Source organism: Rhizobium sp. KDH_Rht_773_N, assembly GCF_052946295.1.
Window position 1 is genome coordinate 2,484,960 of record NZ_CM129525.1, and the last position, 112,573, is coordinate 2,597,532.

At 61.9% G+C, this 112,573-nt stretch carries 107 protein-coding genes, 1 tRNA gene and 3 pseudogenes (2 of these 111 only partly in view); 51 read left to right on the top strand and 60 right to left on the bottom strand.

Annotated features, from left to right (window positions below; translation table 11 throughout):
• From ACU8HS_RS12380 to ACU8HS_RS12395, 4 genes are all read right to left on the bottom strand, one after another.
• Positions 1-1,897, bottom strand: the 5' portion of a protein-coding gene (locus ACU8HS_RS12380; RefSeq protein ID WP_447014486.1) for a circularly permuted type 2 ATP-grasp protein. 521 nt of this gene lie to the left of the window's left edge; only the first 1,897 of its 2,418 coding nucleotides appear in the window; it begins with the start codon at positions 1,895-1,897; its stop codon lies beyond the left edge, outside the window.
• Between the two features lie 14 nt (positions 1,898-1,911).
• On the bottom strand, positions 1,912-5,232 hold the full coding sequence (locus tag ACU8HS_RS12385; protein WP_447014487.1) for a transglutaminase family protein: 3,321 nt from the start codon (positions 5,230-5,232) through the stop codon (positions 1,912-1,914).
• Between the two features lie 108 nt (positions 5,233-5,340).
• A complete protein-coding gene (locus ACU8HS_RS12390; protein ID WP_112703731.1) occupies positions 5,341-6,723 on the bottom strand; it encodes a sensor histidine kinase in 1,383 nt (460 codons plus the stop codon).
• A complete protein-coding gene (locus ACU8HS_RS12395; RefSeq protein ID WP_112563727.1) occupies positions 6,720-7,397 on the bottom strand; it encodes a response regulator transcription factor in 678 nt (225 codons plus the stop codon). The genes ACU8HS_RS12390 and ACU8HS_RS12395 overlap by 4 nt, the downstream gene beginning before the upstream one ends.
• Positions 7,398-7,591: 194 nt before the next feature.
• Between ACU8HS_RS12395 and ACU8HS_RS12400 the strand changes: the two genes are divergently transcribed.
• The 3 genes from ACU8HS_RS12400 (at position 7,592) to ACU8HS_RS12410 (ending at position 11,586) form a co-directional block, all read left to right on the top strand.
• Entirely contained in the window at positions 7,592-8,104 is a 513-nt protein-coding gene (locus ACU8HS_RS12400) for a GNAT family N-acetyltransferase (protein WP_112703729.1), read from the top strand.
• Between the two features lie 43 nt (positions 8,105-8,147).
• Positions 8,148-9,212: an ABC transporter substrate-binding protein gene (locus ACU8HS_RS12405; RefSeq protein WP_113412903.1), complete on the top strand. Its 1,065-nt coding sequence runs from the start codon at positions 8,148-8,150 to the stop codon at positions 9,210-9,212.
• Positions 9,213-9,663: 451 nt separating this feature from the next.
• Complete coding sequence (locus tag ACU8HS_RS12410; protein ID WP_112755866.1) at positions 9,664-11,586, top strand: methyl-accepting chemotaxis protein; 1,923 nt, start codon at positions 9,664-9,666, stop codon at positions 11,584-11,586.
• Between the two features lie 74 nt (positions 11,587-11,660).
• Here ACU8HS_RS12410 and ACU8HS_RS12415 read toward each other — a convergent pair whose 3' ends face one another.
• Together ACU8HS_RS12415 and ACU8HS_RS12420 are read right to left on the bottom strand one after the other, a co-directional pair.
• Positions 11,661-12,494, bottom strand: a complete 834-nt coding sequence (locus ACU8HS_RS12415) for a class I SAM-dependent methyltransferase (RefSeq protein ID WP_112755868.1) — start codon at positions 12,492-12,494, stop codon at positions 11,661-11,663.
• A gap of 195 nt (positions 12,495-12,689) precedes the next feature.
• On the bottom strand, positions 12,690-13,403 hold the full coding sequence (locus ACU8HS_RS12420) for a winged helix-turn-helix transcriptional regulator (protein ID WP_447014488.1): 714 nt from the start codon (positions 13,401-13,403) through the stop codon (positions 12,690-12,692).
• 292 nt (positions 13,404-13,695) lie between these two features.
• Here ACU8HS_RS12420 and ACU8HS_RS12425 point away from each other — a divergent pair, with 292 nt between their 5' ends.
• The 4 genes from ACU8HS_RS12425 to ACU8HS_RS12440 all read left to right on the top strand — a co-directional run bounded on the left by ACU8HS_RS12425 (position 13,696) and on the right by ACU8HS_RS12440 (position 17,200).
• Positions 13,696-14,640 (top strand): Bug family tripartite tricarboxylate transporter substrate binding protein, encoded by a 945-nt coding sequence (locus ACU8HS_RS12425; RefSeq protein WP_112563739.1) that lies wholly within the window; start codon positions 13,696-13,698, stop codon positions 14,638-14,640.
• A complete protein-coding gene (locus ACU8HS_RS12430) occupies positions 14,637-15,128 on the top strand; it encodes a tripartite tricarboxylate transporter TctB family protein (protein WP_112754709.1) in 492 nt (163 codons plus the stop codon). Before ACU8HS_RS12425 ends, ACU8HS_RS12430 begins: the two co-directional genes overlap by 4 nt.
• Positions 15,129-15,221: 93 nt before the next feature.
• Entirely contained in the window at positions 15,222-16,739 is a 1,518-nt protein-coding gene (locus ACU8HS_RS12435) for a tripartite tricarboxylate transporter permease (protein WP_112563743.1), read from the top strand.
• 290 nt (positions 16,740-17,029) lie between these two features.
• Positions 17,030-17,200, top strand: a complete 171-nt coding sequence (locus ACU8HS_RS12440) for a hypothetical protein (protein ID WP_183829544.1) — start codon at positions 17,030-17,032, stop codon at positions 17,198-17,200.
• Positions 17,201-17,321: 121 nt separating this feature from the next.
• Here ACU8HS_RS12440 and ACU8HS_RS12445 read toward each other — a convergent pair whose 3' ends face one another.
• Positions 17,322-18,416, bottom strand: a complete 1,095-nt coding sequence (locus ACU8HS_RS12445) for a DUF475 domain-containing protein (RefSeq protein WP_113412904.1) — start codon at positions 18,414-18,416, stop codon at positions 17,322-17,324.
• On the opposite strand from ACU8HS_RS12445, the gene ACU8HS_RS12450 reads away from it, so the two are divergent.
• The 4 genes from ACU8HS_RS12450 to ACU8HS_RS12465 all read left to right on the top strand — a co-directional run bounded on the left by ACU8HS_RS12450 (position 18,402) and on the right by ACU8HS_RS12465 (position 20,116).
• A complete protein-coding gene (locus ACU8HS_RS12450) occupies positions 18,402-18,539 on the top strand; it encodes a hypothetical protein (protein WP_162702887.1) in 138 nt (45 codons plus the stop codon). The genes ACU8HS_RS12445 and ACU8HS_RS12450 overlap by 15 nt on opposite strands.
• Before the next feature lie 250 nt (positions 18,540-18,789).
• Entirely contained in the window at positions 18,790-19,029 is a 240-nt protein-coding gene (locus ACU8HS_RS12455; protein ID WP_112563747.1) for a hypothetical protein, read from the top strand.
• 38 nt (positions 19,030-19,067) lie between these two features.
• Positions 19,068-19,244 carry a hypothetical protein gene (locus ACU8HS_RS12460; RefSeq protein WP_447014489.1) on the top strand — a complete coding sequence of 59 codons (177 nt, stop codon included), beginning with the start codon at positions 19,068-19,070 and terminating at the stop codon, positions 19,242-19,244.
• A 155-nt stretch (positions 19,245-19,399) separates the two neighbouring features.
• Positions 19,400-20,116 (top strand): hypothetical protein, encoded by a 717-nt coding sequence (locus ACU8HS_RS12465; RefSeq protein ID WP_447014490.1) that lies wholly within the window; start codon positions 19,400-19,402, stop codon positions 20,114-20,116.
• 26 nt (positions 20,117-20,142) lie between these two features.
• Here the strand turns inward: ACU8HS_RS12465 and ACU8HS_RS12470 are convergent, their stop codons facing one another.
• The 4 genes from ACU8HS_RS12470 to cpdR1 all read right to left on the bottom strand — a co-directional run bounded on the left by ACU8HS_RS12470 (position 20,143) and on the right by cpdR1 (position 21,800).
• Complete coding sequence (locus ACU8HS_RS12470) at positions 20,143-20,619, bottom strand: hypothetical protein (protein WP_113412905.1); 477 nt, start codon at positions 20,617-20,619, stop codon at positions 20,143-20,145.
• Positions 20,620-20,738: 119 nt separating this feature from the next.
• Positions 20,739-21,083, bottom strand: coding sequence for a hypothetical protein (locus ACU8HS_RS12475; RefSeq protein WP_112563753.1), 345 nt, complete (start codon positions 21,081-21,083; stop codon positions 20,739-20,741).
• Positions 21,084-21,279: 196 nt separating this feature from the next.
• Positions 21,280-21,354: transfer RNA gene (locus tag ACU8HS_RS12480), tRNA-Val, on the bottom strand.
• 83 nt (positions 21,355-21,437) lie between these two features.
• Entirely contained in the window at positions 21,438-21,800 is a 363-nt protein-coding gene (gene cpdR1 / locus ACU8HS_RS12485; RefSeq protein WP_007527565.1) for a response regulator CpdR1, read from the bottom strand.
• A 190-nt stretch (positions 21,801-21,990) separates the two neighbouring features.
• Between cpdR1 and ACU8HS_RS12490 the strand changes: the two genes are divergently transcribed.
• The gene (locus tag ACU8HS_RS12490) at positions 21,991-22,872 is read left to right on the top strand and encodes an N-formylglutamate amidohydrolase (protein ID WP_112563755.1); all 882 of its coding nucleotides are present in this window, start codon (positions 21,991-21,993) and stop codon (positions 22,870-22,872) included.
• A gap of 251 nt (positions 22,873-23,123) precedes the next feature.
• Complete coding sequence (gene hisN / locus ACU8HS_RS12495; protein WP_112703720.1) at positions 23,124-23,897, top strand: histidinol-phosphatase; 774 nt, start codon at positions 23,124-23,126, stop codon at positions 23,895-23,897.
• A 59-nt stretch (positions 23,898-23,956) separates the two neighbouring features.
• On the opposite strand, the gene ACU8HS_RS12500 is transcribed toward hisN, so the two are convergent.
• Positions 23,957-24,928 (bottom strand): alpha/beta hydrolase, encoded by a 972-nt coding sequence (locus ACU8HS_RS12500; RefSeq protein ID WP_112703719.1) that lies wholly within the window; start codon positions 24,926-24,928, stop codon positions 23,957-23,959.
• Between the two features lie 235 nt (positions 24,929-25,163).
• On the opposite strand from ACU8HS_RS12500, the gene ACU8HS_RS12505 reads away from it, so the two are divergent.
• Both ACU8HS_RS12505 and ACU8HS_RS12510 read left to right on the top strand, forming a co-directional pair.
• Positions 25,164-25,688, top strand: a complete 525-nt coding sequence (locus ACU8HS_RS12505; protein WP_447014491.1) for a hypothetical protein — start codon at positions 25,164-25,166, stop codon at positions 25,686-25,688.
• 327 nt (positions 25,689-26,015) lie between these two features.
• Positions 26,016-26,486: an Hsp20 family protein gene (locus tag ACU8HS_RS12510; RefSeq protein WP_112563763.1), complete on the top strand. Its 471-nt coding sequence runs from the start codon at positions 26,016-26,018 to the stop codon at positions 26,484-26,486.
• A 73-nt stretch (positions 26,487-26,559) separates the two neighbouring features.
• Here ACU8HS_RS12510 and ACU8HS_RS12515 read toward each other — a convergent pair whose 3' ends face one another.
• Complete coding sequence (locus tag ACU8HS_RS12515) at positions 26,560-27,564, bottom strand: bile acid:sodium symporter family protein (RefSeq protein ID WP_447014492.1); 1,005 nt, start codon at positions 27,562-27,564, stop codon at positions 26,560-26,562.
• 94 nt (positions 27,565-27,658) lie between these two features.
• On the opposite strand from ACU8HS_RS12515, the gene ACU8HS_RS12520 reads away from it, so the two are divergent.
• Positions 27,659-28,513: a LysR family transcriptional regulator gene (locus ACU8HS_RS12520; protein ID WP_447014493.1), complete on the top strand. Its 855-nt coding sequence runs from the start codon at positions 27,659-27,661 to the stop codon at positions 28,511-28,513.
• A 57-nt stretch (positions 28,514-28,570) separates the two neighbouring features.
• Here the strand turns inward: ACU8HS_RS12520 and ACU8HS_RS12525 are convergent, their stop codons facing one another.
• On the bottom strand, positions 28,571-28,984 hold the full coding sequence (locus tag ACU8HS_RS12525; RefSeq protein WP_447014494.1) for a BA14K family protein: 414 nt from the start codon (positions 28,982-28,984) through the stop codon (positions 28,571-28,573).
• Between the two features lie 132 nt (positions 28,985-29,116).
• A complete protein-coding gene (locus ACU8HS_RS12530) occupies positions 29,117-30,169 on the bottom strand; it encodes a threonine aldolase family protein (RefSeq protein WP_113499929.1) in 1,053 nt (350 codons plus the stop codon).
• A gap of 548 nt (positions 30,170-30,717) precedes the next feature.
• On the opposite strand from ACU8HS_RS12530, the gene gltB reads away from it, so the two are divergent.
• The 3 genes from gltB to ACU8HS_RS12545 all read left to right on the top strand — a co-directional run bounded on the left by gltB (position 30,718) and on the right by ACU8HS_RS12545 (position 38,020).
• Positions 30,718-35,442 carry a glutamate synthase large subunit gene (gene gltB, locus ACU8HS_RS12535; RefSeq protein ID WP_112755882.1) on the top strand — a complete coding sequence of 1,575 codons (4,725 nt, stop codon included), beginning with the start codon at positions 30,718-30,720 and terminating at the stop codon, positions 35,440-35,442.
• 225 nt (positions 35,443-35,667) lie between these two features.
• The gene (locus ACU8HS_RS12540; RefSeq protein ID WP_112755895.1) at positions 35,668-37,122 is read left to right on the top strand and encodes a glutamate synthase subunit beta; all 1,455 of its coding nucleotides are present in this window, start codon (positions 35,668-35,670) and stop codon (positions 37,120-37,122) included.
• 256 nt (positions 37,123-37,378) lie between these two features.
• Positions 37,379-38,020, top strand: a complete 642-nt coding sequence (locus tag ACU8HS_RS12545; RefSeq protein WP_112703714.1) for a hypothetical protein — start codon at positions 37,379-37,381, stop codon at positions 38,018-38,020.
• An 85-nt stretch (positions 38,021-38,105) separates the two neighbouring features.
• On the opposite strand, the gene ACU8HS_RS12550 is transcribed toward ACU8HS_RS12545, so the two are convergent.
• Positions 38,106-39,317, bottom strand: coding sequence for an SGNH/GDSL hydrolase family protein (locus ACU8HS_RS12550; protein ID WP_447014495.1), 1,212 nt, complete (start codon positions 39,315-39,317; stop codon positions 38,106-38,108).
• A gap of 179 nt (positions 39,318-39,496) precedes the next feature.
• Positions 39,497-40,720 (bottom strand): lytic murein transglycosylase, encoded by a 1,224-nt coding sequence (locus tag ACU8HS_RS12555; protein WP_112703713.1) that lies wholly within the window; start codon positions 40,718-40,720, stop codon positions 39,497-39,499.
• 204 nt (positions 40,721-40,924) lie between these two features.
• Between ACU8HS_RS12555 and galU the strand changes: the two genes are divergently transcribed.
• Positions 40,925-41,812, top strand: a complete 888-nt coding sequence (gene galU, locus ACU8HS_RS12560) for a UTP--glucose-1-phosphate uridylyltransferase GalU (RefSeq protein ID WP_112563777.1) — start codon at positions 40,925-40,927, stop codon at positions 41,810-41,812.
• Positions 41,813-41,818: 6 nt separating this feature from the next.
• On the opposite strand, the gene ACU8HS_RS12565 is transcribed toward galU, so the two are convergent.
• A complete protein-coding gene (locus ACU8HS_RS12565; protein ID WP_447014496.1) occupies positions 41,819-43,354 on the bottom strand; it encodes an outer membrane beta-barrel protein in 1,536 nt (511 codons plus the stop codon).
• Between the two features lie 144 nt (positions 43,355-43,498).
• On the opposite strand from ACU8HS_RS12565, the gene ACU8HS_RS12570 reads away from it, so the two are divergent.
• Entirely contained in the window at positions 43,499-44,494 is a 996-nt protein-coding gene (locus ACU8HS_RS12570; RefSeq protein WP_112563781.1) for a KpsF/GutQ family sugar-phosphate isomerase, read from the top strand.
• On the opposite strand, the gene ACU8HS_RS12575 is transcribed toward ACU8HS_RS12570, so the two are convergent.
• The 11 genes from ACU8HS_RS12575 to ACU8HS_RS12625 form a co-directional block, all read right to left on the bottom strand.
• Positions 44,495-44,950: an NfeD family protein gene (locus ACU8HS_RS12575; RefSeq protein WP_112754687.1), complete on the bottom strand. Its 456-nt coding sequence runs from the start codon at positions 44,948-44,950 to the stop codon at positions 44,495-44,497.
• A gap of 3 nt (positions 44,951-44,953) precedes the next feature.
• Entirely contained in the window at positions 44,954-45,976 is a 1,023-nt protein-coding gene (locus ACU8HS_RS12580) for an SPFH domain-containing protein (RefSeq protein WP_112754685.1), read from the bottom strand.
• Positions 45,977-46,193: 217 nt separating this feature from the next.
• Positions 46,194-47,225, bottom strand: a complete 1,032-nt coding sequence (gene hemH, locus ACU8HS_RS12585) for a ferrochelatase (RefSeq protein WP_112703710.1) — start codon at positions 47,223-47,225, stop codon at positions 46,194-46,196.
• 125 nt (positions 47,226-47,350) lie between these two features.
• On the bottom strand, positions 47,351-49,261 hold the full coding sequence (locus ACU8HS_RS12590; protein ID WP_377310920.1) for a 5'-nucleotidase C-terminal domain-containing protein: 1,911 nt from the start codon (positions 49,259-49,261) through the stop codon (positions 47,351-47,353).
• A 202-nt stretch (positions 49,262-49,463) separates the two neighbouring features.
• Positions 49,464-49,832, bottom strand: a complete 369-nt coding sequence (gene omp10, locus ACU8HS_RS12595) for an outer membrane lipoprotein Omp10 (RefSeq protein WP_112563790.1) — start codon at positions 49,830-49,832, stop codon at positions 49,464-49,466.
• A gap of 173 nt (positions 49,833-50,005) precedes the next feature.
• Positions 50,006-51,451, bottom strand: a complete 1,446-nt coding sequence (locus ACU8HS_RS12600) for a homospermidine synthase (protein WP_112563792.1) — start codon at positions 51,449-51,451, stop codon at positions 50,006-50,008.
• 131 nt (positions 51,452-51,582) lie between these two features.
• A complete protein-coding gene (locus ACU8HS_RS12605; RefSeq protein WP_447014497.1) occupies positions 51,583-52,440 on the bottom strand; it encodes a heme-dependent oxidative N-demethylase family protein in 858 nt (285 codons plus the stop codon).
• A 47-nt stretch (positions 52,441-52,487) separates the two neighbouring features.
• Positions 52,488-52,772, bottom strand: coding sequence for a YciI family protein (locus ACU8HS_RS12610; protein ID WP_112563796.1), 285 nt, complete (start codon positions 52,770-52,772; stop codon positions 52,488-52,490).
• Between the two features lie 3 nt (positions 52,773-52,775).
• A complete protein-coding gene (locus ACU8HS_RS12615; RefSeq protein ID WP_162758004.1) occupies positions 52,776-53,405 on the bottom strand; it encodes an aminotransferase class IV family protein in 630 nt (209 codons plus the stop codon).
• Entirely contained in the window at positions 53,402-54,562 is a 1,161-nt protein-coding gene (locus tag ACU8HS_RS12620; RefSeq protein WP_447014498.1) for an aminodeoxychorismate synthase component I, read from the bottom strand. Before ACU8HS_RS12620 ends, ACU8HS_RS12615 begins: the two co-directional genes overlap by 4 nt.
• 33 nt (positions 54,563-54,595) lie before the next feature.
• The gene (locus tag ACU8HS_RS12625; protein WP_113412916.1) at positions 54,596-56,449 is read right to left on the bottom strand and encodes a M3 family oligoendopeptidase; all 1,854 of its coding nucleotides are present in this window, start codon (positions 56,447-56,449) and stop codon (positions 54,596-54,598) included.
• A gap of 206 nt (positions 56,450-56,655) precedes the next feature.
• On the opposite strand from ACU8HS_RS12625, the gene ACU8HS_RS12630 reads away from it, so the two are divergent.
• Positions 56,656-58,200: a sigma-54-dependent transcriptional regulator gene (locus ACU8HS_RS12630; RefSeq protein WP_112563802.1), complete on the top strand. Its 1,545-nt coding sequence runs from the start codon at positions 56,656-56,658 to the stop codon at positions 58,198-58,200.
• A 179-nt stretch (positions 58,201-58,379) separates the two neighbouring features.
• The gene (locus ACU8HS_RS12635) at positions 58,380-60,254 is read left to right on the top strand and encodes a DUF882 domain-containing protein (protein WP_447014499.1); all 1,875 of its coding nucleotides are present in this window, start codon (positions 58,380-58,382) and stop codon (positions 60,252-60,254) included.
• Between the two features lie 156 nt (positions 60,255-60,410).
• Here the strand turns inward: ACU8HS_RS12635 and ACU8HS_RS12640 are convergent, their stop codons facing one another.
• The 3 genes from ACU8HS_RS12640 to ACU8HS_RS12650 form a co-directional block, all read right to left on the bottom strand.
• Complete coding sequence (locus ACU8HS_RS12640) at positions 60,411-60,674, bottom strand: DUF2312 domain-containing protein (RefSeq protein ID WP_007822869.1); 264 nt, start codon at positions 60,672-60,674, stop codon at positions 60,411-60,413.
• Between the two features lie 91 nt (positions 60,675-60,765).
• Positions 60,766-61,071: a DUF1244 domain-containing protein gene (locus tag ACU8HS_RS12645; protein WP_112563806.1), complete on the bottom strand. Its 306-nt coding sequence runs from the start codon at positions 61,069-61,071 to the stop codon at positions 60,766-60,768.
• Between the two features lie 17 nt (positions 61,072-61,088).
• Positions 61,089-61,877 (bottom strand): N-formylglutamate amidohydrolase, encoded by a 789-nt coding sequence (locus tag ACU8HS_RS12650; RefSeq protein ID WP_447015903.1) that lies wholly within the window; start codon positions 61,875-61,877, stop codon positions 61,089-61,091.
• Positions 61,878-62,091: 214 nt separating this feature from the next.
• Here ACU8HS_RS12650 and ACU8HS_RS12655 point away from each other — a divergent pair, with 214 nt between their 5' ends.
• Positions 62,092-62,565, top strand: a complete 474-nt coding sequence (locus ACU8HS_RS12655; RefSeq protein ID WP_377310929.1) for a DUF1036 domain-containing protein — start codon at positions 62,092-62,094, stop codon at positions 62,563-62,565.
• On the top strand, positions 62,565-64,004 hold the full coding sequence (pyk, locus tag ACU8HS_RS12660) for a pyruvate kinase (protein WP_112563810.1): 1,440 nt from the start codon (positions 62,565-62,567) through the stop codon (positions 64,002-64,004). The genes ACU8HS_RS12655 and pyk overlap by 1 nt, the downstream gene beginning before the upstream one ends.
• A gap of 79 nt (positions 64,005-64,083) precedes the next feature.
• Here pyk and ACU8HS_RS12665 read toward each other — a convergent pair whose 3' ends face one another.
• Genes ACU8HS_RS12665 through ACU8HS_RS12675 form a run of 3 tightly spaced genes read right to left on the bottom strand, consistent with a single transcriptional unit; the run spans position 64,084 to position 65,452 of the window.
• A complete protein-coding gene (locus tag ACU8HS_RS12665; protein WP_112563812.1) occupies positions 64,084-64,635 on the bottom strand; it encodes a DUF4865 family protein in 552 nt (183 codons plus the stop codon).
• Positions 64,632-65,036: a cupin domain-containing protein gene (locus tag ACU8HS_RS12670; RefSeq protein WP_112563814.1), complete on the bottom strand. Its 405-nt coding sequence runs from the start codon at positions 65,034-65,036 to the stop codon at positions 64,632-64,634. Before ACU8HS_RS12670 ends, ACU8HS_RS12665 begins: the two co-directional genes overlap by 4 nt.
• Positions 65,033-65,452: a tautomerase family protein gene (locus ACU8HS_RS12675; protein WP_112563816.1), complete on the bottom strand. Its 420-nt coding sequence runs from the start codon at positions 65,450-65,452 to the stop codon at positions 65,033-65,035. The genes ACU8HS_RS12670 and ACU8HS_RS12675 overlap by 4 nt, the downstream gene beginning before the upstream one ends.
• 107 nt (positions 65,453-65,559) lie before the next feature.
• Between ACU8HS_RS12675 and ACU8HS_RS12680 the strand changes: the two genes are divergently transcribed.
• Positions 65,560-66,492: a LysR substrate-binding domain-containing protein gene (locus tag ACU8HS_RS12680; RefSeq protein WP_112563818.1), complete on the top strand. Its 933-nt coding sequence runs from the start codon at positions 65,560-65,562 to the stop codon at positions 66,490-66,492.
• Between the two features lie 226 nt (positions 66,493-66,718).
• A complete protein-coding gene (locus tag ACU8HS_RS12685; protein WP_113412923.1) occupies positions 66,719-67,525 on the top strand; it encodes a phytanoyl-CoA dioxygenase family protein in 807 nt (268 codons plus the stop codon).
• Positions 67,526-67,840: 315 nt separating this feature from the next.
• On the opposite strand, the gene ACU8HS_RS12690 is transcribed toward ACU8HS_RS12685, so the two are convergent.
• A complete protein-coding gene (locus ACU8HS_RS12690; protein ID WP_447014500.1) occupies positions 67,841-68,785 on the bottom strand; it encodes a GlxA family transcriptional regulator in 945 nt (314 codons plus the stop codon).
• Positions 68,786-68,916: 131 nt separating this feature from the next.
• Between ACU8HS_RS12690 and ACU8HS_RS12695 the strand changes: the two genes are divergently transcribed.
• Positions 68,917-69,714: an SDR family NAD(P)-dependent oxidoreductase gene (locus ACU8HS_RS12695; protein WP_447014501.1), complete on the top strand. Its 798-nt coding sequence runs from the start codon at positions 68,917-68,919 to the stop codon at positions 69,712-69,714.
• Positions 69,715-69,768: 54 nt separating this feature from the next.
• On the opposite strand, the gene ACU8HS_RS12700 is transcribed toward ACU8HS_RS12695, so the two are convergent.
• Positions 69,769-70,797, bottom strand: a complete 1,029-nt coding sequence (locus tag ACU8HS_RS12700; RefSeq protein WP_447014502.1) for an alpha/beta hydrolase family protein — start codon at positions 70,795-70,797, stop codon at positions 69,769-69,771.
• Positions 70,798-70,823: 26 nt separating this feature from the next.
• Between ACU8HS_RS12700 and ACU8HS_RS12705 the strand changes: the two genes are divergently transcribed.
• Positions 70,824-71,096, top strand: coding sequence for a hypothetical protein (locus ACU8HS_RS12705; RefSeq protein ID WP_112754668.1), 273 nt, complete (start codon positions 70,824-70,826; stop codon positions 71,094-71,096).
• Here ACU8HS_RS12705 and ACU8HS_RS12710 read toward each other — a convergent pair.
• Positions 71,093-72,067: a threonine ammonia-lyase gene (locus tag ACU8HS_RS12710; protein ID WP_112563828.1), complete on the bottom strand. Its 975-nt coding sequence runs from the start codon at positions 72,065-72,067 to the stop codon at positions 71,093-71,095. The two genes, ACU8HS_RS12705 and ACU8HS_RS12710, sit on opposite strands and share 4 nt — an antisense overlap.
• A gap of 69 nt (positions 72,068-72,136) precedes the next feature.
• Complete coding sequence (locus ACU8HS_RS12715; protein ID WP_113412926.1) at positions 72,137-73,198, bottom strand: helix-turn-helix domain-containing protein; 1,062 nt, start codon at positions 73,196-73,198, stop codon at positions 72,137-72,139.
• A gap of 167 nt (positions 73,199-73,365) precedes the next feature.
• Here ACU8HS_RS12715 and ACU8HS_RS12720 point away from each other — a divergent pair, with 167 nt between their 5' ends.
• Complete coding sequence (locus ACU8HS_RS12720) at positions 73,366-74,049, top strand: hypothetical protein (protein ID WP_447014503.1); 684 nt, start codon at positions 73,366-73,368, stop codon at positions 74,047-74,049.
• 8 nt (positions 74,050-74,057) lie between these two features.
• Here ACU8HS_RS12720 and ggt read toward each other — a convergent pair whose 3' ends face one another.
• A complete protein-coding gene (gene ggt / locus ACU8HS_RS12725) occupies positions 74,058-75,800 on the bottom strand; it encodes a gamma-glutamyltransferase (RefSeq protein ID WP_112563832.1) in 1,743 nt (580 codons plus the stop codon).
• A 98-nt stretch (positions 75,801-75,898) separates the two neighbouring features.
• The gene (locus ACU8HS_RS12730) at positions 75,899-76,264 is read right to left on the bottom strand and encodes a winged helix-turn-helix transcriptional regulator (RefSeq protein ID WP_113412929.1); all 366 of its coding nucleotides are present in this window, start codon (positions 76,262-76,264) and stop codon (positions 75,899-75,901) included.
• 106 nt (positions 76,265-76,370) lie between these two features.
• Between ACU8HS_RS12730 and ACU8HS_RS12735 the strand changes: the two genes are divergently transcribed.
• Both ACU8HS_RS12735 and ACU8HS_RS12740 read left to right on the top strand, forming a co-directional pair.
• Positions 76,371-76,700 carry a nuclear transport factor 2 family protein gene (locus ACU8HS_RS12735; protein WP_113412930.1) on the top strand — a complete coding sequence of 110 codons (330 nt, stop codon included), beginning with the start codon at positions 76,371-76,373 and terminating at the stop codon, positions 76,698-76,700.
• Positions 76,697-77,500: an SDR family oxidoreductase gene (locus ACU8HS_RS12740; RefSeq protein WP_113412931.1), complete on the top strand. Its 804-nt coding sequence runs from the start codon at positions 76,697-76,699 to the stop codon at positions 77,498-77,500. Before ACU8HS_RS12735 ends, ACU8HS_RS12740 begins: the two co-directional genes overlap by 4 nt.
• Here the strand turns inward: ACU8HS_RS12740 and ACU8HS_RS12745 are convergent.
• The 6 genes from ACU8HS_RS12745 to ACU8HS_RS12770 all read right to left on the bottom strand — a co-directional run bounded on the left by ACU8HS_RS12745 (position 77,452) and on the right by ACU8HS_RS12770 (position 81,374).
• Complete coding sequence (locus ACU8HS_RS12745; RefSeq protein WP_113412932.1) at positions 77,452-78,501, bottom strand: alpha/beta fold hydrolase; 1,050 nt, start codon at positions 78,499-78,501, stop codon at positions 77,452-77,454. The two genes, ACU8HS_RS12740 and ACU8HS_RS12745, sit on opposite strands and share 49 nt — an antisense overlap.
• A 78-nt stretch (positions 78,502-78,579) precedes the next feature.
• Positions 78,580-79,197 carry a hypothetical protein gene (locus ACU8HS_RS12750; protein ID WP_112563843.1) on the bottom strand — a complete coding sequence of 206 codons (618 nt, stop codon included), beginning with the start codon at positions 79,195-79,197 and terminating at the stop codon, positions 78,580-78,582.
• 98 nt (positions 79,198-79,295) lie between these two features.
• Entirely contained in the window at positions 79,296-79,421 is a 126-nt protein-coding gene (gene ykgO / locus ACU8HS_RS12755; RefSeq protein ID WP_007826467.1) for a type B 50S ribosomal protein L36, read from the bottom strand.
• Positions 79,422-79,595: 174 nt separating this feature from the next.
• On the bottom strand, positions 79,596-80,663 hold the full coding sequence (locus ACU8HS_RS12760) for a 5-(carboxyamino)imidazole ribonucleotide synthase (protein ID WP_112703857.1): 1,068 nt from the start codon (positions 80,661-80,663) through the stop codon (positions 79,596-79,598).
• Complete coding sequence (gene purE, locus ACU8HS_RS12765) at positions 80,660-81,154, bottom strand: 5-(carboxyamino)imidazole ribonucleotide mutase (protein ID WP_112564123.1); 495 nt, start codon at positions 81,152-81,154, stop codon at positions 80,660-80,662. The genes ACU8HS_RS12760 and purE overlap by 4 nt, the downstream gene beginning before the upstream one ends.
• A gap of 16 nt (positions 81,155-81,170) precedes the next feature.
• On the bottom strand, positions 81,171-81,374 hold the full coding sequence (locus ACU8HS_RS12770) for a YdcH family protein (protein ID WP_007826473.1): 204 nt from the start codon (positions 81,372-81,374) through the stop codon (positions 81,171-81,173).
• A gap of 230 nt (positions 81,375-81,604) precedes the next feature.
• On the opposite strand from ACU8HS_RS12770, the gene ACU8HS_RS12775 reads away from it, so the two are divergent.
• A complete protein-coding gene (locus tag ACU8HS_RS12775; protein WP_007826474.1) occupies positions 81,605-81,778 on the top strand; it encodes a YdcH family protein in 174 nt (57 codons plus the stop codon).
• Between the two features lie 156 nt (positions 81,779-81,934).
• On the opposite strand, the gene ACU8HS_RS12780 is transcribed toward ACU8HS_RS12775, so the two are convergent.
• A complete protein-coding gene (locus tag ACU8HS_RS12780) occupies positions 81,935-82,195 on the bottom strand; it encodes an ArsR/SmtB family transcription factor (RefSeq protein WP_025669780.1) in 261 nt (86 codons plus the stop codon).
• 65 nt (positions 82,196-82,260) lie between these two features.
• Positions 82,261-83,025 carry a sulfite exporter TauE/SafE family protein gene (locus tag ACU8HS_RS12785; RefSeq protein WP_112703686.1) on the bottom strand — a complete coding sequence of 255 codons (765 nt, stop codon included), beginning with the start codon at positions 83,023-83,025 and terminating at the stop codon, positions 82,261-82,263.
• Positions 83,026-83,132: 107 nt separating this feature from the next.
• Between ACU8HS_RS12785 and ACU8HS_RS12790 the strand changes: the two genes are divergently transcribed.
• Both ACU8HS_RS12790 and ACU8HS_RS12795 read left to right on the top strand, forming a co-directional pair.
• Positions 83,133-83,786 carry a thiamine phosphate synthase gene (locus tag ACU8HS_RS12790; RefSeq protein ID WP_112754652.1) on the top strand — a complete coding sequence of 218 codons (654 nt, stop codon included), beginning with the start codon at positions 83,133-83,135 and terminating at the stop codon, positions 83,784-83,786.
• 10 nt (positions 83,787-83,796) lie between these two features.
• Positions 83,797-84,876 carry a tetratricopeptide repeat protein gene (locus tag ACU8HS_RS12795; protein WP_112563849.1) on the top strand — a complete coding sequence of 360 codons (1,080 nt, stop codon included), beginning with the start codon at positions 83,797-83,799 and terminating at the stop codon, positions 84,874-84,876.
• Positions 84,877-84,885: 9 nt separating this feature from the next.
• Here ACU8HS_RS12795 and ACU8HS_RS12800 read toward each other — a convergent pair whose 3' ends face one another.
• On the bottom strand, positions 84,886-86,631 hold the full coding sequence (locus ACU8HS_RS12800; RefSeq protein WP_113412933.1) for a chemotaxis protein: 1,746 nt from the start codon (positions 86,629-86,631) through the stop codon (positions 84,886-84,888).
• A 343-nt stretch (positions 86,632-86,974) separates the two neighbouring features.
• Here ACU8HS_RS12800 and ACU8HS_RS12805 point away from each other — a divergent pair, with 343 nt between their 5' ends.
• The 14 genes and pseudogenes from ACU8HS_RS12805 (at position 86,975) to ACU8HS_RS12870 (ending at position 102,467) form a co-directional block, all read left to right on the top strand.
• Entirely contained in the window at positions 86,975-87,304 is a 330-nt protein-coding gene (locus ACU8HS_RS12805; protein WP_112564125.1) for an STAS domain-containing protein, read from the top strand.
• Positions 87,301-87,669, top strand: a complete 369-nt coding sequence (locus ACU8HS_RS12810; protein WP_112544064.1) for a response regulator — start codon at positions 87,301-87,303, stop codon at positions 87,667-87,669. The genes ACU8HS_RS12805 and ACU8HS_RS12810 overlap by 4 nt, the downstream gene beginning before the upstream one ends.
• The gene (locus ACU8HS_RS12815) at positions 87,666-89,714 is read left to right on the top strand and encodes a chemotaxis protein CheA (protein ID WP_113412934.1); all 2,049 of its coding nucleotides are present in this window, start codon (positions 87,666-87,668) and stop codon (positions 89,712-89,714) included. Before ACU8HS_RS12810 ends, ACU8HS_RS12815 begins: the two co-directional genes overlap by 4 nt.
• Complete coding sequence (locus tag ACU8HS_RS12820; RefSeq protein WP_112563855.1) at positions 89,711-90,220, top strand: chemotaxis protein CheW; 510 nt, start codon at positions 89,711-89,713, stop codon at positions 90,218-90,220. The genes ACU8HS_RS12815 and ACU8HS_RS12820 overlap by 4 nt, the downstream gene beginning before the upstream one ends.
• A 29-nt stretch (positions 90,221-90,249) precedes the next feature.
• Positions 90,250-91,968: a methyl-accepting chemotaxis protein gene (locus ACU8HS_RS12825; protein WP_447014504.1), complete on the top strand. Its 1,719-nt coding sequence runs from the start codon at positions 90,250-90,252 to the stop codon at positions 91,966-91,968.
• Between the two features lie 1,174 nt (positions 91,969-93,142).
• Positions 93,143-93,328, top strand: a pseudogene (locus ACU8HS_RS12830) (HAMP domain-containing protein); the annotation flags it as partial.
• A 162-nt stretch (positions 93,329-93,490) separates the two neighbouring features.
• A pseudogene (locus ACU8HS_RS12835) lies at positions 93,491-94,636 on the top strand (methyl-accepting chemotaxis protein); the annotation flags it as partial.
• A 50-nt stretch (positions 94,637-94,686) separates the two neighbouring features.
• A complete protein-coding gene (locus ACU8HS_RS12840; RefSeq protein ID WP_113412936.1) occupies positions 94,687-96,525 on the top strand; it encodes a HAMP domain-containing methyl-accepting chemotaxis protein in 1,839 nt (612 codons plus the stop codon).
• A 74-nt stretch (positions 96,526-96,599) separates the two neighbouring features.
• Entirely contained in the window at positions 96,600-97,076 is a 477-nt protein-coding gene (locus ACU8HS_RS12845) for a chemotaxis protein CheW (RefSeq protein WP_112563863.1), read from the top strand.
• Positions 97,077-97,109: 33 nt separating this feature from the next.
• Entirely contained in the window at positions 97,110-97,964 is an 855-nt protein-coding gene (locus tag ACU8HS_RS12850) for a CheR family methyltransferase (RefSeq protein ID WP_112563865.1), read from the top strand.
• A 9-nt stretch (positions 97,965-97,973) separates the two neighbouring features.
• Positions 97,974-99,071, top strand: coding sequence for a protein-glutamate methylesterase/protein-glutamine glutaminase (locus ACU8HS_RS12855; protein WP_112563867.1), 1,098 nt, complete (start codon positions 97,974-97,976; stop codon positions 99,069-99,071).
• Between the two features lie 362 nt (positions 99,072-99,433).
• Positions 99,434-100,234, top strand: coding sequence for an inositol monophosphatase family protein (locus ACU8HS_RS12860; RefSeq protein ID WP_447014505.1), 801 nt, complete (start codon positions 99,434-99,436; stop codon positions 100,232-100,234).
• 112 nt (positions 100,235-100,346) lie between these two features.
• The gene (locus ACU8HS_RS12865; protein ID WP_447014506.1) at positions 100,347-101,432 is read left to right on the top strand and encodes a flagellar motor protein MotA; all 1,086 of its coding nucleotides are present in this window, start codon (positions 100,347-100,349) and stop codon (positions 101,430-101,432) included.
• Positions 101,433-101,435: 3 nt separating this feature from the next.
• Entirely contained in the window at positions 101,436-102,467 is a 1,032-nt protein-coding gene (locus ACU8HS_RS12870; protein ID WP_112563873.1) for a peptidoglycan -binding protein, read from the top strand.
• Here the strand turns inward: ACU8HS_RS12870 and ACU8HS_RS12875 are convergent.
• From ACU8HS_RS12875 to ACU8HS_RS12895, 5 genes and pseudogenes are all read right to left on the bottom strand, one after another.
• A pseudogene (locus ACU8HS_RS12875) lies at positions 102,448-103,694 on the bottom strand (RNA polymerase sigma factor). The gene ACU8HS_RS12870 and the pseudogene ACU8HS_RS12875 sit on opposite strands and share 20 nt — an antisense overlap.
• Before the next feature lie 7 nt (positions 103,695-103,701).
• Complete coding sequence (locus ACU8HS_RS12880; protein WP_112563877.1) at positions 103,702-104,043, bottom strand: YciI family protein; 342 nt, start codon at positions 104,041-104,043, stop codon at positions 103,702-103,704.
• A gap of 229 nt (positions 104,044-104,272) precedes the next feature.
• On the bottom strand, positions 104,273-104,461 hold the full coding sequence (locus ACU8HS_RS12885; RefSeq protein WP_112563881.1) for a YegP family protein: 189 nt from the start codon (positions 104,459-104,461) through the stop codon (positions 104,273-104,275).
• A 163-nt stretch (positions 104,462-104,624) separates the two neighbouring features.
• Positions 104,625-105,614 (bottom strand): Bug family tripartite tricarboxylate transporter substrate binding protein, encoded by a 990-nt coding sequence (locus ACU8HS_RS12890; protein WP_447014507.1) that lies wholly within the window; start codon positions 105,612-105,614, stop codon positions 104,625-104,627.
• Between the two features lie 136 nt (positions 105,615-105,750).
• Positions 105,751-107,553, bottom strand: a complete 1,803-nt coding sequence (locus ACU8HS_RS12895) for an ABC transporter transmembrane domain-containing protein (RefSeq protein ID WP_447014508.1) — start codon at positions 107,551-107,553, stop codon at positions 105,751-105,753.
• Between the two features lie 193 nt (positions 107,554-107,746).
• On the opposite strand from ACU8HS_RS12895, the gene rpmE reads away from it, so the two are divergent.
• Positions 107,747-107,968, top strand: coding sequence for a 50S ribosomal protein L31 (gene rpmE / locus ACU8HS_RS12900; protein WP_112563887.1), 222 nt, complete (start codon positions 107,747-107,749; stop codon positions 107,966-107,968).
• Positions 107,969-108,099: 131 nt separating this feature from the next.
• On the opposite strand, the gene rcdA is transcribed toward rpmE, so the two are convergent.
• From rcdA to ACU8HS_RS12915, 3 genes are all read right to left on the bottom strand, one after another.
• Positions 108,100-108,615, bottom strand: a complete 516-nt coding sequence (gene rcdA, locus ACU8HS_RS12905; RefSeq protein ID WP_112545041.1) for a protease adaptor protein RcdA — start codon at positions 108,613-108,615, stop codon at positions 108,100-108,102.
• 373 nt (positions 108,616-108,988) lie between these two features.
• Complete coding sequence (locus ACU8HS_RS12910) at positions 108,989-109,180, bottom strand: DUF1192 domain-containing protein (protein ID WP_113412943.1); 192 nt, start codon at positions 109,178-109,180, stop codon at positions 108,989-108,991.
• A gap of 76 nt (positions 109,181-109,256) precedes the next feature.
• Complete coding sequence (locus ACU8HS_RS12915) at positions 109,257-110,537, bottom strand: MFS transporter (RefSeq protein ID WP_113412944.1); 1,281 nt, start codon at positions 110,535-110,537, stop codon at positions 109,257-109,259.
• 174 nt (positions 110,538-110,711) lie between these two features.
• On the opposite strand from ACU8HS_RS12915, the gene ACU8HS_RS12920 reads away from it, so the two are divergent.
• A complete protein-coding gene (locus ACU8HS_RS12920) occupies positions 110,712-110,879 on the top strand; it encodes a hypothetical protein (RefSeq protein ID WP_377310972.1) in 168 nt (55 codons plus the stop codon).
• Positions 110,880-110,982: 103 nt separating this feature from the next.
• On the opposite strand, the gene ACU8HS_RS12925 is transcribed toward ACU8HS_RS12920, so the two are convergent.
• Both ACU8HS_RS12925 and ACU8HS_RS12930 read right to left on the bottom strand, forming a co-directional pair.
• A complete protein-coding gene (locus ACU8HS_RS12925; RefSeq protein ID WP_113412945.1) occupies positions 110,983-111,903 on the bottom strand; it encodes a PhzF family phenazine biosynthesis protein in 921 nt (306 codons plus the stop codon).
• 158 nt (positions 111,904-112,061) lie between these two features.
• Positions 112,062-112,573: the 3' end of a class I fructose-bisphosphate aldolase gene (locus tag ACU8HS_RS12930; protein WP_112563895.1), read on the bottom strand. 514 nt of this gene lie beyond the right edge of the window; only the last 512 of its 1,026 coding nucleotides appear in the window; the start codon falls outside the window, past its right edge; its stop codon occupies positions 112,062-112,064.

A 112,573-nucleotide genomic window follows, 5' to 3' on the forward strand; every position in this document is an offset into this window, starting at 1 on the left:
CGCCGGCGGTGACGGTGGAATGGAAGCGGCGGGCGGTCTTGGCAAGGTCGTTCAGCGCCAGCCATCCGTCGGGCGAGAAACGGTCACGGATGTTGCTCGCCGAATAGACGGCGCTGTCGATATTGCGCAGCAGCGATTCCGGGACAGGCTCGGCCGTGTCGATATCGACGGCGGCGAGATATTGGGTGACGTCGGCGAGCAGCGGCTGGCTGGGGTCGGCGGCCTCGGCATAACGGGCATGCCAGGCACGCAGGATGCGCAGTGCCCCTTCGGCGCGTTCGATATAGCGGCCCAGCCAGAAGAGGTTGTCGGCCGCGCGGCTCGGCAGGCTGCCCGGCATGTTACGGGTGAAGCTTCCTTCGGCGGGCAGGAGCGTGTGGCGCTCGACCGGCTTGTCGCTGACAATCCAGACATCGGCTGCCGCGCCGCCGGACTGCATGGCGATAGCGGCGACGTCGTCCCCCGAGCCGATGCGGGCAAAGCCGCCCGGCATGATCTGCCAGCCGTTGGCCGTTCGGGCGGCAAAGACACGCAACGACATCGGCCGCGGTGTCAGCTTGCCGTTGACCCAGGCAGGCGTGGTCGAGAGAGTGACGACTTCCTGACCGACGAGCTTTGCGCCGTCGCTCGCAAGCCAGTCCGCAATCGAGTTTTTCGCGGTGGCGCGCAACGACGAGCCGAGGACGGATTCACCGTTGTCGTCGAAGAAAGGGGCACGGGAATAGGCCGGGCCGATCACCATCTTCTCGATATTGGCCGCGACATGGTCACGCTCGTCCTTCTGGCCGCACCACCACGTGGCAATGGATGGCAGGTGCAGATCTTCGCCCAAAAGCTTGCGACAGACGGCGGGCATGAAGGCAAGCAGGGCGCGTGTTTCCAGAACGCCGGTGCCGAGCGCGTTGACGATGGTGACGGTTTCGGCGCGGAGCGACTCGACAAGTCCCGGCGTGCCGATATGCGAGTTCTGGTTCAGTTCCAGCGGATCGGCATAGGCGGAATCAAGACGCCGCCAGAGCACGCCGATCGGCTTCAGGCCGGCGACGGTACGCACCATGACGCGGCCGTTGACGACTGTCAGGTCCTCGCCTTCCAGCAGCATGAAGCCGAGGTAGCGGGCAATGTAAGCGTGCTCGAAATAGGTCTCGTTTGCCGGTCCGGGGGTCAGGACCGCAATGCGGTCGTCACCGGAATGTTTCATCGTCTGCAGCGCATCGCGGAAGGCGCCGAAGAAGGAGGCGAGGCGGTGAACCGGCGTTTCGGCATAGATATCGGAAAAGGCGCGGGTCGTCGCCACGCGGTTTTCCAGCGCAAAGCCCGCGCCGGAGGGAGCCTGCGTGCGGTCGGCCAGCACCCACCAGTTGCCGTCGGGGCCGCGGCCGATCTCGAAGGCGCAGAAATGCAGGTAGTGCCCGGTTGCCGGTTTGACGCCAACCAGCGGCCGCTGAAATTCCGGATTGGCGGCGATGAGGGCAGGCGGAACGATGCCCTCCTTGACGAGCTTGTTGTCGCCGTAGATGTCGGCGACCATCGCTTCGAGGAGATTGGCGCGCTGCACCAGGCCTGCCGAAAGGGCCTGCCATTCGCGCTCGTCGATCAGTACCGGAATGTGGGAGAGCGGCCAGGCGCGCTCGCCGCTGCCCTTGGCCCCGTAGGCCCGGTAAAAGACGCCTGCGTCGCGCAGGTAGCGATCGGCGCGGGCGAAACGCTCGGCCAGATCCTTTTCCGGCATGGCGTTCAGATGGGCGAGGAAACGCTGCCAGACCGGGCGGACGGCGCCGTTATTGTCCACCATCTCGTCGGCGATGCCGGGCAAGGGGGCGTAGTCGAAGATCGCATCCGCCCCGGCGCGTTCTTCGATCTCGTCCCTCAGTTCCAGTGCAGGCTTCTTGCCCATAAGTCCCAGTTTCTTCAAATACCAACGGGTCGCCTCAGATCCAGCGTGAGCGGAAATTCAGGCGAAACCGTTTCGGCGCGCGGAATATAACCGCCCGCCGTATGTCCCCACGGCTCGAAGCGGGCGAGGCGGCGCGCTTGCGCCTCGTTGCCGTTGACCGGGAAGGTGTCATAGTTCCGGCCGCCCGGATGGGCAACGTGATAGATGCAGCCGCCGATCGAACGTTTCGACCATGTATCATAAATGTCAAAAGTCAAAGGCGTATTCACCGGCAAAACGGGATGTAATCCGGAAGCCGGCTGCCAGGCCTTGAAACGCACGCCGGCGACCGAGACGCCTGACGTTCCCGTCGGCGTCAGCGGCACGATCCTGCCGTTGCAGGTGACGGTGTAGCGCGACGCGTTGCCGGTTTCGAGACGCACCTGGAGGCGCTCGACGGACGAATCGACATAACGCACCGTGCCGCCGATCGCGCCCTGTTCACCCATGACATGCCAGGGTTCCAGCGCCTGGCGCAGCTCCAGTTTCGAGCCTTCGTATTCGACCTCGCCGCAGAAGGGAAAGCGGAATTCGAGCTGCGCCTTGAACCATTCGGGGCTGAGGTCGAAGCCGTTTTCCCGGAGGTCTGCCAGCACATCGAGGAAATCCTGCCAGACGTAGTGCGGCAGCATGAAACGGTCATGCAGTGCGGTGCCCCAGCGCACGAATTTGCCGTCTGCCGGATTCGCCCAGAAACGGGCGATCAGTGCCCGCACCAGCAATTGCTGGGCAAGCGACATGCGGGCATTCGGCGGCATTTCGAAACCGCGGAATTCGATGAGACCGAGACGGCCCGTCGGGCCATCGGGCGAGAAGAGCTTGTCGATGCAGATCTCGGCGCGATGGGTGTTGCCGGTTACGTCGATCAAGAGGTTGCGGAACAGGCGATCGACCAGCCAGGGCAGGGGCTGCAGGCCGCGGCCGGGGGCCGGAATCTGCGCCAGCGCGATTTCCAGCTCGTAGAGACTGTCGTGCCGGGCCTCGTCGATGCGCGGCGCCTGGCTGGTCGGGCCGATGAAAAGACCCGAGAAGAGGTAGGAGAGCGAGGGGTGGCGCTGCCAGTGCAGCACCAGGCTTTTCAGCAGGTCCGGACGGCGCAGGAACGGGCTGTTGTTCGGATTGCTGCCGCCGACGACGACGTGGTTGCCGCCGCCGGTGCCGGTGTGGCGACCGTCGATCATGAATTTGTCGGCGCCGAGGCGGCTTTCGCGCGCCTCCTCGTAAATGGCGGTGGTGATGTCGACGGTGTCTTTCCATGTGGAAGAAGGATGGATGTTGACCTCGATGACGCCGGGATCGGGCGCCACGCGGATGACGTTGATGCGCTCGTCCTGCGGCGGCGCATATCCTTCGATATGGACGGCGAGACCGAGAGCGGCGGCTGCGCGCTCGGTCGAGGCAATGAGGTCGAGATAATCCTCCAGCGTTTCGGTCGGCGGCATGAAGACGCAGAGCCGGCCGTCACGCGGCTCGACGGAAATTGCGGTGCGCACGTGGCCGCCGATCTCGCTGACCGACTGCGGCATGGTCGGCTGCTGGCCGGTGAAGGGCTGGAAATGCGCAGCCTGCAGCGCCCGCCCGCTGTCCTGGCCGAAATCCGGCAGTTCGGACCGCTGCACGAAGGGATCGAGCGGGTTGATATAGGGATATTGCGAGGGCGGGATATAGGCCAGCGAATTGAGCGGCAGGCGATAGCCCACCGGGCTGTCGCCGGGTACGAGGAAGATGCGGCCGCGCCGCGTCGACCATTTCTCGCTCGTCCAGGTGCGGCCGCTGGCTCGCGCATTCCAGGCCTGGACGGGCAGCACATAGCCGGTCGGACGCGTCAAGCCGCGATCGAAGACACGGGCGATGCGCGTGCGCTCCTCCGGATCCTTCAGCCTGGAATTCGACGGATCGACGTTTTCCGGAAGGCCTGCTTCCTTGACCAGCCATTCGGCCGGATCTTCGAAGGCGGGGGCGACATAATCGGGCGAAATATCCAGCTCTCCGGCAATCGCCGTCAGCAGACGGCCGGCATCGTCCTCCGTGACCTGGTAGTTGCGGCCCTCGACAGCGACGAGAGCGTCGCTCGACCAGATCGGCAAGCCGTCCTTGCGCCAATAGAGAGAGAAGGTCCAGCGCGGCAGGCTTTCGCCGGGATACCATTTGCCCTGGCCGTAGTGCAGGAATCCGTCCGGCGCAAAACGGGCGCGCAGTCGCCGGATCAGCGCATCGGCCTTCTCGCGTTTCGTCGGGCCGACGGCCTCGGTGTTCCATTCGGCGGATTCGAAATCGTCGATGGAGACGAAGGTCGGCTCGCCGCCCATGGTCAGGCGCACATCTTCGGCCTCAAGGATGCGGTCGACCTTCTCGCCGAGTTCGTTGAGTTCGTCCCAGGCGTCGTCGGAAAATGGCTTGGTGATGCGGGGGTGTTCGGCAACACGGGCAACCTTCATGTCGAAGGCGAATTCGGTCTCGGCTTCGCCGTAATAGCCCCCCGATATCGGCGCGGCATTGCGAAAATGCGGTGTGGCGGCAAGGGGGATATGGCTCTCGCCGGTCAGGAGGCCGGAAGTCGGATCAAGGCCGATCCAGCCGGCGCCGGGAAGATAGACTTCGGCCCAGGCATGGAGATCGGTGAAATCATACTTGGTGCCGGAGGGGCCATCGAGCGCCTTGAGGTCGGGGGTCAGCTGGATCAGATAGCCGGAGACGAAGCGGGCGGCGAGGCCGAGATGGCGCAGGATCTGCACCAATAGCCAGCTCGTATCGCGGCAGGAGCCTTTGGCGCTTTCCAGCGTCTCTTCGGGTGTCTGCACGCCGGCTTCCATGCGGATGACATAGCCGATCTGCTGCTGCAGGCGCATGTTGAGGCCGACGATGATATCGACCGTCTTCTGCTTTGACCGATCGAGCGTTTCGAGGAAGGCCTTCAGGCGCGGGCCTGGCTCTTCCGGCGTCATGTAGATCGACAGGTCTTCGCGGATCGTCTCGGGATAGTCGAAGGGCCACATCGTCGCTTCCTCTTCGACGAAGAAGTCGAAGGGATTGTAGACGGTCATGTCGGCGACGAGATCGACCTCGATCTTGAACTCGCTCACCGGGTCCGGGAAGACGAAGCGGGCGAGATAGTTGCCGTACGGGTCCTGCTGCAGGTTCACGAAATGGTTTGACGGCGTGACCTTCAGCGAATGGCTCAAGACCCGCGTCTTCGAATGCGAGGCCGGTTTCAGGCGGATGATCTGTGGGCCGAGGCGGACCGGTTTGTCATATTGATAATGGGTCAGGTGGTAGATGCTGGCTTTGATCGACATATTGCTCTTTTTGTCCGCGTGCCGTTGATCGGCTTAGCTGTTCCCGAAGCCAGTGTGTGCAATGCAGCGAAAGAATGCAAGGCGGAAAGGTTAACGCCGCGGCGGCTTTCAGGCGGCGCGGTTGAAGGTCACGGAAGCCTTGAGGCCTCTGCCGCCGCGGCCGGGAATGAGGGCGAGCCGCGCGTTGAAAAGATTGGCGATTTCCTCGACGATGGGAAGGCCAAGGCCGGCGCCGGGGGCGCCGGAGTCATTGCCGCGGGAGAAACGTTTTCTAACCGCTTCGAGCTTTTCGGGGGGGATGCCCGGCCCATTGTCCTCGACCTCCAGCCGCACCGTTTCGGCGTCTTCGACAATGCGCACGGTCACTTCCGCGCCCTTGCCGGCATAGGCGATGGCGTTGCCGGCAAGATTGCGCAGCATTTCGCCGATCAGCAGCGGCTCGGCGCGGATCATGGCGGGTCCCTCACCTTCGAAGCCGAGATCGATGCCGGCCTCGGCGGCGCGAGGGATCTGCTCGCCGGTGATCTCCTGGGCGATGGCGGAAAGGTCGATGGCCTCGGCCGCCAGCGCCTCCTTGGCGGTTGCGGCATCGATCTTTGCCATCAGCAAAAGCTGGGCAAGGATGCGCTCGGCATGGGCAACCGCCTGATCGCCCTTGAGGGCGGCGTGCTGCGCTTCGTCCAGGGAGCCGGCGCGGGAGGAGAGGGCAAGCTGGGTGCGGATGATGGCGAGCGGCGTGCGCAGCTGATGGCTGGCATTGCCGGTGAAATTGCGCAGCGCGTCGAGGGCCGATTGCAGGCGCACCATGAAGGAATTGACGGTATCGACGAGCGGCTGCACCTCGCTCGGCACCGATTGCTCGATCGGGTGCAGGTCGTCGGGGCTGCGCTCGCCGATGGCGTCGCCGAGCTTGTAGAGCGGCCGCAGCGCCACGGTAACGGAAATCCAGACGATGACGGCGGCCCCGGCAATCATGACGGCAAGGCGAAGCGCGGAGCGGACCAGGATCGCCTGGGCAAGCTGACGGCGGGCGATGGTCGTTTCGGCGACGGTGACGACGAAAGGCACGGAGCGGATGCCGGTGGAGGCGGAGCGTCCCAGGGTCGCGACGCGGATCGGCTCGCCACGGAAGATATCGTCGGCGAAGGAGGCGGTATCGCCCTGGGTTTCCTTCAATACCGGAAGCGCCTGATAGCCGGTGATGAATGTGCCGGGCGGGCCGTCGACACGGTAGAAGACGCGGTCCTGCGCTGCCGAGGTCAGCATTTCCAGCGCGACATAGGGAATGTCCACCTCGAGCGTGCCGTCTTCGGCAACGACAACACGCTCGGCGATTGCCAGAGCGGAGCCGGCCAGCACGCGGTCGGAGACGATATTCGAAGTCTGCACGGCTTCGCGCCAGGTATCGGCCAGCGCCAGCGTGCCGATGACGGCGGTCGAGACCAGCAACCAGAAAAGCAGTCGGCGCCGGAGCGAGTAGGCGGCCGTCATGAGGCCTCGGGCAATTTGTCGAGATAATAGCCGATACCGCGGGCGGTCCTGACCGTCAGGCCGTGCGGCGAAAGCCTCTTTCGCAGGCGGCTGACATATTGCTCGATGGCATTGGCCGAAATGTCGTCGTCGAAAGCGGTCAGCGACTGCATGATCGCCTCCTTGGCGACGACCTTGCCGGCACGCATGAAGAGGATTTCCAGCAGGCCAAGCTCGCGGGCGGGAATATCGAGCGGCGTGGCGCCGGCCGAGAAGGCGCGGGAATTGAGGTCGAGCGAGATCGCTCCGAAACTGACGGTCGAGGAATGCAGCCCGGCCTGACGGCGAAGAAGCACGCGCACGCGCGCTTCGAATTCGGCAATGTCGAAAGGTTTGATGAGATAGTCGTCGGCGCCGAGATCCAGCCCCTTTACGCGTTCTTCCGGCGAACCCCGCGCCGTCAGGATGAGTACCGCAGCCCGGCTGCCGCGGGAGCGCATGGCGCGCAGCACATCGAGCCCGTCCATTTCCGGAAGGTTCAGATCGAGGATGACGAGATCGAAATTTTCCGCTGCGATGACGGCATTGGCCGAAGCCCCGTCATGGACGACATCCACAGCATGGCCCGTGCCGCGCAAGATCGCCGACAGGCCGTCGGCCAAGGCGATATTGTCTTCGGTAAGCAGGATGCGCAACGGATGTTTCCCCGAGTTTTTCGGAGAGTTTATCAGGGATGGCGGCCCGATGTCACAGCGATTCTGGGAATTGGGTGAACGGGAAAGTAGGCAATTCGTCAAAAGCTCGTTTTGCTTCTTCCGGGTTACCGCGCCGACCATATGGCTGGGCCGATGCCGCCGTGGTAGGATTTACGAGGGTTGGAGGCTGCAAGATGGGTGAGCTGTCGGTCGCGCTTGCGGAAAGCCCTGAAGATATCGATGCCGTGCGACATCTCAGCCGTGCCTTCAGGCAATGGCTTTACGACAATTATCCGGCCGAGCGGGCGCAGGTGGAACTCTACTATAATCCCGAAAAGTTCGAGGCCTTGCTTGCCGAACTGCCCCGCATCCATGCAAGGCCGCAAGGCGCGATGTTTCTGGCGCGTCTCGACGGCGAGACGATAGGCTGCGTGATGCAGCACGAGATTGCTCCCGGCGTCTCGGAGATGAAGCGCCTTTTCGTTTCCGAGCGGGCGCGCGGAAGCGGCGCGGCACGCGCGCTCTGCGAGGCTTCGCTGGCTCGGGCAAAGGAGGACGGCTACCGACTGATGCGGCTCGACACCGGCTTTCGGCAGGTCGCGGCGCAGAAGCTCTATCGTCGCCTGGGTTTTCGCGAGCGTGATGCCTATTACAGCGTTCCTGACGATCTCAAGCCGATTTTGGTCTTCTTCGAGCGCGAACTCTGAAGCTCCGCTTGTTTCACGCTTTTTGCTCGGGCATTCTCCGCACATGAGAAGCCTTTTCTTTCTGTTCCTGTGCCTGGCACCCGGCCTTGCGGCCGCCGACCAGGTCTTTTATCCGGCGAAGTCCGGCAACGCGGCTGCGCCGGTGCTGACGGTCTATTCCTCGCTCGACGAGCCGCTGGCGCAGCCGATGATCCGCGGCTTTCAGGACGCCAATCCGGATGTGGCGGTCGAATATGAGGACATGCTGACGGGGGACATTTACGACAGGATCGTCCGCGAGACGGATGCCGGTCAAAAGACGGCGGACTTTGCCTTCTCCTCGGCGATGGACCTGCAGGTGAAACTTTCGAATGACGGTTATGCGCAGGTCAGCAACCTGCCGATGAGCGCCCAGTGGCCGAAATGGGCGAACTGGCGCAACACCGCCTATGCGCTGACCTTCGAACCGGCGGTCTTCGTCTATCACAAGCCGAGCTTTGCCCATGAAACGGTGCCGAGTTCGCGGGCGGAATTCGTCGATTACCTGAAACGCAAAGGCAACGAGGTCTACGGGCGGATCGGCACCTACGACATAGAGCGTTCCGGCGTGGGCTTCCTGTTCATGGCGCGCGATCAGGAACAGTTCGGCGATATCTGGTCGGTGATCGGCGCCATGGGAGCGGCGGGCGTAAAACTCTATTCGACCAGCTCGGCGATCCTCGAGCGCGTGGCCGATGGCCGGTTCGTGCTCGGTTACAATATACTCGGATCCTATGCTGCCGACTGGGCCTCGAGCCATCCCGACGTGGGCATTGTTCTGCCGAAGGATTACACGGTCGTGATGTCGCGCATCGGCCTCGTGCCGCAGGCGGCGGCCGAGCCGGAACTGGGGCGCCGCTACCTTGCCTTCTTCATGTCGAAGGAAGGCCAGACCATCATGGCGCGCGAGCTGCAGATCCCCGCCGTCAGCCCGGAAGTGGCAGGCGAGAATACCGCCAATACGTTGCAGGAACTGCTCGGCGCACAGTTGCGCCCGGTGCCGGTCAGCCCGGGTCTCATGGTCTATCTCGACCAGGTGAAACGCGCGCGCCTGATTGCGCATTGGAACGAGGTGTTGCGGACGCAGTGAAGGACTGGCTTGCCCAATGGAAAACATGCGGGCTGACCAAAATAAATCTTATGATCTCAATGACTAAGCTGTTTCGATGAGGGCGTGCGCCTGTCTTTCCGTCCAGAAAAATCGTCGCAGGGCAAAATATTTTTTCGACGTTGCAATGTCCCATAATGGACACCTTCATTGGGATTTTACACCGATAAGTAATACTTATCACCGAATTTCCATATATTTTTGTCCTGTTTATATGACTGAATTTGCAACCTTTGATTTTTTATTGCCGATTCCTAGCGCGGCCATTTAGCGAAAATTAAGCAGAATCCAGTGGTTATTTCTGGCGATGAAATCATCGCGGCAGGCTCATTTCCGGGCTGCCGCGCACACGGCATGATGTCGCTAACAATCTTTTCCGGGCCGGGGCGGATGCATCTCGATGCATCTCTCCACATCTAGAGGTTTTATTTTCATGACGCGTCCAAATGTGAAGACGTCGATGATCGGCATATTTTCACTGATTGCCGTTCTGTTCGCACTGTCCGCTTATATTTCCATTCGTGGCCTGAACACTTTCAACGAGAATGCCAACCATTTCGCGACGAGCTTCCTGCCGGGCGTTTCCAAGGCGATGGATATCCAGATCGCGCGTTATTCCCTGCGCGGTTCCTATGGCGATTACGTGATGGGCCGGGCCGAGAACGGTCAGGACAGTTACGAGAAAAAGATCAAGTCGAAGCAGGGGGACCTGCTCAAGGCCGTGGCTGACTACAAGGAGCAGGTCGATACCGATGCCGAGCGTGAGGCATTTGCCAAGATCGACGATGCGGCTTCGAAATATGCCGCGGCCGGCGACCAGCTGATTTCGCTCGTCAAGGCGGGCGACAAGGAAAAGGCGCTCAAGGTCTTCCAGGAAGACATCGGTCCGATCGCCGACGACCTTGCAGCAAGCGTCGACAAGGTTGTGAAGTTCAACAAGTCGGCGGCTGCCGACGCAGCCGAAGAGAACACGGCCGAGTTCAACCAGACGCTGACACTGCTCTCCGTCATCCTTGGTGTCAGCGCGTTGCTGGTCTGCGGCGCAGCCTATTTCGGCATTGCCGGCATTGCCAATGCGATCAGCCGCATCACCGGCTCCATGCGCGCACTGGCAGGTGGAGACACGCAGGTCAAGGTTGCCGATATGGAGCGCAGCGACGAGATCGGCGAAATGGCCAAGGCCGTCGAAGTCTTCCGTCAGGCCGCCATCGAGAACACGAACCTGCAGGCTGAGGCCGAAAGGAACCGTATGCAGGCGGAAGCCGACCGCGCGCGGCTGACGCGCGAAGCCGAAGCTGCTGCCCAGGCACGCCTCAATGAGGCGACCGCGGGTCTTGCCTCCGGCCTCAAGCGCCTTGCGGGCGGCGACCTGGGCTTCCAGCTGACCGAGGCCTTCGCGCCTGATTTCGAACCGCTCCGTCACGACCTGAATGGCGCTGTCATGCAGCTCGCGGACACGATGAAGTCCATCGCGTCTTCCGCCGGTGCGATCGACAGCGGCACGCGCGAAATCGGCAGCGGTGCGGATGACCTTTCCCGCCGCACCGAGCAGCAGGCAGCCTCGCTCGAAGAGACGGCTGCGGCTCTCGACGAGATCACGGTCAACGTCTCGAATTCGTCGAAGCGCGCTGACGAGGCCCGCCAGGTTGCGATCCAGGCAAACGAAAGCGCCACACGCTCCGGCATGGTCGTCGCCAACGCCATCGACGCGATGCAGAGGATCGAACAGTCGTCGAACCAGATTTCCAACATTATCGGCGTCATCGACGAGATCGCTTTCCAGACCAACCTTTTGGCGCTCAACGCCGGCGTCGAGGCCGCCCGCGCCGGTGAAGCCGGCAAGGGCTTTGCGGTCGTCGCGCAGGAAGTGCGTGAACTTGCCCAGCGCTCCGCGGCAGCTGCCAAGGAGATCAAGGATCTGATCCGCAATTCGTCGGTCGAAGTGCAGGGTGGCGTTCAGCTCGTTCGCGAGACCGGCGATGCGCTGAAGACCATCGAAAACCTGATCGTATCGATCAATCAGCACATGGATGCGATCGCAACTTCGTCCAGAGAACAGTCGACCGGTCTCAGCGAGGTCAACAGCGCCGTCAACCAGATGGACCAGGTGACACAGCAGAACGCCGCGATGGTCGAAGAAACGAATGCCGCGAGCGCGACGCTGGCCGCCGAAGCCGAACGCCTTCGCGACCTTATCGCCAACTTCAAGCTGGCCGGCGATGTCAACCAGGCCTCCGCGGATGCGGCCGCACTTCGCCGCACCGCCTCGGCCATGGCGCGGCCCAGCCAGAAGCAGGCACCAGCCTATCGCAGCAACGGCAACGCCGCTGTCGCGCAGGAATGGTCTGAGTTCTAAGCCGAAACATGAAGGGCGAGGTTCGCCGCCGGCGCGCCTCGCCCTTTTGCATATGTGCAAGCACGGCTGTCGCGTCAGCCCTTGCGGATCACCACTTCCAGATATTCGGCCGGCACGACCATGGTGCCGTCCTTGGCGCGGTTGAAGCGATCGATCAGCGCCAGGAAATCCTCCTCAAGTGCGGCCTTGCCCGGTTGCGGCAGAGCTTCGAAGGCCTTGTGGACAGGGCCATACCAGGTGCGGAACACTTCCAGCCAATGGGCGGGCGAGCGGTAGCGGAAATTATACATAAGCGACGTCGCTTCGATGCTGGCGCGACCGCCGAACATCTCCTCCAGTCTCGCCTTCGTGCCCCAGAGCGCCGGCGATCTGACGCCCGGCATGGGCGGAATATGCTTGCCTATCGTCTTGAAGACCTGCCCGATGAAGCTTTCCGGCGTCCAGTTGGCCATGCCGATACGTCCGCCGGAGCGGCAGACGCGCAGCATCTCCTCTGCCGCCTTGTCCTGATCCGGCGTGAACATGACGCCGAAGGTGGAGACCACGACATCGAAGCTTGAGTCCTTGAACGGCAGGGCCTCGGCATCGGCCTGCCGGAAATCCACCGCCAGCCCGTTTGCCATCGCCCGTTCGCGGCCGCGCTCCAGAAGCTCCGGCACGTAGTCGGTCGATGTCACTTCGGCCCAGCGCCGCGCAGCGGCAAGCGTGGCATTGCCGTTGCCGGCGGCGATATCGAGAACCTTTTCGCCAGACCGCAGATCCAGGGCTTCGCAAAGGCTCTCGCCGACGATCTGCAGCCGGGCGCCGATGACGGAATAGTCACCCGATGCCCAGGCGACCTGCTGGCGCGATTTCAGCGCCGCGAGATCAGGTGCGGGTTGTGTCACGGCATTCGCTGTGGTTTGCATGGCATGTCTCCTCTCATATCGGCAGGCGAAGGTCAGAGCCGCGGTTGCCCGCCGGTTTTCTACGGATATCCAGATCTATGCGCAGCGTTCGACCCGCGCTCAGGGTGCCCCAGGTCCGCTTGCAGGAGGATCGTGCCTCGGCGTGCGACCAGAGCCTAGTGTAGAAAATGGACCGCTACCGGTACAGAAAACGGATCAGGCGGCGTAGGAGCTGCGCACCATCCAGTTTCCAATGCTTGCGGCGAGCGACATGTCGCCAATGAAGGAGTTGCGCTCCCTGGCGATCTCGGTATCGAGGCTGGAATGGCCCATCCAGGCCGACGTCATGGCCTTCAAATCGGCGGTGACAAAAAGATCGACATCGTAACCGGGATCGGTGAGGCAGAGATCAACCGGCGTGCCTGCCCGTGCCACCAGCCAGTAGTGCCGTTCGTCACGCGGCAGTTCGGGATAGGTGAACTGGATCACGCTGCGCTTGCGCAAGGGCAGGGCGGCGGTATTGACCTTGCGGCGCATGTTCCACATCAGCACGCGGGCATCGAGCTTTTCGAGGGTCACGTTGGCATCGATATTGCGGTGCGCCCAGGCGCCGAGCGCATGCACGATCGGTTCCAGCTCGTTGGCGATCTCGGTCGTCCGGTAGACAATCTCGCCGGTCGTGCGGTTTTCCGAGCGAGTGACAAGTCCGTTTGCCTCCATCTCGCGCAGCCGCTTGGCCATGAGGGTCGGCGACATGCCCGGCACGCCGCGCCTGATTTCGTTGAAGCGGGTGGAGCCGGACCACATTTCGCACAGCAATAGCAGGGTCCATCGCGGCTCGAGAAGCTCGCACGCCTTGGAAACCGGACAAAACTGGTTGTAGCCGCCATTTGCCATCGGATCGCCCTCCGCGCCGGGAGTATCCGCCAAGTTGCAGAAAGCGTCCAGTACAGACAATGTATTAGCCCTGCCGCCTTACAGGCGGGCTGGGAAATTGCGGCAAAAAAGTGTCCTTTCGCACTGGATATCCGGCTGATGTCAGCTAAATGACAGCTTCATATGATGGCTTGGGCTACTTCATCTCCGTGGAGGCGGAGATTTGAAGAATTTCCGGGAGGACTCCGCTCGCTATCAGGACAATTGCGTCCACCGATCGGTGATCTCTCCTCATTTTCAAAAATAGCACTAGCGGTTCGCTCAGCCGCAGCACGGAGGACACATCGTGAAGCATACTTTCATCGCAACTCTTTTGGCAGCGGCTATCGCGCTGCCGGCCTACGCGGCCGATTACACCATCATCGCTCCGGCCGCGCCCGGCGGCGGCTGGGACCAGACGGCCCGCTCGCTGCAGACGGTGCTGCAGCAGGAGGGCATCTCCAAGAGCGTTCAGGTTCAAAACGTTCCGGGTGCCGGCGGTTCCATCGGTCTCGCCCAGTTCAGCAGCCAGAGCGCCGGTAATCCGAACGCGCTCATCGTCGGCGGTTACGTCATGGTCGGTGCGCTTCTGACCAACAAGTCGGCCGTCACGCTGAAGGATGTCACCCCGATTGCCCGTCTGACCGGCGAATACGAAGCGATCGTCGTTCCGGCCGCGTCCGACATCAAGACGCTTGCCGATCTCGTCGCCAAGCTGAAGGCCGATCCCGGCGCCGTTTCCTGGGGTGGCGGTTCTGCCGGCGGCACCGACCATATCGCCGTCGGCCTGATTGCCAAGGCTTCCGGCGTCGATCCGACGAAGATCAACTACGTTGCCTTCTCGGGCGGCGGCGAAGCGCTCGCCGCCATTCTCGGCGGCCAGGTCACGGCCGGCATTTCGAGCTACAGCGAGTTCGAATCGCAGGTCAAGGCCGGTACGCTGCGCCTGCTCGGCGTTTCCAGCGATGCTCGCATTCCCGGCGTCGATGCGCCGACCTTCAAGGAAGCCGGTACCGACGTCTCCATCCAGAACTGGCGCATGGTCGCTGCCGCTCCCGGCCTGACCGATGAGGAGGTCGCCTCGATCGCTGCGGACTTCGACAAGCTGCACAAGTCCGCCGCATGGCAGGAAACCCTCAAGACCAAGGGCTGGGCCGACACCTATCTCGCAGGCGACGAGTTCAAGGCGCAGCTCGAAAAGGATGTCTCGGCCACCGAGGGTATCCTCAAAGAGATCGGTCTCGTTCAATGAGCGAAGCCGATCACGCATCGGCAACGAAGCGCCGCCCCGATTGGGCGGCGCTGATCATTGCCGTTTTCCTCATCGCCGTGGCAGGCATTGTGTTCTGGGATGCCACGCATCTGAAGATGATCGCGCAATATGACCGCATCGGCCCGTCCACGGTGCCGAAAGTCATCGCCCTCGGCCTCTTCTGTCTTGGTATCTGGACGGTATTCGAAAGCTGGCGTGGCGAGTTTCCGGAACGCGAGCACCAGGAAGTGGCGCCCGTCATCTGGATCGTCGCGGGCCTTGCCGGGCAGATGCTGCTCTTGCGCACCGCCGGATTCTCGATTGCGACCGGTGTACTTTTTGCGCTGACCGCCCGCGGTTTCGGCAAGCGCCAGATCTGGTTCTCGCTGCCGCTCGGCATCGTGCTGAGCTTCATCGTCTGGGCGATCTTCTCGCAGCTCCTGCAGCTCTCGCTGCCGGCCGGCCCGCTCGAACATCTGTTCTTCTGACAGCGCTCGCCTCGCGCCGGGCGCTCTCGGTTCTTTTGCTTTTTGCGCGGATGGTCCTGTGCCCCCTCAGGAACCGCCGCTTGGGACAAAACCATGAGCACATTCGAATTCCTCTGGCAGGGCATTCTGGTTGCTGCGCAGCCGATCAACCTGCTCTACGCCCTCATCGGCGTCACTCTGGGCACCGCCGTCGGCGTGCTGCCGGGCATCGGCCCGGCATTGACCGTGGCGCTGCTTCTGCCCGCCACCTACAAGCTCGATCCGGGCGGCTCGCTGATCATGTTTGCCGGCATCTATTACGGCGGCATGTATGGCGGCTCGACCACGTCGATCCTCTTGAACACGCCGGGTGAAAGCTCCTCGATCGTCACGGCGCTCGAAGGCAACAAGATGGCGCGGGCCGGACGCGGCGGACCGGCGCTCGCAACGGCCGCCATCGGCTCGTTCGTTGCCGGCCTCATTGCCACGCTCGGCCTTGCTTTCGTTGCGCCCTACATCGTCAAGCTGGCGCTGATCTTCGGTCCGCGCGAATATTTCGCGCTGATGGTGCTGGCCTTCGTCACCGTCTCCTCGGCCTTCGGGGATTCGGCCCTGCGTGGCCTCACCTCGCTTTTCATCGGCTTCGCCCTCGCCATGGTCGGCATCGACCAGCAGACGGGGCAGGCGCGCCTCTCCTTCGGCATTCCGGATCTGCTCGACGGTATCGAGGTGACGACGCTTGCCGTTGCGATGTTCGCCATCGGCGAGACGCTCTACATCGCCGCCCAGGGCAACCGCGGCGAGGACAAGGTGGAAGCGGTGCGTGGTTCGCTGTGGATGAATGCGCAGGACTGGGCACGTTCGTGGAAGCCGTGGCTGCGCGGCACGATCATCGGTTTCCCGATCGGCGCCATGCCGGCCGGCGGCGCCGAAATCGGCACCTTCCTTTCCTACGCCACGGAAAAGCGCCTGTCGAAGAACCCCGAGGAATTCGGTCAAGGCGCGATTGAAGGTGTTGCCGGTCCCGAGGCCGCCAACAATGCCTCGGCCGCCGGCACGCTGGTGCCGCTGCTGACGCTCGGCCTGCCGACCTCGGCAACAGCGGCAATCATGCTTGCCGGCTTCCAGCAATATGGCCTGCAGCCCGGGCCGCTGCTTTTTGCGACTAATCCGCAGCTCGTCTGGGGTCTTATCGCCAGCCTGCTCATCGCCAATGCGATGCTGCTGGTGCTGAACCTGCCCATGATCGGCCTCTGGGTTCGCCTGCTGACGGTTCCAAAGCCGTGGCTCTATGCCGGCATCCTGCTGTTTGCCACGCTCGGCACGATCGGCGCCAATCCCTCGGTCTTCGAGCTCGGCATGCTGCTCGCCTTCGGCCTGCTCGGTTATGTCATGCGGATTTTCGGCTATCCGATCGCCCCGGCCGTCGTCGGGCTGATCCTGGGGCCGCTGGCGGAGCAGCAGCTTCGCCGGGCGCTGTCGATCAGCCAGGGTGACGTGACCACGCTCGTCATGTCGCCGATTGCCTGCGGCCTGCTGATCGTCGCGGCTGCGGCCTTCCTCATTCCGCTGATCCTGAGATTGCGTGGCCGCGGCCAGGTTCTCTCCCAGCTCGCGGCAAACGAAGACTAAAACAAAAAGACGACCCTGACCCCTAATTCGGGCCGGCCGTGGCGACACGGTCGGCCGTTTCTTTGATATCTGTCAATTTTTCGACTGACGCAGAGTGACTTCCAATTTTTCAACCATATGAATTTAAAAGGAAAATTCCAAATATCTCCGGCTTTCCGGGGAGTTCTTTTCGTTTGCCGGCGAAGGAAATATGCGCTTTTTGCATAGCAGCGGTGATTTCTTGCGCGTTGTGGGTGCATTCGGATCTTCCCATCTATGAGTGGTCAATCATAGAGCGAGAGGAAAAGAAGATGTCCGCTATCAGAAAGTCGATCCACAATGGTTTCCTGGCCCGCGCCTTTGCCGCGCTCGGCGCCGCAAACGCCGTCAGCGCCGCTGTCGAAGGCGGTCGCAAGCCGCGCGCCCGTGACCTGCAGGAACTCGGCATCGATCCGGTAAGCTTCGGCCGTGTTATCCGGTAAGCCGCGCCCGAACTGCATGTCGAACGAATGAGCCCGCAACCGTTGGTCGCGGGCTTTGTTTTTGGAATATGCGAACCGCAGCGCCAGACCGCCCCGGTTTTTCAGCTGAAGCCGCGCCTCGTCAGGCGTGCATGCGTTCCCTCTCGGGAACATGTGTTTCGCTCTGCCGCTCCTGCCTGTTGTGGCGGATCGACGACCAGAGCGAGATGCCGATCAGGGCGGCGCCGCCAAGGCCAGTAATGACCTCGGGAATGTGCATCATCGTCTGCACATACATGATTACCGAGAGGATCAGGATGGCGTAGAAGGCGCCGTGTTCCAGGTAGCGGTATTCGGCAAGCGTTCCCTTTTCCACCAGCATGATCGTCATGGAGCGCACATACATGGCGCCGATGCCGAGGCCGATGGCGATGACGAAGAGGTTCTGCGTCAGCGCGAAGGCGCCAATGACGCCGTCGAAGGAGAAGCTGGCGTCCAGCACTTCCAGATAGATGAAGGCGCCGAGGCCGCCCTTTGCCGCCTCGCTCATCGCGCGCTGCGATGCGTCGAGCAGACCGCCGATCACTTCCACCACGAGAAAGGTCACGAGACCGTAGATGGCGCAGTAGACGAAGGTGGTCGCGTCCTGACCTTCCAGCAGGTGGGAGAAGAGCAGGATCAGCAGGAGCACGAAGGCGATTTCGATGCCCTTGATCGTCGCCGATCGCGCCATCAGCCGCTCCAGCGAACCGATCCAGTGGACCTCCTTCTCATGGTTGAAGAAGTAGGTGAGGCCGACCATCATCAGGAAGGTGCCGCCGAATGCCGCGATCGGCAGATGCGCATCATTCATGATGCGGGCATATTCGGCCGGTTCGCGCGCCGCCAGCACAAGGGCTTCCCAGGGGCCGATCTTTGCCGCGATGGCGACGATTGCCAGCGGGAAGACGATGCGCATGCCGAAGACGGCGATGACGATGCCCCAGGTCAGGAAGCGATGCTGCCAGACGGGGGTCATCTCCTTCAGTTTGTTGGCATTGACGATGGCATTGTCGAAGGAGAGCGAGATCTCCAGCACGGCCAGCACGGTGCAGATGAAGAAGACGGTGGCCATGCCACCCAATGTGCCGGTCGACTGCCAGCCGAGAAATGCACCGAGCGCAAGGCCCAGTGCGGTGACGACGAAGGCCCAGCGGAAATAGCCGAGCGAGGATTTGTGGGATTGAAGCTGGTTCATGGCCGCACCTCGCAGCCGCAAACCGTTTTTGAAGAGAGCGTGAAAACAGAAAAACGCATACCGCAACGGGCATGCGCGTTTGGCATGGTGAGCTTTTTCATCGATGAAAAATCCGCCGGCTGATTTGCAGGCGGTACCGACATCACGAGAGCGCCGTAAAAACTCTCGCCAGAGGGGCCCGGCACCAGGGTTCCCCCGCAGCCGATGTCTGGATGAGGCGGCGGGTGCCCCACTACGTAGTGAAGTTGCCGCGCCAGTCAAGACGCGCGACCGGGCAGGCGCGCCGATTTCTTTGGAACCATGCGTACGTTCACCCGTTACAACCTAGCTGAGCCGATGAAAACATCTCAGATACTCTTGAAGGAGGGCGACGATGCATAATTCGACCCATGTTCCCGACAGGCGCACGGAAGCCGCCGACCGCATGAAGCGGGCGAAGCCCAACCGCATGCAGAAAGCGCAGGTCCTGCCTCCGCACCATGTCGACCTGACCCTGACGCCCGGTGTCATCCATGACATTCACGTACCGGCGCATGTAACCGGCAGCGATCTTTCAAAGGGCGGTATCGACATCAAGAGCGACGATGCCCATGTGGCCAAACCCGTCCGCTGAAAACCAGTTCCACAATCGAAAAGACAGGTGAGACACGAATGACGATCAATCTTGTGCCGCGCGATATGTTCGTCCGGCACGAACATGAGTGGCAGGCCGTGCGTGATGCGGCCGAACGCCGGATCGATGTCCGCAAGCGCGAGAAACCAACCGTGGCGGCCGGCGCAGAAGCTGCCAGGCCGGCAAATTCACCTTCGGCAGCGCAAGGCTGCTGAGCCGGCACAAAGTTCGGACAAGACGCCCGGTCCTGCGCCGGGCGTTTTCGTTTCCGGCAGACGCGGCCCTGGAAAAGCGATCTCGGGTCTGCCTCGCCAACCTTTCGGAAAGGATTGGGCGGCGATAATCCGGCCCGTTCAAGGGAATCGGATCGATGGCCAAGACAGCGACACGCGCACGCCGCAAGGCGCCGGCAAAAAGGAAGAGCAGCGCATCCTCCGGCGGCGCAATGCCCTGGCTGGTAATCGGCATCGCCGCCGTGGGGGCGATTGCCGCCTATGACAACTGGAAGAGCATTCGCCCGATGCTCGGCAAGGCGCCCGCGGCCATCGTTCGCGATACCGCCGAAGCCAAACCTCCCGTGGCCAGGGAGACGCCGAAGCGGGTCGCCGTGGCGGCACCTGCCGTCAAGCCGAAGCAGGCGGGCGATCCCGTGCCGCCGGCCGCGATCCCCTCCGCGCCCGTGCCGCCGGCGAAGATCGTGCCGGCCTCCATATCCTCCAGCGCTCCCTCCGCCTCGCAGACCGCCAAGGCCGCCTTCGGTTATTGCGGGCAGGGCGAGCATATCAATTGCGTGGGTGACGCCGGCACCTTCTGGTACAAGGGCGAGAAAATCGTCATTGCCGACATGGTGAGCCCTGACGTCGATCGGGCGCGCTGCGAAGATGAACGCAGGATCGCCTTTGCGGCCAAGTCACGGCTGCTGGCGCTGCTCAATGCTGGTCCGTTCAATATGAATGCTGCGGGTGCCTCGGATGCTCGGGGTGCGCCGCGTGTCGTCTCGCGCGACGGTCGCTCTTTCGGCACGCGGCTGATCGATGAAGGCCTGGCGAAGAAACCGGGCGTTGCAGGCGGTTCTTGGTGCGCCTGAGGCGATCGTAGAGCCATCGAGGCTCGTTATTTCTTTGCAGGCACCTTGCCGCTGGTGCGGAAGCTGCCGGTGAAGTACGCATCCTTGCTCTCTGCCGTGCATTCGATGGCTGTCGGCTTGCCGGCATAGGGATTGCCAAAGGTGCAGGAGCCGGCAACCTTCACTTCGCCCGTCATCTTGTTGCCGACGCCCGTGGTGACGAGATTGAGCGGCAGGCGGGCATTGCCGTTCGACGCGGGCTTGATACCCTTTCCATCGCCCTGGAAGCCCAACAGCTTGCCGTCCGAGGTGAAGATGAAGGTCACGGTGCCGTTGACGAGCGTCACGCTTGCCAGTTCGCCCTTGCAGCCCTTCGTGGCATCGAATCTCGCGACGACGAGCTTCTGACATTTGCCGCCTAGGGCGATCGCGCCGGGCGCACCTGGAAAATTGTCATCCGCTTGCGCAACAGCGGCAAAGGCGAGGGTGGAAAGGGCGACGACGGCAAGCGCGGAGAATTTCATTTCGATTCGAATCCCATGTGCTGACGAGGCGAATCAACACCTCGGGCTCCAATATCGCGCATTGCATGGCTCTGTGTCCGAATTTGGTTTCGGACATTAAGCAACGATTTCTAATCGTCTCAGCACGGATACATTTTCTTCAATGAGGTGAGCAGGATGAGGGGATAAACTTGGAACGTTTCCTCACCGATATCCGGGTGCAACTCGAGATACTTCTCCACGATCGCGACATATTCGGTCTGCGAAATCGAGGCATTCGGCGGCAAGCAATATAGGCGTGGCTTGCCTTCATCGACGAGGTCAGTATTCACCCATTCAAGTGTCCTTCCAGCCCCACCGATCAGCATCGTGATGACGCTTGTCTGCTTGCTCTCCATCAGCGCGCGCAGTGTCATATCTTCTTTTGCGGAAGCCGGGTTCCAGCTCAGAGCCAGCAGCAATATCAATCCAATAAAAATTCTCATTTGCACCTCCAATGATGGAGAACAAAAGAACAATGCAACTCGCCAGTCAAGCCGCATTCCGGTAGAGCTTGCGCGCCTTCTCTGCTGATTGGGCGGTCAACTCGCCCGGTTCTGAGAGGGACTGCCAAACGCAAATCCAAAAAACTAAAAAGGCCTTTCGATTTCTCGAAAGGCCTTGCTTTTCAGCGAATTAGGATGGTGGGCGTGACAAGGATCGAACTTGTGACCCCTACGATGTCAACGTAGTGCTCTCCCGCTGAGCTACACGCCCATCCGATGTCGGCGCATAGACCACAAAACCTCCGGAGCCGTCAATAGGCTTTTTGAAGTTTTGTGACGAACCGCCAGGACGCCTTATGCGGCAAGCATCTTGTTGACCTCTTCGACGAGGTCGCGCAGGTGGAAAGGCTTGGAAAGGACCTTCGCATCCTTCGGAGCCTTCGAATCAGGGTTCAGCGCAACGGCTGCAAAACCGGTGATGAACATGACCTTCAGGTCGGGATCGAGTTCGGTCGCGCGGCGCGCCAGCTCGATGCCATCCATTTCCGGCATGACGATATCGGTCAGCAGCAGGGAGAAGGGCTCTTCGCGCAGGCGGTCGTAAGCGCTGGCGCCGTTGTCGTAGGAAAGAACCTTGTAGCCGGCCTTTTCGAGCGCCTTCACCAGGAAACGGCGCATATCATTGTCGTCTTCGGCGAGAAGTATCTTCTGAGTCATTAATCCGGACCGCTGATCACTGATATTTTTATGGGATGCCAGCCGTCTACACTAAACTTCGCCCGGTAAACAACCGGTGAAATCGCCCTAGCCGCGACCGCCATCCCTTCTATGTAGTATGGACTTAAGGGCAGGCAACTGGCAACATGGCCGTCACAGCCACTTGATGACATGGTAAAGAGGGCAGAAAGTGCCGGAAATACGCGAATACGAGCTTTTTGAAGTGCATGAGCCCGTGTCGCAGACCATTCCTTTCGTCTACAACTCCCCCCATAGCGGCCGTATTTATCCACCGGAATTCATCGCCCAGTCGCGGCTGGAGGGGATCTCGATACGCCGGTCCGAAGACCACTATGTCGACGAACTGTTCGGCGCGGCGGTGGAGCTCGGGGCACCGCTCCTGCTGGCGAATTTCCCGCGCGCCTATCTCGACGTCAACCGTGAGCCCTACGAACTCGACCCGCGCATGTTCGACGGGCTTTTGCCGCCTTATGCGAACATCAATTCGCTGAGGGTCGCCGGCGGACTCGGCACCATTCCGCGCATCGTGGCGGAGAACATGGAGATCTACGCCCGCCGGCTGCCCGTGCAGGAGGGCTTGGACCGTGTCGAGAGCGTCTACAAGCCCTATCACTCGACGCTGCGGCGGCTGATTGCGCGCACGCATGTGCAATTTGGCTTCGGCGTCCTTATCGACTGCCATTCCATGCCGGGCAACGTGCGCGTGGCCGGCAGCAATGCACGGCCGGACTTCATCATCGGCGACCGCTACGGCACCAGCGCTTCGGCAGAGCTTTCGCGCACGGCGATCGGCATCCTCGAGGAAATGGGTTTTGCGGCGATCCGCAACAAACCCTATGCCGGCGGCTTCATCACCGAACATTACGGCCGCCCGTCCCGCGGGCTGCATGCCCTGCAGATCGAGGTGAACCGCTCGATCTACGTCGACGAGATCACCTTGGAGAAGCGGCCCGATTTCGACCTGGTTGCAGCGGCCATCACGTCGTTCATGCGGCAGATGGCCGATTATATCGAGAAATTCTCCGGCGACCGGGCGCTCGCCGCCGAGTAGTTTTCTGCCTTCAGGTCAAAAAAAACCGCGCTTTGTCAGCGCGGCTAAGTCTAGGGAGGAAACACCCAAGGAGGGTATTTACAGTCAGAAGACTGTAGCCAGGAAACTACTGCTGCATTGCACAAATGTCAAGCATTATATTGCGCTGCAAAATCTTTAGGCAGTCAGCCGGAAATTGCCTGTTGTGTTTGCATTCCACCGCTTTTTCGCTATGAAAAACGCCATTTCCCGCCAGCCATACGGATGTCTCCATGCTTCCCGACCGTTCGTTCTTCAACCGTCTTGCCGAAGCTGCCAAAGCGGAAACCCTGCCGCGCTTCCGCTCGGGCATCAACGTCACCAACAAGCTGTCTTCCGGCTTCGATCCGGTGACGGAGGGTGACAGGGCGGCGGAGACGGCCATCCGCGCCCTGATCGAGCAGCATTTCCCGGAGCACGGCATTCTGGGCGAAGAGCATGGCAATGTCGGCCTCGACCGTGAGCATGTGTGGGTGATCGATCCGATCGACGGCACGCGCGCCTTCATATCCGGCGTTCCGGTCTGGGGCACGCTGATCGGTCTGCAGAAGAACGGCCGGGCGGTGGCCGGCATGATCGAGCAGCCTTTTACCGGCGAGCGCTATTTCGGCGACGAGAACGGTTCGACCTATAGCGGGCCGGAGGGGGAGCGCCGGCTGCAGGTGCGCGATTGCGGCGCTCTTTCCGACGCGATCCTCTTTACGACCTCCCCGCATCTCTTCGTGGGCGAAGAGATGGAGAAATATCGCGAGATCGAAGGTAAGGTGCGGCTCTTCCGCTACGGCTGCGATTGTTATGCCTATGCGTTGCTGGCGGCAGGCCATATCGATCTTGTCATCGAGAACGGCCTCAAGCCCTACGATGTCGGCGGCATCATTCCTGTCATCGAAGGCGCCGGCGGCATCATGACGACCTGGGATGGCGGCCGGCCGGAAAATGGCGGCTCGATCATCGCTGCCGGCAGCAGGGCGGTTTACGAACAGGCAATCGCCATCCTGCAGCGCTGAGAGATGTCGCGCAGACGCGTTCAGGCGGTTTGCTGCAGCGACATGCGTAAACTCGGAGCCTAGACGCCGATCGCCGTCACGTCGTCGGTTGCCTCGGCATCGCTTCCGGGAATGAAGGCGTGGAAGGCGGCAAGCGCGGCCGTGCGATAGATATCCCTCTCCTGGAATATTTCGTGGCGGGCGCCGTTGATCGGAACGAGCTGACCGGCGCGGAAATAGCGCGAAAGCCGTTCCTGTGCCGTATAGGGCACCAGCCCGTCGCGCGTCGGAGCGATGACGACAGAGGGAATGGTGATCGAAAAGAGGTGATAGGGCTGCGTCACGCGATCGATCGCCTTCATGCATTCGTACATCCAGCGCGCGGTCGGCGCCCCCAGCGCAAGCTCCGGATGGGCCTTCATCATGGCTATGTTGCGTTCGAAACGCGTTTCGTCCGACGTGAGCGGATTGTCGGGGAATTGCAGTTCCTTCATCTTGCCGAGCGGCAGGCTGCCGAGACCAAGAGCGCAGAGCGCGCCCGATACCGAACGGATGACGCCTTGCGAGGCGGCCTGGCCGATGAGGCCGAGGAAAGGGGCCGAAAGCACCATGCGCTCGATGCGCGTGGACAAATAAGGTGCCGCCGAAAGCGCGATCAGCCCGCCGGTCGAATGGGCGAGCATGTAGAAGGGCAGGCGGGTATCCGGCAGCACGACCTTTTCGAGAAAGGTGTCGAGATCACGCTCATAGTCGGAAAAGCGACGGAGGTGGCCGTGATTGCGCTTCCTGATCAGGCGCGGCGAGCCGCCCTGGCCACGCAGGTCGTATGTCGCGACCCAGAGGCCCTTGGCGGTGAGATCGCGGATCGTTTCGAAATATTTCTCGATATATTCGCTGCGCCCGTGCAGGAGCACCACGGTTCCATGGGCGACCGCTGTCTGCGACCGGAAGACGGCATAACGCAACCTAAGGCCGTCGTGAGTCTCGAAAAAACCCTCGGCACGGTTCTCCGGCGCCGGATTGTCTGGAGTCGAGTAGAGAACCTGTTCCATGCGGAATGCTTCTTCGCGTGAGGGATATACTAGGGGATATCGCAGAGGCGGGGAAAATCAATGGCAAAATTACCGCTGAACATAAGCCATTTATAATATATTCGGGTTTTTCTATACGGCAAGTTTCGCGAAAGCACAGACACGTTATGGTTAGTGCGAACGAAAGATTTGTCCCGGCATGAAGCCGGTTGTCCGCACGTTCATGACTGAAGATTGGGGCGCCGGGAGGCTGGCCATGAATTCGGTTTCTTCCGTCGGGTCTGTCAATTCCGGCGTCCACCAATCAACCGGCCCGGAGCGGCCGGAGTCCGTTCTCGACTATCTGCAGTCGGGTTATCTCGATATCGATCCGCCGGATGTCCATCTGGCGATCCTCAAGATGTTCAGCGACAATCCCAAGGCGCAGGCAGCCTTTGCGCGCGAATATGCTGCCGTCATGGCAATGCCGCAGAATGCCGGCATCTCGCCGGAAAACGGCCAGTTCCTTGCGATCGAGCAGATGATCATGAACAATCGCGATGCCTTTCCGGCAGAGGGGTTCACGATCACCACGAAGCTGCCGGGCGGCGGCTCGATCGTCGCCGAAGTGCCGCCTTCCAACAGTGGCGGCAAGGACAAGGGCAGCCCTCTTGCCATATTTTCAAGCAGCGATTCGGCAGCACTGTCGCGGATCGTCAGCGCTCTCGTCCTCAGCCATCGGGATGCCGGAGCAGACAGGCTGGATGCGACACAGGACCAGCTCGCAGAGCTTTATGCCTGAAGAAAAGAGGCCGGCGGAGCTGAGGGAGCTCTTGGCCGGCCGAATTGAGGCTGAAGAAGAAGGGACGATACACTTCAGCCTTCGGGCCAGTGTCACCCGATGCTTCTATCTCTAGACGGCAGAGCCTGAACCTGCGCCGAACCCTCCGTTCATACAGGGTTCACGCAGCAATGGCGGCTGTGTCGAACGAGGGCTTGAACTCCCAGAAAGCCATCCCCATCTGAACTTTGCGGACGCCGGAAGGGTCCGCGCAACCGTCCCGAAACCGCCAAGAACGGGGTTTCAGGGGCATGACATCGCAACACGTCGCTTCCCTAGGAGGACATCATGCGTCACGTAGACTTCTCTCCCCTCTATCGTTCCACCGTCGGCTTCGACCGCCTCTTCACGATGCTCGACAGCCTTGCCCAGCCGGAGCAGGTTCCGACCTATCCGCCGTACAATATCGAGCGGACCGGTGAGAACACCTATCGCATCACCATGGCCGTTGCCGGCTTCGACGAAACCGAACTCGCCATCGAATCGCATGCTCACGCGCTTACCGTGAAGGGCGAAAAGCGCGAAGAAAATGCCGATGGCAGCGAGTATCTCTATCGCGGCATCGCCAAGCGCGCCTTCGAGCGGCGCTTCCAGCTTGCCGACCATGTCGAAGTGACGGCCGCGTCGCTCAAGAACGGTCTCCTGCATATCGATCTTCTGCGCAGCATTCCGGAGGCTCTGAAGCCCCGCAAGATCGCCATTGCCGCTGAGCCGGTCGAGGCTCCGAAGGCGATCGAAGCGCAGGTCGTCAACAGCTAATCCGCCTTCCTGCGGATCAGACGGAAACGGCGCCTCGCGGGCGCCGTTTTTCTTTTAAGCCTGTCTCAGCCGGTCAGGCGGGGCTCGCCGCTTCCTCAACCTCCCTTTCGGAGGCACGTCGGGCCGCGGCGGCTGCATATTTCTGGGCAATGACGGCGCAGACCATCAGCTGGATCTGGTGGAAGAGCATCAGCGGCAGAACGATCGCGCCGATCGACTGGCCGGCAAAGATGACGTTTGCCATCGGGACGCCGCTTGCCAGGCTCTTCTTCGAGCCGCAGAAAGTGATGGTGATCTCGTCGGCCTTGTTGAAGCCGAGCCAACGGCTGCCGAACATGGTCAGAATGAGGACGAATGCCAGAAGCAGCATGTCGGCGACGATGACGGCGGCAATATCGGCGATCGAGAAAGTGCGCCACAGTCCCTCGACGACAGCCGTCGAAAAGGCCAGATAGACGACCATCAGGATGGAACCGCGGTCGACCGGCATCAGGATCTTCTTCTTGGAGCGGATCCAGTCGCCGATCCAGGGCTGCAGGATCTGGCCGACGACGAAGGGTGCCAGCAGCTGCAGCAGGATCTGCTCCAGCGCATCGAAGGAAAAGCCGCCATGGCCGCCGACCGAGAAGAGCAGGCCGACGAGCAGCGGCGTCAGGAACATGCCGAAAATATTGGAGGCTGAGGCCGAGCAGATCGCCGCCGGCACATTGCCGCCCGCCATCGACGTGAAGGCGATCGAGGACTGCACGGTCGACGGCAGCACGCAGAGGAAAAGAATGCCGAGATAGAGCGGCTGCGGCAGGATCGAATCCGGGATGAAGCCCATCGCCAGGCCGAGAACCGGAAAGATGCCGAAGGTCGTCAGCAGGATGACGAGATGCAGCCGCCAGTGCAAAAGACCGGCGATGACGACATCACGCGACAGGCGCGCGCCATGCAGAAAGAACAGAAGCGCGATGGCGAAATCGGTCGCCACGCCGAACCAGTCGGCGAAGGTCCCGCTCGCCGGGAGGATCGAGGCGAGGATGACGGTGCAGACGAGCAGGATCGTGAATGTATCGGGCAGAAAGCGGCGCATGGCAGTCTCGCTGGAACGAATGAGTTATTGTTCTGTCACTCATTATGATCCAGGATGCAAGGAATAACAGTTATCGCAAATCAGGATGGCGGTCATGCTCGACCTTTCCCAGCTCCGTAGTTTCGTCACCGTAGAACAGATGGGCAGCTTCACACTGGCAGCCGAGAGGCTGGGCCTCGGGCAGTCGACGGTCAGCCAGCATATTCAACGGCTGGAAACGTCGCTCGGGCGCCGCCTGCTCGAGCGCGATACGCACAAGGTTGTGCTGACGGGTGACGGCGAGGCCCTGCTGTCGCATGCGCGGGCCATGCTGTCGATCGAGGGGCAGGTGCAATCGCTGTTTAGGGGCGGCAGCCTGCGCGGGCGCCTGCGGCTTGGCGTTTCCGAGGATTTCGTGACGAGCCAGCTGCCGGCGGTGCTGGAGGATTTTGTGCGCTCTCATCCCTCCGTCGATCTGGAGCTGACGGTGGCGCTTTCCGGGGTGCTCTACGAGATGCAGGACGCCGGCGCGATCGACCTCGTGCTTGCCAAGCGAAGGCTCGGCGATGAGCACGGAAAACTCGTCTACAGGGAACCGCTGGTGTGGCTGGCGCGCGATCCGGAGCATGTGCTGGTATCCGGCCCGCTGCCGCTTATCGCCTTTCCGCCGCCAAGTGTCACGCGCGCCATCGCACTGGAAGCGCTTGGCCGGCATGGCGTGGCCTGGCGCATTGTCTGCACCTGCGGCAGCCTGAGCGGGCTGACGGCCGCGGCGCGCGCCGGCATGGGCGTGCTCGTGCAGCCGCGCAGCATGGCGCCTTCGGGGTTGAAGGAAATCGCGCCCGCCAGGCTGCCGGCGCTGGAAGATGTCGAATTCGTGCTGGTGCCGCGAAAGGGGGCGGATCAGGCGCTCGTCGCGGCCCTTTCGGACGATATTCTGAGGAAGGTCAGGAGCTTGCGCTCGGCCTGATTGCCTTTCAAAAATCCCGCCGGTGAAGGCGGGATTTTCGTCTTCGAAATCAGATCTTTACGGCGAAACGCACTGGCGGCGCGGACCGTAGTAGGGCTGATAGGTATTGTCGTAGGCACGGTAGGAGCGATAGCGCGAATAGCACCAGCGGGTGTGATAGCTGCCGCCGGAGTAATAGCGCGGCTGGCGCTGCGCGTTCAGGATGCCGCCGATGATGACGCCAGCGGCAAGGCCGCCGATAATGGCGCCGGCATTGTTGTGCCGGTGATACCGGCGATGACGCCAGCGGTCGTCGCCGTAGCGATAACGATCGTAACGATAGCGATCCCCGTAGCGGCGGTAATACTGCACCTGCTCGACATTCGAGACCTGCGGCATATCAGGCCTGGCGATTGCCGGAAACGCCTGAGCCGGTGTTATGCCTGTAAAGGCCGTCGCCACGCTCAGGACGATGATTGCCAATTTCTTCATTTCTTCACCTCTTCATAGGAAACGGGTGACACGGGCCGCCTATGAATTGACGGAGGAATGCCGAAGAGGCGGACTTTGTTCCGCACTGGCCGGAATATGGGTTTTCGAGCCGCCATTCCGGCCTTTCGGAAATCAGGCCGCCAGGCACTTCAGGAAGCCATCGACATCGGCTTCCGTCGTTGCAAAGCTGGTGACGAGGCGCACAAGCGTTTCGCCATCGGAAACGAGGTCCGGCATGCCGGCCGGGATCGGCCACTCGTAGAATTTTGCGCCTCTGTCTTCAGCCGTCTTTGCTGCAGATTTCTGAATGACTGCGAAAACCTCGTTCGATGCGGTCGGCCAGGCCAGCCGAGCCGAATTGCTGGCGCCGATGCCGGCGCGCAGACGTTCCGCCATACCGTTGGAGTGGCGGGCGAGATCGAGCCAGAGGCCGTTTTCGAAATAGGCATCGAACTGGGCGGAGATGAAGCGCGACTTGGAGAAGAGCTGGGCGGCGCGCTTGCGGATGAAGTGCATTTCCTTCGCCTGTCCGGGATTGAAAAAGACGATGGCTTCCGCGCACCAGCAGCCGTTCTTGGTGCCGCCGAAGGAGAGAATGTCGACACCGCGCTTCCAGGTCATCTCGGCGGGCGTCGCGTTGAGCGCGACGAGGGCATTGGCGAAGCGGGCGCCGTCCATGTGCAGAGGCAGATTGCGCTTCCTGGCAATGGCGGAAATCTCGCCGATTTCCGGCAGGGAGTAGACGGTGCCGATTTCCGTCGCCTGCGTGATCGTGACGGCGCTGGCGCGGCCGTGGTGGACGGCGTCTTCGGGAAAGGCGGCAATCCTTGCCGACAGCGCTGCCGGGTCGATCTTGCCAAAATCGCCGGCGACCGGCATCAGGCGGGAAGCGCCGGAGAAGAATTCGGGGGCGCCGCATTCGTCCTGAGCGACATGAGCCTCCTGGTGGCAGAAGGCGATGCCGCCGGGGCGCTGCACGCTTGCGAGCGAAAGCGAGTTCGCGGCGGTGCCGGTGGCGACGAAGAAGACCGAGACCTCGCGCTCGAAGATTTCCGAGAAGCGGGCTTCCACCTTCCTGTCATAGTCGCTGTTGCCATAGGCGGCGGCAAAACCGGCGGATTGAGCCAGCAGGCGCTCGGCAATGGATTGATGGGCGCCAGCCCAGTTGTCAGATGCAAAAAACATGGAAGAAACCATTGAAAATGATGGGGCGGGAGGTTCGGATGGGGACATTACGCCAAAGCTTCACAGGATCAAGGGCAGAAGCCGGAACGCATCACAAAAATTGAACCGCGCAATCAATAAACAAAATAACGCCATTAATGTGTAATTTTATGTCGCCTCTTTGGCTGATCCGGCAATCTTCCGTCGTAAATTGACGTTTTTTTTAAGAGCACGCTCTTGCGGAGAGGAATTGTTTCTGGCATTGAACTGATGAACTAGGACAGGGTTGCTGTCCTATTTTGGCCTTCCCGGCCGAAGAGGCGCCGAAAGCCCTGGTAGAGAGCGGCTTTCACGCTATAGTTCCTTCGAGTGCCGAGCCTTCAGATGGCGGCGCGCGGAGGCGAATGGCAGGCGCGGAACGCGGCGGTTTGCTTTCCTTGAAGAGCAGACGTCTGCGACCGGATCTTCACAATGCAACAGCGCTGTCACGCGCCGGACCTATCTTGAAAGGTGCGGTGCGCGACGAAAGGCCGCCCGCAGCCCCGCGGGCTTCGACAGGAGGAAAGACGATGACGAAGATGACGCCATCCACGGGTATTGATCGGTTCGCAGCAGCAGACGTGCGCGCAACGGCCAATACGCGTAAATCTGCCTCCGGCCTGCCGAAAAAGCAGGGGCTCTACGATCCGCGCAACGAACACGACGCCTGCGGTGTCGGCTTCGTTGCGCATATGAAGGGCCAGAAGTCGCATCAGATCGTCCGGGACGGTCTTTTCATTCTCGAAAACCTGACGCATCGCGGTGCCGTCGGCGCCGACCCGCTGATGGGCGACGGGGCCGGCATTCTCGTGCAGATTCCCGACCGTTTCTTCCGCGAGGAAATGGCCCAGCAGGGCATCACCCTGCCTAAGGCCGGCGAATATGGTGTCGGCCATATTTTCATGCCGCGCGACGAAAAGCAGATCGAGCATTTCAAGAAGGTGATCAAGGACGTCATCACCGAGGAAGGCCAGGTCTTCATCGGCTTCCGCGACGTGCCTGTCGACAATTCTTCGCTCTCCAAGGCGCCGGCAATTGCCGCCACCGAACCGCATCACGTCCAGGTCTTCATCGGTGCCGGCAAGGATGCCGCGACGAACAGCGAGTTCGAGCGCCGGCTCTTCACGCTTCGCAAGGTGATCTCCAACCGTATCTATGACGAGTTCGACGGCGAGGAGAGCAATTTCTATCCGGTGTCGCTCTCCAGCACGACCGTCGTCTACAAGGGCATGTTCCTGGCCTATCAGGTCGGCGCCTATTACAAGGACCTGGCGGACCCGCGTTTCGAAAGCGCCGTCGCCCTCGTGCATCAGCGGTTTTCGACCAACACTTTCCCGTCCTGGAAGCTCGCGCACCCCTATCGCATGGTCGCCCACAACGGCGAAATCAACACGCTGCGCGGCAACGTCAACTGGATGGCGGCGCGCCAGGCTTCGGTCTCCTCTCCGCTCTTCGGCGAGGACATCTCCAAGCTTTGGCCGATCTCCTATGAAGGCCAGTCGGATACGGCCTGTTTCGATAACGCGCTCGAATTCCTCGTGCGCGGCGGCTATTCGCTGTCGCATGCCGTCATGATGCTGATCCCGGAGGCCTGGGCCGGAAACCAGTCCATGTCGCCCGAGCGCAAGGCCTTCTACGAATATCATGCCGCTCTCATGGAGCCGTGGGACGGGCCGGCCGCGGTCGCCTTCACGGACGGCAAGCAGATCGGGGCCACGCTCGACCGTAACGGCCTGCGCCCGGCCCGCTACCTCGTGACCAACGACGACCGCGTCATCCTGGCGTCCGAGGCCGGCACGCTGCCGGTTGCGGAGGAAAACATCGTCCAGAAGTGGCGCCTGCAGCCAGGCAAGATGCTGCTGATCGACATGGAGGAAGGGCGCATCATCTCCGACGACGAGGTGAAGGCGCAGCTGGCGAACGCGCATCCCTATCGCAGCTGGCTGAACCGCACGCAGCTCATCCTTGAGGACCTGAAGCCGGTCGAGCCGCGCGCGCTGCGCCGCGACGTCTCGCTGCTCGATCGCCAGCAGGCCTTCGGCTATACGACCGAGGACACCAGGATCCTGATGTCGCCGATGGCGACGACGGGTCAGGAAGCGATCGGCTCGATGGGCACGGATACGCCGATCTCGGCCATGTCCGACAAGTCGAAGCTGCTCTACACCTATTTCAAGCAGAATTTCGCGCAGGTGACGAACCCGCCGATCGACCCGATCCGAGAAGAGCTCGTCATGAGCCTCGTCTCCTTCATCGGTCCGCGTCCGAACATTCTCGACCACGAAGGCATGGCGAACGCCAAGCGACTCGAAGTGCGCCAGCCGATCCTGACCAACGGCGATCTCGAAAAGATCCGCTCGATCGGTCACACGGAAGACCGTTTCGATACGAAGACGCTCGACTTCACCTACGATGTGGAGCGCGGTGCCGAAGGCATGCCGGAAATGCTCGATCGTCTCTGCGAGCGGGCGGAAGCAGCCGTCAAGGGCGGCTACAACATCATCGTGCTCTCCGACCGCCAGATCGGCCCGGATCGTATCGCCATCCCCGCGCTGCTGGCGACCGCTGCCGTGCACCATCACCTGATCCGCAAGGGGCTGCGCACCTCGGTCGGCCTCGTCGTCGAAACCGGCGAGCCGCGCGAAGTGCACCATTTCTGCCTGCTGGCCGGCTATGGCGCGGAAGCGATCAACCCCTATCTCGCCTTCGACACGCTGCTCGACATGCATGCCAAGGGCGAATTCCCGAAGGAAGTCGATGCCAGCGAGGTCGTCTACCGCTATATCAAGGCGGTCGGCAAGGGCATCCTGAAGGTCATGTCGAAGATGGGCATTTCGACCTATCAGTCCTATTGCGGCGCGCAGATCTTCGACGCGATCGGCCTGCAGTCGGAATTCGTCGACAAATACTTCTTCGGTACCGCGACGACGATCGAAGGTGTCGGCCTGGAGGAAATCGCCAGCGAAACGGTTGCCCGCCACAAGGCCGCTTTCGGCCGCGACCCGATCCTGGCGAGCAATCTCGATATCGGCGGCGAATATGCCTACCGCATGCGCGGCGAAAGCCATGCCTGGACCCCGGATGCCGTGGCTGCCCTGCAGCATGCGGTGCGCGGCAATGCCGAGGACCGCTACCGCGAATTCGCCGAGATGGTGAACACGTCGGCACTGCGCATGAACACGATCCGCGGCCTCTTCAAGATCAAGAGCGCGGAGGCCCTCGGCCGCACGCCGGTCTCGCTCGACAGCGTCGAGCCGGCCATCGATATCGTCAAGCGCTTCTCCACCGGCGCCATGTCCTTCGGCTCGATCAGCCGCGAGGCGCATACGACGCTTGCCATCGCCATGAACCGGATCGGCGGCAAGTCGAACACCGGCGAAGGCGGCGAGGAGAGCGACCGCTACATGCCGCTCTCGGACGGTTCTTCGAACCCCGAGCGTTCGGCCATCAAGCAGATCGCCTCCGGCCGCTTCGGCGTGACGACGGAATATCTCGTCAATGCCGACGTGCTGCAGATCAAGGTTGCGCAGGGTGCCAAGCCCGGCGAAGGCGGCCAGCTGCCCGGCCACAAGGTCGATGCGGTCGTTGCCAAGACCCGCCACTCGACGCCTGGCGTCGGCCTGATTTCGCCGCCGCCGCACCATGACATCTATTCGATCGAAGATCTGGCGCAGCTGATCTACGACCTGAAGAACGTCAATCCGACCGCGGATGTTTCGGTCAAGCTCGTCTCGGAAGTCGGCGTCGGCACGGTTGCCGCCGGCGTTGCCAAGGCGCGCGCCGACCACATCACGGTTGCCGGTTTCGACGGCGGCACGGGCGCTTCGCCGCTCACCTCGCTGAAGCATGCCGGCAGCCCCTGGGAAATCGGCCTTGCCGAAACCCAGCAGACGCTGGTGCTGAACGGCCTGCGGTCGCGTGTCGCCCTGCAGGTCGACGGTGGTCTGAAGACCGGCCGCGACGTCGTCATCGGCGCGTTGCTTGGCGCCGACGAGTTCGGTTTCGCGACGGCGCCGCTGATCGCAGCCGGCTGTGTGATGATGCGCAAATGCCATCTCAACACCTGTCCGGTGGGTGTGGCGACGCAGGATCCTGTCCTGCGCAAGCGCTTCAAGGGCACGCCCGAGCACGTCATCAATTATTTCTTCTTCGTCGCCAACGAAGTGCGCGAAATTCTGGCTTCCCTCGGTTTCACCAGGCTCGATGAGATCATCGGCGCTTCGGAACTGCTGGAGAAGGACGAGATGCTGGCACACTGGAAGGCCAAGGGTCTCGACTTCGCGAAGATCTTCCACAAGGTCGATGCGCCGAAGGAAGAGACCTACTGGACGACACGGCAGAAGCATCCGATCGACGACATTCTCGACCGCAAGATGATCGCGGCAGCCGAGCCGGCGCTGGCATCGAAGACGCCGGTCGCCTTCGAAGTCGATATCAAGAATGTCGATCGTTCGGCCGGTGCGATGCTGTCTGGCGAGGTCGCCAAGCGTTACAACCACCGCGGCCTGAAGGAAGACACGATCAACGTCACGCTGAGGGGGACGGCCGGTCAGAGCTTCGGCGCGTTCCTCGCCCGCGGCATCACCTTCAACCTGATCGGCGACGGCAACGACTATGTCGGCAAGGGTCTTTCGGGCGGCAAGATCATCATCCGGCCGCCGGAGAACTCGAAGATCGTCGCCGAGAATTCGATCATCGTCGGCAATACCGTTCTCTACGGTGCGACCGAGGGCGAGTGTTACTTCCGTGGTGTCGCTGGCGAGCGCTTCGCGGTTCGCAACTCCGGTGCCATCGCCGTCGTCGAAGGCGTGGGCGACCATGGCTGCGAATACATGACCGGCGGCGTGGTCGTCGTGCTCGGCGGAACGGGCCGCAACTTCGCGGCCGGCATGTCCGGCGGCGTGGCCTATGTTCTCGATGAGGCCGGCGATTTCGCCAGCCGCTGCAACATGGCCATGGTCGAGCTCGAGCCGGTTCCGGAAGAGGACGACATGCTGGAAAAGCTGCACCATCACGGCGGTGACCTCATGCACAAGGGACGCGTCGATGTCTCCGGTGACATGACGCGCCACGACGAGGAGCGCCTCTACCAGCTCATCTCCAACCATCTGCACTACACGGGCTCCACCCGCGCCAAGGAGATCCTTGAGCACTGGGCCGACTATCGCCCGAAATTCCGCAAGGTCATGCCGGTCGAATACCGCCGCGCGCTTGAGGAAATGGAGCGCAGCCGGATGGGCATCGCTGCCGAGTAATTCAGCCGAACAATCCGCCACGCCGCACAAGCCTGCGTGGCGGATGACCGAAATATCTCGATGACCCACGACGATCGGCCGCAAGCCTAAAGCTCGCGCCACCGCGTGGATGGTTCTCAGGGGATATGTTCAATGACGGTCGAAACCAACAAGTTGCCTCCGCGATCGAGGCTGAACAGACAACTGGCCGCAGGCGAGGCGGTCATGACGGTAAGGGACGAAAATATGGGTAAGGTTACAGGTTTTCTGGAAATCGACCGGCAGGTAGCAAAGTATCAGCCGGCGTCGGACCGCATCCGGCATTTCCGCGAATTCACGATCCCGATGTCGGACCCGGAAGTACAGAAACAGGCGGCTCGCTGCATGGACTGTGGCATTCCCTATTGCCACGGGCCGACCGGCTGCCCTGTTCACAACCAGATTCCGGACTGGAACGACCTCGTCTACAACAACAATTGGGAAGCGGCGATCCAGAACCTGCACTCGACCAACAACTTCCCGGAATTTACCGGTCGTGTCTGCCCCGCTCCCTGCGAAGAGGCCTGCACGCTGAACCTCGAAGATGCGCCGGTCGCGATCAAGACGGTCGAGCAGGCGATTGCCGACAAGGCTTACGAACTCGGCTTCATCCGTCCACAGCCGGCGACGATCCATACCGGCAAGAAAGTCGCCATCATCGGCTCCGGACCCGCCGGCATGGCGGCGGCCCAGCAGCTCGGCCGTGCCGGTCATGACGTGCATGTCTACGAACGCGAGACGAAGCCGGGCGGCCTGCTCCGTTACGGCATCCCGGACTTCAAGATGGAGAAGAACTTCATCGATCGCCGTGTCGAGCAGATGAAGGGCGAGGGCGTGACCTTCCATTGCGGCGTCAATGTCGGCGTCGACGTCAAGGTCGAGCAGCTTCTGGCCGATCATGACGCCGTGCTTTACTGCGGCGGCTCCGAGACGCCGCGCGAGGCCGGCATTCCCGGCACCGACCTGTCGGGTGTTCACGATGCGATGCCGTACCTGGTGCAGCAGAACAAGCGCGTCGGCCGCGAGAATATCGACAGCACCGGCTGGCCGTCCGATCCGATCCTTGCCGGCGCCAAACATGTCGTCGTCGTCGGCGGTGGCGACACTGCCTCCGACTGCGTCGGCACGGCTTTCCGTCAGGGTGCGGTCAAGGTGACGCAGCTCGACATCCGCCCGCAGCCGCCGGAAAAGGAAGACAAGCTTGCCGTCTGGCCGTTCTGGGCCACGAAGATGCGTACGTCCTCCTCGCAGGCCGAAGGCGCGGTACGCGAATTCCAGGTCGCGACGCTGGAATTCGTCGGTGAGGACGGGGTGCTGACCGGCGTGAAGTGCTGCGAGGTCGACGAGCGCCGTCGCCCGGTTCCAGGCACCGAATTCGTCATCAAGGCGGATCTCGCTTTCATCGCCATCGGCTTCAGCGGCCCGTTCAAGGACAGCGTCCTGAAGGAGCTCGACGGCAAGCTGACGCTCAATGTCGACAGGCGCGGATCGACCAACGTCGTCGCCAACGACCGTGACTACAAGACCTCGGTCGACAAGCTCTGGACGGCCGGCGATGTGCGCCGCGGCCAGTCGCTGGTGGTGTGGGCGATCCGCGAAGGCCGCCAGGCCGCACGCGCCATCGACGAGGCCTTGATGGGCTCCACCGTCCTGCCGCGCTGATCTGCCTCAAAATACCCGTCGCACAACAGCTCCGCCGTCATCCGGCGGAGTTTTTTTATGGTGCGACCGGTTGACGCGTCGCTGCCTCCGGCAAGCTTCGTACAATTCCGCAACCGCAGGCTCTTTGCGTGCGCAGGCCAGAACCGGCCCTGCGGCGACCGCACGGACATGCCCCCGCCGATCGGTCGCGAGACGTTTCACTGCTGGCAGCGGCGCAAGGGACAAGATCGCCGCGGGCCACGACAAAGGACAAACCATGGTTTCCGCAATCGACAGCACGCGGCTGGTCTCAGCCCAATATGCCCTGAAGAACCTGCGCGGTTCCGATGACGACAACAGTCAGAGTGCCACCGATTCCTCCAGCGCTGCCAGCATCCTCAGCAGTTACGGCCTGGATCCGGACACGTCGTCGCTGCTTTCCAACAATGCGCTTGCCAGCCTGCTCGACACGCTTTCGACGCAGAGCGATCAGACCGACGAAACAACAGAGACATCGGGCGAAAATCCCGACGTGACGAGTTCGTCCTTCATGGCCATGCTCAAAAAGCAGCTTGAAGAGGCGGCCGAGCAGGAGGGCAGCAGCGGCACGGCACATGACATGCTGGCTGCTCTTGAAAACGGCACGCTCACGGTTTCCGATCCTGCGCAGGGCGTCTCGATCACCGCCTGGGACGTTGCAAATCCGGACGAGGCCGACACCGACAGCAAGCCCGGCACCGATATCGACACGAGCGGCTGGAACGATTTCCTCAACGCGCATCTGAAGCGCGGCGATGATGCATCCTTTGTCAAGCAGGGCGATCACTATGTGGATCAGCTCGACAACAGCAATGCCTATTTTGGCCAGATCGGCTCGAATTTCTACTATCTGACCTGGCCGCAGGCGGCGGCCAAGTAGTCCGGGATGCAGACGAGGTTGCTGCGTAGATCAAGGCGTCAGAGCGCCCGCGTCCGAACAGACGCGCGGCGCCCGGGCGGCCTTCTCACTTCACGGAAACTTCCGCCGTCGTCTTCAGCGTCGGCATGCGGTAGTCGTCGATGCGGCCTGCGGGCGCCGGCGCCATTTCGCCCCGCTCGACCAGGAGATCGCGCGGCGATTTCGTCAGCGCCACCGGTGCGGCCCTGCCGGCGCCGAGCAGTTCGGCGCCGCCATCGAGGTTTGGATCGGACAGGCTGATCGGCTGGGTGTGTTCCACCGGATTGGCGGGCAGCGTCAGTGCCGGCAGGTTGCCGGGATCGAGGCGCACCAGATCGGGGCTTGCCTGAGTACCGAGAATGCGACGTGCCGGCTTTTCCACATAGAATGCGAGCTTGCGACGCCCGGCCTGGGTCAGGTTGATCCCGTCAGCGGTGCGCAGGCGCACCTGCTGGCCGTTGACGTCTGAGCCGGTGACGATGAACTTGCCGTTCTCGTCCACGAAACCGTCCCAGATATCGACGAACTCGCCGCCGACGCTTTCCACCTGGTTGCGATAGAGCTGGTTCATCTGCACGGCATCGGCCGTCATCGAATCGGATTCGAAGGCGGGAAGTCCGACCCAGAGCAGGGGGATCTTGCGGCTGGTGATCTCCTTGCCGAAGGCCAGCACGCGGCGCTCATATTCGGTGAACCAGCCATCGGTGCGAAACTTCTCCTTGCCGGCATCCGTCACCATCTGCTGGCGGTCGTTGGCGCCGATCATGACGACGACCATGGCCGGTTTCAACTCGTCGATCATCTTCGGCAGTTCACCGGGCCAGTCGTAATAGTCGTCGCGCACGAGACCGGACGAGACATTGCTGCGGGCTTCGACGACGACGCCCGGGGAGGCTTCAAAGGCAGCCGTCAGGCCGTCGCCAAGGCCGCCGGCAAGAAAATCGCCGACGATCAGGATTTTCTGGGCGTTGTCCAGCTTCTGGACCACGGGTTCAGCGGGTGCGACAGGCGCCGTGCGCATCGGCGTCACGGCCTTCTGCGCAGGCGGGCGCTTGCGCTGCTGCTGTTGCCGTCGCGGTTGGGCGCGCATTTCGGGCGGCGGGCTCTCGTCGATGTAGCGACGGCCGAGAAAGAAATCGAGAATGGAGCGGCGCTGGTAACGAAGCTCCTGCGCCCCGGCGTCATACGCCGGCAGCGTCGCACCCAGGCAAAAGGAAAACGCGGCTGCGGCAAGCGCAAGCCTGCTATTCCATCGGGGCCGGTCAATTGTTTTCGTCATCGGGCAGTTCCGCATCTGCCGGGCATCTTGCATAGGCAGCAGCTTTCCGTCCACTCCACCCTTGTTATTTAGGTCAGGCTTTCCCCGCTTCTACAGTATCGGACTGAAAATCGGATTCGGTTTTCGGAAAGTGCGATACGCAGATTCAAGGAGTTAGAGTGTCCCTGGAGAGAGGACGCCTATCGGCGCAGGGCGTGGAGAAGCGAAAGCGAAGGCTCGCCATCCGGTTGCATGCCGAAGCGCTCCTGAACGGCGGCAATGGCCGCCTTGGAACCCGAGCCGAAATTGCCGTCGACATCGCCGCTATAATAACCAAGCGTCTTCAGGCGTGTCTGCAGCTCGAACTTCTCGGTGATATCGAGCGAGCCTTCCGGACGCGGCCAGCGCTGCTGCATGCCGCCAAAACCGGCAATCTGGTCTGCCAGCAGGCCAACGGCGAGCGCATAGCTGTCGGAGGCATTGTAGTTCTTGATGGTGAAGAAGTTCGCCGTCATCAGGAAGCCCGGACCGTCGCTGCCTGCCGGCATTTTCAGCATGGCGCGGGTGTCGCCGTCCTTGAAAGGTTTGCCGTTCGGTCGCTTCACGCCGAGTGCGGCCCATTGGGCGAGCGTCCGCGTCTTGCCGACCTGCTGCGCTGCGGATGCCGGGACGGCGACCTCGTAGCCCCAGGTCCTGCCGGTGTCCCAGCCGTTCTTCATGAGGAGGTTTGCCGAGGTCGCAAGCGCGTCGGGCACGGAATTCCAGATGTCGCGATGGCCGTTGCCATCGGCGTCGACGGCATAGAGAAGGTAGCTTGTCGGGATGAACTGGGTGTGGCCCATGGCGCCTGCCCAGGAACCGGTCATTTGCCTGGCGGGCACGTCGCCGTTCTGCAGGATCTTCAGGGCTGCGATCAACTGCTTCTTGGCAAATTTGGCGCGCTTGGGATCGGCATAGGCGAGCGTTGCCAAGGCGCGCGGCACATAATGAAGACGATCGTCCTTGGTGAGAACCGCGCCGTAATTCGATTCCATCGACCAGATGGCGAGCAGAATCGATTTGTCGACGCCGAAACGGCGCTGGATCGCGTCCAGCGTCTTGGCGTGCCTGGCGGCCATCTTGCGGCCGATTTCCACAGTGTAGGGATTGACGCGGGAATCGACGTAATCCCAGATTTTCGATGTGAATTCAGGCTGATAGGTTGCCTTCTCCAGCACGGTAGGGTCAGGTTCGCTTACCCCTGAAAAGGCTTTCTGATACGTTGCCTTACTGATGCCACTCTGCGCGGCAGTTTGGTAGAAGTTCGCGATCCACTTCTGGAACCGGACATCCGCTTTTGCATTATTGGGGGCCAGTCCAGCCGCTGTGGCGACAACGATGGCGAGAGCAAGACCACGAAGGGAGTTCACATAGTTCTGGGTCATCGGCAGTCGTATCCGTCATCTTCAGTTTTAGCCTGGGTGGTACGTCATGTCCGTCCTACGCCGAAATTACAGGAACGGAGTCAACAAATTCTTTACCATGGAAGGCCGGTCCAGTCACCATTTGCAAAACCGTAGCAATTCTATACTAGTTCAAATCGATGTAGCGTTTCGTTAAAAGCGGTATAGTCAAAACAGGAGATCGGTGTGGCTCTGAATAAGAAAGTTCGCAAGGCAGTATTTCCAGTCGCAGGTCTGGGAACGCGATTCCTTCCAGCCACTAAAGCAGTTCCGAAGGAAATGCTGACTGTCGTTGATAAACCAATCATTCAGTATGTTGTCGACGAAGCACTTGAAGCAGGCATTGAACATCTGGTTTTTGTTACTGGTCGTAACAAGCATGTCATCGAAGATTACTTCGATATTCATTTCGAGCTTGAACAGACGCTCAAGGAGCGCGCCAAGAAGGCGGAAATCACCCTGCTGCAGCAGCAGCTTCCCAAGGCAGGCACGGTGAGCTTTACCCGTCAGCAGGAGCCGCTCGGCCTCGGCCATGCCGTCTGGTGCGCCCGCGAGATCGTCGGCGACGAACCTTTCGCGCTTCTTCTGCCCGACATGATCATGAAGGATGAGAAGGGCTGCATGAAGGGCATGATGGAGCTCTACGAACACAGCGGCGGCAATATCATCGCCGTCGAGGAATGCGCTCCCGATCAGGCCCACAAATATGGCATCGTCGGTGTCGGCGAGGCTATCGGCGAGGGCTTCCGCATCACCGGCATGGTCGAGAAGCCGGCCAAGGGCACGGCTCCTTCCAACTTCTTCATCAACGGCCGCTACATCCTGCAGCCGGAAATCTTCAAGATCCTGGAAACCCAGGAACGCGGCGCCGGCAACGAGATCCAGCTTACCGACGGCATGCTGAAGCTGCTGAAGGAGCAGGATTTCGCAGGCTACCATTTCAAGGGTGAAACTTACGACTGCGGCGCAAAGGACGGTTTCATCCTCGCCAACGTCGCTTTCGCTCTTGAGCGCGCGGATATCCGTCCGAGCGTCGAAGACGGCTTCAGGAATCTGCTCGGCCGTTTGAAGTAAGGCTTCTCAGCGTTTCACCTTGAGACCGACGCCGGCTCGCCACTGCTGCGAGTCGTCGCCCTCCTTGCGCGTCGTCAGCTCGTAGCCGAGCGTGCTGGTGAAATCGAGGTAGCGATTGATATTCCAGACAAGACCAGACGAGGCGGTGTAAACCGTCTCGTCGCTTATCGTGCTTCCGCTTGGATAGTCGCGCAGCGTCACGCCACCGATGACCGTTGCCACCAGATTGTCGCGCAGCTGATGATCGACCGTGGTCGTGAGCTGGTGCGAGACATAGCCGCTTTCGCCCGCTGCGGTGGACGGCTGGATGCTGGTCTGGAGATCCAGATTGACATTCGTCCCGCGGATCGGCGACCATAGCAGGCTGGCATCGAGCGTCGCCGTATCGATCGCTTTCAGGCGGCTGTCGTCGAAATCTGCCGTCGCATAACCGACCGCGACCTCGCCTTTCAGTTTTTCGCCCATATCGACCTCGACGCCGCCCTTGGCACCGTAACTGTCTCCGGAGCGGCGGTAGCCCGAGGAATCGACGCGTTCGTCGTAATTGGTCTTGCCGACCGACGCCTCGATGAAGGGAATGAGAGCGGGCGAGAGCTCGTAGCCGATGCGGCCGCGTATCGTGCCCGTCGTCTCGTTGCGGTCGCTCAGCGAAACCGTCGTCCCGTTTGAAAGCTTCGCATCCGAATAGATCGAACGGGAGAGTGCAACGGCGGTCGTACCGCGGATGATGCCGAAATCATGCTCGATCGAGGCGCCGCCGGTAAACTCCTGCACGTCCGACTGCTGCGCCGCATCGGTGATCGCATCCGGATCATCGGTATCTTCACGATAGAAATTATAGCCGCCGGTAATATGGGCGACGGTGTCGCGCGGCAGGTCTAGCCGCAGATCGCCATCGATCTTGAAGGAGGGCTGCTCTTCTCCTTCGCCGCTGATGTTCTTCTGCCAGGCGCCTTCGGTGGTGACGGTCAGCTGATGTCGGCTCCAGTCGGAGGTCAGCGTCGCACCCATGTCGGTTTCGAGGAAGCCACGGCTCTGTTTCGTGCTGCCGTCCTTCGTGGTCTCGCTGTTGATCGTCTGTGTGACGCTCGGGCGCAGCACGAAGCTGCCGACGGGGATTCCGGGCGTCTGCTCGGTGGAAACGCTCTCGGAAAGCGTGCGCGCGGGCGTTTCGTCGAGGCGCGGTTCGCGGGTGTTCAGCCTGCGCATGTCCTCGTCGAGGATCGAACCGGTGGTCTCGTCGTCGGGCTGCGCTGTCGGGGCGGGTGCGGCTGCGCTGTCCGCATCCTGCGCCGTCGTGTTGGCGGGGGTGGTCGTATCATCGCCTGCGCCGTCGAAAGCCGGTGCGGCACCGTTTGCGCCGTTGCGCTGTGCGGATGTCGTGGCCGTCGCGGCGGAATTCGTCGTGCCAGCCGGTTGTTGCGACGTCGCCTGCTGGGCGAAAGCCGAGGGCGCAAGCAGCAGGCCGACGGCCGTGACAGAAACGACACGGCTCATGGCGCGGAGCGGCGTCACACTGCTCGTCTGTTTTCCCTGGCCCATTAAAATCCGCGCCTGAAATGCTTCGAAGTCTTACCCAAGCGTAAAGCCTTGTGGTTAACCATTCGTTGCGCTGCCGGCCGTGCGTTCATACATGGGAAACATTGTCGGGTGGACAGGTAAAGTGAAAAGGTCTAACGCATTGCCATGATCAGGAGAGCGGTAAAACTCGTCGAAAACAGCGTGCTGGAATCGGGCAGACGCACCGTCAGCATCGAAAGGCGCGCACTTGAGGCGCTCGAACGCGCTTTCGACGATGGGCTCGCCGGACCCTTTACCCGTGCCGTCGAGATGATTGGCGAGAATACCGGCCGCGTGATCGTCACCGGCGTCGGCAAGAGCGGCCATATCGGCACCAAGATCGCCGCCACCTTCGCTTCGACGGGCACGCCCGCGTTTTTCGTCCATGCGGCGGAAGCCAATCACGGCGATCTCGGCATGATCGCCGGCGACGACGTCGTGCTGGCGATCTCCAAGGGCGGCGAGAGCGCCGAACTGAAGAGCATCATTTCCTATACGCGGCGTTTTTCCATTCCGCTGATCGCCATGACCTGCAGCCCGCAATCCTCACTGGCGACGGCTTCGGATGTCGCGCTGCTGATTCCCAACGAGGAAGAGGCCTGTCCCAACGGGCTGGCGCCAACCACATCGACGATGATGCAACTTGCGCTCGGCGACGCGCTGGCGATTGCGCTTCTCGACGCGCGCGGCTTCACGGCGACGGATTTCCATGTTTTCCATCCCGGTGGCAAGCTGGGGGCGAGCCTGATGCATGTCGCCGACATCATGCATACCGGCGACCGCGTGCCGCTGGTCGCGAAGGGCACGTCCGTGCCCGATGCGATCAAGGTACTGTCGCACAAGCATTTCGGCTGCGTCGGCGTGCTCGATGCGGATGGCCGGCTTTGCGGCATCGTGACGGATGGCGACATGTCCCGCAACCTCAGCCGCAACCTGGCGGAGCTGAAGGTCGACGACATCATGACGCGAGCGCCAAAGACAGTCCGACCCACGGTGCTGGCGACGGCGGCCCTGGCGCTGCTCGAGCAGCATAAGATCGGTGCGCTCATCGTCATTGACGACGAACAGCGCCCGATCGGGCTCGTTCACTTCCACGATCTCCTGCGGATCGGCGTCGCCTGATCAGGTTGGCTCGACCGTCAGGTCGCGGCCGTTGCTCGAAACCACCTTGACCTGAGTTCCGGCCGGAAGATCCGGCCCAATGACCTGCCACATCGTATCGTCGAGACGAATGCGGCCGCGGCCTTCGCGGATCGGCTCGCGCAGCGTGGCGGTACGGCCGACGAGGCTCGCACCACGCTGATTGAGGAATGGCTCGTCGGTGGCGTCGTTGCGCAGCGTTATCCGCCGGCCAATGAACGTTGCGGCGACGGCGAGGACGGCGAAGAGGATCGCCTGAAGTTCCCAGACCCAGAAGGCGGCGTCCCAGAAAAGCAGCGACAGAATACCGACGGCAAGGGCGGCGAGTCCGATCCAGACCAGGAAGAAGCCCGGCACGACCATTTCGGCGGCAAGCAGTGCGAGGCCTGCAACCCACCAGCTCCACGGTCCAAGTTCGCCGACGATCCTGGCCAGCATGGCTTATCGCTCCGAATTGGGATTGAAGGGATTGGGCGGCGGGGCGACCGGAGGCGTCGAGCGCGCCGGACCGGGACGCGGCCGCGGCGGAGGCGGCGGGTTGCTGCCGTCGCCAAAGACTTCGCGGGCAATCGCGCCGATGCCGCCGAGCGAGCCGAGAATGGAGGAAGCCTCCATCGGCATCAGCACGACCTTGGCATTGCTGCCCTGGCCGATCGAAGCCAATGCTTCCGTATATTTCTGCGCCACGAAATAGTTGATTGCCTGTACGTCACCGACGGCAATGGCTTCGGAGACCATGCGCGTCGCCTTGGCTTCGGCCTCGGCCAGTCGTTCGCGGGCCTCGGCTTCGCGGAAAGCCGCCTCGCGCTGACCTTCGGCTTCCAGAATGGCGGACTGCTTGGCGCCTTCGGCCCGCAGGATCTGGGCGTTGCGGAAGCCTTCGGCTTCGAGCACTTGGGCGCGCTTCTCGCGCTCCGCCTTCATCTGCCGGGCCATCGCATCCACGAGATCCGTCGGCGGGCGGATGTCCTTGATTTCGATGCGAGTGACCTTGATGCCCCAGGGTTGCACGGCATCGTCGACAACGCGCAGCAGGCGGTCGTTGATGGCGTCGCGGTTCGAGAGCAGCTCGTCGAGATCCATCGAGCCCATGACCGAGCGGATGTTGGTCATGGTCAGGTTCAGGATGGCGTTTTCGAGATTGGAAACCTGATAGGCGGCCTGCGCGGCGTTCAGCACCTGGTAGAAGGCGACGGCATCGGCGGCAACCGAGGCGTTGTCCTTGGTGATGACCTCCTGCGTCGGCACGTCGAGCACCTGCTCCATGACGTTCATGCGGGCGCCGATGCGCTCGATGAAGGGTGTGATGAGATTGAGGCCGGGTTCAAGCGTGCGCGTATAACGGCCGAAACGCTCGATCGTGTAGCGATAGCCCTGGGGCACCGTCTTGATGCCTGCAAACAGCACCAAGATGACGAAAATCACCAGTGCGATCACAACGATATCGAAGCCGCCGAGCAGCATGTAGTCCTCCCTGAGCCCGTGTAACTGACGTGGTGAGTTACCATGTTCTTTGCAAGGAAGGAATGACGGTCTTGCTTGTCAAATCAGGGTGATAGGCCGGCGTTGCCGAGATGGCGCTTCCCGATGCAGCCGCCTGTCGGGCAGCGGGTGAGAAAGGGCTGATCGTTCGGCTTCGGTTTGCCCGCGCCGGCGCCGGAACAGCCGGCCTCCGCATCGCTCACGCCCAGCCCTGCAGCTCGCGGCGCACGACCTTTTCCAGCACCTGCATGCCGTCCTCGCTGTCGTTCAGGCAGGGGATGTGGGTGAACTGTTCGCCGCCATTGTGCTTGAAAGAATGAGCGGCCTGTTCGGCAATCTCTTCCAGCGTCTCCAGACAGTCGGAAACGAAGCCGGGGTTCATGACGGCGATGCGTTTGACGCCGTCCTGCGCCAGCTTTTCGACGGTCTTGTCGGTGTAAGGCTGCAGCCATTCCTCCGGCCCGAAACGGGACTGGAAGGTGACCATGAAGTTTTCCTCGGCCAGTCCGAGACGCTCGCGCAGCAGGCGTCCGGTCTTCTGACACTGGCAATAATAAGGATCGCCCTGCTGGAAATAGGAGAGCGGAATGCCGTGGAAGGAGGCCAGCAGCATCTCCGGTTTCCAGTCGAGGGTGGCAAGATGCCGTTCGACGGATTTGGCGAGCGCTTCGATATAGGTCTCGTCGTCATGATAATCCGGCACCGTGCGCAGTGCCGGCTGCCAGCGCATGGTGAGCAGCTTCTGGAAGGCCTTGTCGTTGACCGTCGCGGTGGTGGCAGCCGCATATTGCGGGTAGAGCGGGAAAAGCAGGATGCGGTCGCAGCCTTCGTCCTTCAGCGCCTGGATGCGCGAAGGGATGGAGGGCGTACCATAACGCATCGCCCAGTCGACCTTGACGTTGGGCAGATCCTTCAGCCGTTCGGCCATGAAATCCGACTGGTTGCGGGTATAGGTGCGCAGCCAGCTTTCGTTCAGGTCCTTGTTCCAGATCGTCTCATAGGCCTTGCCCACCTTCTGCGGGCGCGTGTTGAGCACGATACCGAACAGGATCGGATACCATTTCCACGGCGACCACTCGATGACGCGCTTGTCCGTCAGGAATTCGCGCAGGTAGCGGCGCATGGAGGTGTAGTCGGTGCCATCAGGCGTGCCGAGATTGACCAGCAGGATGCCGACCTTGCCGAATTGGACGGCGGGATGGTCCACCGGGCGGATTGCAGTGTCTGTCATTCTGGCCCCAACGCGCTTTCGTGTCTTGCCGGCTCACACGAGCCAGCCGACCACGGTTCACCCTATAAGAAGAAAAGCCGGTCCGGGAAACCCCGGACCGGCTATGATGATCGGGACAAATCGTCTTACTTGGCCGGTACCTGGATTTCCTCGCCGATCCTGAGATGGCGCGGGTTCGGGCTGCCGTTGGCTTCCGACAGTTTGCGCCATTCGGCGCCGTCGCCGTAGAAGGTCCTGGCGAGATCCCAGAACGTGTCGCCGGCCACGATGACATGGGTCGAGGGGGCAGCCGGCGCCGAAGCTGCGGGAGTTGCAGGGGCCGGCGCGGGTTCTGCCGACGGAGCCGGCGTCGCGGGGGCCGGAGCCGGTTGGGCCGAAGGCGCCGGTGCTGCCGGTGCCGGTGCCGGCTCGGCGGAAGGAGCGGGTGCCGCCTGCGCAATTTCGGTAATGCGGCCGTCCGTATAGGGCTTATAGGGCGAGTGCGCGGCAATATATTCAGCCGTCACATCGGCGAGGTCCGGACCGTAGTCATAGGCATTCTGACCGTCCTTGAAGGCGACATAGCCGTCGCCGCCGGCGCGCATGAAGTTGTTGGTGGCGACGCTATAGGTCTTGGCATTGTCGATCGGCACGAACGTGTCGCCATCCTTGACCTGGACGTCGCTGACGCGGCTGCCGACCGGCTTCGACTGGTCGAAGGAGAATTTGAGGCCGGCGACCTGCGGGAAGCGGCCGGCGCCCTGGTCGATCTGGCTGACGCCGTTTTCAAGCGCCTTGACGATATCGGCGCCCGTCAGCTGGAAGGTGGCGAGCGTGTTCTGGAAGGGCAGCACGGTGATGACTTCGCCCTGGGTGACGTCGCCGCCATCGATGGAGGCGCGCAGGCCACCGCCGTTCTGGATGGCGATGGTCACGCCCTGGTTCTTGCTGCGGTCGAGCATGGCGTCGGCCACGAGATTGCCCATCGAGCATTCCTTGACGCGGCATACCTTGCGGTCGCCCTCGATCGGGCCTTCGGAGGAGCCGATCACCTTCTTGCGCAGTTCCTCGATCGGTTTTGCCAGTTCGACGATGCGGGCTGTCACGGCCGGATCGGGAGCAAAGGAGGAATCGATCAGGATCGGGTCGCCCTTGGCCTCCTTGACGACTCCGTTGTCATCGAAGTTCACGACGAGATCGCCGAGATATTTGCTGTAGGAGGCTGCCTGCACCACCGGCACCTTGTAGCCGCCGGGATTGTCGACCATCGTCGGGTAGGGGCCTTCGGCCTTCGGGTCGGTGTTCGAGAGCAGGCTGTGCGAATGGCCGCCGACGACCACATCGACATCGGGGATCTTGGCGATCATCGCAAGGTCGCGCGGATAGCCGACATGGGTGAGCGCAATGATCTTGTTGACGCCTTCGCCCTTCAGCTTTTGCACTTCGGCCGTGATGCTCTGGACATCATCGGCGATCGTCACGTTCGGGCCGGGCGAGGAAAGCTCCGGCGTATCGTTGGTGACGGCGCCGACGATGCCGATCTTCTGGCCGCCGACATCGAGTACGAGCGAGGGCTTGACGCGATCGCCGATCTTGGAGGCGGCACTTGCCTTGACGTTGGCGGTGACGACCGGGAACTGCACCTTGTCGAGAAAGGTCGCAAGCCCGTCCTCGCTGTCGTCGAATTCATGGTTGCCGACCGTCATGGCGTCGAACTTCATGAGGTTCAGCATCTCGGCTTCGGCCGCGCCCTTGTAGGTCGTGTAGAACAGCGAGCCCTGGAAGTTGTCGCCGGCATTGAGCAGCAGCGTGTTCTTTCCGTTCAGGGCCTGGCGGCGCTGGTCGATGGCGGTCTTCAGCCGTGCGGCGCCGCCAAAGCACTCGTTCTTGCCTTCTTCCTCGGCAGAGCACGTGGAATCGAACTTGTTGATCGATTCGATGCGCGAGTGGAAATCGTTGATATGCAGAATATTGAGTTCGTAATCCGCAAATGCGGCGCTCGTGCTCAGCGCCAGAATAGACGCGGTCAAAAGACCGAAGCTGAAAGACTTCGTCATCCCTGTTCTCCTGATTAAGGCCAGGCTGTTTACCCCTGATCCTGGCCGTCCCTCACGTGGATCGTCACCGACGATGCCGGCGCGCGGATGTTTCCACCTCGGCGGGCCAACCGCAAGAGAGAAGCTGTGCAGGTGGTGTCGCTTTCCAAGGGGCTATCGACAAAAAAGCCGGTGCCGCGGCCGATTCCGGGGATAGCGCGATTTAGCTGCGGCGCGTCAGGACGAACTGTGCGCCGGCATCCGACGTGCAGTTCAGCTGGCTCGTGCTGACAAGGGCACAATTGACCTTGGACTGGGTGTTGCGAACCAGCGAGGTCATGTTGATTTCCACCAGCGACGGTGAGGTGTTGACATAGGTGCCAGAGGCCAGAAGCTGGTTGCTGTCGGTTGTGCGCGTCGTGAAGGTGCCGCCCTGGAAGGTGGAAACGATGCCGTTCGGGTCGGCCCAGGTTCCTTCGACACCCGTCGGAGCGGGCGCGGATGCGACAGGCAGCGGCCGCGGACCGGAAGAAACGCAGGCGGCAAGAGCTGCCGATGCAACCGCAAGAACGAGACCAGTTCTGATTTTCATAAGGCTTCTCCCGGCGAATTCGGAGCGGAAATTATTCGCGAACTTCGCGCAAAACATGGCGCGGGCATCCCGCGAAGGCAAGCCTTCGGGAGAGGCCGGCGGGCATTTAGACAGCAGGCGTTACAAAAATGCCCGCCTTGCAGCGGGCATCCTGGAAAGCGTTATGGCAAGGCTTAGCGAACGAGGATGTTCTTGAACTGCCAAGGATCCTTGGTGTCGATGTCTTCCGGGAACAGGCCCGGGCGACCGTCGAGCGGGGTCCAGTCGGTATAGTGGCCTTCGACCGGGCCAAGGTACTGGAGCTGCACTTCGAGGCAGCGCTTGTAATCCATCTCGTCGGCCTCGACGATGCCGGCCTTCGGATTTTCCAGCGCCCAGACCATGCCGGCGAGAACGGCGGACGTTACCTGCAGGCCGGTTGCATTCTGGTAGGGGGCGATGCGGCGGGTCTCTTCCAGCGACAGGCGCGAACCGTACCAGTAGGCGTTCTTGTCGTGGCCGTAGAGCAGCACGCCGAGTTCGTCGATGCCGTCGACCAGTTCGTTCTCATCGAGAACGTGGAGGACCGGCTGCGGCTTGCCGCCGTTGCCGAACATCTCATGCAGCGAGAGGACCGCGTCGTTGGCCGGATGATAGGCATAGTGGCAGGTCGGGCGATAGGTGACGTCGCCGTCCTTGTCCCGGACCGTAAAGAAATCGGCGATCGAGATCGATTCGTTGTGGGTGACGAGGAAACCGTATTGCGGGCCGGGCGTCGGGCACCAGGTGCGTACGCGGGTGTTGGCGCCGGGCTGCTCCAGGAAGATGGCGGCCTTGGAGCCCTTCTTGTGCTTCTTGGCGTTCTTCGGCATCCAGTTTTCATGGGTGCCCCAGCCGAGCTCTGCCGGCTGCAGCCCTTCGGAGATGAAGCCTTCGACGGACCAGGTGTTCCAGAAGACGTTGAGCGGCTTCGGATGGATGGTGCGCTGCGTATCGCGCTCGGCGATGTGGATGCCCTTGACGCCGACCTTCTTCATGAGCTTGGCCCATTCCTCGCGGTCGTCCTGGCCCGGTTCGTCGAACTTCAGGCCGATGTCCTTGGCGAGGTTGAGCAGCGCCTGCTTGACGAACCAGGACACCATGCCCGGATTTGCGCCGCAGGTGGAAACGGCGGTCGTGCCGCCCGGGTTCTTGGCCTTTTCCTTGCGAACGGTTTCGCGCAGCGCGTAGTTCGTGCGGTCTTCGTTCTTCATGTTCTTGTCGAAATAGAAGCCGAGCCAGGGCTCGACGACGGTATCGATATAGAGCACGTCCAGCTTGCGGCAGAGCTTGATGATGTCGAGCGACGAAGTGTCGACCGAAAGGTTGACGCAGAAGCCCTGTCCTTCGCCTTCGGTCAGGAGCGGCTTCAGCAGTTCCTTGTAATTGTCCTTGGTCACGTGCGCCTGGATGTGCTTGACGCCGTGCTTTTCCAGAATGTGGGCATCGTCCGTGCGCGGGTCGATGACAACCATCCGGCTCTTGTCGAACTTGAAATGGCGCTCGATCAGGGGCAGCGTGCCGCGGCCGATGGAGCCAAAGCCGATCATGACGATCGGACCGGTAATTTCGCCATATACCGGATAGTTCTGTTCCGTCATTCTTTTCTCCTGTTGGAAGGGAACGAAGGCGTTCAGCCTAAAGAATTCATGTGAAAATGCGACGAAGCTCGCGAAGTGACCGGCTCTAATCACAAAATGGCGTCACAATAAAGAGCGTTCCCCTGCAAAGATCAAATATCGGCGCTGCAAATTGCGCGCAATTTCCGCATGAGTTCGGCCCGCTGCAGGCTTAGTCCTTTGTACGCGGCCTGCCGGTCATCCAGCGCTTCCAGCTGATCGGCAAAGCCGGCTGCCAGTTTCTGCGCCAGCGGATGGTGGGCAATGGCGGCGAGCGGATCGATATAGATGCGGATGGTGAAGAGAATGTCGCCCGAAACAGGCAGCTTGCGGAGCGTCTGGCGCTCGACGCGCACGAAACGCTCAGCAAGCGTGAAGGCTTCGGTATGAGGTGGCCGGCGATGTTTGGAAACCGGAAGGAAGAGATCCGCCGTGGCGTTGAGCGACCAGTTCAGCCGCTCGACCGGCTGGGCGATCTGCAGGCTGTCGAAGATGCGGGTGATCAGTGCGGCATTGCGCGAGCCTTCGCCGAAGCCCGGCACATCCGCATGGATCTCATGCATCGGCCGTCCGAATTTCTCCCGCAACGACCATGAGGAGGGAAAGGCGACATGAGCGGCCACGAGATGCCAGCCGTCGTCCCTGCGGCGCATCAGAACGAGATCGTCCTGGATGAGCGAACCGGCCCTGAAAAGAGGCGGCAGATCGGACGTATCCTGCCGGTGCATTGCCGGATGCCGCTCGGCAAGATGCGCGAGGAGAACGTCCAGCGCCTCCTGCTGGGCTGCTTCCGTCCCGTCCTCCGCGACGAAGATATCGTCGAAGCGCTCGTTCGCCAGCCGCGCCTTTTCCTTCAGATAGACGTCGAGATCACCGTCAGGCTCGATCCAGCGGGCTGTATCGAGCGGCATCAGGCCGATCGTGAAAGGTCGGGCCGAACCGTCATAGGGTGTGTAGGTCGGGCGTTTCATCGCCGCTCCTCGGTTGCGCCCGGCGGTTTGCCGGTTCGGCTTGCGGCTCAGCGTTTCAGAGCCTCCAGCCCTTCCGCCACCGTCGTCAGCGCGACTTCCGTGATCTCGTATTCGGCAACACCATGGACGGTGAAGGGATCGGCCGCCACGTAAGCTTCGATCTCCGCGCGTTCGCCAGCGGCAAGAATGACGCCGCCGGTGCGCGGCACCTTGCGGCCGGAGGCGAGGAACCAGCCTTTGGCATATCCTTCCCTCACCCAGGCCATATGCGGCTCCATGTGCCTGTCGGCCTCTTCGTTGGGCTTCACGTAGGTCAGGGAGAGGATAAACATTGATCAATCCTTTTGCAGCGTGGCGCGGATCAGGCCGCGCAGCGAATTTCCGACGTAAAGCGCGCCCTTGTCCAGCTCATCCGATGTGATGCGGCCGACGCGGGCCTTGCGCTGGCAGATAAGCTCGGTGCGCAGCACGCCGGCAAGCAGGCCGCAGGAGATCGGCGGCGTCTTGAGAAAACCGGAGCCGTCATCAAGGAAGATCGAGGTGATCGTTCCTTCGCAGACTTCCTGCCGCTCGTTGAGCAGGACGACCTCATCTGCCTGCTGCGGCGAGAATTCGGCGCGCGCCGCCTCGTAGACAGCGCGGCGTGTGGTCTTGATGCGCAGCAGCCTGTCGCCGGAATCGAGACGCGTGCCGGCGATGCGGACCTTCCAGACCGTGTCCTGCGGCAGCGGCGTGAAGGGGGCGGTGGCGATATCGATCCGGCCCTGTCCGTCGAAAGTCAGCCTGACGCGGCGCGGCTCCTCACCGTCCTTCACGGCATCTTCCAGCTTCGCGACCACATCGACCGGATCGGGAAAGCCGATGCGGCGGGCGGAACGGGAGAGGCGGGCAAGATGCAGGCGCAGGCGAACGAAACCTTCATCCGGTTGCCAGCGCAGGGTTTCGATCAGCGAAAAATCCGTCATCGGGCGATCCATTGGTCGCCGACGGCGAAGCGGGCCTTGAGCAGGCATTCCTCATATTCAGCCTCAGCCGTGGAATCGAAGACGATGCCGCCGCCGACATTGAAGACCGCCTTGCCGCCATCGAAGAGGGTCATGGTGCGGATGGCGACGGAAAAGCGCATCGCCCCATCGGGCGAGATCATGCCGATTGCGCCGCAATAGGCATCGCGCGGGCCGTCTTCGAGATCGTGGAGGATCTCCATGGCGCGGATCTTCGGCGCACCGGTGATCGAGCCGCAGGGAAAAAGCGCGGCGAAGATGTCACCGACGGACAGATCGGGCCGTAGCTTTGCCTGGACGTGGCTGACCATCTGGTGCACGGTCGGATAGGTCTCGATTGCGAAGAGTTTGGGAACGTCGAGCGTTCCGACTTCCGATATGCGCGAAACGTCATTGCGCAGCAGGTCGACGATCATGCGGTTTTCCGCCTGCGTCTTGATGTCGGCCTTCATCGCTTCGATGATCTCCGCGTCCTCCGTGGGCGTTGCGCCGCGCCTGGCGGTGCCCTTCATCGGATGGGTCTCGATCCAGCCATTTTCGTCGGTGCGGAAAAACAGTTCCGGCGAGCGGGAAAGAATGATCGGGCCGCCGAGATCGGCAAAAGCACCGTATTTGACCGGCTGACGGTCGATCAGCGACCAGAAAGCGGCAAGCGGGTCGCCGCTCCAGCGCGCCTCGATCGGCATCGTCAGGTTGGCCTGATAGATATCGCCGAGGCGCAGATGCCGGTGGAGGCGTTCGAAACGCTCCTTATATATGGGGAAATCCCAGCCCGCCTTCGGTGCGGTCAGGAATTCCTCGTTTTCGAGGCGCTGTCGTGGTTTCGCAAGAGGATGGCCGTTCGGCTGCGGCGCTTCAAAGACGCCGAACAGCAACAGTGGCGTTTCCCGGTTCTCCTGCGCGAAAGGAGCGAGTTTCGCCTCGAAGAGATGGCCTGCCTCGTAGGCCATGTAACCGGCAAGCCATTTGCCGGCCTTCTGCGCCTCCTCCATCTGTTTCAGCGCCGGCAGAAATTCCGCGCGCGTGCGGGCGACGATCATGTCGTCGGGACCGGCGAAGAGCATGACTTCGCCGGTCGTGTCGTCCCGGAACAGAATGAAGGGTTCGGATGCTGCCATGAGCTTTCCAGCGCCGGCGCAGGCTCCCGTGGCTTATGCCTTGTCCAGCGCTTCCAGTTCGTCGATCAGCCCTTCGATCATCGACAGGCCCTTGCTCCAGAAGGAGGGATCGGTCGCATCGAGGCCGAAGGGCTTCAGCAGTTCGGAGTGATGCTTGGTGCCTCCGGCCTTCAGCATCTCGAAATACTTCTCCTGGAAACCTGTCTCAGCCTTCTGGTAGACGGCGTAGAGCGAGTTCACCAAGCAATCGCCGAAAGCGTAGGCATAGACGTAGAAGGGCGAATGGATGAAGTGAGGGATATAGGCCCAGTAGGTTTCATAGCCCTCAGAGATCCTGATCGCCGGGCCGAGGCTTTCCGACTGGACGGACAGCCAGAGCTCGCCGATGTCGTCAGCGGTCAGTTCGCCGGCCTTGCGGGCGGTGTGGACCTTGCGCTCGAATTCGTAGAAGGCAATCTGGCGCACGACCGTGTTGATCATGTCCTCGACCTTCTGGGCGAGCATCGCCTTGCGCTCGCGCTTGTCCGTCGTGCGGTCGAGCAGGGCGCGGAAGGTCAGCATCTCGCCGAAGACGGAGGCGGTTTCGGCGAGCGTCAGCGGCGTCTGGCACATGAGCGCGCCCTGCGCACCGGCAAGAACCTGATGTACGCCGTGGCCCAGTTCGTGGGCGAGCGTCATCACATCGCGCGGCTTGCCCATATAGTTGACGAGCACGTAGGGGTGGGCCGAAGGGACGGTCGGATGGGCGAAGGCGCCGGGCGCCTTGCCGGGGCGAACGGGGGCGTCGATCCACTGCTCGTCGAAGAAACGCCTGGCAATATCAGCCATTTCCGGTGCGAAATTGCCGTAGGCCGACAGAACCGTATCCTTGGCTTCCGACCAGGAAATGATGGCGCTGGAGGTCTCCGGAAGCGGCGCATTGCGATCCCAGAAGTTCATCTGCTCCATGCCGAGCCACTTCGCCTTCATTTTGTAGTAGCGGTGCGACAGGCGCGGATAGGCCTCCTTGACGGCTGCAGCAAGGGCATCGACCACATCGCGCTCGACGCGGTTTGCCAGGTGGCGGCTGTCGGCAATGTCTTCGAAGCCGCGCCAGCGGTCGGAAATTTCCTTGTCCTTGGCGAGCGTGTTGGTGATCAGCGTGAAGGTGCGGATATTGGTCTTGAAGGTTTCGGCAAGCGCCATTGCCGCCTTGCGACGCACTTCCGGATCCTTTTCCTGCAGCATGTTCAGCGCCACTTCGAGCGGCAGTTTCTCGCCGTCGATTTCGAAGCGCAGCTCCGCCATGGTCTCGTCGAAGAGGCGGTTGAAGGCGGCCGCCGACGTCATCGACTTTTCGAGGAAGAGCTGTTCCAGCTTGTCCTCAAGCTGGTAGGGCTTGTCCTTGCGCAGGTCGACCAGCCAGGGACGATAGTGACCGGCAAGCGGATCGTTTGCCATGCAGGCGTCGATGACGGCGTCGTCGATGCGGTTCAGCTCGAGGGCGAAGAACAGCAGGCGGCCGGAATAGTCAGTCAGCTTGGCCTGGACGTCGCCATAGAGCTTGCCGTTTGCCGGGTTGGACGTATCGGAGAAATAGGTGAGGCCGGCAAACGAGCCGAGCCGGCCCATGATATCGTCGAGCGCCTCATATTCCTTCAGCGCCTGGCCGATGCCTTCCTCGCCTTTCCTGGTCGCCGCTTCGGACAGCTTGCCCTTCCACTTGGTTTCGAAATCGGACGCTGCCTTGCCGGCCTTTTCCATGTCGGAAACGAAGGCGGTGGAGGTGGCGGAAGGATAGAGGTCCTGCAGGCGCCAACCCGGAAGCTCGCCCAGGGCCGGGTCCGCCGCTGCGGCGGCAGCCGTTGCCGAAAGGTAAAGATCGGCGTGCGCAAGCTGATGTCTCATCGGGCTGTTCCTCTTCCTCTTTTATAACAGTTTGTCTGTCTAAGCGCCGGAAGGTTCCGCATCAAGGGTTTTCGGCGCCTGGAAGGCCTTGTAACGGCACGAAAACGGCTCGTCACAATCGTTAAAATGCAATTGTTTCTCAAAACAGGATGTTCAAGCCTTTCTGTCAGAGTGCGCTTCATGGTTTCGCATGAAGTGAGGCGACAATGACCGGTTACAATGAGCTCAAGGGAGCAGGGCAGATCCTTGTGGTCGAGGACGATCCCGTGCAGCGCCGTCTGCTCAAGAACGCGATCGAGCGTAGCGGCCATGTGGTGCATCAGGCCGAGAACGGCCGCATCGGGCTGGAGATGGTGAAGCGCGATCCCGGCCTTTTCAACGTCATCGTGCTCGATCTGATGATGCCGGAAATGACCGGCCTCGAATTCCTCGAAGCGCTGCATGATTTCGGCACCCAGATCCCGGTCATCGTCCAGACGGGCCAAGGCGGCATCGAGACGGTCGTGCAGGCGATGCGCGCCGGTGCCTTCGATTTCGTCGTCAAGCCGGTCTCTCCCGAGCGGATCAACACGTCGATTTCCAATGCCATGAAGCTCGACCAGCGCGAGGTGAAGGCCCGTGCCGGCCGTCGTTCGCGCTCGGGTTCCGTCGGCTTCGACGACATCGTTTCGGCAAGCCCGGCAATGATCCGCGTCATCGATCTGGCGCAGCGCGCCTCGCAGTCGAACATTCCCGTCGTGCTCGAAGGCGAATCGGGCGTCGGCAAGGAGCTGGTGGCACGTGCCATCCAGTCGGCCGGCGATCGCGCCACCAAGCCGTTCGTGACGGTCAATTGCGGTGCCATTCCGCACAATCTCGTGGAGAGCATTCTCTTCGGCCACGAGAAGGGCGCCTTCACTGGGGCGACCGAAAAGCATATCGGCAAGTTCATGGAGGCCGATGGCGGCACCATCTTCCTCGACGAGATCGGTGATCTGCCGCTCGAAGTGCAGGTGAAGCTGCTGCGCGCCGTTCAGCAGGGCGAGATCGAGACCGTCGGTGCGCGTACGGCGCACAAGGTCAATGTCCGCCTGATCTCGGCGACCAACAAGGATCTGATCGAAGAGGTCAAGAACGGCCACTTCCGCGAAGACCTCTACTACCGCCTGAACGTCTTCCCGATCACCATTCCGGCGCTGCGCAAGCGCAAGGAGGACATTCCGCATCTGGTGCGCGTCTTTGCCGACCGCTTCTCCAGCGAGCAGAAGAACGGCCGGCGCATGACGGTCAATGCCGGCGCGCTGGCACTGCTGACCGCCTATGACTGGCCGGGCAATATCCGCCAGCTGGAAAACGCGATCTTCCGCGCCGTCGTGCTTGCCGAAGGCCAGGAACTGACGGAAGCCGACTTCCCGCAGATCGCAGCCCAGCTTCCGAATTACGACGTCGTGGATCACCTGGCACTCGTTGCCGACAATTCGCACCTCGACCCGGACGCGGAATTTCCGGAAGACTATCCGGCGGAGACGGTTGCCGAGACGATACGTCGCGGGAGCGAAGCGCCCGACAACGCGATATCGAGCGTCAACCAGTCCGGCGACGTTCGAAGGCTTGCCGATGTCGAGGAAGAACTGATTCGTTTTGCCCTGAAGTTTTACCGGGGGCAGATGAGTCAAGTGGCAAGAAAGCTAGGTATCGGCCGGTCCACACTTTACAGAAAACTCAAGGACTACGGTATCGACCCCGATAATCCTCAGAAAGATGCGGCATAACAGCCTTTTTATTAAGAAAGAGGCAACCACATTTCGTTACCGTCCATAAACCACTTGTTAGCGGCTCGTTCACTATGTAAAGAAAAGGTTGATCATGTGTGGCATTTTTGCCATCGTGTGACCGCAATTGACAGCCATTTGAGACAGCACAGGACATTGACTGTCTGACGGGGACCGAGTTGCCGAATCTGAATGGGAATACCAAGCTTTCGCGCTTGAGTTGGCGCCTGCCATGCGCCAAGATTGGCGGAAAGGCAATTAGGACGGCAGCGGCCGCCCTTCTTGCACTCGCGGTTTCCTCGCCGGTATTCGTCGGCACACCGTCTCAGGCCGCCGGGGATACCCGCAGTCTCAAGCTCTATTTCATCCATACCGGCGAAAAGGCCGTCATCACCTACAAGCGCAACGGCAAGTTCGACCCTAAGGGTCTCGAGCAGCTCAACCGCTTCCTGCGCGACTGGCGCAAGAACCAGCCGACGAAGATGGACCCGCGCCTCTTCGACCTTATCTGGGAAGTCTACCGCCAGTCCGGCTCCAGGGATTATATCAACGTCGTCTGCGGTTTCCGCTCGCCGGCCACCAACGAGATGCTGCGCGGTCGTTCGCGTAATTCCGGTGTCGCCGAAAAGAGCCAGCACATGCTCGGCAAGGCGATGGATTTCTTCATTCCCGACGTGAAGCTCGCCACATTGCGCGCCATCGGCATGAAGATGCAGGTCGGCGGCGTCGGCTTCTATCCGAAGTCCGGTTCGCCCTTCGTGCATATGGATGTCGGCGGCGTTCGCGCCTGGCCGCGCATGAGCCGCGACGAGCTGGTCCGGCTCTTCCCCGACGGCAATACCATTCATATTCCCGCCGACGGCAAGCCGCTGCCGGGCTACCAGCAGGCCATGGCCGATTATAAGCGCCGCATGGCGAATGGCAGCCAGATCATGATGGCGAGCGCTGCCGATGTCGCGTCGGACGAACCTCGCAAGCAGAAGACGCTGTTTGCGGTCCTCTTTGGCGGCGGTGCCGACGAGGAAGAGGATAATTCCGAGGATAGCACGCCGGTGGCCGTCGCCAAGGCGACACCGCCCAAGGCCGAGGCCGTTCCGGCCGCCGAGCCGCAGCAGCAGACCGAAGTGGCAGGCGTGAATGCGCCGGTGCCGCAGGTTCGCCCGGCCTTCAGCAACCAGCTTGCCGGCAACGAGGTTGCCAATGCCCTGGTGCCGCCGTCCGCGGGTAACGCCGCCCAGCAGGCGCTTGCCGCCATGCCGGCGGGCCAGCCGCAGGAACCGGAGCATTTTGCCGATCTCAGCGGTTACAGCATTCCGGTCCCCTCGCTCCTCGGTCAGCGTCGTGCCCCGGGTGATGCCGAACTTGCCTCTGTCGATCCGAATCTGATGTCGACTGGTGTTCCGACCCCGTCCGAACGTCCGGCCCTTGCCGAAAACCTGCTGGCCGCGCAGAACGCCGACCCGGAAGCGGAGGAAGACGAGGCCGATCAGGATATGCTTTCGCCCGCCATGGCGGCGGCGCTTGCAAAGCAGCAGGATGAGAGCGGCAATGCCGAGCTTGCCATGAACGCGCCTTCCGAGCCGCAGACCGTCGAACAGGCGATCAATGCGGCGGCGCCGACAAATCCGCCGGCGCTCGACAAGCCGCCGATGCAGCTTGCAGCCCTTGCTCCGATGACCAAATCTGCCAGCTTTGCCGCGCCTGCCGCAGCACCGAAGCCTGTCGCGGTCGATAGTCCGATCGCGCAGGGCGTTCCGACCAAGGGCGGTCGTCCGACGAAGCAGGAGGCGGTTGCCGCCGACGAAAGCCGCCAGACGGTGCGGACCGAGCCGAAGCTGACCCAGAAGATGATTTCGCAGTGGGCGCTGACCAACGCTCGCCTGGAAATGGCCTCCAAGAAAGTGCAGGCGCCGCGCTTCGTCAGCCAGACGCTGCGCGCCCAGCCGACCGCGGTCTATGCCGAAGGTTTCGTGAAGACGGCGTCGGTCGATCCCGCCCGCTTCAGCGGCACGGCCGTCAACTTCATGGAAGTGCGCAAGTTCAACGCGCGCTGATCCCGTCCGTATCCCGAACAGACAAGGCCGCCGGATCGTCTCCGGCGGCCTTCGTTCTTGTGGTGGCGGCACGGCGAATATCGCGGCCGGTCCTTCGATGGGGCAAAAGAAAAGCCGCCGAAACGGCGGCTCCCTGAAAATGCGGTTGGGCCGCCCTCAGCCTTCGGGTGGCGATTCGATCATGCCGAGGGCATGCAGGTAGGTGTCGAGGATCGCATCTTCTTCCATGCGCTCCTGTTCGTCCTTCTTGCGCAGCGCAACGACCTTCTTGAGGATCTTGGTGTCGAAGCCCATGCCCTTGGCTTCGCCATAGACGTCCTTGATGTCGTCGGCGATGGTCTTCTTTTCTTCTTCCAGGCGTTCAATGCGCTCGACAAAAGCGCGAAGCTGATCGCGGGCGACGCCATGTGCATCAGACATCCGTGTTCTCCTGATTTCGGGATATGAATGCGAGTTGCCAGTGACTGCCGCGAAGTGCCGCCAGCGTCAAGGCGCTTTCAGGACGGATGGCTTATTTGTGCGGGTTGTTCACCTCAAAAGCCGCCTTTTGCACAGGCGATGCTTCCGTCTGGTGAAGGTTCTTCCAGTCCTCATAGGGCATGCCGTAGACGATCTCGCGCGATTCGTCCTTCGTCATCGCGACGCCTTCGGCTTCCGCGGCCTCGCGATACCAGTTGGACAGGCAATTGCGGCAGAAGCCGGCAAGGTTCATCAGATCGATGTTCTGCACGTCGGTCCGTTCGCGAAGATGCGCGACGAGACGGCGGAAGGCTGCGGCCTCGAATTCCGTCTGCTGTTTCTTGCTGAGCGTGGTCATGGGGCAAGTCCTTTCACTCAATAGGGGCCGGTGCGCGAGGCATGCACGCTGTATGCATGAAGGGCCGGATCTGCGTTCATCGCCGCAAAGATAGGGTCCAGGCGCGCCGCCCATTCCTCGACGCCGGCCTCGTCGCCGATAAGGTCCTGCCGCACTTCGAGAAGCGCATGCGGGATGCCCGTTATCATGCAATGACGATACATGGTGTCGCCCTTCAGGGCGCCGTCATAGGGTTCGTTGTCTCCGACGACGAGATCGGGATCGGCCCGCAGTTTTTCAAGCAAGGGGGCGACGGCGCGGTGGTCGCTGTCCCAGAGCACGGCAGCGTGCCAGGGGCGGGGAATGCCCTTCCAGGCCGGCGTGAAGGAGTGGAGAGACAGCACCAGCGGGGCCTTGCCCGCCGCATTCGTCACCCTGTCGATCGTCTCCGACACGGCATTGTGATAGGGTCTGTGGAAAGTCTCGATCCGATAGTTCCACTCTTCCTCACTGATTGGATGGTTGCCGGGGACGATGGCACCGTCGGAGATTTTCATGATCAGCGTCGGATCGTCCTCGCCCCGGTTGGGATCGATCAGCAGGCGCGAAAAACCGCCGAGCACACCCGGCACGCCCAGTCGGGCACACAGCTTGCGGGCCAGGCGCTCGATGCCGATGTCGTAGGCGATGTGCCTGGCGAAAGCGCTTTCCGGCAGGCCAAGCCGGCCATATCGTTCGGGCAGGCGGTTCATGGCGTGATCGCCGAGGATCACCATGCCTTTGTCATGTTGGCCGGGTAGGATTTCAAAAGATTGGAAGTGGTCCATCAGGAAATTGCCAATTGTCATTTCGCGTGTTCGCCCAGTGATTGCATGCGCGTTCGGCCGGTTCAAGCGCGATGGGCGGGCCAGCGCGACAAGATGCGCCCGATGGCCGGTTATGAAAGGAAATATAATCGATTAGCATTGCGTTGACTTTCGCTTGACGGCGGCGCAAGAAGACACGGACAACGAATAACCGTGGAGCTATTTGGGAGCCGTGTTGATCCAAGCCGCGCCAAGTTTCCTCACGCGGTCCGGACCGCTGGTCCGTCTCGCATTGTTCGCTCTTGCAGCCGTTTCGCCGTTTTTCATCGCCGATGCCGCGCGTGCGGATTTCCGTGTATGCAACGGCACGCAAAATCTGGTTGGAGTCGCGATCGGATACCGCGCGAAGGAGGGCTGGGTCACGGAGGGTTGGTGGCAGGTGCCGGCAACGACCTGCGCCACGCTGATCGAGGGAGAATTACAGTCGCGCTATTATTACCTCTACGCAGAAGACGCCGCCCGGGGAGGCCGATGGACGGGTGACGTGCAGATGTGCGTGGCGGAAAACGAATTCAAGATCACGGGTGTGCAGGACTGCTATGCCCGGGGTTATCAGAAAATGGGATTCAAGGAATACGATACGGGCCGCCAGGGAAGCTGGATGGTTCAACTCTCCGACACCCCAGGGACGCAAGAAAGCCAGAATTGATGAAGCGTAACCGCAAAGTTAAAATCCTCGCCACCCTCGGACCAGCCTCCTCCGAGGAATCGATGATCGAGAAGCTGCACCAGGCGGGTGCGGATATTTTCCGCATCAACATGAGCCATGCGAGCCATGACCTGATGCGCACGCTCGTGCAGCGTATCCGCGCCGTCGAAGCCCGCTCGGGCCGACCGATCGGCATTCTGGCCGACCTCCAGGGTCCGAAGCTGCGCGTCGGCAAGTTTGCCGATGTCAAGGTGGAGCTGAAGCCGGGCCAGACTTTCACGCTCGACAACAACGACACCCCCGGCGACAATACCCGCGTATACTTGCCGCATCCCGAAATCCTCGAAGCCGTCCAGCCGGGCCACCGCCTGCTGATCGACGACGGCAAGCTCGCACTGCGCGCCGAAAAGTGCGACGGCAAGAGCATCGTGACGACGGTTATCGCCGGCACCAGCATTTCCGACCGCAAGGGCGTCAGCCTGCCGGATACGCTGCTCGGCGTTGGCGCGCTGACCGACAAGGACCGCGCCGACCTGGACGCGGTTCTGGCGACCGACGATGTCGACTGGGTGGCGCTCTCCTTCGTCCAGCGCCCCGACGACCTCGCCGAAGTGCGCAAGATCGCCCGCGGCCGCGTCGGCCTGATGTCGAAAATCGAGAAGCCGCAGGCTCTGGAGCGTATCGAGGAAATCATCGAGCTTTCCGACGCGCTGATGGTCGCGCGTGGCGACCTCGGCGTCGAAATGCCGCTCGAAGCCGTTCCGGGTATCCAGAAGCAGCTCATCCGCGCCTGCCGTCGCTCGGGCAAGCCCGTCGTCGTTGCCACGCAGATGCTGGAATCGATGATTTCCTCGCCGGTTCCGACGCGCGCCGAAGTCTCTGACGTTTCCATCGCCGTCTTCGAAGGCGCCGACGCGATCATGCTGTCGGCCGAATCGGCGTCCGGCGCCTATCCGGTCGAAGCCGTCTCGATGATGGCCTCGATCGCGAGCACGGTGGAGAAGGACCCGCATTATCCGGGCATCATCTATGCGCAGCGCGCTCAGCCGGAAGCGACCGGTGCCGACGCCATCTCGCTTGCCGCCCGCCAGATCGCCGAAACGCTGAAACTGTCGGCCATCGTCTGTTACACCTCGTCGGGCACGACGGGCCTGCGCGCCTCGCGCGAGCGTCCGCAGGTGCCGATCATTGCGCTCTCGCCGATCATCAAGACGGCACGCCGCCTGTCCGTGGTCTGGGGCATGCATTGCGTCGTCACGCATGATGCGACCGATCTCGACGATATGGTCAACCGCGCCTGCCGTATCGTGGCCTCGGAAGGCTTCGGCAAGCCGGGCGACCGTATCATCATCTCGGCCGGTGTTCCGCTCGGTACGCCGGGCGCGACCAATATGCTGCGCATCGCCTATATCGGCTCGGACGGCCAGAGCGGCATCTGATCGCTTTCAGGTCTTTTCCATGCAAAAGCGCTCCTCGAAAGAGGGGCGCTTTCTGTTTGACGGTTTCGATCTGGGCGCCTCAGCCGCGGGAGAGGTGTCCGACACGATAGACCTGCTTGCCGTCCGAGGCGGGCGGGGCCTCTGCGTAGAGGCCGAAGCGCACTATCGTCCAATCATGCGGATCGAAGGCGGCAATGCGGGCGAGAACATGTTTGCCGCCGGCTTCCTGTTCTGCCAGGTCCATCTCCTGCTGACGCAAGTCGGGCAGGGAGGTACGCGGCGCAATGGAGAGCAATTCACTCTGCGCAAAGCGGGCCTCCGCAAGGTCCGGCAAGACATGCGCCTGCCAGACGATCCAGCAGCGAATGCGCGGTCGGCCAAAGGCTTGCTCCAGCGCGGCAAAGCCGGGGCCGCAGATGAAGTCGCCGGCGCCTTCCGGCCGATCCCAGAGATAGAAGGGCGCATACAGGTTTTCCCGGCAGCCGAATTCGCCCCGACGGGCGCTCAGAAAGGCCTTGAAACCGAGATGCGGAAAGCCGTCCATCGCCGGCCCCTTGTCGCGGATACGGCGATCGATGATGTCCATGTCGTAGTCTGCGGGCAGCGTGAAGGAATATTGCATAGCCATCATGGCTGCTGTTCCTTTCCGTCGTGCCAGTCGACGAAGCGTCCCTTCTCAATGCCCTGGATGCTGAGATAGCTGAACGGACTGTCGGCAGTCGCTCCGTGCCGGTGAAGCTCGTCGGGGGCGAACCAAACTGCGTCGCCGGCCCTGACTTCCTCAGCCGGCTCATGCTTTCGCTGGACGAGACCGACGCCGGAGAGGACATAGAGGAGTTGGCCGCGCGGATGCGTATGCCAGTTCGTAACCGTGCCGGGCTCCAGGGTTGCGCGCATGGCGGTGTTTTCGCCTTCGATCTGGCTATCGAGCAGCATCTCGACCCAGAAAGGTGCATTCGAAATGCCTTCGGGAGAGCGAATAGCATTGCCGGCGCGGCGGATCGTCATTGTCTCCGGATTGGCCACGCTCATGCCTGATGACTCCGGGCACGCGCTTCCCAGCCGGGCTCCGCCATTTGCGCGAGGCCGTCACCGAAGGACCATTCGTCCGGCCCGCTGGTCGAGATGACGATCATCACGTCTTCCGGGCGCAGACCCGGGGACTGCCGCAACAGCTCAACGGCCCGGCGGAAGAAGGCCTTGCGCGTTTCGGTCGTGCGCGGCTTGCCGGCGGTGATCGCAATCAGCACGAAATCATCCGAGCGCGGACCGGCCAGGTAGTTGCGATCGAAGATCAGTTCGCCCGGTTCATGCTGGTGAATGATCTGGAAACGGTCGGCCGACGGTACGTTGAAGGTCTCGACCATGGCCTGGTGAATGCCGTTCGAAAGGGCACTGAGATAGTCCGGCGACTTGCCTTTCAGAAGCGAGATGCGAGCGAAAGGCATTGGATGCCTCCTTGTTGGATGTCTTGACAGGGGAAGCATGTCACGTCACGATAGTCCATAAAATCAGAATTTTATGGACTTATGGTTCCGAAAATCAGGATTATCAGATGCGGCGGATTACCTTCGATCTGGATGTGCTGAGAACATTCGTGACAGGCATGGACCTCGGCAATTTCGCCAAGGCAGCTGACCGCCTGGGGCGTTCGACCTCTGCCGTCAGCGCCCAGCTCAAGAAGCTGGAGGAGCAGGCGGGCACGCCGATCTTCCGCAAGTCGGGGCGCGGGCTGGCGTTGACCGAAGCGGGCGAGACGATGCTTGCCTATGCCCGGCGGCTGCTGGAACTGAATGACGAGGCGGCGGCGGCCGTTCACAGCATCGAGCTGGAAGGCTGGGTGCGGCTCGGCCTGCAGGAGGATTTCGGCGAGAACCTGTTGCCCGAGGTGCTCGGACGTTTCGCGCGGGCGCACCCGAAGGTGCGGATCGAAGCGCGGGTGGTGCGCAATGCCGAGCTTCTGGAGCGGGTGACGACCGGCAAGCTCGATCTGGCACTCGCCTGGAGCGGCGGCGCGCCGACCGCCCATTGCGAGCATATTGCCGATGTGCCGATGCGCTGGATCGGCCCGGCCAATGGCCCGACGACGTGGACCGCAGCAAGCGGCGAACCGATGCCGCTTGCCTCGCTGGAGGCGCCCTGCCTGCTCAGGAATGCCGCGACCAGAGTGTTGGACGAGGCCGGTATTTCCTGGCGGCTCTCGTTCGTCAGCCCGAGCCTTGGCGGGCTCTGGGCGGCGACGGCTGCCGGACTGGGCATCACGGTGCGCACGCCGATCGGACTGCCTGCCAAGGTGCGGATGCTGGCGCCTGAAGAGGCGGGCCTGCCGGAACTGCCGAAATTGGGGCTGGTCCTGCATCGGGCGGAGGCGGAGCCGGACGCGGCAACGGCGCGACTGGCGGAACTGGTGCTGCAGTCGGTGCATGAGGCAGTGCGGGATATTTCCATATCGTCCGATCCGGAGAAGGCATCGCGGCGGATCGGGTGAGGTGTTGACCCTCCCGGTGCGACCCGCTAGCTTTTGGGTGCCATGAAAATGATCGCTCTCAACATCGCTACGGTCTTCTTCTTGAGCCTCTAAGGCTTCGCCTCCGGGCACAAGACGATGCGGCCGCTCCACCAGCCTGTCGGCTGGCGTGTTGCCGTGGACTGTAACCACCCTGCGTCAGGCGAATGGACAATGCCGGCAGGGTCTGGCGATAGAGAGATAATTCATGACATCTGTTGGCTATCCGCCGGCGCTCAGCGCCGCGCAGATCGAGCAATTCATCGAAGACGGCTTCGTGCGGATCGATGATGCCTTTCCCCGAGATGTGGCCGAGGAAGCTCGCGCCATCATGTGGCGGGACATTCCGTTCAATGCCGATGATCCGAAAACCTGGGTGCGGCCGGTCGTTCGGCTCGCCGGTTATGGCGGCGGGCCGTTCAAAACGGCGGTCAATACGCCCGTGCTGCATTCGGCTTTCGATCAGCTCGTGGGCCCGGGACGCTGGGAGCCGCGCAACGGTCTCGGCAGTTTTCCGGTGCGCTTTCCGCATCCGGACGATCCCGGCGATGCCGGCTGGCATGTGGACCTGAGCTTTCCGGGGGAAGACGGAAACCCTGGCGAGCAGCGGGATTTTTCCGCCTGGCGGGTCAATGTCAACTCGCGCGGACGGGCGCTCCTGATGCTCTTCCTGTTCTCGGATGTCGGCGAAGAAGACGCGCCGACGCGGATCCGGGTCGGATCGCACAAGGATATGGCAAGGATGCTGGCGCCAGCTGGCGAGGCGGGCATGGCGCATCTGTGGCTGGAGCATGTCGGCGAAGACAGGCCGCTTGCTCTGGCGACGGGGCAGGCGGGCACCGTCTATCTGTGCCATCCGTTCCTCATCCATGCAGCACAGATGCATCGCGGCAAGGAGCCGCGCTTCATGGCCCAGCCTGGCCTTGCGCCTTCCGAGCCATTGAATCTTGTGCGTGAGGACGGTGCCTATTCGCCTGTCGAAATCGCCATCCGCAGGGCGCTCCAGCAAGGTTAAACGCGGCGCAAAGCGCGCTACGCAGCTCTGCGCGGCATGGCAGGTGTGGAGGAGGCTGCTTCGTATCGGAACCTCCTCCACTTCAAGCAACCTCCTCCACAAGTTGCCCGAGTTCACGAAGGGCGCGCCTTCTTGCGTCCAGACGGTCACTCGATGCTCTCGGTGGCGGAGGCTGTTCGGTCGAACTTGCCGGAAGTCACTTGTAGAGGCGGTACGGCAACGCTTGCGGCTACTCCCGGAAAATACGCTTTCAGCCTCCGCACCTCCTCCACCCCGCCGCGGCCGGAGAGGACGGATTGAGCTTTGCCGGCTGCATCACGCCTGCATTTCCTGCTGTGCTGCCCGGCGGATCGCCAGTGGCGGCTGGCCGAAGGCGCGCAGGAAGGCGCGACGCATGCGTTCGCGATCGGCAAAGCCGGTTTCGCGCGCAACGACATCGATCGGATGGCGGCCCTGCTCCATCATCAGGCGGGCCGCTTCGAGCCGCAGGTTCTCGACGGCCTTTGCCGGCGACTGGCCTGTTTCGGCGCGAAAGGCGCGGCTGAACTGGCGGGGGCTCAGATGTGCGGCTTCGGCCAGTTCCTCGACCGAGAGCGTTGATTTCAGATTGCTGCGTGCATGCGCAAGTGCCTTCTGGATGCGGTCGGATTTCGGCTCCAGTTCCAGAAGGGCGGAGAATTGCGACTGACCGCCGGCGCGACGATGATAGACGACGAGCTTGCGGGCAACGGCCCGCGCAATCTCCAGCCCGTGATCCTTCTCGACCATTGCGAGCGCCAGATCGACGCCGGCCGTCATGCCGGCGGAGGTCCATACGGAGCCGTCGATGATATAGATGCGGTCTTCCTCCATCCTGATTTGCGGATAGCGGCTTTGCAGTTCGCGGGCGAGGTACCAGTGGGTCGTGGCACGCCGACCGTCGAGAACACCGGCATCGGCAAGCAGGAAGGCGCCGGTGCAGATCGAGGCGAGGCGCCGGGTAGCGGGAAGGGCAGCGCGGATGAAATCCGCCTCGGCCCTGTTGGGCAGCCTGATGTCGGGAGCGCCGGCAACGATCAATGTGTCGAAGGCGGGATCTGCGAAGGCTTCCGTTTCGATGATCATACCGAGCGAATTGGCCGTCGGGCCGCCGGTTTCCGACAGATAACGGATATCGTAGACCTTGTCGCCGAGTTCGAGATTGGTAAATTCGAAGGCCGAGACGGCAGCAAGGCTCATGATCTGAAAGCCGGGAAAGAGCAGGAAAGCGATTTGCTGCATGGTCGTCATGTCCTGAAAAAGAGGATGTCCTAAAAGGTGGTATATATGACATTCAGGACGTCGGCAATTGATCGTAAGACTCTCCTCAAGCGCAAGGCAATCGGGCCGGCGCAGCAAACGGAGAAACGATCATGGCACAGGAAAACAAGGGTACGGCGCTCGTCACCGGCGCATCCTCGGGCATAGGCGCGATTTATGCGCATCGTCTGGCACGGCAGGGCTACAACCTCATTCTCGTTGCGCGCAACGGCGAGCGGCTGAAGGCGCTGGCAAGCCGACTGGCTGACGAGACGGGCCGCACGGTCGAAACGCTGTCTGCCGATCTCGGCAGGAAGGACGATCTCGCCAAGGTCGAGAAGGTGCTGAAGGAAGACCGCAGCATCACCATGCTGGTCAACAATGCCGGCTTTGGCGGTACCGCGCCGCTGCTTGCCTCCGACGTGGACAGGATGCAGGACATGATCAAACTCAACGTGACGGCGCTGACGCGGCTGACCTATGCGGCGGTGCCCGGTCTCGTTGCCCGCGGCGGCGGCACGATCATCAATATCGCCTCGATCGTGGCTATCGCGCCCGAGATCCTGAACGGCGTCTATGGCGGAACGAAAGCCTTCGTACTCGCCTTCAGCCAGTCGCTGAAACACGAACTCAGCGACAAGAATATCCGCGTCCAGGCCGTGCTGCCGGGCGCCACGGCCACCGAGTTCTGGGGTATTGCCGGCACGCCGGTCGAACATCTGCCGGGCGAGATCGTCATGTCGGCGGAAAACATGGTCGATGCCTCGCTGGCAGGTCTTGCCGAGGGTGAATTTGCAACGATCCCGGCGCTCGAAGATGCCGGCTTGCTTGCCGCCTACGAGCAGGCGCGCCAGGCGCTGATGCCGAACCTGTCGCGGTCGGTGCCAGCCCCGCGCTACAAGGTCGCGTGAGGACAAGAATTGGAGGAATGATATCGTCCGTGGCAGGTGCCGCGGACGATATTGCTACCGCGAGAGATCCGCGCGGAAGGCGGCTGCGACCATTTCTGCCAGGCGATCATGGACGGCCGCGCGGTTCGTTCCTTCGGGATCGTCGCAGAGAGGCTCTTCGCCCTCCTCGCGAAGGATGGCGGCGCCTGCCGGTTTGCACTCGCTGAAGGCGCTGTATTGCGATGCACCCGTCAGGAGATCGTAGCGCACTCCGGGTATTGCATCTTTCAGGCCCGATGCGCTGAGGCCGGGCCAGACGGTCTGCGCGGTGCCGAGATTGATAAGCCGTACCGGGTTCGACATGCGCGCAAGGCTTTCGGGCGCGAAGCTCGCGGCGAATTCGGGATCGATGACGACGGCCGCCTTCACCCGCGGGTCGAGATGGGAGCGGGTCAGCTTCTGCCTGTCGATGGAATGCAGATCGATGCCGGCGCTGGCGAATTCGCGGCAATCTATGCCGGTACCGCCGGCATCGCAGGATCGTGCGAAGCGTTCCGGATCGAGCTTACCGCCCATGATCGAAAGCGCGGATGTCCCGCCGACAAGGAAGCCCAGCACCCCGATGCGGTTGCGGTCGATCTCCGCTGGCAGCGTGCCGTCCGTTTCGATTGCCGACAGGGCCGCGGAGAGATCGGCCGGCCGGAGCCATATTTCGCGGAGGCTCTCCTCGCTCGTCATGGTTTGCGGATCCGGCTGGCGCATCATTGCCACCACGAAGCCCTTGGAGGCGAGGCGCGATGCCATCCAGGCGCCGATGAACGGACCGGATTTCAGGCCGCCATGAGAAAGCAGGATCAGGGGACGGCTGCCGGCTGCGGCAGGCGCGCCTTGATATGCGGCCTCACCCTTGAAGAGCGGACTGTCTCCGATCAGCACCGGAGTACCGCCCGCTGTGGCCGGATACCAGAGCGTGACGTCCATTGTGCCGCGGCGTTCCGGCACGGGAACCGAAAGGAAGGAAAGACCGACGACGTCGGCTTCACCCGCCGGCGTATTGGCGGCAAGCAGGCAGGCCGAAAGCAGCAGGGCGAGAAGATGCATCATGAAAACCTCGCAACGAAGACCGCCACATGGCGGCGAGGCGAGATTTCGCTGCTTTCCGGATGAGAGAGACCCCAATCACGATCGAGGTCGTCGCCGATCGCGATCAGGGTCTTCGGTTGCCAAGCTCCGCCTATGGCTGGAGAATTACCGGCGAGGACTGCATCGCCTTAAATGCCTATCTCTTTGTTTCCAGGCAATTCCGGACGCAAAACCGCTTTACACTTTTGCTGGAATTGCTCTTTGTTTCCACGCAATCCTGGACGCAAAACCGTTTCACACTTTTGCTGGAATTGCTTTAGCCGAAGCGCTCCAGGGCCGTGGTGAATACGTCGGCGTCGATATTGCCGCCCGAGGTGACGACGACAGCCGTATCGCTGTTCAACTGGTCGCCATGGAAGAGCGCCGCGGCAAGGGCGACGGCCCCGCCCGGCTCGACGACGATCTTGAGGCGGGTGAAGGCAAGGGCGACGGCGCGCAGCGCCTCGTCGTCCGTTACGACGATGCCCTGTCCGGCAAGACGCTTCAGGATCGGGAAGGTGATGTTGCCCGGCTGCGGCGTGATGATCGCGTCGCAGATCGAGCCGGTCAGGGCGGCGTTGCGCTCGATCTTGCCCGATGCGAGCGAGCGCGTCGTGTCGTCGAAGTTTTCCGGCTCGCAGGGGCGGACGCGAAAGCCCGGCGCGCTCGCTTCCAGCGCAAGGGCAATGCCCGAGCTCAGGCCGCCGCCGCCGCAGGGAACGAGGACTTCGGCGTTCCTGACGCTCTCCTCTTCGGCCTGTTCGGCAATCTCCAGTCCGGTCGTGCCCTGGCCTGCGATGACCAGCGGCTCGTCGAAGGGCTTGATCAGCGTGAGCCCGCGCTCGGACGAGAGCTTCGCGCCGATCTCGTCGCGGTCCTCATTGGCGCGGTCGTAAAGCACCACTTCGGCGCCGAAAGCCCGCGTATTGGCGATCTTCAGCTTCGGCGCGTCGCTCGGCATGATGATGACGGAAGGGACACCGTGCATGCGCGCGGCAAGGGCGACGCCCTGTGCGTGGTTGCCGGAGGAAAAGGCGATGACGCCCTTCCTGCGGCTTTCCGGATCGATGCCCGAGACGGCCGACCAGCCGCCGCGGAACTTGAAGGAACCGGAGTGCTGCAGGCATTCGGCCTTCACGAACAGCCGCCGGCCGGCGATTTCATCGAGGAAGGGGGAGGAGAGAAGCGGCGTGCGCCGCGCATGGCCGCGAAGGCGGGCCCTGGCGGCAACAATCATTTCAATGGAAGCCATGGGAATCTCTTCTGCTCTAATACCGCTCATGCATAGAGCGCGCATCCGTGCTTGTGAACGGCGACTTTGTCACGGTGACATGAATATGACATTGGACGCAGCGCCACCCGATTTCTGCGGGACGCGCCGTTTCCTGAACTGTGTCGGGTTTTCGCCGTTCATACGCGCAAATTCGCGGTTGAAGTTGGACTTGCTGATGAAGCCCGAGTCGAACATGACCTGCGTTATCGGATGATCGGTGCCGACCAGCTGCTCGCAGGCGGCACGGATGCGGAAGTCGTTCACATATTGCGAGACGCTCATGCCATGGATGCGGTTGACGGCGGTGGAGACGCGCCGGGCGGGCAGGTTCATCTTGCGGGCAATGCGGGTCAGGTTGAGGTCGGGGTCGCGATAGAGCTGGCGGGCGCGCATCAGCGTATCGAGAGCGTCGGCGACGGCCCCATCCTCTTCCGTTGCCGGTGGCGGCGGAGGCGGCTCTGCGGAGAACGCCTCCGCGCCGCTGCCGCCGCTTGCCACGGAGGCGGCAGTGCCGAGGACCAGAAGCGCGATGACGTTGCCGAGCGCGACGATGGCGCCCGCGTGCGTGCCGCCGGTCCTGCTGAAATCGAAGCTGATGATGACGTCGGTGACGGCAGAAGCGATGAGCGCGAAGCCGGTGATCTGCAGCGACCGGTAGGAAAGCATCGCGCCATCGAGGCGGGTGGCGACGAGCGCGTCCGGGCCACCCCGGGCAAGCCGGAGCAGGGCGGCGCCGTAGCCGAGGAAGATCAGGATAATGGCGAGGCTGATGGGCTCGGGATAGAGGGCGATGAAGACCGCGATTGTCGCCGTCGGCAGAAGATGCGGCCAGAAACGGGACAGGGCCGGCTGCTCCTCCATCGCCAGCCCCTTGAAGCAGACCCAGGCAAGCGCTGCGATTGTCGTCGCGATCAGGGACTGGATCGGCATGATCCCGACGACGTCGTAACCCCAGCGGATGCCGATCACGACGGACTGCAGACCATAGAGGCCGATCAGCAGCAGAAAGGGCTGCTTCTCGGCAAACGAGCCGTCCCCCTGCCGTAGCATGCGGACAAGCAGGATGGCGAGCAGCAGGGCGACGACAAAGGGTAGGGGAACGAAGATCATCGGCGTTATCCGGTAGCGGTGATGATTGCAGAATGAACCCGATTGCGTTCGGGGTCGACCCGGATCGTGATCGAGGTCTCGAATCGAAGCCGGAACCGCGATCGTGATGATGCCCTCGACGGGAGGGTTTCATTCACAGGTGGCTTTCGATGTTCATTTTCCTTGTCATGCCGGTGATGCTGGCAGCGTCGGCTCTGTCGGACGGGATATCTTCAACCGCGATCCCTGATCTTTCCGGCGTGAGGGCGGTTGCCATCAGCGGCGACGCCAGCTCGATCAACATAACCACACGCAGCGACCGGCCCTATGGCGCGTCGCTCAGCGGGCGACGGAAGGGGTGGTTCTCGTCATGGTATTCGAGCTGGTACTTTGCCGATTGCCGCGGCAACAGCGAAATGCGGGTCGACGGCTCCGTTCTGCATATCAATATTGCTGCATCATCCTGGCTGGATCCGTCCGACTGCGTCATCGAACTCAATGCAAACGTGCCTACCGGCGCGGCAATCGGGATTGAGCAGAGTGCTTTCACAGCAAGGCTTGATGGCCATTTCTCCGATCTTGCCATCACCGCGAAAGCAGCTGACATCAGCCTTGACGGCCATGCCAGCGGCATCGATATCCGCGGCGAAGCGGTGCGCGCCTCCATCGTTTTCGACAGGGTGGAAGCGGATGAGAACATCGCAATCCGCGCTCGCGCGCTCGATGCCGACCTCGGCTTCGGAGGCGATATCCCGGTCGATTACCAGGTGACGGCAAAGGCCTCCTGGGTCGATGCCCGGCAACCCGGCGTGCGGGGCGCAAAACCGCGCGTCGAGATCGACGGCGATTTCGTCCGGGTCAGGATTCGCTGAGGCCCGTTTCAATAACCGTTTGCCGAGCCTTCGGTCGCGCGATCATCCATCGCACCATTATAGCGGGCGCCGCCGCCTTTCTCGATTGCCGCAAGGCTCTTGCCGCCGACGAGAATACCGGCCGCCTGACCCCAGACAGGCCCATCATTGCCGCCGTCGAGCCTGTAGCCCATCGCGGCAAGCGCCTTTTCGGTATCAGGAGACAGGGCATAGGGCTCCAGATAAACGGTGTCCGGCTGCCACTGATGATGGATACGCGGGGCGTTGACCGCCTGACTGATGTCCATGCCGAAATCGACGACATTGAGGATCGCCTCCAGCGTGATGGTGATGATTCTTGAGCCGCCGGGGCTGCCGATCACCATGAAGGGCTTGCCGTCCTTGGTGACGATCGTCGGGCTCATGGAAGAAAGCGGTGTTTTCTTCGGCGCGATGGCATTGGCCTCGCCCTGCACGAGACCATAGAGGTTCGGCACGCCGGGCTTGGAGGTGAAGTCGTCCATCTCGTTGTTGAGCAGGACACCGGTACCCGGCGCCACCACGCCAGCACCGAACGAGCCGTTCAGGGTATAGGTGACAGCGACCGCGTTGCCCTCGTCGTCGATGATGGAATAATGCGTCGTCTCGGCGCTTTCCTTGCCGCCGAGCGGCTTCAGACCGGCGGAGGTGCCGGCCTTGTAGGGGTCGATCTTGGCGCGGATTTCAGCCGCGTATTTCTTGTCGAGCAGCTTGGACACCGGATTGTCGACGAAGTCGGGGTCGCCGAGCGCGGCGTTGCGGTCGACATAGGCATAACGCATGGCCTCGGCCATGAGGTGGACGGCCTCGGCCGATCCGTAGCCGAGGTAAGAGAGCGGATAGGCTTCGAGCACGTTCAGGATCTCGCAGATGATGACGCCGCCGGAGGAAGGCGGAGGCGAGGAAATGATGTCGTAGCCGCGGTAATTGCACTCGATCGGCTTCAGTTCCCGAACCTTGTATTGCTCGAAATCCTCACGCGCGAGAATGCCGCCCTTGGCCTGGCTTGCCTTGACGATCGCATCGGCCGGCGCGCCCTTGTAGAAGGCATCGGGGCCCTTCTCCGAGATCGACTGCAGCACGGCGGCAAGATCCGGCTGCACCAGCCTTTCACCGGATGAATAGGGGACACCACCCGCCTTCAGGAAAATTTTCGCCGCCTCCTCGTCTCGGGCAAGCCGTTTGGCACCGCTGGCAAAAGTGGCCGCATCGCCCTGCTCCAGGGTGAAACCTTCCTTCGCATATTGCAGAGCCGGGGCGATCAGCTCTTCGCGCGTCTTGGTGCCGTATTTCTCGCGGGCTGTCTCGAAGCCCATGACCGAACCCGGCGTTCCGATGGCCAGATAGCCATCGAGGCTGGCGCGCGGGACGATGTCGCCCTTGGTATCGAGATACATGGTCTTGGTGGCGGCAAGGGGCGCACGTTCGCGGAAATCGAGGAAGGTCGTCTTTCCATCCTTCAGGCGGATCGTCATGAAGCCGCCGCCACCGAGATTGCCGGCTGTCGGATAGACGACGGCCAGCGCGTAACCGACCGCGACCGCGGCATCGACGGCGTTGCCGCCGTTTTTCAGCACTTCGACGCCGACATCGGTTGCCAGATGCTGGGCGGTGACGACCATGCCATGCTGCGCTTCAACAGGCGCCGGCGAAGCGGCAAGAGCCGGCAACGGGGCAAGGCAAAGCGAAATGGCGGCGAGAATGCTAACGGATTGCCTCGAAAAACGGTCCATGATTTTTCCCTCCAAGGACGGCGATCACGAAAATATGGCGTCGATTTCGCCCCAGACAATGATCGGGCTCGGCGCGTTTCATCTCCCCTCCGAACAGGTCAGGAAGAGGCATCGATCGATAGCTCCGGGCTGAAAACCATGCCGGTCAGATCCTTGTCTTTCAGGGCAGCCCACTTCAACAGGGCATCCAGGGCGGGACAAAGGGCCTGTCCCCAGTCGGTCAGCCGATATTCCACTTTGGGCGGCACCTGATGATGGACGAGGCGCAGCACGATGCCGTCATTCTCCATCTGGCGCAGCTGCTGGATCAGCATCTTCTGCGAGATGGCGGGGATGGCGCGTTCGAGATCGGAAAAGCGCAGGACCTTGCCGCCGAAGAGGTGGAAAAGGATGATGAGCTTCCAGCGTCCTTCCAGAATCTTCAGCACGTTTTCGACGCCGGTGGCCGCAGAATAGGGTGTCATCGCAGTACCTTACTTTCAGGTAAGTACCTGACTTTCTTGTAGGTTCTTGTCATTCGGTAAGCCTATGCCCATTCTTTTCGCGAAGCAACCGAAGAGGAGTTTGCGAATGCGTATCGAGCTTCCGAAACCGCTGGCCGCCTATTACGCCGCCAAGAACCAGAAGAACGTCGGGGGCATGCTTGCCTGCTTTGCCGCCGATGCGAGCGTGCATGACGAGGGACAGGATCGGCGCGGGCATGCCGAAATCCGCGAATGGATGGAGGAGACGACACGCAAATATGGTGTGACGGTCGATCCCAGGGAGATTTCCGGCGGGGCCGACAAGCCGGTGGTGGCGGCGCTCGTCGCAGGCAATTTTCCGGGCAGTCCGGTCACTTTATCCTATCACTTCACGCTCGCGGACGGTGCGATCTCGCATCTGGAGATCAGCGCATGACGGCCGTCCCGGACTTTCCGTTCGATCCGAACGAGTTCATCGGCAAGCGGGCGCTTGTTACCGGCGGCACCAAGGGCATGGGCCAGGCGATCGTGAGGCGGCTTTCGGCGGCCGGCGCGAAAGTGGCAACGACGGCACGCTCGCCGCTTCCCGAAGGGCAGGCACCTGCACTTTTCGTCCAGGCCGATATCAGCACGGCGCAGGGCGTGAACAGGGTTACCTCGGCAGTGCTCGACGCTTTCGGCGGTCTCGATATCCTTATCAACAATGTCGGCGGCTCATCGGCGCCGAGCGGTGGTTTTGCGGCATTGAGCGACGAGCACTGGCAAGCGGATATCAATGCCAACTTGCTGGCGCCGGTACGGCTCGACAGGGCCTTCCTGCCCGGCATGATCGAGCGCGGGCAAGGTGTCGTCATCCACATTTCCTCGATCCAGAGGCGGTTGCCCCTCTATGAAGCTACGCTTGCCTACGCGGCGGCAAAGGCCGGATTGTCGAATTACAGCAAGGGGCTGTCGAAGGAGGTCGGGCCGAAGGGTATTCGCGTGAACAGCATTGCGCCGGGCTTCATCGAGACGACGGCTGCCACGGCGCTGATCCGGCGGATCGCTGCAGAAGCCGGCACCGACGAGGAAGGCGGTCGCAAGCTGCTGATGGATTCCCTCGGGGGCATATCGATCGGCCGGCCCGGACGGCCGGAAGAGGTGGCCGAACTCGTGGCCTTCCTCGCCTCGCCCCGCGCCGCTTCCATTCATGGTGCCGAATACACGATCGACGGTGGCACCGTTCCGACCGTCTGATCGAGGGAGGCGTCGGCCAGCCGCTCTTCCGCCCTGCGGGCGATTGCGGCAAGGTCGCGCGGTTGGCCGGCAATCTTCTCCATCGCGGCAATGGCGACATCGGTCGCAAGGTAGTCGGGCTTGTGGCCGAGGCCCCTGACCACGACGAGTTCAGATCCCCTGATATCGCGCGCCAATCCACGCGAATGCAGATGCTCCCAGACGATCTCGTCCCTGTCGCCGGTGATGATGACGGTTGGCGCCGATATCTCGGAATAATGCGGCGCGTTGGCCGTCAGATATTCGTGGAGCCTCTTGAAATCGGTGGCGTTGTTGTAGAAAGCGCGCGGCCGCAGCACCAGCGATGGGCCGGTCTTGGCGACATAATCGCGGGGCCGGGGATTGGGGTGGAAGACGTTCAGCGTGCTGCGCTCCAGCCGCCGCAGGCCGAGCGGCACGACGATCGCGTGATTGAAGAGCCAGCCGACGACCGGTGTCGTCGCGACATGGTAATACCAGTCGATGCCGCCGGGCCATGGATGAGAGGCCGGGGCGAGAAACAGCAGGCCGGCTGTCTTCTCGGGATGGCGGACGCCGAAGGCCGCGGCAATCGCGCCGCCGAAGGAATGGCCGACGATGACGGCCTTTTCGATGCCGCGCTTTTCCATCAGCTTGGCAATGGCGTCGGCTTGGCCCGACGGCAGCGCGTTTTCCGGCCCGCCACGCTCCGAGTAGCCGTGTCCGGGACGATCGACGAAGAGCATTTCGGCGCGAGCCTGCAAGGGTTCGCGAAAGGCGCCGATCTGGTCGAGCAAATTGCCGCTCGCGCCGTGAATGAAGACCAGGGGCGGAAGATCGGCAGCATCAGGACGCGGAACATGCACCGCATTCATGCGATAGCCACCGATATCCGTCAGTTCGCCGATATTGGGATAGACATGCTCGAACTGCCGGGCCTTGTAAGTGGAATAGCCGATGGCGGCGGCGATGGGGGCGAGCAGAGCAGAGATTTCGGCAAGCATGGCTTCAACGGCGCAGTGACGGTAGCATCGGGCTAAGATTGTGCGTCCTGTTACGTCGTCAAGTGCGCGCCGGATCTGTCAGGTGCGGCTGCCGGCAAGCTTTTCCGAGAGCGTGCTGACCTGCTCCTGCGCGGTGCGATCGGCGGGATAGACATCCAGAACGCGCTCCCAGGCCTTGAGCGTGATCTGGTCGTTGCCGGTGGTGGCGAGGATTGCCGCCATGCCCGACAGCGCACCGAAATGGCGCGGCTCGATCTTCAGTACCTGTTCGATATCGGCCATGGACTTGCGATAGTTGCCGAGCACGAAATTGAGGGTCGCCCGCCTGTTCCAGCTTTCGGCGTAAGTGGGTTTCAAGGCAATGGCTTCGTCGAGAAAATCGAGCGCCGCCGGATTGCGTTTCTCCTCGATCGCCTTGTCGGCCCATTGCATCAGGAGATTGATCGTCGCGCTGTCGGAATCGTTCCATTCCATGCGGATCTGATTGGCGATGCTGCTTGCCTTGTCCGGGTCGCGCTCGCGCTTCAACTGCGCATAGAGCTGGTCAAGGCGCTGCCGGGGCGAGGAGCCGGTATCGGCAGGCTGCTCGACAATAACATCCTTCTGCTGCGCGGCAGCGGGAAGGACAGGGGCGAACAGGGTGAGGACGAGCGGCAGCGCCGCTGAGGTCATAGCAAAAAAGCGCATGGCGGACATATTAGCCCGCCACTGCCGAAGATCAAACAAATTTGACGTGATCACCGAAGCGACCCACCGATATGCCCGCCCATCAGCAGGCAATCGGATATGCGCAATCAGCCCTGACGAGCCTTGTAGCGCGGGTTCTGCTTGTTGATGATGTAGATGCGGCCCTTGCGGCGAACGAGACGGTTGTCACGATGACGCGCCTTGAGCGACTTGAGCGAATTCTTGATCTTCATTTTTCTGATCCGCGATGTTTCTGGGGGAATTCACATTCGCCCGTGTCTTTTAACAATCAAAAGCGCGCCGGCTGGGCGCGCTCTTTAGGTGGGGGAGCAGATAACCCGACCTCTGCCTTGTGTCAACCACATGAAGGCTTTTTTCCGCGGGTTTCAGGCGCTCGCCACGCCTGCTCAGGAGGCCCTGCCCGTCAGCGTGGTCACATGGCCCATCTTCCGGCCGGGGCGAGACTCGGTCTTGCCGTAGAGATGCACAAGCGTGTCGTCGCGTTTCAGCCAGTCCGGCACGGCAAGGATATCGTCGCCGATCAGGTTCTGCATCACGCAATCGGAATGGCGGCGAGGATTGCCGAGCGGCAGGCCGGCGACGGCGCGGATATGCTGTTCGAACTGCGAGACGACGCAGGCCGCTTCCGTCCAGTGGCCGGAATTGTGGACGCGCGGGGCCATCTCGTTGGCGATAAGGCTGCCGTCTGCCAGCACGAAGAATTCGATGCCGATGACCCCGACATAATCGAGCGCGGCCAGGATCCGCTCGGCCGCCTTGCGCGCCGCATCGGCCGTGGCATCGAGGATCGTCGCCGGTATGGTCGAGGTGTGGAGGATGCCGTTGCGGTGGACGTTTTCGGCGGGGTCGAAACAGAGGACGGCGCCGTCGCCAGCGCGGGCGGCGATGATCGAGATTTCGCGTTCGAAGGCGACGAAGCTTTCGAGGATGAGCGGCACGGCGCCCAGTTGCGCATAGACACCGTCGGAAGTGTCGGCCGGCGAGCGGAATACTTTCTGGCCCTTTCCGTCATAGCCGAGGCGGCGGGTCTTCAGAACGCCCTGGCCGCCGAAATCCTTCAGGGCCGATTCGAGATCGGCCTGGCTGTCGACGGCATGGAAACGCGCGGTCGGGATGCCGCAACCATTGATGAAGCGCTTTTCGACCAGTCGGTCCTGGGCCGCTTCCAGTGCCCTTGGCGGCGGGTAGACCGGCACGCTTCTGGCCAGCATTTCGGCCGCGGCGACAGGCACGTTCTCGAATTCGTAGGTGACGACATCGCAGAGCCCGGCCAGTTCGGCGAGTGCTGAAGGGTCGTCATAGGCGGCGACGATCTGGCGGTTGGCGAGCTGGGCGGCGGGGCTATCGGCCTGCGGTTCCAGGATCACCGTGCGGAAATTCAGCCGGGCTGCGGCCATGGCAAGCATGCGGCCGAGCTGGCCGCCGCCGATAATGCCTATCGTGCCGACCATCAGAGATCGTCCATCGGGTATTCGGCGACGGAAGCGCTCTGGCGCTCGCGCCATTCGTCGAGACGGTCGGCGATCTCGTCGTCGGAGAGAGCAAGGACGGCAGCGGCAAGAAGGGCCGCATTGATGGCGCCCGCCTTGCCGATCGCAAGGGTGCCGACGGGAATGCCGCCCGGCATCTGGACGATGGACAGCAGGCTGTCCTGGCCCGACATGGTCTTGGACTGGACCGGCACGCCGAAGACCGGCAGCGGCGTCATTGCCGCCGTCATGCCCGGAAGGTGGGCCGCGCCGCCAGCGCCGGCGATGATGACCTTGAAGCCCTCGGCGCGCGCGCCCTTGGCGAAGCTTACGAGCCGGTCGGGTGTGCGATGAGCCGAAATGATGCGGGCATCATACTCGATTTCCAGCGCCTCCAGCGTATCGGCGGCATTCTTCATGGTTTCCCAGTCGGACTGGCTGCCCATGATAATGGCGACTGGCGGTCTGTCTGTTATCGTCACAATCGTTCCTTCAGGCGATGATGTCAGGGATGATCTGGTCTTCCAGCTTGGAGAGCTTGTCCTTGATGACCAGCTTCTTCTTCTTCATGCGCTGGATGCGCAGGGCATCGCAGCCCGTCTCAATCATGGCGTTGATCGCGGCGTCGTAATCTTCGTGCTCCTGGCGCAGACGCGCCACCATGAGCCTGATTTCCGCCTGTTCCTGATCGGCCATTTGCATTCCCCATAATCGTCTTCGGACCTTGTCCGGTCTGCCGATAATTTCCGCAAGCTCCTATCACCAAATAGAGGTAACGGGAAGTTAGTGTTGATCATGAATTTGCCGCTTAGTCTTCATCTTTTGGCCTTCGACAAGCCTTCAAAAATGTGTCACAGTCCGCTGGTTGACACCTTGGATCCTCAGCGATGGATGGCTGGGGAGAGGTAAGAGGAAGGAAGGGTCAAATGACTGTTCAAGCTCATCTTGAATCGCTCCAGAAAAAGCATGTTGCTCTCGAGGAGGAGTTGCATGCCCTGAGAACATCTCCCTCTATTTCCGATACTGAACTTGCCGAATGCAAGCGCCGCAAGCTGCGCATCAAGGACGAGATCGAGCGTCTCAAGTCATCCGTCCATTGATCTTTCCAGGATATCGCCGGACAACGGTCTTGCGCAAGAAAAGGTAAAATTCCCAATTTTCCAGACAATCTCGTAAGACCCGGTGATTAACCGAGAGCAAGCGCCAGTCCCATGCATACGGCATCGGGCTGGCGTTTTTACGAGGAGAGGGCGCCTTTACGCCCAGAACTGATCCAGCCAGAGATTGAGCTTGTCGAAGCCTCGGTTGTTGACCGTGTAGATGCGCTTCGTTCCTTCCGAGGTCACGGAAACAAGGTTGCTTTCGAGCAAAGCCTTCAGGTGTTGCGATACGGCCGGGCGGCTGATCGGCAGGCCCTCGGCAAGCTCGTTGACCGTCTTCGGTGCGCGCCGTAATTCCTCCAGCAAGAACCGCCGGTTCGGATCGGCAATCGCAGCGAAGGGGTCCGTGTTCGACATTTAAAAAAGCTACGTCAAACAGGGCTTTCCAGCAAGGAAATTGTGCATCGCAACGGAACGCAACCCTATTCGAGCATGCCTTCGCGCAGGATCAGGAAAGCAGCAATCAGCGCCATGGCATACATGAACGGATAGAAGATCTGCGGCCGCATGCGCCGTACGCACCATGCGCCGGCAATGGTTGCCAGCGGGGCGAAAGGCAGGAGCGTGGCGGAGGTCAGAAGATTGCGGGTGTCGAGCTGGCCGAGCGCGAAATACGGAACGAGCTTAACGGCGTTCAGGATGGCGAAGAAGCGAACGCTGGTGCCGGTGAATTCGCGCGGCGGCAGCTGGAGCGGCAGAGCGTAGATCTGAAAGGGCGCGCCGCCAGCGTGGGCGACGAAGCTGCCGTAGCCGGAAAACGTGCCCCAGAGGCTTGCCAGCAGCGGGCGCTGGGGTCGCGGCGGGATGACCCTTCCCTTGCCGGGGCCGAAATTGTTCCAGAAATAACGCAGGCAGAAGGCGATGGTGACGGCGCCGATGACGATGCGCAGCACATGGCCGGGCACGAGCGCCGACGTCGCCCAGCCGAGCGCGATCCCGAAGATGGCGCCCGGCAGCATGGTCCTGAGCGTGGTCCAATCGCCGTGCTGGCGCCAGATGACCAGCGATATCATGTCCATGAAGACGAGGATGGGAAGCAGGATCGCGGCGGCTTCGACCGGGGCGACGACGAGGGCGAGGAAGGGAAGGCCGATCAGCGACAAGGCGTCGCCCATGCCGCCTTTGGCAAGCCCGACAAGGATGACAGCCGGGATTGCGGCGTAGTAGAATGACAGGTCCTGCAGCATGCTTTGAAGTTCCTCCCCTTGCAAGCCCCCTCTATCGGAATTACTCACTCAAAACGAGTGCGGATCCGCCATAGAGCGGGAAAAACCGACGCAGATGGAAAGACTTCATGACCGAACCCGAAAACCGCTGCCGTCTTGTCCTTGTTGTGCCCGATATCGCCGATGCCGACGAACGGGCCAGGATCGTTGCCGATGCGTTGAAGGGCGGCGATGTCGCCTCCGTCATTCTGCCGCAATACGGTCTCGATGACGGCAGCTTCCAGAAACACGCCGAAAAGCTTGTGCCCGTTATCCAGAGTGCCGGTGCTGCGGCGCTGATTGCGGGCGACAGCCGTGTCGTCGGCCGGGCCAAGGCCGACGGCCTGCACATCACCGGGCCGGCAAGCGAGATCGCCGATGCGATCGATCGTTATGCGGACAAGCTGATCGTCGGCGGCGGCAACGCGGCCGACCGGCACACGGCGCTGGAAGTCGGTGAGGAGCGGCCCGACTACATCTTCTTCGGCAAGCTCGACGGCGACATCAAACCTGAAGCGCATCCGAAGAACCTGGCGCTTGGCGAATGGTGGGCATCGATGATCGAAATCCCGTGCATCGTCATGGGCGGCACCGATCCGGCATCGGCGCTTGCCGTCGCCGAGACCGGCGCCGAGTTCGTGGCCATGCGCATGGGCGTATTTGCCGAGCCGGCTCGGGCGCCCTCGATCGTCGCCCAGATCAATGCCTTGCTTGACGAAAAAGCGCCACGGTTTGAGGATTGATATCGCGCTTATGCCGATCCCCGCCCGCCTTTCGAGATGCGCTCTCCTTTTCACGGCCGTTTTATTGGCGGTGCGGCCGGAACTCGCGCTGGCACAAGCGAACGAGGCGATTGCCGACCCCTCGGCGACGCCCAGCCAGACATTCCGCACCGACCGGCCGCAGCCGCAAGGCGTGGTGCCCTCCGACGGTGTCGGGGTTTTCGATCGCATGGGGGCGAAGCTGCCCGACCTGCCGCCGGAGAAGGAATATAAGGGGCCGATCGACGAGGCGTTCGGCGCCTATCAGCGCGGCTATTATCTGACCGCCATGGACAAGGCGCTGCCGCGCGCGCAGCTCGGCGATCCGGCGGCCCAGACCCTGATCGCCGAGATCCTGTCGCAGGGGCTCGGCGTCAAGCGGGACATGAAGAATGCCGCCTTCTGGTACGGCAAGGCGGCGGAGGGCGGCGATCCGGCCGCCATGTTCAAATATGCGTTGCTCCTGATGGAGGGCAACAATGTCACGCGCGACAAGGCCAAGGCCGACGAATATATGCACAAGGCGGCCGATGCCGGAAACTCATCCGCCGAATTCAATTGGGCGCAGACGCTTGTTGCCGACAATCCCGGCGACAAGGGACTGAAGCTTGCCCTGCCTTACTATGAAAAGGCGGGAGAGCAGGGCGTCGCAGACGCGCAATATGCCGTGGCGCAGATCTATCAGCAGGTGCCGGACCTGCCCGAAGACAAGAAGCGGCTGGCCCGCGACTGGATGGCGCGCGCGGCGCGTGCCGGCTTCGATACGGCTCAACTGGACATGGGTATCTGGCTGGTCAACGGCGTCGGCGGGCCGAAGGACTACGTGCGCGGCTTCGAATGGCTGAAGCTTGCCGCCAACAGGGGCAATGTCGTTGCGCAGAACAAGCTCGCGCATCTCTACATCAATGCGATCGGTACGGCGCCGGATCCGATCGAAGCCGCCAAATGGTATGTCCTGTCGCGGCGCGCAGGCTTGAGCGATCCCTCGCTCGAGGATTTCTATCTCGGCATCGAGGACGACCAGCAGAAGGCGGCGATTGAGGCGGCGAACAAGTTCCGCCGCCTCAACTGAGGGTCTTTTCTAGAAGAGAGCGTCTTCGAACAGATCCTCGTCGCTCTGGGCCTTGGCAGGCTCGGCAGGGGCCGGTGCCGCCGTTGCCTCGGTGGCGGGAATGATATCGCGATGGACATTGCGTTCCTGCACCATGGTGTAGAGCTTGAAGATCCTGTGGTCGAGCGGGGCGATCGTTTCGGCCATGTCGGAAATATCGGCAATCTGGTCGCCGGCCACGGTTTCCAGCACGTCGGCGCAGCGGGCGAGCACGTCGCCGAGATCATGCTGGAAATCGAGCTTGCCGATCAGGAGGCTGATTTTGGTCGCGACCTCGCGTCCATGTTCGGCCAGCACCTTGAGCTCGTCTTCCATCAGGTTGGCGGCGGCGCGGATGGTGCCTACGGCCGACGTGAGGCTTTCGGCAAGGCCGCCATTGCTGGTGCCGGCGGCAGGGGCAACGCGTCCGGCCGAGGCCTCGAGCGCCGGCAGTCCATTGACGATGGCATCGGCTGAATCGTCGAGCTTGCCGGCAAAGATGCGCAGCTCTGCGGTGACGACGTTGATCGACTTGCCCTCTTCGCCGAGGCGGCTGCAGCGCAGGTTGGTGTTTAGCGCCATATAGTGAATGTCGGTCTTGACCGCGCGGATCGCCTCGATGGACTGCAGGAGCGTTGCGGCGGTGCCGAGGGTCGACTGGCTGACCTGATCGGCCTGACGGCTTGCCGTATCGACCTGCTTGACGATTTCGTGGGCGGCGGAGACGCTGGATTCCAGCGCGCGCATGAAGTTGCCGCCGCTGTCGTCGCCTTGACCGCTCATCTGGTCGCGCAATCTCAGAATTTCCTGCGTATCCTGGCTGAAGCTCGCGATGGTTTGCACGACATTGCGCGACTCCCGCTGGAAGTCCGTGCACATGTCTGCCATCTGTGCGGCCGTCAGGTGATGGATGACGTTGTGCAGCCGCTTGCGCGCGTCGGCATCGAGTTTGGCGCCGTCTTCGCTCGCGAGGAAATCTTCGAGCAGCGAGAAGGTGCTCTGCACGTGCTCGATGCGCTGGCGGGTGATGTCGCCGATCTGCAGCGCCGAAAGCGTGGAGGCGACCTTGCCCTGCACGCCGCGGGCGATGGCGCCTACGTCACGGGCGATGGCGCCGAGGTTCTGGCGGTGATCGGCAATCTTCTTCGCGTCATCCTTTAGCGCCCTGGCGACGTCAGGCACGGTGTCCGCATAGCTTTTGGAGAGGCTGTTGCCGAAGGAGAGGGCAAGTTTCACCTCCTTCTGCAGGCTGTCGAGATGGGTGGCGAAGCGATTGACTTCGTCCGTTCCCGAATAGATGCGCTCGAGAATTTCCTGAGCGAAGCCGGCAAATTCGGCAAGACCTGCGCCGGTTATCTTGACCGTGACCGCGAAGGTGCGCAGATAGCGCATCGTCTCCTGCATATCCGCGACATGCCGGTGCAGTTCCGAACCGGTCTGGGCAAGTGCTGCGAGAGCCTGCTGGCGGTTTTCCTCGGCACCTGGAAGCTCGATCAGGTTCTGGACGGTCGCATTGAGATCGGCGCTGGTATCGCTCGCCTCATTGCTGTCGAGCGCCTTGGTGATCTGGTCCAGCGAGGTCAGCAGACGATTGAGGACATCCATCACCGAAAGCAGAACGGTGCCGCCTTCGAGGAAGCGTTCCTCGACCTGGGTGCGGGCCGATTCCAGGGTCTGGCTGATATCCGAACCCGATGCGTAGAGCGCAGTCTGTACCGATGCCGTCGCGTTTGTCACATTAGTACCTTTACTTATAAACACAGGCAATTTGACTCTATTTTTACGGGCAGGATGGAAACGGCAGGTAAACGCCGCAGACTCGTAAACGTTGTGATTAACAACCCATAAAAGAGTTCGGCTAAATTTGAGACTTTTTGTCCTGTAATAGTATTATCTATATGATTTCTCATCATAAATTTTGATGTCGCGAGGCATCGGTACAAGATATCCTGGATGAGAAATCAGGGAGTCCGGACTCGCGCTAATTGCAGTTTCCTACAACCGGCGTTTACTCGCTATTAAGCCTGTCATGAGAGTCCTTTTAAGGTCGTTAAGTATTTCTCCGACCATGGAGGCCGCATTGGATACTCAGGCACAATATTGCGAATCTATATCCCTTCCGGAAGCTCTGAGCATTCGTAATGCTTCGGAAGTATATACGAAGATTATCAATCAATTTCGAGACAGTAATAACGTTACCTTAAGTCTTCCCGAAAACGCGGAAGCGGATCTGAGTTTCCTTCAGCTCATCGAAGCCGCCCGCCGTCAGGCAAAGGCCACAGGCAAGACTTTTACCCTTTCGGCTCCGGCAAGCGGCTCGCTTCTCAGGGTTCTCGAGCGCGCCGGATTTACGGAAGCGTTCGATCAAGAAGACAAGAAATTCTGGTTGCATAAAGAGGTGACGTTATGAGCGCAAACATTCTGACCGTAGACGATTCCGCCAGCATCCGGCTGACCACCAAGGTGACACTGACCAATGCCGGCTACACCGTCACCGAAGCCGTCAACGGCGCCGAAGGCCTGGCAACGGCCAAGAGCGGCAATTTCGACCTGATCGTCACCGACCTCAACATGCCGGTCATGGATGGGCTGACGATGATCGAGGAATTGCGCAAGCTGCCCGCCCAGGCCGGCGTGCCGATCATCTTCCTGACGACGGAATCCGATGCCGACCTCAAGGCCCGGGCCAAGGCCGCCGGTGCGACGGGCTGGCTGACCAAGCCGTTCGATCCGGAAAACCTCGTCAAGATCGTGAAGAAGGTTCTCGGCAGATGAGCGGGCTTGATCCAGTCGCAGTCTTCCGCATGGAAGCGGCCGAATGCCTTGAGGCAATCGAAGCCGGCCTTCTCGACCTTACCCACGACCTTGAAAACAAGGACCTCGTAGATGCCGTGTTCCGCGGCCTTCACACGTTGAAGGGCTCGGGCGCGATGTTCGGCTTCGAGGCGCTTGCGGCTTTCACGCATCATTGCGAGACGGCCTTCGACCGTGTCCGCAAGGGTGAAGTTCCGGCGACCGCCGAACTGGTCGCGGCCGTCCTTGCCGCGCAGGACCATATGCGGGCGCTGGTCGAACAGCCTGATGCCGATCACGGCGATACCGGCCAAAAGCTGCTTGCCCAGCTTCAGGCTGCCGTTGGCGGCAAGGCCGAGGCCAAGGAGGCCACCGCGCCTGCCGCTGCAGCATCTGCCGTCGCCGCTCCCGCCAGGAAGAAGACAACCTGGCGCATCCGCTTCAGCCTGCCGGCGAATTCCATGGCCAACGGCACCAATCCGCTCGGCCTTCTGGACGAGCTGCGCGATCTCGGCGAATGCACCGTCCGCGCAAATACCGCCGGCATTCCGCCGCTTGCCGATCTGGTGCCGACCGAACTTTACGTGTCCTGGGAAGTCGTGCTGACGAGCGAGCAGGACCGTTCCGCCATCGACGACGTCTTCATCTTCGTCATGGACGACATGGAGCTCGATGTTCAGGAACTCACCGGCCCGCAGGCTGATCCGGCCGAGGCAAAGAAGGACGCCGCTCCGGTTGCCGCGGCATCCGTCGCACCGGTGCCTGCCGCTGCCCCGGAATTCCGCCCGGTCGAGGCTGTTCCGGCAAAGCGCGAAACGCCGGCGCCCGCTCAGGCGGCGGCCCAGGCAAAGGCGCAGGAAAACGTCCGCGTTCCGGCCGAACGTCTCGACGAGCTGATGGACCGTGTCGGCGAACTCGTCATTGCCCAGTCGCGCCTCAGCCAGCTGGCAAGCTCCAGCTCGGACATCGCCCTTCGGTCGGTTTCGGAAGAAATCGAACGTCTCTCCGGCGAATTGCGCGACACGATGATGGTGTTGCGCATGGTGCCGGTCGGAACGCTCTTCTCGCGCTTCCGCCGCCTCGTCCACGATCTCGCGCGCGAAACCGGCAAGGTCATCGAACTCGTCACGGAAGGCGAAACCACCGAGGTCGACAAGACCGTCATCGAGCGGCTTGCCGATCCGCTGGTTCACCTTGTCCGCAACTCGATCGACCACGGCCTGGAGCCGCCGGCCGAACGCCTTGCCGCCGGCAAGGCGGAAGCCGGGACGGTGACGCTTGCCGCCCGCCAGTCCGGCGGCGAAGTCATCATCTCCATCAAGGATGACGGCCGCGGCATCAACCGCGATCGGGTTCGCGCCAAGGCGGAATCCTCCGGCCTGATCGCACCCGGACAGCCGCTTTCGGATCAGGAACTGCTGCAGCTCATCTTCGCTCCCGGTTTCTCGACCGCCGCGCAGATCACCAATCTCTCGGGCCGTGGCGTCGGCATGGACGTGGTCAAGAAGACGGTAGAGGCGCTGCGTGGCGCCATCGATATCGTCAGCTTGCCGGGGCAGGGTTCGGAAGTCTCGCTGCGCATTCCGCTGACGCTCGCCATCATCGACGGTCTGCTGGTGCGCGTCGGTTCCGGCCGCTACGTCATCCCGCTCTCGGCGGTGGAGGAATGCCTCGAACTTTCGCTGGAAGAGGATCTTCGTTCGCGCGGGCGCTCGTTCATCTCGCTGCGCGACAGCCTGGTGCCGTTCCTGCGGCTGCGCGATCTCTTCCGCACCGGCACCAAGCCGGACGTGCATCAGAAGGTGGTCGTCATCTCGACGGGCACCGAACGTGTCGGCCTCGTGGTCGATCAGATCATCGGCGACCACCAGACGGTCATCAAGTCGATGTCGAAACTGCACAACGACGTGGCGACCTTCTCCGGCGCCACCATTCTCGGCGACGGCAGCGTCGCCCTCATTCTTGACGTCGGGCACCTTGTCGCCGCGGGTCAGCAACAGGAGGCGCAATTGCGCGTGGCAGGATGAGCACAGCAGCAACAGCCGAAAAGTTCGACAACCACTGGAACTACGCCGAGGAAGTCGAAGTCCTGACCTTCGATCTCAACGGCGAGACTTTCGCTCTGGAAGCGGTCATCGTCCAGGAAATCCTGGACCTGCTTCCCGAAACCGCGGTGCCGGGCGCCCAGCCTTTCGTGGCCAGCGTCATCAATTTCCGCGGCAAGGTCATTCCGCTTGCCGATCTCCGTCTCGCCTTCGGGATGGAAGCGTCGGAAGCGACGATCGACAGCCGCATCATTGTCATCGAGGTCGATCTGCAGGGGGAGCAGACGCTCGTCGGTATCCGCACCGACAAGGTGAACGAAGTGACGGCGCTGACGAAGGACGCCAGCGAACCGCCGCCGAGCGTGGGTATGCGCTGGCGCGCTGATTACATCAACTGCCTGGTCAAACGGGGCGGGGAATTCATCATCCTCCCGAATTTGCAGGCGATTTTCTCATCGAGGCATGAGACGGCCGGAGCCGTCAACTAGCCGGGGCCAATCATTGAGGGGTTAAGACGATGCGATTGACGATCAAGACCAAACTGGTGAGCGCGTTCACCTTCATCATTCTCATGCTGATGGGCACCGCCGCCTACGGCATTTTCAGCCTCGGTTCGCTGAACGACACGATCGGCAGTCTCCTTGCCGGTCCTGCCGCGCGTCTCGACCTGGCGCAGCAGATCAACATCGCCCAGCTCGAAGCGATCCGCCAGCAGAAGAACCTCATGACGGCACGCAATGCCGACGATGCTTCCGGCGCCATCCAGAAGGGCGACGAGGCCCGCAAGGACTTCGCCGAAGCATTTGCAGCCGTGACGAAGATTTCGACCGAGGAGGGCAAGGCGCGCTGGGAACGGGTCGCCGAACTCTCCAAGGCATTCAATCAGGCCGACGATCAGATCCGCGAGTTCATCAAGGCCGGCAACATGGACGCCGCCAACAATATCTCGGTGACGACGGCTCGCCAGTCGGCCAACGATATCGACTCGACGCTCGACGACATTCTGGCGCTCGAGAAGCAGCGTATGCAGGATGCCGACGACAGCGCCGAACAGCAATACGGCACGACGCGCACGATGATGATCGCGGTCGCGGCCGCCGCGCTGCTGATCGCGGTGCTGACCGCCTTCTGGATCGCAAACACCATCAGCAAGGGCCTTACTCGCGCCAACACGGTTGTCCGTGAAGTTTCCGAGGGCGACCTGACGAGGATGGCCGAAATCACCACGCATGACGAAATCGGCGAACTGCTCGCCAACGTCAACGTAATGATCGAACGCCTGCGCGGCGTCGTCGCCGATGCCCTGTCTGCCGCCGACAACGTTTCGTCGGGAAGCCAGGAACTGTCCGCGAGCTCCGAGCAGGTTTCGCAGGGCGCCACCGAACAGGCGGCTTCCGCTGAAGAAGCCTCTGCCTCGATGGAGCAGATGGCTGCCAACATCAAGCAGAACGCCGACAATGCGGCCCAGACCGAAAAGATCGCCCGCCAGTCCGCAAAGGATGCGGAAGCTTCCGGCGAAGCCGTCAACCGCGCTGTCGACGCGATGCGCACGATCGCCGAAAAGATCGGCATCGTTCAGGAAATCGCCCGCCAGACCGACCTGCTGGCGCTCAACGCCGCTGTCGAAGCCGCTCGTGCCGGCGAACACGGCAAGGGCTTTGCAGTCGTCGCCTCGGAAGTGCGCAAGCTCGCCGAACGCAGCCAGTCCGCCGCCGCGGAAATCTCCTCCATGTCGAGCGACACGGTGAAGGCTGCCCGCGACGCCGGTGAAATGCTCGGCCGTCTGGTTCCGGACATCCGCAAGACCGCCGAACTGGTTTCCGAGATCAGTGCCGCCTGCCGCGAACAGGATATCGGTGCGGCGCAGATCAACGAAGCGATCCAGCAGCTCGACAAGGTCACGCAGCAGAATGCCGGCGCTTCGGAAGAAATGTCGGCTACCTCGGAAGAGCTTGCCGCCCAGGCCGAGGAACTGCAGGCTTCGATCGCCTTCTTCAAGGTCGATACGGCCGGCGCGACCCGCGCTGGCGTGCAGAAGACCGCTGCCAAGACGGTTGCCAAGGTGGTCAAGGCTCCGGCCGCTGCTCCGCGCAAGCCGGCTCCGGCTTCCGCCGCGCATAGCCACAACCACAGCCAGACCGTCTCTGTTCAGCAGGCGCGCGCCAAGGGCTTTGCCCTGGACATGTCGATGGGCGGCCCGGATGCCGGCGACGACGATTTCCGCGAGAGCGCCTGAGCGGCTTCGCTGATGTGAGAACCGCCGCGGACCCCGGCCCGCGGCACAAGGAAATGCCCAACGTGTGAATGCGTTGGGATCGATCGGCAGATGTCCGCCTGCCGGCATGTAAAGCAGGCGGAACATCGGGGCTTCCTTCCGAAAGGGCGGGAACTTCCGCAGTCAGACGCGCTGCGGTTTCGCGTGCCGATCGTGAATTCCGGCAGGGTCCGTGACGACGGGCCTGCGGAACGAGCGACGATGATCTCCATGAGCGAAAGATTCCGCCGTCCGGGCCGCGCAACACGGTTGAACGACGGCTACGCCTGCAGCCCTGTCGGGTTGCTTCGAGGAAATGTCAGATGCGCTTCACTCTCAAACTCGAACTGGGTCTCGCCTTCGGCTTGATACCGCTCGAAAGCCGGTAGGCGCTTCCCGCGTAATGCGTCAGGAGCCGGTTATGGCCCCTGACGGACAAGCTCCGGCGCCCAGGAACGCCGGAGGCCAGGTCGCAGATCCGTTCAGTGACCTGTCTTCGACTGCCGGAATGTTTTGCAGCATGACGCCGCAACAGGAAACCATCGGTTCACTTTCATTACGTCGCTTTCAAATAGGGGTATTTGCGATGCGCATTACGATCAAGCTCAAGCTCGCGGCCGCGTTCGGCTTCGTCATACTGTTGCTGGTGGCGAGCGCAATATACGGAATTATCAGTCTCAGTTCACTGAACGACTCTGTCGGCGATCTGATCACAGGCCCCGCAAAGAGCCTGGAGCTGGCCCTCGAAGCGAAGGCTTCAGAACTCGACGCCATCCGGTGGCAGAAGAACGCGCTTCTGGAAATGGACCCCGAAGCGGCCCGGAAGAACTACGAGAGTTCCGCAAAGAGCATGGACGAAATGCTGGCATTCGCGGCAGGTGGTGAACAGCTTGCGACCGCCGAAACGAAACCCACCTGGGACAGGCTGGTAGAACTCAGCAAACGCTTCGTCGAAGGCTCCAACAAAGTCGCCTCCATCCAGGAAAGCGGCGACAGGGCAGGGGCCACCGCCTATTCCGGCGGCGAGGTTCGCGGGATCGTAACGGAACTGGACGACGTCTTTTCGGCGCTTGTCATGCATCAGCAGAAGGCGATGACGCAGGCGGACGACGATACGGAACTTCTTTACGGCAACACCAGGAACCTGCTGATCGGCATGGCTGTCGGCGCTTCCGTCATCGCTTTCGCAGCCGCATTGTGGATCGGAGTCGGCATCAATAGCGGCCTGCGCAAGATCATGAACGTCGCCAATGCCGTCGCCATCGGTGATCTCAACCAGAAGGTCGAGATCAGGAGCAACGACGAGATCAAGGATCTGGTCGATACGATCAACGTCATGACCGACAATCTGCGCAATACCGCCGGTATCGCGAACGAGATTTCGAATGGCGATCTCAGTGTTACTCCGAAGCCGCTCTCGGACAAGGATACGCTCGGCATTGCCATGCTCGGCATGGTGACCAATCTGCGCGCGACCGCCGACGTTGCCAACCTGATCGCCGAGGGCGATCTCGCAGTCGAGGTCAAGCCGCTTTCGGACAAGGACACGCTCGGCATCGCCATGCAGAGCATGGTCGCCAACCTTCGCGCCACGGCCGAGATTGCCACCCAGATTGCCGCCGGCGATCTGACGGTGTCTCCGAAGCCGCTTTCGGCCAGGGACACACTCGGCACCGCACTGGAGCAGATGGTGGAGCGCCTGCGCGATGTGGTCGCCGACGCAATTGCCGCGGCCGAAAATGTTTCGGCCGGCAGCCAGGAACTTTCGGCAAGTTCCGAGCAGGTGTCGCAAGGCGCCTCGGAACAGGCTTCCGCCGCCGAAGAGGCTTCTTCCTCGATGGAGGAAATGGCCGCCAACATCAAGCAGAATGCCGACAACGCGGCCCAGACCGAAAAGATCGCCCGCCAGTCCGCAAAGGACGCGGAGATGAGCGGCAATGCCGTCAACCGCGCCGTCGAAGCCATGCAGACGATCGCCGTGAAGATCGGCATCGTGCAGGAAATCGCCCGCCAGACCGACCTGCTGGCGCTCAACGCTGCCGTCGAAGCCGCTCGTGCCGGCGAGCACGGGAAGGGCTTTGCCGTGGTTGCCTCGGAAGTGCGCAAGCTTGCCGAACGCAGCCAGTCGGCCGCCGCCGAGATCTCCTCGATGTCGAGCGATACGGTCAAGGCCGCACAGGAGGCCGGCGATATGCTCGGCCGTCTGGTGCCCGATATCAGGAAGACGGCGGAACTTGTGGCGGAAATCAGTTCGGCATGCCGCGAGCAGGATGTCGGCGCCTCCCAGATCAACGAGGCGATCCAGCAGCTCGACAAGGTGACGCAGCAGAATGCCGGTGCCTCCGAAGAGATGTCGGCGACATCGGAAGAACTCGCCGCCCAGGCCGAAGAACTGCAGGCGTCGATCGCCTTCTTCAAGGTGGAGGCGTCGGGCGGCAAGGCAGCGGCAACCGGCGGCCGTCAGGGCCGCACGGCAGCCGCCAAGATGACGACACGCAGCCCGTCACCGGCGGCAGGCCGCAAGCCGGCCGGCAAGGCGGCGCCTGCAAACAGCGTCGCCGGCCAGCAGGCCCGCGCCAAGGGTTTTGCCCTGGATATGTCCATGGGCGGACCGGATACGACGGACGACGATTTCCGGGAAAGCGCGTGACGGAGCATTCACTCAATGAAACAAAAAGATAGCCTAGCGAGGAAACACCCATGACCATCAGCCGCAGAAAGGGGCTCTTTCGATCCATCGGCGCCAAGATTCTTGCAATCCAGATATCGTCGAGCATTGCGATCGCCGGTGTCATCGGAGGCGGTGCCTATTACGGCATGAACGCCATGACGGAATCGATGAAGTCCATCTATGACGACCGGGTCGTTCCGCTGCAGCAGCTGAAGCTGGTGTCGGACGCCTACGCGGTCAGCATCGTCGATACGACCCACAAGCTGCATGCCGACAAACTGGACTGGCAGCAGGCGGCGGCCAGCATCGAAGGCGCCAAGCGCACGATTTCCGACCAGTGGTCGGCCTACCTCTCGACGCAGCTTACGCCTGAAGAGACCGTGATCGCGGAGAAGGTCAAGACCGATATGGCCCGCTCCGACGTGAAGGTCGCCGAGTTGCAGGCCATTCTGCAGGCGCACGACGCGGCGCGGCTCGATACGTTCGCCAGGAACGATCTTTATCCGGCCATCGATCCCACGACGGAAGGGATCGGCAAACTGACGGAATACCAGCTCAAAGCCGCGAAGGAACTGAGAGAGCAGGGCATCGAGCTTTTCCACTCTCTCATCCAGCTGACGGTGATCACGGGTCTTCTGATCACGCTTGCCGCCATCGGTGTCGTCGTCTTTGTGACGAATGCCATCAAACGCAACCTTGCCATGGCCACGGAACTCGCAAGCGCCGTCGCGCAGGGTGACGTCTCCGCCACGGCTGCGGTCAATTCGAACGACGAGGTCAAGGATCTTGTCGATGCTCTCAATACGATGACCGCCAACCTTCGCAATACGGCCGATATTGCCGACAAGATTGCCAATGGCGATCTGACGGTCACGCCGAAACCTCTCTCCGACAAGGACGTGCTCGGCCTGTCGCTGGAGAGCATGGTCGAGCGCCTGCGCGGCGTCGTGGCCGACGCGATCGCGGCTGCGGAAAACGTCTCTGCAGGCAGCCAGGAATTGTCGGCCAGTGCCGAACAGGTCTCGCAGGGAGCGACCGAACAGGCAGCTTCCGCTGAAGAAGCCTCCGCCTCGATGGAAGAGATGGCCTCCAACATCAAGCAGAACGCCGACAATGCCGCGCAGACCGAGAAGATCGCCCGTCAGTCGGCCAAGGACGCCGAAGTTTCGGGCGAAGCGGTTGCCCGCGCCGTTCAGGCGATGCGCACGATCGCCGAAAAGATCGGCATCGTTCAGGAGATCGCCCGCCAGACCGACCTGCTGGCGCTCAACGCCGCTGTCGAAGCAGCACGTGCCGGCGAACACGGCAAGGGCTTTGCGGTCGTGGCCTCGGAAGTGCGCAAGCTTGCCGAACGCAGCCAATCGGCCGCCGCTGAAATCAGCGCCATGTCGGGCGACACGGTGAAGGCTGCGCAGGAAGCCGGCGACATGCTCGGCAGACTGGTTCCCGACATCCGCAAGACCGCCGAACTCGTCTCGGAGATCAGCGCTGCCTGCCGCGAACAGGATATCGGTGCGGCGCAGATCAACGAAGCGATCCAGCAGCTCGACAAGGTCACCCAGCAGAATTCGGGTGCTTCGGAAGAGATGTCGGCGACCTCCGAAGAACTGGCAACCCAGGCGGAGGAACTGCAGGCTTCGATCGCCTTCTTCAAGGTCGATACGGCCGGCAATCGCCAGTCGCGCACGGCCGCTGCCAAGATCACGGTTCGCACGCCGGCTCCTGCCGCGGGCCGCAAACCGGCCGCCAGGAAAGCCGCGCCTGCCAATACGGTTGCCGCCCAGCAGGCGCGCGCCAAGGGCTTTGCCCTGGATATGTCGATGGGCGGGCCTGACGAAAGCGACGCCGATTTCCGGGAAAGCGCCTGAGTATCAGGCCCTTCCAATATATTAACAGGCGTCCCCGATAATGGGGGCGCCCGATTCCAACGAAAGCGCTTGATATGGCAACAACATCTCTGGAAGCTCAATTCGTGACCTTCAGCCTGGGCGAGGAGATCTTCGCCGTTCCGGTGGAGGTGGTGCGCGAAATCCTCGACTATGCGGAAGCCTTCAAGATTCCGAACGGTCCCGACTATCTGCTTGGCCTGCGCGATGTGCGCGGCCAGGGTGTTCCGACGATCGATCTGCGCCTGAAGCTCGGCATGTCGAAGACGGTGCCGACGCCGCATACGCGCGTGCTGGTTCTCGACGTTCCCATGGAGAGTCGCGTTCTGACGCTTGGCCTGGTTGCCGACCGGGTTTTCGAAGTGACGCCCTTCCGCCGCGACCAGATCGAGGCCGCTCCCGATATCGGCGTGCGCTGGCGTTCGGATTATATCGCCGGCGTCGTGCGCCGCGAGAACGGCTTCGTCGTCATCGTCGACCTTGCCCGGCTGTTGTCGCGCGAGGATGCCTCTGTCCTGCAATCGGCCGCCTAAGGCCCCCGGTATCTGTTCGGAGCGTCGCGTCTCATGAGTATGGCAGCGGTAGAAACCCAATTGCCGGGTGACAGGATCAGCAAGCGCAACTTCGACAAGCTTGCCCGGTTCATCTACGACTATAGCGGCATCAAGATGCCGCCGACGAAGCTGACGATGCTGGAAGGCCGGTTGCGCCGCCGCCTGCGCGCCACGCGCCATACGAGCTTCGACGACTATTGCGATTTCCTGTTCAACGAGGGCGGGCTCGAGCAGGAGTCGGTCTACCTGATCGACGTCGTTACCACCAACAAGACCGACTTCTTCCGGGAAGCCAAGCATTTCGAATATATGCAGATGGTCGCCCTGCCGGCGCTCGCCGACAGCGGCCTGCGGACGATCCGCACGTGGAGTTCTGCCTGCTCGACGGGTGCCGAGCCCTATACGATGGCCATGGTGCTCAACGAATTTGCCGAGGGGCGCAACGACGTCTCCTACAGCATATTGGCAACGGACCTCTCGACCGACGTTCTTCAGACCGCGCGCAGGGGCATCTACGCCGAAGATCTGGTCGCTCCGGTGCCGCGCGACCTGCAGAAGAAATATGTCATGGTCGCCAAGCAGCAGGGTCGGCGCGAGGTTCGCATTTCGCCGAAGCTGCGCAGCCGTGTCGGTTTCGCCCGCATGAACCTGATGGACGAGAAATATCCTGTCGGCGACCAGATGCACATCATCTTCTGCCGCAACGTGCTGATCTACTTCGACAAACAGACGCAGGCGGGTGTGCTCGGCCGCCTCTGCGACTGCCTTGCCAAGGGTGGCTACATGTTTATCGGCCACTCGGAATCGATCACCGGTTTCGATCTTCCCTTGAAGCAGGTTTCGAATACGGTGTTTCAGCGCATCTGAGAGGGTCTCATGGCCAAAAAAGTCCGCGTCCTCATTATCGACGATTCAGCCAGCGTCCGGCAGACGCTGACACGGGTTCTGGAGGAAGATCCGGATATCGAGATCATGGGCGTCGCCTCCGATCCCTTTATGGCGGCACGCAAGATCCAGGAAGAAATTCCCGACGTCATCACGCTCGATGTCGAGATGCCGCGCATGGACGGCATCACCTTCCTGCGCAAGCTCATGTCGCAGCGGCCGATTCCCGTCGTCATGTGCTCGTCGCTGACCGAGGCCGGGTCGGAAACGCTGATCCAGGCGCTGGAAGCGGGCGCGGTCGATGTCATCCTGAAATCGAAGATCGGCGCGGCAGACAGTCTGGCCGATGACGCGATGCGTATCCGCGAAGTGGTCAAGAGCGCTTCGCATGCACGGCTTTCAAACGTGCGCCGTGCGGCCGGCAGCATCCGCTCGGCCTCTGCGGAGGGGCCGGCCAAGAAGCTGACCGCCGATGCCATGCTGCCGCCGCCGACCGGCCGGGCCATGGCGAAGACGACGGAGATGGTCGTCTGCGTCGGCGCCTCAACCGGCGGGACGGAAGCGCTGCGCGAATTTCTGGAGGCTCTTCCGGCCAATGCGCCGGGCATGGTCATCGTCCAGCATATGCCGGAAAAATTCACGGCGGCATTCGCCAAGCGGCTCAACGGTCTTTGCGAAGTCGAGGTCAAGGAGGCGGCCGACGGCGATCCGGTGCTGCGCGGTCACGTGCTGATCGCGCCCGGCGACAAGCATATGCTTTTGGAACGGCAGGGTGCGCGCTATTACGTTTCGGTCAAACCCGGGCCGCTGGTTTCGCGTCACCGCCCGTCCGTCGATGTGCTTTTCCGTTCTGCGGCGCGTTCGGCCGGATCGAACGCGATGGGTGTCATCATGACCGGGATGGGTGACGACGGTGCGCGCGGCATGCTGGAAATGCATCAGGCCGGCGCCTATACGGTCGCACAGGACGAGGCGACGTCCGTCGTTTTCGGGATGCCGAAGGAGGCCATTGCCAAGGGTGGCGTCGATCGCGTCCTGCCGCTCGACCAGATCGCCCGCGAAGTGCTCATCACGCAGCAGAAATCCTGAATTTCGGATGCTGAACAAGGAAACGGCGGCGCATCTGTGCTGTCGTTCCCTGTTCGGCGTCAGGCGAGATGACGGCCGTCGATCGTCAGGCTGGCGCGACGACACTGCCGATGAGGGCGCCCGCCTTCATATGGCGAGCGGCCGCCTGCGTGGCGGCAAAGACGGCGCGGGCGTTGATCTGTCCAGAGTAATTTGGGAACCATCCTTTCGTGCTGCAGGCCTGCCATGCGGTATTCCCCTTGAAATTTCCCTGATTTTGTGGTCTTGAGGCCGCCAATCTATGCAGCGCTGTCGCTTCCGGCGTTCAGGGACATATCCCGCCCCTGGCAGCGCGTCCCGTATTATCCAAGGAAAATGCCCACATGGCCCGTTCAGCTCTTCTCAATGTCATGGTTCAGGCTGCCATCAAGGCAGGCAAGTCGCTGGGGCGTGATTTCGGGGAAGTGCAGAACCTGCAGGTATCGGTCAAGGGACCGGGCGACTTCGTTTCGAATGCCGACCGCAAGGCCGAGAAGATCGTCAAGGAAGAGCTTCTCAAGGCTCGCCCGACCTATGGTTTCCTCGGCGAAGAGAGCGAAGAGATCAAGGGTACGGACGGCGCGCATCGCTGGATCGTCGATCCGCTCGATGGAACGACCAATTTCCTGCACGGCATTCCCGCTTTTGCGGTTTCCATCGCGCTTGAGCGCAACAACGAGATTGTCGCGGGGGTGATCTTCAATCCGGCGACGGACGAGCTTTACACTGCTGAGCGCGGCGGTGGCGCGTTCCTCAACGATCGCCGTCTGCGTGTCGCCTCGCGCCGGGTGCTCTCCGACAGCGTCATCGGCTGCGGCGTGCCGCATCTCGGTCGCGGCAATCACGGCAAGTTCCTGATCGAGCTGCGCCATGTCATGGGCGAAGTCGCCGGCATCCGCCGCATGGGCGCCGTCTCGCTCGATCTCGCTTATGTGGCGGCGGGCCGTTTCGACGGTTTCTGGGAAACGGTGCTCTCCCCGTGGGACATGGCGGCCGGCATTTTGCTCATCCGCGAAGCCGGCGGCTTTGCGACCGATTGGGATGGCGGCACCGCGATCCTGGAGACGGGTTCGATCATCGCCGGTAACGAGCACATCCAGAAGGCCCTGATGGAAGTGGTCAAGCGGCCCGTTCCGACCCGCTGAGGGCAATCGGAAACAGGCTGTTGTAAAGTCCGGCTTTTCGGCGCCGCATACTTCAATTCGGCACAATGTTGATCTAGTCTCCGGTGCAATGAATCCGGAGGCCGAGGAACCTATGGAAAATGTGAATGTGGCCGAGTTCGGCTCGACCGAGAAGACCACGAGTGGCTACGCCTACAAACTCTCCAGTCCCATGTCGTTCTTCTGGACGATGGTGTTGTTCCTCATCATCGTCGGCTTCATAGCAGCGATCCTGTTCCGTCAGACGCAGACCGCCTTCATGCACAATCCGGGCCTCAACGGCCTCATCCTCGGCGTTCTTGCCGTTGGAATCATTCTCGTTTTCAACCATGTCCTGTCGCTTCGCCCGGAAGTGCGCTGGTTCAACTCCTTCCGCGCCGCAGGCAGCGTCGAGAAAGTGAACCGCAATCCGCGGCTGCTTGCGCCGATGCGGGCGCTGATCGGCAATCGCAAGTCGGGTGTTGCGCTGTCGACCACTGCGCTGCGCTCCATCCTGGATTCCATCGCCAACCGTCTCGACGAATCGCGCGATGTTTCGCGCTATCTCATCGGCCTGCTCGTCTTCCTCGGCCTGCTCGGCACCTTCTGGGGCCTCATCGGCACGATCGGCTCGATCAGCTCCGTCATCCAGTCGCTCGATGCCGGCTCGAACGGTACGGGCGACGTGCTTTCGACGCTGAAGGAAGGGCTTGCGACGCCGCTTTCCGGCATGGGGCAGGCGTTTTCGTCCTCGCTGCTCGGTCTCTCGGGTTCGCTGATCCTCGGTTTCCTCGATCTGCAGGCCGGCCGTGCGCAGAACCGTTTCTATATGGAACTGGAAAACTGGCTCTCCTCCGTCACCGATGTCGGCTCTGACGTTGCGGTGCAGGCGTTCGACGCCGTCTCCGGTGGCTCTTCGGAAGATATGAAGGCGCTGTCGGAATATCTGCGCAAGGTCGCCGAAGAGGGCGGTCCCGCCAGCCAGCGGTCGGTCGCCGCCATGGCGAGCCTCGCGGAAGGCATTCAGGGTCTCGTCAAGAACATGCGCAACGAGCAGCAGATGCTGCGCGACTGGATCGAAGTCCAGCAGGACGAGGCAAAGGCGATGCGCCGCACGCTCGATCGTCTGGCCGAGCGCATCGGTGTCCAGGGCGGCAGTCGCGAGCGCAGCAGCCTGATAGAGAAGAGCGAGGGCAAGTAGACCATGCCTCTTGCCCGCAACCGCCGTCACCAGCGCGCGGTGGATTACTGGCCCGGCTTCGTCGATGCCCTGTCGACGCTGCTCATCGCCATCATGTTCATCCTCACGGTCTTCGTTGTCGGCCAGTTCATTCTGAGCCGCGAAATCTCCGGCCGTGACGAGGTGCTGACGCGCCTCAACAGCCAGATCAACGAGCTGACGCAATTGCTGGCGCTCGAAAAGGGCAGCAATCAGGACCTCCAGGATTCCGTCGCCAACCTGCAGGCCTCGCTTGCAAGCGCCGAGGGCGAACGTTCGCGGCTGCAGGCGCTGCTCAGTGCCGGAGCAGGCGGGCAGGACGCGGCAAAGCAGCAGATCGGGACGCTGACGCAGCAACTCGACGAGCAGAAGCAGGTGAGCGACCGGGCGCTTAGCCAGGTCGAGCTTCTCAATCAGCAGATTGCCGCGTTGCGCAGCCAGATTGCGGCGGTCGAGGCGGCGCTGCAGGCTTCGGAAGAGAAGGACCAGACCTCGCAGGCAAAGATCGCCGATCTCGGCCGCCGCCTGAACGTGGCGCTGGCAGCGCGCGTACAGGAACTCAACCGTTACCGCTCGGATTTCTTCGGCCGCCTGCGTGAGATCCTCTCCGACCGCGAGAATATCCGCATCGTCGGCGACCGTTTCGTCTTCCAGTCGGAAGTGCTGTTCCCGTCCGGTGGCGCCGATCTCAATCCGGAGGGGCAGGCGGAAATGGCAAAGCTTGCAGCCGCGCTGCTCGATCTCGCCAAGGAGATCCCGCCGGAGATCAACTGGGTTCTGCGTGTCGACGGGCATACGGACAATGTCGCGCTGTCGGGTTCTGGCCGCTATCGAGACAACTGGGAGCTTTCATCCGCCCGCGCGATTTCGGTCGTAAAGTTCCTGATCGCGCAGGGCGTGCCTGCCGACCGTCTGGTGGCGGCAGGCTTCGGCGAGTTCCAGCCGATTGCGCCGGGCGATACGCCCGAGGCGCGCGCCACCAACCGTCGCATCGAACTCAAGCTGACCGAGAAATAATCGCCCGGAGCCTGTCCGTCAGGAAGCTGCTGACGGCCGGGCTGTCGCTGAGGCCGATCGCAATCCTGTAGGCCGTCGTACCGGCCTCGCTTTCGCCGAGTTCCGAGAGCAGGTGCGCGCGCACCGCCCAATAGGGCTGGTAGCTGGCAACGCTCCTCTGCTCCAGAGCGTCCAGCAGCGCGAGAGCGGGAGCTGCGCCTTCCAGCCTGCCGATAACGGCGGCATGGGCGACTTTTGCGCCCAGTGAGGGCTTCATTGCGATCAGCGCCCGGTAGAGCGTGGCGAGGGCTTCCCAGTCCGTCGTGCCCGTTCGGCGGCGTGTGGCGTGAACGGACTGTATGGCGGCCTGGCACTGGAACGGACCGAAGCGATTGAAACTTCCCGCCTTGCGCAGCAAGGCATCGGCCTCCGCCATCATGATTTCATTCCAGAGGCCAGTATCCTGTTCTTCGAGCGGGATGTAGGCGCCGCCGCTGCGCCGCGCGTGCCCTCTGGCCTCGCAATAGAGCATCAGCGACAGCAGTCCCATGACCTCGGGCTCGTCGGAAAGGATTGTCGTCAGCGTGCGGCCGAGCCAGATCGCCTCGCCCGTCAGGCCGGTGCGGCTGTCTTGCTCGCCGTCGAGCCCGTCCCAGCCTATGCCGTAGGCGGCGTAGATCGCCGCGAGCACACCGGCTAGCCGTTCCGGCAGCAGGGGCCGCTCGGGAATGGCGAAGGGAATGCCGGCATCGCGAATCTTCACCTTGGCCCGCACCAGGCGCTGGCTCATCGCGTCCGGCGAGACGACGAAAGCCCGCGCCATGGTTTTCGCGTCAATGCCAAGCACGGTCTGGAGCATCAGCGGTGTGTGGACCGATTTGTCGATTGCCGGGTGGGTACAGGCAAAGAGCAGTTTCAGCCGTTCGTCCGGGAAGACTGCATCATGGACATCGTTCATGCGCTCCTCGGCTTCCTCGAAGGCCATCGCAACCGTGCTGCGGGCATTGTCGCGCACGGTTTGGCGGCGGGCCGCCTGCAGGAGATTGCGGCGGGCCACGGTGAGCAGCCAGGCTTCCGGATTGTCGGGAACGCCGCGCCGGGCCAGGTTCGCAGGGCAGCCGCCAGCGCATCGCATAGCGCATCTTCCGCCGCCGGCACATCGCGCGAGCGGGCAGCAAGAAAGGCGATGAGCTTGCCGTAGGACTGCCGCGCCACCTTCTCGGCGGCGCGGCCTGCATCTGATTTCACCAAAGCCTCACGCAACCTGCAGGCGCGGCCGTATCTCGACCGAACCCTGTTCGGAGACGGGAACGCGTGTCGCCCATTCAAGCGCGGTATCGAGATCGGGCACCTCGATGACGTAGAAACCGCCGAGCGATTCCTTGCCTTCCGGATAGGGACCATCCTGCACGTCATGGTCGTCGCCCTTGCGGCGCACGATGGTGGCGGTTTCGGGCGGGGTCAGACCGGCACCGGCGGTCAAGATCCCGGCCTGCATCAGGGCCTTGGTATAGGCAGTCCAGCCGTCGCGATAGGCGGGGTCGCCGCGGCGGACAAAGTCTTCTGCGGATTCACGGATGATAAGCGCATATTGCAGCGGAAACTCCTGATCCTCTGATGGCGTTTGACCGGCAGGCAGCATGTAAGGCCGAAATGGCCGAGGCTGCAACGCACCGGTGGCGCGGCTTGGAACCGTTCCGAAACAATGAGGTTTCAGCAGCAGCCATTTCGACATGGCTGTCGAAAATAGTTCACGCTGCAAACGCGCACGAGAAATGCGCCGATAAGGAGATGCTGGAGGCGACTGATGCCGCCTCCGCTTCCGGTCAGGCTTCCGCCTTTGTCTGATCCACCACTTCCGCGCCGGGCGAATTTTTCTTGATGGACTCGATGGCGTTCACTGCGGATGCCTTCGCCTTGTAGCCTTCGGACGAGAACATGGTTTCGCCGTTCGATGCCTTGAAGCGGAAGCGGAATTCACCGGCCTTATCCTTGTAAACTTCAAATCTGTACATGGATCCCTCCTGGTAAGCTGAAATCGTGCTTCAGCCTCCCGAACGTTAGCCCAGAATCGTGAGCTTTTCCACTACCTTAATTAGAATTCAATTGCGGAGCGTCCAATTGCCGCCGCTTGGATCGGGCGCGAGAAAAGAGGCATAACGTCGCCTCCCGCTGCGCTCATTCCATCTGGATATGGGCGCCGTCGACGACCGGTTTCCATTTCGCAAGCTCGGCCTTCACATGGGCGCCGAGTTCTTCCGGCGTGGAGCCGACGATCGTTGCGCTGAATTCCTTCATCCGCTCGGCCACGGCCGGATCGCCCAGCGCCTTGTTGGCGGAAATGTTGAGGCGGGCAACCACATCGGCGGGCGTGTTGGCCGGCGCAAAGAGCGCATTCCACGTATAGGTCTCGTAGCCCGGAATGCCGGATTCCACGATGGTCGGGATATCGGGGAAGGAGGGCGCGCGTTTGGCGGTCGTCACGGCGAGCGCCCTCAGTGTGCCGGCCTTGATGTGGCTCGATGAGGAGGGCAGGTTGTCGAACATGATCGGGACCTGATTGCCGATGACGTCGTTCAATGCCGGTCCGGCGCCTTTATAGGGGATATGTTGCATGTCGACGCCCGCCATGCTTTTGAAAAGTTCGCCGGAAAGATGCAGCGGCGTGCCGTTGCCGGAAGAGGCGTAGCTGTATTTGTCCGGATCGGCTTTCAGGAGGGCAACCAGTTCCTCAACGTTCTTGGCGGGCAATTCCGGATTGACGACCAGCACGTTGGGCACGACCACGAGCAGCGAGATCGGCGAGAAATCCTTCTCGGCATCATAAGGCGTCGATTTCAGGATCAGCGGATTGAGCGCGTGGGTGGCGACGGTACCCATCAGGATCGTGTACCCGTCCGGTGCGGCGCGCGCGACGTTGCCGGCGCCGAGATTGCCGCCGGCTCCCGCAACATTCTGCACGATGACCTGCTGGCCGAGATCTTCGGACATTTTCTGCGCGACGATGCGCGCGACGACGTCGGTCGAGCCCCCGGCGGCGAAGGGCACGATCATCGTTATGGAGCGATCGGGAAAAGTCTCGGCCGATGCGGCCGTAGCCGTGGCGGCTGCGAGCAGGCCAAGGCCAAACGCCAGGCTCATGCGACGGGTCATGTCAGAAAACGCCATTCGAATCTCCTCCCACAGATTTCAACAGCAAAGGCCCCTACCTCGGGCATAGGGAGGTTAGGGCAGGTTGCCACAAAGGCAACCGCATGCGAGGGCCGAAGAGATCAGACTTTAGTCGCGATGGTGCATGAAGCCGCTATTTGGCGGCAGCCAGCACATCCTCGTTGGCTGCATCGAATTGCAGACGGGCGAGCTTCGCATAGATGCCGCCGTGCCGGATCAGGCTTTGATGCGTGCCTTCCTCGACGATGCGACCCTGGTCCATGACGAGAATGCGATCGGCCTTCAGAACGGTGGCGAGGCGGTGGGCGATGACAATGGTCGTGCGGCCATGCATGAGCCCGTCAAGCGCCGTCTGCACCAGCGTCTCGCTCTCGGCGTCGAGGGCCGAAGTCGCTTCATCCAGAAGCAGGATCGGCGCGTTCTTCAGAATCGCACGGGCAATGGCGATGCGTTGACGCTGGCCGCCCGAGAGCGTGACGCCGCGTTCGCCGACCTGAGTGTCGTAACCTTTCTCCAGCCGATTGATGAACTCATCGGCCTGGGCTGCGATTGCGGCGGCGCGAACCTGCTCGCGCGTCGCCCCCTGGAAGCCGAAGGCGATATTGTCATGGATCGAGGCCGCGAAGATGGTGACGTCCTGCGGCACGATGGCGATGCGCTGCCGAACGGCGTCCGGGTCTGCCTGTCGGGCATCGACGCCATCGATTTTCACGCTGCCCTGCTGCGGATCGTAAAAGCGCAGCAGGAGCGAGAAGACCGTGCTCTTGCCGGCGCCGGACGGGCCGACGATCGCGACCGTTTCTCCCGGCAGCACGGCAAAACCGAGGCCGTGCAGGGCCGATTTGCCGGGACGGGAGGGATAGGCGAAATGTACGCCGTCGAATTCCACCCGGCCCTGGGCAGGCGAGGGGAGCGGCAGCGGATGCGCGGGGGCGGCGATCGGCGAGACTTCATCGAGAAGCTCGGTCAGACGGTCGGCGGCACCTGCTGCCTGCGAGAGCTCGCCCCAGACTTCCGAAAGCGCACCGAGCGAGCCGGCCGCGATGACCGCATAAAGCAGGAACTGCCCAAGCGTGCCGGCCGAGAGCGTGCCGGCGAGAACGCTGTGGGCGCCAAACCAGAGAATGGCGACCACGCTGCCGAAGATCAGGGTGATGGCAATACCCGTCAGCAGGGCTCGGGAAGAGACGGCCGAACGCGCGGCCTGATAGGCGGATTCGACGGCCGAACCGTAGCGGTCTGCGGCAATGGTTTCGGCGTTGAAGGCCTGCACGGTGCGGGTGGCAGCAATCGTCTCGCTGGCGAAGGCCGAGGCTTCCGCCAGCGTGTCCTGCGCTGCGCGCGAACGCTTGCGTACCGATCGGCCGCCGGCGACCAGCGGAAAGACGATAACCGGGATTGCGACGATGACGAGGCTCGACAGCTTAGGCGAGGTCACGATCATCATGCCGAGCGCGCCGAGACAGAGGATCAGGTTGCGCAGCGCCACGGAAGCTGTGGCGCCGACGGCGGATTTGATCTGCGTCGTATCGGCCGTCAGCCGCGAGAGGATCTCACCCGACTGGTTGACGTCGAAGAAGGAGGGCGACAGGCGCGTGACATGGGAGAAGACATCGCGGCGCAGATCCGAGACGATGCGCTCGCCGATGGTGATGACGAAATAGTAGCGGAGCGCACTGGCAACAGCGAGCACGACGGCCATGACCATCAGCATGGCGAAATAGCTGTTGATGAAGGTGCCGTCGGCCTGCGTGAAGCCATGGTCGATCATGCGGCGCACGGCGAGCGGTATGGCAAGAGAGGTGACGGCGGCAAGGGCCAGCGCAATCAAGGCGCCCGCGACCATGCCGCGATAGCGTGCCACGTAAGGTGCCAGCCTGCCGAGCGGCCTTAGCGAACGCGACTTCTTTTCCCCAAGCTCTGCCTGCTCTGCCAAATCGTCTCCGATCGCCCTCAAAGACCGCGTATTGCGGCTCCTTGGCCCTTGTTATCCCGGCGCCCTTCATGTATAGGCACCGCATCCTAATGGGAAGCCGTAGCCTTCACGACTGCGGCTTCATTTATTCAATCGGTTCTTTCCCCGCAACTGTCTGCGGCAAATTGAACCCCGGCATCGCAGGAAGATTGTCATGAAGGAAGGCATCCATCCCGACTACCACATCATCAAGGTAGTCATGACCGATGGCACCGAGTACGAAACCCGCTCGACCTGGGGTTCGGAAGGCGCTGTCATGAACCTCGAAATCGACTCCAAGTCGCATCCGGCCTGGACGGGCGGCAACCAGCAGCTCATGGACCGTGGCGGCCGCGTTTCGAAGTTCAACAAGCGTTTCGGCGGCCTCGGCCTCTAATTCGCTTCCGCCTGACGGACCATACAAAGCCCGGCCTCGCGCTGGGCTTTTTTGTTTCCGGTCTGAGCCGGAGGACAAACAAAAACCGGCCGCGTCGCCGCAGCCGGTTTCGTGAAATCGCTAATGCCAGATCAGTTGTTGCCGAAGGCGGTCTGCAGCAGGGAAAGCTGGGCCTGGACGCTGTTCTGGTTATCGGGAACGATCGCCGCTTCTGCCGGGCGATAGATTTCGCGGTCGAGCAGGGCGATGCGGTTCTGCAGGCGAAGCGAACGTTCAACGAGGTCGCGGAAGGATTCCGGCAGGTCGCCCCAGCCCGGAGCGTTGCGGTCGACGTTGAAGCCGTCGAGACGAACCTTGTTCTTTTCGGCCAGAACCTGATCGCGCGACATTTCGCCATTGTTGACGGCGCGCTGCAGCAGCAGCCAGGAGGCCATCTGCATCAGCCGGGTGGTCAGGCGCATCGATTCAGCCGCGTAGAGTACCGAAGCCATGCGCGGCAGCACCTTGGAGGCTGCGCGGCCCTGGCCGTCGAGGTAGGATGCGGTTTCTTCGACCAGCGACATGCCCTCTGCATACAGCGTCTTGAACTGCGAGGATGCGGCAGCGCGGCCCGCAAAACTGATTGTATTCAATCCAAGTTCCGACATCTAAAGAATCCCTGTTGCACGCATCTACTATCAGGTAACGCCGGTTTCCGCGGAAAAGTTTCGCGGCCGGTCTTTATGATTTCAAGATGGTATCTTTAGCCCAATTGCGCAAGCCGTTTCTTAAGAAAAGGTTAATCTCCACAGTTTCGTGGAAATATCTAAAGCAGCGCAAAAAAGAAGAGCCGCAAAAGCGGCTCTCAAGGTAAAACAGGGAGAAAAATCAGACCAATTCACCGCTTGGAAAACTGTCTGAGGTTCAGAAGGATCTGAACAGCATGAGTAATATCTTATAAAGCTTAATTTTTTATTAATGCCGTCTCAATTTAAGACTTAACGAAAGTAATTACGAAGCAATATTTGCGCGTTCACAGTCTTATGAACGGAACAGGTTTTCAGCAGCCAGGCGGCCGGAAGCCTTGCTGGCGGCCTCGGCCTCGAGCCGCGCGATCTCGGCCTTCAAGAGTTCCACACGCGCTTTCAGCTCGTCCAGCGAAAACATGGAGAGATCGCAGCCGATCTCGTGCGCGGTCTTCTTCTGCGGCCGGTCGTCATCGATGAAGCTCATTGTCGTTCCTCCTTAAGCGTGTCGCGATCCTGCAGATCCGTTTCCATGCGCAGTCTTGCGCGACACCGTCCACTCGTCAGCCGAACTTTACAGCAGGATCGACGCTTTCGGGAGGCTTGCTGGAACCGCGATCGGCAAGCGACATGCTTTGCGGCGTGAGCGTGGGAGACGTGGCCGTCGGGATCGTCGTGTAGGCGTCGCGGTCGCTTGCCGGAATGGCTGCGCGAATGCGGCTTCTGACGATGGCGTAGCCGGTGATCAGAAGATGGGCGAACGCCGTCACCAGGAAGAGCGCATGCGGGCTGATGACCGACATGACCGGACCTCCAATCGTCGGGCCGATGACGGTGCCGATCCCGTAAAGCAATAACAAGCCGCCCGATACCTTCACGAAATCTTCCGATGCGGCAAAGTCGTTCGCATGGGCGACGGCGATCGGATAGAGCGTATTGGCGACGGCGCCGTAGAGGATGACGAGGCCGATCAGGAAGGCAGGGGAGGAGGGGTGCAGCAGGAAGATCAGGAGGCCGGCGAGCGCTGCGATGGCCGACATGGCCGCCAGCACGTAACGGCGGTCGATACGGTCGGAGAGGCGCCCGGCCGGAAGCTGCATTATGGCGCCGGCAAAGATGGTGGCGCTCATCATGACGGCGATCGCGGTATCGGAAAGGCCGGCACCCGCGCCGAAGACGGCGCCGAGCGTGCCATAGGCGCCGTTGGCGATGCCGACGAGCAGGATGCCGAGGCAGGAAACGGGTGAATTGCGATAGAGCGCCGGCAGGTCGAGTTTCACCGCCTTCAGCGGCTGCGGCGAGGCGGCGGTCGACAGCGTGGTCGGCAGCATGGCGATGCAGTAGAAGATGCCGCAGATCATGAAGAGCGCCGGCGTGCGCACGTCTTCCAGCGGGATCATCAGCTGGCCGCCAACGACGCCAAGCAGGGTGATGCCGATATAGAGCGAGAAAATCGCGCCGCGGCTTTCATTGTTCGCCCGCTCGTTCAGCCAGCTTTCGATGATCATCGACGTGCCTGCGGTCGAGAAGCCGGTGACCGCGCGCAGGATGACCCACCAGACCGGGTCGATGATGATGCCGCTCACGAGCGCGATGATGGCGATGATGGCGATGAAACCGGAGAAGGCGCGCACATGGCCGACACGGCGCACCATCTTCGGCGCGATCAGGCAGCCGACGACGAAGCCCGCCGCCCAGGAGGTTCCGAGCAGGCCGAGGGTGGTCGTGGCATAACCTTCGAGATTACCGCGTACGGGAAGCAGAATGCCCTGCAGTCCGTTGCCCATGAAGAGGAAGAGCGTGCCAAAGAGCAGCGCAGCGACGGACAGCAGATTTCTTGTCATATCCCCAGACTCGGCGTGTTCGCTTTGAGAAGGACATAAGGCGAGTGCTTGATCCGCCCAGTCCATAAGAATGTTGATTGTGCCCCGGAATGCCTTTACGGCGAGTAGATATCCTGTGTTCGCGTGAAAAAATGTCCGTCCTGTGACATTCTGATAGATGGAAAAAATAAAGCCATGACAAAGCTGATAGCGTTGCTGCTCATCCTTGCCATGGCAATCCAGGTCATCAAGCCGCTCGGCTATCCGGGGCTGCGCCGCCGGATGGATTTCTGGAAGATCGCGCTGATTGCCTTCGCCGTCTGGGCGGTGGCGCTGCTGACGCGCGATTTTTTCGTGCCCTGAAGCGGGACGCTATCTTTCAGATCCGCTTGCCACGCTTGGGCCTTGTTTTGCATGTCGCTCGCAAAACTGCCGAACGCCTTTGCGCGACCTACTCCAGGCGGGTTCAGTCCTGCAGGAGGATCTCGCCTTTCATGACCGGCACGCAGCTTCCCGAGATCGTCACGTCGGTGACTGTACCGGCCTTCTTGACGACATCGAGGTCGATGATGCTGCGCCGGCCCATTTCGACGCCCTGCTCGATCGTTAGGTGCTGGCTGATGTCCGTCTCCGGCAGCAGCGAGACGAGATAGGCGGAAAGGGCTGCCGATGCGCTGCCGGTCGCAGGGTCTTCGATGACGTTATCCAGCGGCGCGAACATGCGGGCGCGGATCTTCCATGGGGTGGCGGCAGGGCGAACGTAGAGGAACAGGGAGAAATCATGACTGCCGGCTGTCGACCTGGCCGCCTCCTGGAAGCCGTTGAGATTGGGGCTTGCCGCGGCCAGGGCCTCCAGGCTCTCAAGCTCGGCAACGGCAAATTTCAGGCCGACGGAGACGAAGACAGGGGCATGGGTCTTCTTGCGGATCGAGCCGGGATCGATGGAGACGCAACCGGCAATCACGGTGTCCGGTATCGTGCCTTCTATTTCAAGCGGCCGCGGAGCGCGGATCGTCGCTGCGGCAACGCGGCCTTCGCTGCGCCGCAGGGCGACTTCCACAAGGCCGGCCTTCTCCTCGAAGCTCAGCGTATCGCCGACGGGGCGGCCGAAAAGCTCTCCCTGCCGAGCGATTACATAGGCGGTGCCGACATTGGGATGACCGGCGAAAGGCACCTCCATCGTCGGTGTGAAGATGCGCACCCTTGCCGTGTTTTCGGGATTCTCGGGCGGCAGCACGAAAGTGACTTCGGAATAGCCGAATTCGGCGGCGATCTTCTGCATCGCCGCGTCGCTGATGCCCCTGGCGTCGCTCATGACCGCGAGCGGATTGCCCTCGAAGCGGGTTGAGGTGAAGACATCGACGGTGACGTAGGACAGGCTGTTCATGGCGGCTCCAGCGGTTGGCGCGCCATGATTAGCGAGGCTGGCGGTCGCAGCGAAGAATTATCTTGTCGCCATGACAAATCGGCTTGGCGGCAGTGGCAGCATAAGAACGGGCGGCGAAGGTGTTCGCCGCCCGTATCTTCTTTCAATCGTCAAAAGGCTTATGCGGCCTTTTCGAGCTCGGCCTTCCAGCTGCCCTTGGCGGCGAGGCTGTTCATTTCGGCGCGGTGCGCAAACTCGCGTTGACCGGCGGCGACATTTTCCTGCTTGCCGTTCCAGGCCTTGAGCGCGCTGTCCTGCAGGGCGCGGCCATAGGAGAAGGTGACGAACCAGGGCAGGTCGTAGCCGGAATTAATCGCCGAGAGATGGGCGGTCGCCTCTTCCGTCGTCTGGCCGCCGGAGAGGAAGGCGATGCCCGGAACGGCTGACGGAACCGTGCGCTTCAGGACCTGAACGGTGCGTTCGGCGACTTCGGCGACGGAGGCCTTGCGGGCGTTCTTGCCGTCGATGACCATGTTCGGCTTCAGGATCATGCCTTCGAGGCTGACACGGGCATCGGCCAGTTCCTCGAACACGATGCGCAGCGTGGATTCGGTGACTTCGGCGCAGCGGTCGATATTGTGGTCGCCCGGCTTGCCGTCCATCAGGCATTCAGGCTCGACGATCGGCACGA

Bases quoted from the DNA above. Each gene is read 5' to 3' on its own strand.
- ACU8HS_RS12385 (WP_447014487.1), bottom strand. From the start codon at position 5,232: ATGTCGATCAAAGCCAGCATCTACCACCTGACCCATTATCAATATGAC.
- ACU8HS_RS12390 (WP_112703731.1), bottom strand. From the start codon at position 6,723: ATGACGGCCGCCTACTCGCTCCGGCGCCGACTGCTTTTCTGGTTGCTG.
- ACU8HS_RS12400 (WP_112703729.1), top strand. From the start codon at position 7,592: ATGGGTGAGCTGTCGGTCGCGCTTGCGGAAAGCCCTGAAGATATCGAT.
- ACU8HS_RS12405 (WP_113412903.1), top strand. From the start codon at position 8,148: ATGAGAAGCCTTTTCTTTCTGTTCCTGTGCCTGGCACCCGGCCTTGCG.
- ACU8HS_RS12410 (WP_112755866.1), top strand. From the start codon at position 9,664: ATGACGCGTCCAAATGTGAAGACGTCGATGATCGGCATATTTTCACTG.
- ACU8HS_RS12415 (WP_112755868.1), bottom strand. From the start codon at position 12,494: ATGCAAACCACAGCGAATGCCGTGACACAACCCGCACCTGATCTCGCG.
- ACU8HS_RS12430 (WP_112754709.1), top strand. From the start codon at position 14,637: ATGAGCGAAGCCGATCACGCATCGGCAACGAAGCGCCGCCCCGATTGG.
- ACU8HS_RS12435 (WP_112563743.1), top strand. From the start codon at position 15,222: ATGAGCACATTCGAATTCCTCTGGCAGGGCATTCTGGTTGCTGCGCAG.
- ACU8HS_RS12440 (WP_183829544.1), top strand. From the start codon at position 17,030: ATGTCCGCTATCAGAAAGTCGATCCACAATGGTTTCCTGGCCCGCGCC.
- ACU8HS_RS12445 (WP_113412904.1), bottom strand. From the start codon at position 18,416: ATGAACCAGCTTCAATCCCACAAATCCTCGCTCGGCTATTTCCGCTGG.
- ACU8HS_RS12455 (WP_112563747.1), top strand. From the start codon at position 18,790: ATGCATAATTCGACCCATGTTCCCGACAGGCGCACGGAAGCCGCCGAC.
- ACU8HS_RS12460 (WP_447014489.1), top strand. From the start codon at position 19,068: ATGACGATCAATCTTGTGCCGCGCGATATGTTCGTCCGGCACGAACAT.
- ACU8HS_RS12465 (WP_447014490.1), top strand. From the start codon at position 19,400: ATGGCCAAGACAGCGACACGCGCACGCCGCAAGGCGCCGGCAAAAAGG.
- ACU8HS_RS12470 (WP_113412905.1), bottom strand. From the start codon at position 20,619: ATGAAATTCTCCGCGCTTGCCGTCGTCGCCCTTTCCACCCTCGCCTTT.
- ACU8HS_RS12475 (WP_112563753.1), bottom strand. From the start codon at position 21,083: ATGAGAATTTTTATTGGATTGATATTGCTGCTGGCTCTGAGCTGGAAC.
- cpdR1 (WP_007527565.1), bottom strand. From the start codon at position 21,800: ATGACTCAGAAGATACTTCTCGCCGAAGACGACAATGATATGCGCCGT.
- hisN (WP_112703720.1), top strand. From the start codon at position 23,124: ATGCTTCCCGACCGTTCGTTCTTCAACCGTCTTGCCGAAGCTGCCAAA.
- ACU8HS_RS12500 (WP_112703719.1), bottom strand. From the start codon at position 24,928: ATGGAACAGGTTCTCTACTCGACTCCAGACAATCCGGCGCCGGAGAAC.
- ACU8HS_RS12505 (WP_447014491.1), top strand. From the start codon at position 25,164: ATGAATTCGGTTTCTTCCGTCGGGTCTGTCAATTCCGGCGTCCACCAA.
- ACU8HS_RS12510 (WP_112563763.1), top strand. From the start codon at position 26,016: ATGCGTCACGTAGACTTCTCTCCCCTCTATCGTTCCACCGTCGGCTTC.
- ACU8HS_RS12515 (WP_447014492.1), bottom strand. From the start codon at position 27,564: ATGCGCCGCTTTCTGCCCGATACATTCACGATCCTGCTCGTCTGCACC.
- ACU8HS_RS12520 (WP_447014493.1), top strand. From the start codon at position 27,659: ATGCTCGACCTTTCCCAGCTCCGTAGTTTCGTCACCGTAGAACAGATG.
- ACU8HS_RS12525 (WP_447014494.1), bottom strand. From the start codon at position 28,984: ATGAAGAAATTGGCAATCATCGTCCTGAGCGTGGCGACGGCCTTTACA.
- ACU8HS_RS12530 (WP_113499929.1), bottom strand. From the start codon at position 30,169: ATGTTTTTTGCATCTGACAACTGGGCTGGCGCCCATCAATCCATTGCC.
- gltB (WP_112755882.1), top strand. From the start codon at position 30,718: ATGACGAAGATGACGCCATCCACGGGTATTGATCGGTTCGCAGCAGCA.
- ACU8HS_RS12540 (WP_112755895.1), top strand. From the start codon at position 35,668: ATGGGTAAGGTTACAGGTTTTCTGGAAATCGACCGGCAGGTAGCAAAG.
- ACU8HS_RS12545 (WP_112703714.1), top strand. From the start codon at position 37,379: ATGGTTTCCGCAATCGACAGCACGCGGCTGGTCTCAGCCCAATATGCC.
- ACU8HS_RS12550 (WP_447014495.1), bottom strand. From the start codon at position 39,317: ATGACGAAAACAATTGACCGGCCCCGATGGAATAGCAGGCTTGCGCTT.
- ACU8HS_RS12555 (WP_112703713.1), bottom strand. From the start codon at position 40,720: ATGACCCAGAACTATGTGAACTCCCTTCGTGGTCTTGCTCTCGCCATC.
- ACU8HS_RS12565 (WP_447014496.1), bottom strand. From the start codon at position 43,354: ATGGGCCAGGGAAAACAGACGAGCAGTGTGACGCCGCTCCGCGCCATG.
- ACU8HS_RS12570 (WP_112563781.1), top strand. From the start codon at position 43,499: ATGATCAGGAGAGCGGTAAAACTCGTCGAAAACAGCGTGCTGGAATCG.
- ACU8HS_RS12575 (WP_112754687.1), bottom strand. From the start codon at position 44,950: ATGCTGGCCAGGATCGTCGGCGAACTTGGACCGTGGAGCTGGTGGGTT.
- ACU8HS_RS12580 (WP_112754685.1), bottom strand. From the start codon at position 45,976: ATGCTGCTCGGCGGCTTCGATATCGTTGTGATCGCACTGGTGATTTTC.
- hemH (WP_112703710.1), bottom strand. From the start codon at position 47,225: ATGACAGACACTGCAATCCGCCCGGTGGACCATCCCGCCGTCCAATTC.
- ACU8HS_RS12590 (WP_377310920.1), bottom strand. From the start codon at position 49,261: ATGACGAAGTCTTTCAGCTTCGGTCTTTTGACCGCGTCTATTCTGGCG.
- omp10 (WP_112563790.1), bottom strand. From the start codon at position 49,832: ATGAAAATCAGAACTGGTCTCGTTCTTGCGGTTGCATCGGCAGCTCTT.
- ACU8HS_RS12600 (WP_112563792.1), bottom strand. From the start codon at position 51,451: ATGACGGAACAGAACTATCCGGTATATGGCGAAATTACCGGTCCGATC.
- ACU8HS_RS12605 (WP_447014497.1), bottom strand. From the start codon at position 52,440: ATGAAACGCCCGACCTACACACCCTATGACGGTTCGGCCCGACCTTTC.
- ACU8HS_RS12610 (WP_112563796.1), bottom strand. From the start codon at position 52,772: ATGTTTATCCTCTCCCTGACCTACGTGAAGCCCAACGAAGAGGCCGAC.
- ACU8HS_RS12615 (WP_162758004.1), bottom strand. From the start codon at position 53,405: ATGACGGATTTTTCGCTGATCGAAACCCTGCGCTGGCAACCGGATGAA.
- ACU8HS_RS12620 (WP_447014498.1), bottom strand. From the start codon at position 54,562: ATGGCAGCATCCGAACCCTTCATTCTGTTCCGGGACGACACGACCGGC.
- ACU8HS_RS12625 (WP_113412916.1), bottom strand. From the start codon at position 56,449: ATGAGACATCAGCTTGCGCACGCCGATCTTTACCTTTCGGCAACGGCT.
- ACU8HS_RS12630 (WP_112563802.1), top strand. From the start codon at position 56,656: ATGACCGGTTACAATGAGCTCAAGGGAGCAGGGCAGATCCTTGTGGTC.
- ACU8HS_RS12640 (WP_007822869.1), bottom strand. From the start codon at position 60,674: ATGTCTGATGCACATGGCGTCGCCCGCGATCAGCTTCGCGCTTTTGTC.
- ACU8HS_RS12645 (WP_112563806.1), bottom strand. From the start codon at position 61,071: ATGACCACGCTCAGCAAGAAACAGCAGACGGAATTCGAGGCCGCAGCC.
- ACU8HS_RS12650 (WP_447015903.1), bottom strand. From the start codon at position 61,877: ATGGACCACTTCCAATCTTTTGAAATCCTACCCGGCCAACATGACAAA.
- pyk (WP_112563810.1), top strand. From the start codon at position 62,565: ATGAAGCGTAACCGCAAAGTTAAAATCCTCGCCACCCTCGGACCAGCC.
- ACU8HS_RS12665 (WP_112563812.1), bottom strand. From the start codon at position 64,635: ATGATGGCTATGCAATATTCCTTCACGCTGCCCGCAGACTACGACATG.
- ACU8HS_RS12670 (WP_112563814.1), bottom strand. From the start codon at position 65,036: ATGAGCGTGGCCAATCCGGAGACAATGACGATCCGCCGCGCCGGCAAT.
- ACU8HS_RS12675 (WP_112563816.1), bottom strand. From the start codon at position 65,452: ATGCCTTTCGCTCGCATCTCGCTTCTGAAAGGCAAGTCGCCGGACTAT.
- ACU8HS_RS12680 (WP_112563818.1), top strand. From the start codon at position 65,560: ATGCGGCGGATTACCTTCGATCTGGATGTGCTGAGAACATTCGTGACA.
- ACU8HS_RS12685 (WP_113412923.1), top strand. From the start codon at position 66,719: ATGACATCTGTTGGCTATCCGCCGGCGCTCAGCGCCGCGCAGATCGAG.
- ACU8HS_RS12690 (WP_447014500.1), bottom strand. From the start codon at position 68,785: ATGCAGCAAATCGCTTTCCTGCTCTTTCCCGGCTTTCAGATCATGAGC.
- ACU8HS_RS12695 (WP_447014501.1), top strand. From the start codon at position 68,917: ATGGCACAGGAAAACAAGGGTACGGCGCTCGTCACCGGCGCATCCTCG.
- ACU8HS_RS12700 (WP_447014502.1), bottom strand. From the start codon at position 70,797: ATGATGCATCTTCTCGCCCTGCTGCTTTCGGCCTGCCTGCTTGCCGCC.
- ACU8HS_RS12705 (WP_112754668.1), top strand. From the start codon at position 70,824: ATGGCGGCGAGGCGAGATTTCGCTGCTTTCCGGATGAGAGAGACCCCA.
- ACU8HS_RS12710 (WP_112563828.1), bottom strand. From the start codon at position 72,067: ATGGCTTCCATTGAAATGATTGTTGCCGCCAGGGCCCGCCTTCGCGGC.
- ACU8HS_RS12715 (WP_113412926.1), bottom strand. From the start codon at position 73,198: ATGATCTTCGTTCCCCTACCCTTTGTCGTCGCCCTGCTGCTCGCCATC.
- ACU8HS_RS12720 (WP_447014503.1), top strand. From the start codon at position 73,366: ATGCCGGTGATGCTGGCAGCGTCGGCTCTGTCGGACGGGATATCTTCA.
- ggt (WP_112563832.1), bottom strand. From the start codon at position 75,800: ATGGACCGTTTTTCGAGGCAATCCGTTAGCATTCTCGCCGCCATTTCG.
- ACU8HS_RS12730 (WP_113412929.1), bottom strand. From the start codon at position 76,264: ATGACACCCTATTCTGCGGCCACCGGCGTCGAAAACGTGCTGAAGATT.
- ACU8HS_RS12735 (WP_113412930.1), top strand. From the start codon at position 76,371: ATGCGTATCGAGCTTCCGAAACCGCTGGCCGCCTATTACGCCGCCAAG.
- ACU8HS_RS12740 (WP_113412931.1), top strand. From the start codon at position 76,697: ATGACGGCCGTCCCGGACTTTCCGTTCGATCCGAACGAGTTCATCGGC.
- ACU8HS_RS12745 (WP_113412932.1), bottom strand. From the start codon at position 78,501: ATGCTTGCCGAAATCTCTGCTCTGCTCGCCCCCATCGCCGCCGCCATC.
- ACU8HS_RS12750 (WP_112563843.1), bottom strand. From the start codon at position 79,197: ATGTCCGCCATGCGCTTTTTTGCTATGACCTCAGCGGCGCTGCCGCTC.
- ykgO (WP_007826467.1), bottom strand. From the start codon at position 79,421: ATGAAGATCAAGAATTCGCTCAAGTCGCTCAAGGCGCGTCATCGTGAC.
- ACU8HS_RS12770 (WP_007826473.1), bottom strand. From the start codon at position 81,374: ATGGCCGATCAGGAACAGGCGGAAATCAGGCTCATGGTGGCGCGTCTG.
- ACU8HS_RS12775 (WP_007826474.1), top strand. From the start codon at position 81,605: ATGACTGTTCAAGCTCATCTTGAATCGCTCCAGAAAAAGCATGTTGCT.
- ACU8HS_RS12780 (WP_025669780.1), bottom strand. From the start codon at position 82,195: ATGTCGAACACGGACCCCTTCGCTGCGATTGCCGATCCGAACCGGCGG.
- ACU8HS_RS12785 (WP_112703686.1), bottom strand. From the start codon at position 83,025: ATGCTGCAGGACCTGTCATTCTACTACGCCGCAATCCCGGCTGTCATC.
- ACU8HS_RS12790 (WP_112754652.1), top strand. From the start codon at position 83,133: ATGACCGAACCCGAAAACCGCTGCCGTCTTGTCCTTGTTGTGCCCGAT.
- ACU8HS_RS12795 (WP_112563849.1), top strand. From the start codon at position 83,797: ATGCCGATCCCCGCCCGCCTTTCGAGATGCGCTCTCCTTTTCACGGCC.
- ACU8HS_RS12810 (WP_112544064.1), top strand. From the start codon at position 87,301: ATGAGCGCAAACATTCTGACCGTAGACGATTCCGCCAGCATCCGGCTG.
- ACU8HS_RS12815 (WP_113412934.1), top strand. From the start codon at position 87,666: ATGAGCGGGCTTGATCCAGTCGCAGTCTTCCGCATGGAAGCGGCCGAA.
- ACU8HS_RS12820 (WP_112563855.1), top strand. From the start codon at position 89,711: ATGAGCACAGCAGCAACAGCCGAAAAGTTCGACAACCACTGGAACTAC.
- ACU8HS_RS12825 (WP_447014504.1), top strand. From the start codon at position 90,250: ATGCGATTGACGATCAAGACCAAACTGGTGAGCGCGTTCACCTTCATC.
- ACU8HS_RS12840 (WP_113412936.1), top strand. From the start codon at position 94,687: ATGACCATCAGCCGCAGAAAGGGGCTCTTTCGATCCATCGGCGCCAAG.
- ACU8HS_RS12845 (WP_112563863.1), top strand. From the start codon at position 96,600: ATGGCAACAACATCTCTGGAAGCTCAATTCGTGACCTTCAGCCTGGGC.
- ACU8HS_RS12850 (WP_112563865.1), top strand. From the start codon at position 97,110: ATGAGTATGGCAGCGGTAGAAACCCAATTGCCGGGTGACAGGATCAGC.
- ACU8HS_RS12855 (WP_112563867.1), top strand. From the start codon at position 97,974: ATGGCCAAAAAAGTCCGCGTCCTCATTATCGACGATTCAGCCAGCGTC.
- ACU8HS_RS12860 (WP_447014505.1), top strand. From the start codon at position 99,434: ATGGCCCGTTCAGCTCTTCTCAATGTCATGGTTCAGGCTGCCATCAAG.
- ACU8HS_RS12865 (WP_447014506.1), top strand. From the start codon at position 100,347: ATGGAAAATGTGAATGTGGCCGAGTTCGGCTCGACCGAGAAGACCACG.
- ACU8HS_RS12870 (WP_112563873.1), top strand. From the start codon at position 101,436: ATGCCTCTTGCCCGCAACCGCCGTCACCAGCGCGCGGTGGATTACTGG.
- ACU8HS_RS12885 (WP_112563881.1), bottom strand. From the start codon at position 104,461: ATGTACAGATTTGAAGTTTACAAGGATAAGGCCGGTGAATTCCGCTTC.
- ACU8HS_RS12890 (WP_447014507.1), bottom strand. From the start codon at position 105,614: ATGGCGTTTTCTGACATGACCCGTCGCATGAGCCTGGCGTTTGGCCTT.
- rpmE (WP_112563887.1), top strand. From the start codon at position 107,747: ATGAAGGAAGGCATCCATCCCGACTACCACATCATCAAGGTAGTCATG.
- rcdA (WP_112545041.1), bottom strand. From the start codon at position 108,615: ATGTCGGAACTTGGATTGAATACAATCAGTTTTGCGGGCCGCGCTGCC.
- ACU8HS_RS12910 (WP_113412943.1), bottom strand. From the start codon at position 109,180: ATGAGCTTCATCGATGACGACCGGCCGCAGAAGAAGACCGCGCACGAG.
- ACU8HS_RS12915 (WP_113412944.1), bottom strand. From the start codon at position 110,537: ATGACAAGAAATCTGCTGTCCGTCGCTGCGCTGCTCTTTGGCACGCTC.
- ACU8HS_RS12920 (WP_377310972.1), top strand. From the start codon at position 110,712: ATGACAAAGCTGATAGCGTTGCTGCTCATCCTTGCCATGGCAATCCAG.
- ACU8HS_RS12925 (WP_113412945.1), bottom strand. From the start codon at position 111,903: ATGAACAGCCTGTCCTACGTCACCGTCGATGTCTTCACCTCAACCCGC.